Raw genomic sequence first — 111,933 nt, 5'->3', positions numbered from 1 at the left:
TCTCCCCGTCGGCCGTCCGGGCGGCCAGCGCCTTCTGGGCGAGGTAGCCGAAGACCACGGCGAACACCGCCCACAGCACGACCTGGACGCCCAGCGAGGCCAGGCGGAACTCCCACAGCAGCTTGGCGGGGAAGCCCGCCTTGACCGCGTCGTCGTTCGCCGGAAGGACCGCGAAGGCGACGCCCGTCACGACGACGAAGCCGAAGCCGGCCGCCAGGCTCGCGTTCCAGTTGCCCAGGCGCGGCGCCAGCCGGCGCCCGGCGATCACCGCGGCGACGCCGAGCAGCACGCTGAGCAGGATCATCAGGAAGAACAGGGTGGTGCGCTTCCCGATGGTGTCGGGGTTGCCGACGGCCGGCGGGGTCGCCGGGTACTTCAGGAACGGCACCAGGTAGACGGTGGTGAAGGCCGCGGCCGCGGTCAGCGCCGCGGTGGCCCGCGGACTGAACCGGCCGACGCGGCCGAGCGCGAACGAGAAGGCGAGCGCGGCGATGCCGCCCAGCGCCACCCCGTAGACCAGGACGCCGGTGGCCAGGCCGAAGGTGGACTGCACGGGACGGCTGACCACCTCCTCCTCTTCCTCCTCGGCCGCTCCGGCGCCGCCGTGGTCGCCGTGTCCGGCGTGAGCCGCCTCCTGGGCGGCCTGGGCCTCCTCCACGGCGATGGAGCCGTTCACGGAGGGCTCACCGCCCACGTAGGCCACGGCGAAGGCGAACAGACCGGCGATCAGGCCCGCGAGCATGCCGCGGACCAGCAGGGTTCTCACAGTCGAGGCGTGCATGTGCTCGTCGCCCCTCAGTGGCACGGGAAGCCGAGCAGGTGGCGCCCGTCGTGCACCCACTCGTGCACGTCCGAGCCCGCGAAGAGGGAGGTGGCACCCTGCTCCGCGCCCACGAAGTACAGCGCGATCAGCGCGAGAAGGCCGACGAAGAAGGCCCAGGGCAGCACGGCCCGTACGGGCAGCGGAGCCGGTACGGCGACGGAAGGGGTGGAAACGGCAGCGGAGACGGCAGCCTCGGCCATGATGAAACCTCCTGCGGGAACGCGCGTCCCAAACGGTGGTGCAGGACGACGGTCCACGGGTCTGACTCACCGCGGCCTCCCCTGCCAGGGGAAGGCCTCGGCATACAGTGGCGCGACCGTGCCGGGTTCCCACCGGACTTCCGTATCGCCGTCGTCACGCTGTTCAAATGTCGCCTGACGGTACCGCGTGACGTGGACATTGTTAAGGGCGTGAGGCCTGTATCACCTCCGTGCGCCCCCGCGCGGAGCCCCCGCCTCCCCGCGGCCCGTACGGTACGGGGGACCGCCCCGCCGCCCCGTACCGGCGCCGACCGCGAAGGATCCCGATGACAGTCCGGCTGACGCTCGTCCCGCCCGCCACGAACGACGCGCTGCGCGAGGTCCGGTTCGACGACGACAGCCCCCTCGACCCGGCGGGACTCGCCCGCGCCGAGGCCCTCGCGGCCGCCGTGGACCCCGCCACGCGCGCGTACGCCTCGCCGTCCGCGCGCTGCCTCGGCACCGCCCGGGCCCTCGGCCTGCGGGCCGAACCGGCGGCCGGTCTCGCCGGCTGCGCCATGGGCCGGTGGCGGGGGAGGACCCTGGACGACGTCGCCGCCACCGAGGAGGCCGCGCTCGCCGCCTGGCTCTCCGACCCGGAGGCCGCGCCGCACGGCGGTGAGTCCCTCCGCGACCTGCGCGTCCGGGTCGGGGCCTGGCTCGACGCGCTCCGGGAGGGATCGGGACGCGTCACGGCCGTCGTCGAACCCGACGTCGTGCGCGCCGCGACCGTCCACGCCCTCGGGGTGCCGGACGCGACCGCCCGGCGCCTGGACGTCCGCCCCCTGACGGCCGTTCACCTCAGCGGACGCGGCGGACGCTGGAACCTGCGCGCCGGCGAGCCGCTCACCTGCTGACGCGGAGAGAGGGAGGGGGCCACCCGGTGGCCCCCTCCCTCTCTCCGTACGCGCGCCTCTAGAGGGGGCGCTTCCACTCCTTCAGGAGCAGATAGCCCAGGTACGCCCCTCCGACGGCCATCGTGTAGAGCCCGACCGGCAGGTCGTCGAAGAGCGGGAGCTGCTGGGCCGCGAGGTCCGCGAGGACCAGGAGCAGCGCGCCCAGCACGGTCGACATGACGAGCTGGGGCCCGCCGCTGCGGGTGACCCGCTTGGCGATCTGCGGCGCCGTCAGGGAGACGAAGGCGATCGGACCGGCCACGCCGACCGCGCCCGCGGACAGCACGATCGACAGGGTGACCGCCGCCGCCGCGGTCCGGTCCGGGCGGGCGCCCAGACCGGTGGAGAGGTCGTCGCCCATCTCGCCGACGGTCAGCGGCCGCGCGAGGAGCGCCGCGAGCGGCAGGCAGACGAGCAGCACCACCCAGATGACCGTCGCGTCGTCCCAGGAGCGGGCGGAGAGGCTGCCGTTGATGTACGCGGTCAGGGCGCTCGCCTTGTCGCGCTCGACGGCGTAGACCACGTACTGGGTCAGGGCCGTCGACATCGCGGCCACGCCGATGCCCGCCACGACCAGGCGCCCCGGGTTGCGGAACCCGGTCCCGGTGGAGACGTACACGAGTCCCATGGCGGCGACCGCGCCGACCAGGGCGCCGACGGACACCGGGACGGTGTCGGGGAAGAAGAGCGCGGCGGCGGCCGCGCCCGCCCCGGAGCCGGCGCTGAGCCCGATCACGTCGGGGCTGCCCAGCGGATTGCGGGTGACCGACTGGAAGAGGGCCCCGGACAGGCCGAAGGCCGCGCCGGTGGCGACGGCCACCACGAGCCGGGGGCCGCGCAGCCGGTTCAGGACGAAGGCGTTCTTGCCCGTCGCCTCGCCCATGAGCGCCGACGGCAGGTCGGCGAGGTCGATGCCCAGCCTGCCCATCGAGAGCGTCGCCACGGCCGCCCCCAGGAGCAGCAGCACCGACAGCGCGGCGGCGACCAGCGAGGAGCGGCGCACGGGGATCGCGACCCGGGGGCCGACCCGTACGAGGACGCGCCCCGGCGGACGCGACGGCACCGCGGCCGGACTCCCGGCCCGGTCCTCGGCCGGCGCCCCGGTCCGGTCGGTGGTCTTCATGCCGCTCCCCTCATGCGACGGACGGCGAAGAGCAGGGCGGGCGCGCCCACGAACGCGGTGACGACGCCGACCATCAGCTCCTCGGGGCGCAGCAGGACCCGGCCGACGACGTCCGCGAAGAGCAGCAGCGTGGGACCCGCGAGCGCGGTGAACAGGATCTGCATCCGGAAGTCGGCGCCCACCAGGACCCGGACCAGGTGCGGGACGGCGAGCCCGACGAAGGCGATGGGGCCCACCGCCGCCGTGGCCGCCGCGCTGAGCAGCGTCGCGGCCAGCAGCCCGGCGCCCTTGACGCGGGCGGGGCTGATGCCGAGCGAGGCGGCCTTGTCGTCGCCCATCGCCATGGCGTTGAGCCCCGGCGCGAGGAGGACGGCGAGGAGGAGCCCGGCCGCGGCGAACGGCAGCACGGCCCAGAGGGCGTCGAAACCGCGCCCGCCGAGCGATCCCACCACCCAGTAGCGGTACGTGTCGAAGACCTTCGGCCGGGACAGCGCGACGGCCTGGATGAACGCGGCGAGGATCGCGGAGAGCACCGCGCCGGCGAGCACGAGCCGCACCGGACTGCCGCCCCCGCCGGCCGTGCCGACGAGATGGACGAGGACGCCGGTCGCCAGGGCGCCGAGGAGGGCCCACCAGATGGTCTCGCGCTGCCCGGACGCGCCGAGGAACGCGGTGGCGGCGACGATGCTCGCCGACGCGCCCGCATTGATGCCGAGGAGCCCCGGCTCGGCGAGCGGGTTGCGGGTGATGCCCTGCATCAGCGTGCCGGCGATCCCGAGGCAGAGGCCCGCGAGCACGCCGAGGGCGGTGCGCGGGTAGCGGCTCTCGACGACGGTGCGGAGGTACTCGTCGCCGCCGCCGGTGACGACCCGCAGGACGTCGGAGGCGGACGTCGGCCTGCTGCCGAACATCACGCTGGCGAGCAGCGCCAGGGCGAGCAGGGCCAGGCACAGGACGGCGGCTGCTAGGTACCGGGCAGGGCCCCGCCGTGCGACGGCGGGGCCCTGGGCGGTCCGGGAGAGTGTGGTCACGCCGGAGTCCGTCGTTACTTCCCGGCCTTGGCGACGGCCTTGTCGATCATCGGCAGGTAGCGCTCGATGCTGTACGGCACCGTCAGCGGGTTGATCATCGAGGAGGCGGTGACGAACGGGGTGTCGTGGCTGTAGACGAGCGCGCCCTTCTTCACGGCGGGGATGGCCGCGTACAGGGGCTGGGCCTCGACCGTCTTGCGGGACTTCTCGTCCATGTAGAAGGTGAAGGCGATGTCGCTCTTCGCGAGCTTGTTGGCGTTCTCCAGGCCGATCAGGGCGGAGTCGGTGCCCTCGGTCTCCTTGAAGGTGTTCACCACCGGGTCGACCTTGAGGCCGAGCTTGGAGACCATCGCGACGCGCTGCTCCTCGGGCTTGAAGACGCCGAGGGTGCCGGGGCCGGTGTTGTAGATGTACGAGAACGTGACGTTCTTGTAGTTCGGGCGGGAGGCGGCCGCGTCGGCGAGCTGCTTGTCGATCTTCGCCTCCAGCTCCTTGGCCTTCTCCGGCCGGCCGAGCGCCTTGGCGACGATCTCGATCTGCTGGTCCCAGTTGGTGCTCCACGCCTTCTCGGGGTAGGCGACGGTCGGCGCGATGTCCTTGAGGATGTCGTACTGCTTCTGCGTGAGGCCGGACCAGGGGGCCAGGATGACGTCGGGCTCCAGCTCGGTGATGGCCTCGATGTCGAGCTCCTCACCGCCCTTGAACTGCTTCGGCAGCGTGGCGCCGGACTTCGTCACGGCCTCGTGGATCCAGGGGAGGTAGCCGGTCTTGTCGCTGCCCCAGGGGTACTCCTCGATGCCGACCGGGACGTTGCCGAGGGCGATGGCGGTCTCCGCGGAGCCCTGGCCGAGGGTGACGACGCGCTTGGGCTCGTCCTTGATGACCGCCTCGCCGAGGGCGCTCTTGATGGTGACGGGGAACGCGCCCGCCGGAGCCTTCGACGTCGGACCCGCCGCGTCGTCCTTTCCGTCGTCCGAGCCGCACCCGGTCACCATGAGGCCGAGCGAGACCGCGGCGGCCCCCGCCACGAGGGCGCGGCGGCGAAGAGGGGTGAACACAGAAGGCATGACGGTTCCTTGTCTCCGGGCAGAGGTGTGCGAGCGCCGCGTCCACGCCCCCGCGGACGTGACCACGTGGGGACGGCGGCTGCCGCGAGCGCTTGTTAGGTGAGCCTAACCTATTCGTTCACCGGCTCGAACGCCAGGGGTGCCGACCCCGGGGAGGGGCGGGCCCGAGGGCCGAAAGGCGAGGTGGGCGACGTACGGAGGCACACGAACGGAGCAGCCGCCCGTGTGGCGCGGGCCCCCGAAGCGCGGTCCCCTGGAGGATGCAGGGGATCACGCGCCGGAAGGACGAAAGGGTCACAGGATGATCGCACCGGATCGTCGGCGGACCGACGGGCGGCCGGATCTCCCGCCGGCCCGGACGGGGGCGGACGGGCGATGAGCCCGGCGCGTGCCCTCGACCCCAAGCTGTTCGACGCGACCGTGGCGGCCGTCGCCCTCTTCGGGGGCCCCGACCACCTGCTGGTCTACGTCAACGCCGCGTACAGGAGGATGCTCGGCGACCGCCCCCTCCGCCGGCCCGCCCGGGAGGCCTACCCGGAACCGGCCGCCGCCCGCTTCCTCTCCGTCCTCGACGACGTCCTCGCCACCGGACGGCCCCGCCAGCTCACCGACTCCCTGCTGCCCGTCCCCGGCGGCCCGGACGAGGTGCGCTACTTCGTCACCTCCTGCACCCCCGTCACCACCCCGGTCGGCGACGGGGTCCTGGTCGTGATCCTGGAGACCACCGCCGAGACCCGCGCGCTCCAGCGCTTCGAGGCCCTGGTGACGGCCGTCTCCCAGATGGTGTGGGTGGTGCGGGCGAACGGTGACGTCGAGGAGATCGTCCCCGGCTGGGAGAAGGTGACCGGAACCCCCCTGCCCGACCAGGAGGGCGAGGAGCTGTACGCCCACGTCCACCCCCGGGACCGGGAGGCGCTCGTCGACGCCTGGCACCGGGCGCTCGCCCGGCGTCCCCCCGAGATCTACCAGAACACCTTCCGCCTCCGGACCGCCGACGGCTCCTACCGCCACATGTCCACGCGCTGCGTCCCCATCGTGCGGGACGGGCGGGCCGAGGAGTGGGTCGCCGCCACCGTCGACATCGAGGACACCTGGGGCGCGGAGCTGCGCGAACACCTCCTCGCCCGGGTGGCGCAGACGTCGGGCGGCGGCCTGGACACGGCGTTCGCCGCGGTGGCGGACTCGGTCGTCCCCGATCTCACCGACGCCTGCGTGATCCTGCTCCTCTCCCACGAGGAGTGGCCGCTGCCGGAGCACGCGACGGTCACGGCCCGGCGGGTCGCCTCCGCCACCCGCCCCGGACTCCCGCCCGCACCCGCGCCGATGGGGCAGACCGTCACGGTCACCCCGGTCATGCGGGAGGTCCTCGAGAGCCGCGGGCCGAGGACGTTCCGGCTGTCCCCGGACGGCCGGGTCCCGCCCGGTCTGGTGCCGGAGGTCACCGAGCGGTGGCTCACGGCGTCCGGCGCCACGAGCATGACCCTCGTCCCCCTGGTCGTCGACGACATCGTCCTCGGGTACGCCACCACCGCCACCAGCGGGGACACCCCCGTCCCCGAACCCGCCGACGTCGAGCTGCTGCGCGAGGTCCTGCACCACGCGCAGCGGCCCATCCGCAAGGTCCTCGACCTCCAGCAGGCCCGCCGCACCGCGCTGCGCCTCCAGCGCGCCCAGCTCACCCGCCCGCCCGCGGTGCCCGGGGCGGGCCTGGCCGCCCGCTACCAGCCGGCCAGCCCGGCCAACGAGATCGGCGGCGACTGGTACGACGCCATCACGCTCCCCGACGGCACCCTCGTCCTCGACATCGGGGACGTCGCGGGCCACGACCTCGGCGCCGCCACCGTCATGGGCCAGATGCGCAGCATGCTCCGCGCCCTCGCCTGGAACAAGGGCTCCGACTGCACGCCCGCGGCGGTCCTCACCATGCTCGACGACGCCGCCGAGGGCCTCGACGCCGGCTCCTTCACCACCGTCGTCCACACCCATCTGCGCCGGCGCCCCGACGGCACCTGGAGGATGACCTGGTCCAACGCCGGGCACCCGCCGCCCCTGCTGGTCCCCGCCCGGGGAGAGCCCCGCTTCCTCGACGGCAGCGGCGAGGACCCGCCGCTCGGCGTGGCCCCCGACTTCGTCCGGACCACCCACGCGTACGACCTCGCCCCCGGCGACACCCTCCTGCAGTACACCGACGGGCTCATCGAGACCCCCGGCACCTCCCTCGACACCGGGCAGCGCCGCCTCCTGCGGGCGGCCGCGCTCCACCGCGACGAGGACCTGCCCGAGCTGCTCCGTCTCCTCCAGGACCTCTCCGACCACCGCGACGACACCGCCATGATCGCCTTCCGCGCGGAACCGGTCGGCTGACGCGCGGTGCGGGCGGGTCAGGCGGGCGCGTCCCAGGCCCGCGTCAGGCCGTCCAGCCACGCGGGCGGCAGCTCGGCGGCGTCCCACTCCTCGTACAGGGCGGAGGGCGCCGCCGCGAGCCGCTCCAGGACGGCGACGCTGGTGGGGGAGTGGACGAGGGTGTAGCGGCCGTGGATCGCGATGGCGCTGCCCGGCCCGTACTCCGCGTACAGCCGCTCCAGGCGCTCGCGGTGGGTCGTGGCGAACTCCGCCAACCGCCCGGCGTACCGGGAGCGCTGACGGGAGTTCATCGTGCGCAGCACGGCGCCGAGCACCTGCTCGGTGACCTCCGGGTCGAGGTCGGAGACGTCGGTGAACGAGAGGTAGATCGGAGTGACCGCCACCTTGGTCCGCTCCATCTCCGTGCGCCCGACGGGAGGACGGTCGTCGGGGGAGCCGGCCGTGGGATCGGCGGCGAGGGCCTGCCGCAGGGCCCGCTCGGCGACACCGCCGAGTTCGTCGGCCACGGCACGGGCTCCGTCGAGCCAACCGGCGGCGTAGGCCCCGCCCTTCCCGTCCGGGGCGCTCCGCCCTGCCCCGCCGATCTCCTCGTACGCGAGGGCCAGGGCGCCCGCCTCGACGAACCCGATCATCTCCTCCGCGTCGCCGGACCAGACCCCGGCCCGGGCGAGGAGCTGGAGCAGCGTCCTCTTCGCGTTGAGCACGCTGGCCGCGTCGAGCCGCTGCCGTCCCTCTTCGGCGGTGGTCATGGGGTCCTCCTCGTCGTACGGGCGGCACGGTGCGGGTGCGCGGAACGCTCTGTTCGAGCCTACGCAACACCCGTTCCTCCGACGACGCTTCCCCCGCCGACGCGCGGCCCGGGTCAGCCGCGGTACACGCGCAGCTCCGTCACCTCGTACGACATCTCCGCCGTGCCGGCCCCGGGCGCCGGGTGGTAGCGCCCCGCGCAGACCGAGAGGTTCACGATGAGGTGGGCGCGCCAGGAACGGCCCACCCCGCGACGGTCGTCGAAGGCCCGCGCGCCGTTCACCCACCACACCACCGAGCGCGCGCCGAACTCGACCCGGAAGTCGATCCACGCCCCCGGGCGGACGGCCGGGTCCCGGAAGTAGTGGTGGCGCCCCCGTACCCGGTTCGACAGTTCGAGGAGGTCGGGATTGTCGGGGTGGTACTCGAAGACGTCGATCTCCTGACCGCCGTCGCGCCAGGTCCAGATCGCCGGCCAGGCGCCGATCTCCACCGGCAGCCGCACCCGGGCCTCCAGGACGTCGCCCGTGCGCACCAGGAACCCCTCGGCGCTGCCCTCGGTGGTGAGCAGCCCCGCGGTCCAGCGCCCGTCGGGCCGGGGGGTCGCCCGGAAGACCCCGCCCCGGCTGTACGCCGGATCGTCCGTGAGGTGGTCGAGCTTGTTGTCGCCGGGGTTGGTCGGACCACCGTGGGGATAGGCCCAGGAGCGGCCGGCGACCCACTGCTCGGCGGAGGAGAAGTCGGCGTCGAGGACGAGGTTCCGGGGAGGCTGCGCCTGGCCGGGCACCCCCGGCCCCGTGGTCGCCCCGGCTCCCGGGGGCGGCCCCGTGCCGGAACCCGGTCTCGCGCCGCGGCGCAGCAATCGGTCGATGAAGTCGGACAGCACGGCTCACTCCTCTCAGCTCTCACACGGGCGTCCATCGGCCCACGGACGATCTGCCCGCGCCCCGCCCAGGTCAACCACGGAGGGTCACTGGTTGGCGACAAGTCGTCACCTCGCGCCGCCGTGTTTCACCGCGTTCCGGCAGGTGGAGGAAGGGTTGGCCAGGAATGTCCCACCGGGACATTAATAGGTGTACGGTGCATTTATGAGCACGGAGCGAGAACGCCGGAGCCCGCGGCGCGGCCCGAAGGGGACGCGGACCCGTGAGGCGCTCGGCGAGGCCGCGCTGCGGCTCGTCCTGGAGCGCGGACCGGCCGGAGTCTCCGTCGAGGACGTCACCGACGCGGTCGGCGTCTCGCGGCGCACCTTCAGCCGCTACTTCGCCTCCAAGGAGGAGGCCGTCGTCGACGGCATCAGGGCCGACTGCGCGCGGATCAACGAGGCGCTCGCCGCCCGCCCCGGCGCGGAGGCCCCGCTCACCGCCTACCGGGCGGCCCTGCGAACCTGGCTCGCCGACCCGGCACTCCCGGCCTGGCACCGCCGCGACGGCGTGCGCGAGCTGTTCCACCTCGCCGAACGCGACGCGCCCCTGCGCGCCGTGCTCCGGCGCGTCCTCCTGGAGGGCGAGGCCGCTTCGGTGCGCCTGGTCGCACAGCGGATCGGCGCCGACCCCGAACGCGACCTGCGGCCGGCCGTCGCCGTGGGCGCCGGCGCCGGCGCGCTCCTGGCGGCCGTGCGCGCCTGGGTCCTCGACGGCCCCCGGACCGCGCTGCCCGACCTCGTCGAGGAGGCCTTCGCCCTGCTCGCGACCGAACCCCCGCCCGCCGGGACCCGGCCCCGCGTCCGGTCCCGTCGGCACCGCACCACGCACCCCCCCGAGGAACCGTCATGACACAGCCCCTCACCACCGACCCCCAGGAGTTCGCCGGCCGGACCGCCCTCGTCACCGGCGGCGCCTCCGGCATCGGCCTCGCCGTCGCCCACCGCCTCGCCCGCGGCGGCGCCGCCGTGGCCGTCGCCGACTTCGACGCCGAGAAGGCGGCCGCCGCGGTCGCCGAACTGACCGGCGAAGGCGCCGAGGCCCTCGCTGTACGCATGGACGTCACCGACGACGCCTCCGTCCGGGAGGGCGTCGAGGCCACCGTCGCCGCCTTCGGCGGCCTGCACCTCGCGGTCAACAACGCCGGCGTCGCCGGAGCCCGCGTCCCGATCGGCGAGACCCCCGCCGAGGAGTGGCGGCGCGTCGTCTCCACCAACCTCTACGGCGTCTTCCACTCCCTGCGCCACGAACTCCCGGCCGTCGTCGCCTCCGGCGGCGGAGCCGTCGTGAACATGTCCTCCATCCTCGGCACCAACGGTTCCGCAGGCAGCGCCGCCTACGTCGCGGCCAAGCACGGCGTCGTCGGCCTCACCAAGACGGCGGCGCTCGAATACGCCCCCCAGGGGGTACGTATCAACGCCGTCGGCCCCGGCTACATCGACACCCCCCTCCTCGCCGGGCTCGGCCGGGAGGCGTACGACGCCCTCGTCGCCCTGCACCCGGCGGGCCGCCTGGGCCGTGCGGAGGAGGTCGCCGAGCTCGTGGCGTTCCTGCTCTCGGAGCGGGCGTCGTTCGTGCACGGCAGCTACCACCTCGTCGACGGCGCCTACGCCGCCCGCTGAGCCACCGGAAAGAGCGAGAGCGAAGGACATCCCGTCATGAAGGCACTCCAGTACCGCGCGGTGGGCGCCCCGCCCGAGGTCGTCACCGTCCCCGACCCGGAGCCCGGCCCCGGGCAGGTGCTCCTCAGGGTCACCGCCGCCGGCGTCTGCCACTCCGACATCGCCGTCATGAGCCGGCCCGCCGACCAGATCCCCTTCCCGCTGCCCCTGACCCTCGGCCACGAGGGCGTCGGTACCGTGGAGGCGCTCGGCGCGGGCGTCGAGGGGTTCGCCGTCGGCGACGCGGTCGCCGTCTACGGTCCCTGGGGCTGCGGCGCCTGCTTCATGTGCGCGCAGGGCAAGGAGAACTACTGCCCGCGGGCCGCGGAGCTGGGCATCAGGCCGCCCGGCCTCGGCGCACCCGGCGCCATCGCCGAGTACATGGTCGTCGACAGCCCCCGCCACCTCGTCCCGCTCGGCGACCTCGACCCCGTGCGGGCCGCGCCGCTCACGGACGCGGGCCTCACCCCGTACCACGCCGTCAAGCGGTCCCTGCCGAAGCTCGTCCCCGGCAGCACGGCCGTCGTCATCGGCACGGGCGGGCTCGGCCACGTCGCCATCCAACTGCTGCGGGCCATGACCGCGGCCCGGGTCGTCGCCCTCGACGTCACCGAGGAGAAGCTGGCCCTCGCCCGCACCGTCGGCGCGCACGAGACCGTGCTCTCCGACGCGTCGGCGGCCGCCAGGGTCCGCGAACTGACCGGCGGCCGCGGCGCCGAGGTCGTCCTCGACTTCGTGGGAGCCCCTCCCACGGTCACCTCGGCGGGCGCGATGGCCGCGGTCGAGGGCGACGTCACGATCGTCGGCCTCGGCGGGGGCGCCCTGCCCGTCGGCTTCGGCTCCCCGGCGTACGAGGTCTCCGTGGCCTCCCCGTACTGGGGCACCCGCGCCGAGCTGATCGAGGTGCTCGACCTGGCCCGCGCCGGCGCCGTCGACGTCCACGTGGAGACGTACGCCCTGGACGACGCGCCGAAGGCCTACGAGCGGCTGCACGAGGGACGCGTCCAGGGACGCGCGGTCATCCTGCCGAACGGCTGACCGCCCCGCGGGGCCCGGGACCGGCGCACGCGCGCGAGGCCCCGGCCCGAAACCGGCCGTGACCGCCATCGGCCGATTCCCTCGAACAACCTTGCTGCGAACCGTGCCGATCACGTAACGTCCTGCGACGTGAACACCGGATCGGCGATACGCCACACACGGACGGGCGACCCGGTGGACGACTGACGGCTCGGCGGGCGCGGAGAGCGCGCCCCCTCCGTTCGACACGGGGACCACCCGGTGCACGAGCACCGCGCACCCCCTTCCCTGTCGAACAAGAGCGAGGTCGTCCCCATGTCAGTCACCTTCAACCACACCATCGTCGCGGCCAAGGACCGGCACGAGTCGGCGCGGTTCTTCCGAGAGCTCCTGGAGCTGCCCGAAGCACCCTCCTGGGGTCCGTTCGTCAACGTCCAGCTCCCCGACGGCGTCCTGATCCAGTTCGCCGAGCCTCCGGTGGAGATCCAGATGCAGCACTACGCGTTCCTGGTCGACGACGAGCTGTTCGAGCGGGCGTACGGGCGCCTGTGCGAGCAGGGCGTCGAGCACTGGGCCGACCCGCAGATGCGGCGGCCCGGCGAGACGAACACCGAACACGGCGGCCGCGGGGTCTACTTCAAGGATCCCGCCGGTCACGCGATGGAGCTGATCACCCGCCCGTACCTGTAACCCGGCCCGCCACGGGGCCGGTCGGGGAACTCCCCGTCGCGCGCCACGACGGCCCCGCCGTGGACGACCGCGTCCCGGCGGGGCACGTCGGCGACCGCCTGCGACAGGCGCTCGGCCGGTTCGTCGTCGAGCCGCACGTCCGTCACCCTGTCCGCCTCCTCCGGTCTCCACGGCCCCCCGTCGGGCCCCGGATATTTCGAGTGCGTCCCGCCCGCCCCGGTGATGGGATCGACCGATGCGACGAGAGACATCCACGGCATCCACGATCCCCATGACGGTCGACCGCGGGCGGTTCGCGGACGCGGTCACCCCCTGGGAGGAGGAGGGCTGGCGCGCCGCCGCCTTCGCGTGGGCGGAGCGGGAGCTCGACCGGCACGGGCTGCGCGAGACCGGGACCCGCGAGGTCAGGGTCCGCCCCTGGTCGGTCCTCGTGCGCTTCCGCACCGGTCCCGGTGAGCGCGACGCGGTCTGGTTCAAGGCGGGCGCGCCGGACAACGCCTTCGAGGCCCCCCTCGGCGACGCCCTCGCGCGGTGGGTGCCCGACCACGTCGTGACCCCGCTGGCGGTCGACGCCGACCGGGCGTGGTCGCTGCTCCCGGACGGCGGGCCCCTCTTCCGGCACGTCCTGGACGCGGGCGGCGCGGGACCGGACTCCTGGGAGCGGGCCGTCGCCCAGTACGCGCGGATGCAGCGGGCACTCGTCCCGTACGCGGACCGCATGACCGCCCTCGGCGTGCCCGACGCCCGCACCGCCCGGCTGCCCGGCCTCTTCGACGGCCTCGTCGCGGACAACGCCGCCCTGGACCCGGCCGCCCGCCGCGGCCTCGTGGCCGGGCGCCCCCGCCTGCTCGACTGGTGCGCGGAGCTCGACGCGTACGGCGTCCCGGACTCGCTCGACCACTGTGACCTGCACGACGGACAGGTGCTCGCCCCCGCCCCCGGCCGCTTCACCTTCTTCGACTGGGGCGACGCCGCCGTCGGCCACCCCTTCGGCAGCCTGCTCGTCCCCGCCGGCGCCGTCCTCGAACGGTACGGACCCGAGCGCGCGGGCCGGCTGCGCGACGCCTATCTGGAGCCCTGGACCGACCTGGGTCCCTCCCTCCCGGAGCTGCGCCGTGCCGCGGCGCTCGCCACCCGCCTCGCCGCCCTCGGCCGGGCGGCCTCGTGGTTCCGCCTCTTCCCCGGCACCCCGGCCACCGGCTGCGCCGAGGCGAGCGCCCACTGGCTGGGGGAGCTCTTCGCCCCGACGACGCCGTTCGGGGACGCGGCGGTCTGACCGCGGAGGGGGAGGGAGAGGGGGGAGGGGGAGACGGAGGGGGCGCGAAGGCCTGTTGGTCCGCCGGGACGGGCCGCGCCCGTGGTACTGCCTTACGGAGACATAGCGATGTTTGTCCCGTAATGCCGTGAAAGGTGCCGCCCGTGTCGCAGGAAGAAGAGAGGCCGGAAAGCCGCCGGAGAGGCGCCGCGCGGGCGAGGAGCCGGGGGCTGCCGGTGCTGCCGACCCTCCTCGTCCGCTCCGACCGCCGCCACCACGCCCGTACCGACCGGATCGTGTTCGGGGTCACCGCCGTCCTCACCGTGGCCTTCGTCGTCTGGGGAGCCACGGCCACCGAGAGCCTGGAGGACGTCTCCGACACCCTCCTCCAGGGGCTGATCCGCGACGGCGGCTGGGCGTTCATGCTCGCCGCCTCCGGATTCGTCGTCTTCGCGCTGTGGCTCGCCGTCAGCCGCTACGGCCGGATCACCCTCGGCCGGGAGGAGGAGGGCCCCGAGTTCCGGACCGTGTCGTGGATCGCCATGATGTTCAGCGCCGGCATGGGCATCGGCCTGATGTTCTACGGCGTGAGCGAACCGCTCGCCCACTACGGCACCCCGCCGCCCGGCACCCACCCCGTCGACTCGGCCGAGCGGATGCAGACCGCCATGGCCACCACGCTCTTCCACTGGACGCTCCACCCCTGGGCGATCTACGCCGTCGTCGGCCTCGCCATCGCCTACTCCAGCTTCCGGCGCGGACGCCGCCAGACCATCAGCGCCGTCTTCGTCCCGCTGATGGGCGAGAAGCGGGCGTACGGCGGTCCCGGCCGGATCATCGACATCCTGGCCATCTTCGCCACCCTCTTCGGCTCCGCCGCCTCCCTCGGCCTCGGCGCGCTCCAGATCGGCAGCGGTTTCCAGGAGCTGAACTGGATGGAGAAGACCGGCACCGGGCTGCTCGTCGCCATCATCGCGGTCCTCACCGTGGCCTTCGTCCTCTCCGCCGTCTCCGGCGTGGAGCGGGGCATCCAGTGGCTCTCCAACATCAACATGGTGCTCGCGGCGGTCCTCGCCGTCTTCGTCTTCGTGGCGGGCCCCACCATCATCGTGCTCGACCTGCTGCCCACCTCGATCGCCGCCTACCTCGGCGACCTGCCGCAGCTGGCCGGCCGCACCGAGGCGACCAGCGGCGAGGACATCCACGACTGGCTGGGCAGCTGGACCGTCTTCTACTGGGCCTGGTGGATCTCCTGGACGCCCTTCGTCGGCATGTTCATCGCCCGCATCAGCCGGGGCCGGACCGTCCGGCAGTTCGTCGGCGGGGTCATCCTGGTCCCCAGCACCGTCAGCCTGATCTGGTTCGCCATCTTCGGCGGAACGGCGATGAAGCTCAGCGAACAGGGCGAACTGGCCGGGGAGACCACCCCCGAGGGGCAGCTCTTCGGCGTCCTCCAGGAGTTCCCGATCGCCGGCGCCATGAGCCTCCTCGTGATGGTCCTCGTCGGGATCTTCTTCGTGTCCGGGGCGGACGCCGCCTCCATCGTGATGGGGACGCTCTCGCAGCGCGGCTCCTTCGAACCCACCCGGCCCGTGGTCGTCTTCTGGGGCGTGGTGACCGGCGCGGTCGCCGCGATCATGCTCCTCATCGGCGACGGCCAGGGCGACGCGCTCGCGGGCCTGCAGAACCTCACCATCCTGGTGGCGGCGCCGTTCGTGCTCGTCATGATCGGGATGTGCGTGGCGCTCATGCGGGACCTGCGCAGGGATCCGCTCATCGTCCGAGGCGAGATGGGGGAGGAGGCCGTCGAACTCGCGGTGATCGCCGGCCACGAGAAGTACGCCGGCGACTTCGAGCTGCGGATCGGACCCGGCGAGCCGGGCCAGGACGGCCCCGGGACGCCGGGGCAGGGAGGTTCCTGACGGAGCGCGGAGACGGCGGGGGCCCCGGTCAGGCGCGGCCCGCCGCCTTCTGGCTCCTGCGGGACAGCGAGTCGACGACCACGGCGGCCAGCAGCACCGACCCCGTGATCATGAACTGGACGGCGTTGCTGACGCCCATGATGTTCATGCCCGACTGGATCGACCCGATCACCAGGGCGCCGAGCAGCGCCGACCAGACCGAGCCGCGCCCGCCGAACAGGCTCGTACCGCCGATGACGGCCGCGGCGATCACGTTCATCAGCAGGTTGCCGCCGCCGGAGGTCTGGCTCGCGGACTGGATCTGCCCGGCGAGGAAGAGACCGCCGATCGCCGCCATGGTCCCGGCGATCGAGAAGACCGTCATCCGGACGAACGGCACGCTGATGCCCGCCCGGCGCGCGCCCTCGATGTTGCCGCCCACCGCGAAGATCCGCCGCCCGTACGTGGTGCGCCGCAGCACGAAGTCCAGGACCACCAGCAGGACCAGGAAGATCAGGAGCGCCAGCGGCAGCCCCTGGTACCGGTTGAGGATGTACGCGGTGACGAACGCGAGCGCCGCGATGACGAGCGTGCGCAGCACGATCTCGGCGACCGGCCGGGACGGCACCCCGGCCGCGCGCCGCCGCCGGGCGTCCAGGAGCGAGGCCGCCAGGAAGAGCCCGACGCCGACGGCCGCGGTCGCGTAGGCGGCGACCGGGCTGTGGAAGACGGTCGAGTACAGCTCGGCGACGATGCTCTCGGCGGGGATGTTGACCGTGCCGCTCGTGCCGAGCACCTGGAGCATCAGCCCGTTCCAGGCCAGGTTGCCCGCCAGGGTGACGACGAAGGCCGGCACGCCCACCTTGGCGAAGAAGAACCCGTGGATCAGCCCGACGACCGCGCCGCCCGCCACGGCGACCAGGAGCGCCAGCCACTCGTTCATGCCGTTCAGGACGTTGAGCACGGCGAAGATCGCGGCGCACAGACCGCTCACGGAACCGACCGAGAGGTCGATCTCGCCGAGCAGCAGCACGAAGACGATCCCGACCGCGATCATGCCGGTGCCGACGATCTGCTGGCTGAGGTCGGAGAGGTTCTGGGCGGAGAGGAACGTGCTGTCCAGGCTGCCGAACACCGTCCAGATGATGATCACGGCGAGGACGACGGGCAGGGACCCCAGCTCCCCGCTGCGCAGCTTGCGCCGGAACTCCCCGACGTACCCCTTGACGCCCTCCTCGCGCACCAGGAGGCGGGTGTCCACGGCGGGCACGGCGCCGGGGGCCGGTTCCTGGGAGGCCCTGTCGGCGGCTCCGCCGGCGCCCTTGGAGAGACGGTCCCGTTTCACGGTTCCTCCCGCTTGCGGGCCTGGCGCCGGGTGACGGCGCTGTCGGTGGCCCCCGTGATGGCGGAGATGATCTCCTCGGTGGTCGTCGAGCGCTTGTCGAAGAAGCCGTTGTTCCGGCCCAGGCGCATCACGGCGATCCGGTCGGCGACCGCCATCACGTCCACCATGTTGTGGCTGATCAGGATCGTCCCGAGGCCCCGGTCGCGCAGCCGCTCCACCAGGTCGAGGACCTCGGCGGTCTGCTCCACGCCCAGGGCGGCGGTGGGCTCGTCCAGGATCACGACCTTCGGGTCGCCGATCAGCGAACGGGCGATCGCCACCGTCTGGCGCTGCCCGCCGGAGAGGGACGCCACGGGGATGCGGACGCTCGGGATGCGGATCGACAGCGTGTCGAGCAGCTCGCGCGCCCGCTGGTCCATGCGGACCTCGTCCAGGATCCCGAACCTGCGCAGCTCGCGGCCGAGGAACAGGTTGGCGACCACGTCGAGGTTGTCGCACAGGGCGAGATCCTGGTAGACGGTGGCGATCCCGAGGTTCTGGGCGTCGTGGGGCCGGGTGATGGAGACCGGCCGCCCCTCCCACGCGATGGTGCCCTCGTCGGGCGGGTTCACCCCGGCGATCGCCTTGACGGCGGTGGACTTGCCGGCGCCGTTGTCGCCGACGAGCGCCACGACCTCGCCCGGGTGGACCTCCAGGTCGAAGCCCTTCAGGGCCTGGACCGCGCCGAACCGCTTGGAGACCCCCCGCAGGGTGAGCACGGGTGACTCGGGCAAGGCAACCGCCTCCTCCGTCCGTCCGCCCCGGTGGGGACGGACGGCTCGCGACTACTGGAGACCGGCCTCCTTGCAGGCGGCCGCGTAGGTCGGGGTGCAGATCTGCTGGACCGTGTAGAGCCCGTCCTTGACGACGGTGTCCTTGATGTTGGACTTGTCGACCACGACCGGGGTCAGGAGCGAGGCGGGGACCTTCTGGCCACTGCCGCTGGTGACGGTGGCGGGGGTCAGGTCGGACGGGATCGGCTTGCCCTCGGCCAGGTCGACGGCCATCGTCGCGGCGATGTCCGCCTCCGGCTTGTACGGCTTCTCGACCGTGATGGTCTGCGTGCCGAGCAGGATCCGCTGGATGGCGTCGAGCTGCGCGTCCTGGCCGGTCAGCGGCACGTTCATGCCCGCCGCCTTCAGGGCGGTGGCGATGCCGGCGGCCAGTCCGTCGTTGGCCGAGTAGACGCCGACGATCCTGTCCTTGCCCAGGGAACTGATGGCACCGGACATCTGCTGGTTGGCGTTGTTCGGGTCCCAGTTCGGCGTGTCGTACTCCTTGCCGATCTTCACCTTGCCGTCCAGGACCGAGTGCGCGCCGGCCTTGAACTCGGCGGCGTTCGGGTCCGTCGGCGATCCGTTGTGCATCACGATCTCGCCGCTGCCCGCCTTGTCGCCGAGCGCGTCGAGGAGCGCCTTGCCCTGGAGCTCGCCCACCTTGCGGTTGTCGTACGAGACGTACGCGTCGACCGGGCCCTGCGCGAGGCGGTCGTACGCCACGACCTTGACGCCCGCGTCGTGGGCCTTCTGCACGGAGGACTGGATCGACTTGGCGTCCACGGCGTCCAGGATGAGGACCTTGTCGCCCTTGGCGAGCGCGGTGTTCACTTGCTGCTGCTGGGTGGTGGCGCTCTCGGCGGCGTTGTAGTAGTCGATCTGCGCCCCGGGCGCCAGCTCCTTGATCTTCGCCTCGATGTAGGGCCGGTCGAACTTCTCGTACCGGGTGGTCTTGCTCTCCGGCAGCAGCAGACCGATCTTCACCTCGCCCTGCGCCGCGGCCGGCTGCGCCGCTCCGGTCGTCGCCACCGCGCCCAGGGAGAGGGCCGCGGCTCCGGCGAGTGCGATCGCGCCCCGCAATGTACGGCTCATGGAAGGTTCCTTTCGTACGCCCCCGCTTCCCGTCTCTCGTGAGCGCGGGTACGCGGGGGCACACATGGCCTATATATCGACATTAGCCGCAACCCGGGGAGCGGCAAGCGGGTGAAGCGGCAACCCCGGCGACCGGGCCGCCCACGAGGACGCTCAGGAGGGGGCGGTGGTGAGGCCGGTGATGATCTCCTCGTTGTCGGTGAGCCGGTTCACCGTCGCCTCGAACTCGCGCGCCAGGGCCGCGACGCTCCGCTCGGTCCGCTCGGCGCGCTCGTGCGCGAAGAGGCCGACCGCGTCCACGGTCCGCCGCAGCTCGGCCAGGGCCCGGTACTGCTCCTCCACCTTGTCCTGGAGCACCGAAGCGCCTGCTTCGAGGGCGGCCACCCGCTCCCGCAGCGCCACCACGTCGTCCCGCGGATACCCCACCTTCCTGAGCAACATGCCCAGCCTGACGCGCAGTTGGCCGAAGTACGCGCCGGCCGGCCGGAAGGCCGTGCTCAGCAGGAAGAACCCGGCGCACCAGTAGCCCGCCTCCCGGCCGGTCGCGACGGCGACCCGCAGCATCACGCGCGCGATCCGCCGCGCCTCGGCGTCCCGCTCCCCGGAGACCACGAGGCCCTTCTCGCGGCCGACCGCGATCTGGGCGAGGACCGTGTGCGCCCGGAAGTACAGGTTCCACGGCGCCGTCAGGAGGAGCAGGAGCCAGCGCAGCCCGAGGACGCCCGCCCCGACGGCGAGCACCGTCCCGGGCGGCGCCGTCCGCCCCTCAGTAGCGGCTGTTCATGACCGTGCGCACCTCCGCGAGCGTGGCGTCCGCCACCGCCCGGGCGCGCTCGTTCCCCTCCCGCAGCACCTCGCGCAGGTACGTCCGGTCCCGCGCGTACGCCGTGCGGCGGGCCCGGATCGGTGCCAGGTACTCGTTGACCGCCTCGGTCACGGTCCCCTTCAGCGCGGCGGCCCCGCCGGAGCCGATCCCGGCGGCGACCTCCTCGGGCGTGCGGCCCTGGCAGAGGGCCGCCAGGAGCAGCAGCGAGGCCACCTCGGGGCGGTGGACCGGGTCGTACGCGATGTGGCGCTCGGAGTCGGTCTTCGCGCCCCTGATCAGCCGGGCGGTCTCGTCCGCGCCCGCCGCGAGGGTGACGGCGTTGCCCCGGCTCTTGCTCATCTTGGTGCCGTCGGTGCCCAGCAGCAGCGGCGCGTCGGAGAGCAGCGCCTCGGGTTCGGGGAACACCCCTTCCCCGTACCGGGCGTTGAAGCGGCGGGCGATCGTCCGCGTGACCTCCAGGTGCGGCAGCTGGTCCTGGCCGACCGGGACCAGGTTCGCCTTGCAGAAGAGGATGTCGGCCGCCTGGTGGACGGGATAGGTGAACATCAGGCCGCTGACGGCGGACTGCCGGGAGTGGGCGATCTCGTCCTTGACCGTGGGGTTGCGGTTCAGCTCGGCCATGGACACCAGGCTGAGGAAGGGCAGCATCAGCTGGTTGAGGGCGGGGACCGCGCTGTGGGTGAAGATCGTGCTCCGCGCCGGGTCCACCCCGATCGCGAGGTGGTCCAGGACCAGCTCCTCGACGTGCCCGGGCAGGTCGTCCGCCACGTCCCGGTCGGTCAGGACCTGGTAGTCCGCGACGATCACGAACAGCTCCACCCCGAGGTCCTGGAGCCGGACCCGGTTGTGGAGCGTGCCGAAGTAGTGCCCCAGGTGCAGCCGCCCGGTGGGCCGGTCGCCGGTGAGGACGCGGAACCGTCCCGGGCTCCGGAGGACCTCCTCCTCCACGGCGGCGCTGCGGACCCGCGCGTCGGGCGTCACGGCGGAGGGAACTGCGGCGGGAACGGTGCCGGGAAGGACGGTGGTGTTCACGGGGTCTCCTGGTGGGTCGAGGACGCCGCCGAACGTCAGGACCCCGCTCCGGGACATGCGAAAAGGGCCGTTCGTCCGAACGGCCCTTGGGTCATGCGTGAGGGGTGGCCGCTCCTAGGAGGAGCGCCACCGGCTCAGACACGACGAAGAACGCATGCGCCCACCGTACAGCCTTCCGGTCCGTACGGTCCTCAGGCCAGGACGACCGGAAGCTCGAACAGGTCGTTCTGGGTGACGACCGGCTTGTTGCGCAGCTCCTCGCGCGGCACCGCGAGACGCAGCTCGGGGAAGCGCGCGTACAGCGCGGGCAGCGCCACCGACGCCTCCAGACGGGACAGCGCCGCTCCCGGGCAGACGTGCGGCCCGTGACCGAAGGAGATGTGGCGGTTCGGCGTGCGGGTCACGTCGAAGTCGCCCGCCGTCGGCCCGAACTGCGCCTCGTCCCGGCCGATCGCGCCGAACGACACGATCAGGCCCTCGCCCTTGGGCAGGACCCGGTCGCCGACCTCGATGTCCTCGGCGGCGAAGCGGATCAGGACGTGCGAGGTGGGCGTCGACCAGCGCAGGGTCTCCTCGATCACGTTCTCCCACGGCACCTCGCCCTTGAGCACCAGGTCGCGCTGCTCGGGGTGGGTGCTCAGGGCGACCACGGCGTTCACGATCAGGCTGATGGTCGTCTCGTGCCCGGCCGCCACCATGAGCTGGAGGGTGTTGGTGATCTCCTCCGTGGTGAGCCGGTCGCCGTCCTCCGACGCCTCGATCAGCGCGCTCGTGAGGTCGTCGCCGGGCGCCTCCTTCTTGCCCGCCACGATCCCCGAGAACAGGGCGCCCAGGTCCGCCATCATCTGCGGCACCTCCTCGGGCGGGGTCTGCGTCGAGAAGAACTTGTCGAACAGCTCCTTCATGCGCGGCTGGTCGGCCCGGTCGACGCCCATCAGCTCGCAGACCACGTTCATCGGCAGCGGGTACGCGAACTCCGCCTTCAGGTCCACGGCCTCGCCCGCCGGACGCCCGGCGAGCCGGTCCAGCATCTCCGTGGTCAGGGCCTCGATGCCGGCGCGCAGCCGCTCCACCCGGCGCGCGGTCAGCGCCTGCGCGACCAGGCCGCGCAGCCGCCGGTGCTCCTCGCCGTCCACGGTCAGCATCGACTTGCCCGGGTTCGCCAGGCCGATCAGCGGCCAGTCCAGGGGTATCTCGCCGCGCTGCCAGGCGCCCCAGACATCGATGTCCTTGACGAGGCGCGGGTCCGTGAGCAGCTTCCGGGCCTCCGCGTGGTGGGTGACGGCGAAGCAGGGCACCCCGCCCGGCAGGACGACCCGGGCGAGCGGTCCGGCGGCGCGCAGCCGGGCGCTCTCGCCGTCGAGGTCGGTGACGAACGGGTCCAGGTCGATGACGCCGGTGCCGGACGCGGCGGTGTGGTCGTACGGGCAGCTCATCCGAGGGCTCCAAGGGCGGGGGTCGGGGTGTAGGTCACGGGAAGCGCGGTCAGGCCGCGCAGCCAGGGGGAGGGGCGGCGGGCGAGGTCCTCCGGGGCCACCGCGAGGTCCACGTCAGGCAGCCGGTCGAGCAGCACCTCGATGCCGGTCCGCGCGATGGTCTCGGCGACCTCCTGCGCGGGGAACGGGCAGCGGTGCTCGCCGTGCCCGAAGGACAGGTAGGCGTTGTTGCCGCCGGTGAGCGCGCCGGAGTCGGCCCGTACGTGCGGGTCGGAGTTGGCGGCGGCCAGGCCGAGCAGCAGCAGGTCCCCGCCGCCGATCCGGCGCCCGCCGAGGTGGGTGTCGCGCGAGGCCCACCGCCCGGCGACGTTCTGGGTGGGGGTGTCCTCCCACAGGACCTCGTTCATCGCCTCGCCGACGCTGTGCCGGCCGCCGGACAGCGAGGCCGCGAACCGGTCGTCGGTGAGCATCAGGCGCAGCGAGTTGCCGATCCAGTCGGCGGTGGGCTGGTGGCCGGCGGCCATCATCACCATGAGGTCCTGGGCGACCTCCTCGACCGTGAAGCCGGCCGTGTTGGCCAGCATCCGCGAGGCGACGTCGTCGCCCGGGGCCTCCGCCTTGGCGGTGAGCAGCCCGAACATGGACTCGCCCAGGTGGCGCTGGCCCTCCAGGGCGCCCTCCTGGCCGTTGATCATGTCGTTCATGGCCTTGACGAGCCCGGGACCCTGCTCGTCGGCGAAGCCGTAGACGCTGGCGAGGACCCGGACCGGCAGCAGCATCGCGTACTCGGCGATGATGTCGCAGGAGCCCTTGCCGCACAGCGCGTCGATCAGCTCGTCGGCGAACCGCTCGGCGCGCGCCCTCAGGACGAACGGGTCGATCGCCTCCAGGGCGCCCGAGACGACGTCCGCGCGCTCGCGGTGCCGCTCGCCGACGGTGTAGAGGATGGACGGCTGCCTGCGCCCGATCATGGGCAGCAGGGGCCAGTCCGCCGGGATGCGGTCCCACTGGTTCCACAGGTCGGAGTCGCGCGAGAAGAGCACCGGGTCGCTGGTGACCTGGTGCAGCTCGCGGTAGCCGAGGACCAGCCAGGCGGGGACGTCCCCGTCCAGGACGACCGGGGCGACCGCCCCGTGCTCCCGGCGCATCTGCCGGTACAGCTCGGTGGGGTCGGTCTGGAACCGGGGCCCGCCCAGCGGGACGGGCCGGGGCGCGGAGTGGGGCACGGGGCAGGTCACGGGGCGGGCTCCGGGATGGGCTGCGGCGTCGGGTCCTGGGCGACGACGGACTGCAGGTGCTCGACGAGCGTGATCAGGACCTGCTTGCTGGACTCGCGCGACCGGGCGTCGCAGAAGACCAGCGGCACCCCGTCGGCGAGGTCGAGGGCCTCGCGGATCTGCCCGGCGGTGTGGGCGGGGCCGCCGAAGTCGTTGCAGGCGACGACGAACGGCGTGCCGTGGTGCTCCAGGCGGTCGATCGCGTACCAGGAGTCGGCGAGCCGGCGCGTGTCGACGAGCACGACGGCGCCGAGCGTCCCGGAGAACAGCCGGTCCCAGAGGAACCAGAACCGCTCCTGGCCGGGCGCCCCGAACAGGTAGAGGATGTTGTGGGCGTCCAGCGAGATCCGGCCGAAGTCGAAGGCCACGGTGGTGGCCGTCTTCGCGTCGACGCCGCCGGTGTCGTCGACGCCCTCGCCCGCCTGCGTCATGGTCTCCTCGGTGTTCAGCGGACGGATCTCGCTGACCGAGCGCACCAGGGTGGTCTTGCCGACGCCGAAACCGCCGACGACGACGATCTTCAGTCCGTTGTCGGCGGTGCTGTGCAGGGTCTGGCGCTGTTCAGAGGTTACGGAGTCCAACGAGCACCTGCTCCAGGATGTCGTGATCGGGAAGGCGGTACGACGCGCGGGGGTGCCGTGCGCTGATCCGGCCGGTGTCGTGGAGGTCGGCCAGCAGGATCCGCGTGATCGACACGGGCAGGCCGAGTCCGGCCGCCACCTCCACCACCGCCGTGGGGAAGCGGCACATGCGCAGGATCGCGGCGTGCTCGGACTGCATGCCGGGGGCCGGGTCGCTCTCGGCGACCACGAGGGTCACCAGGTCGAAGGCGTCGGACCCGGCACGGCTGCGGCCGCCGGTCAGGGTGTAGAGCCGGTCGGGGGAATCGTCCCTGCCCGGCCTGGTTCGGCTCATCCCCGGGGCCTCGCGACCAGGTACTCGCCGAGCTGCTCGACCAGTTCGGACATGTTGTGGCCGACGAGTCCGGCGTCGGCGTCCTCGTCGGCGACGAGCGCGAGGTGGGCGCCCTCGCCGGCCTCCACGATGAACAGGATGCCGCCGTAGAACTCGGCCATCGCGGAACGGACGCCGCCCGTGCCGTCGCCGAACTCCACGGAGGCACCGTGCGACAGGCTCTGGATGCCGGCGGCGATCGCGGCGAGCTGGTCCGCCTGGTCGACGGAGAGCTCGGGGGTACGGCAGAGCTTGAGGCCGTCACGGGAGAGCACCAGGGCGTGTCGGGTGCCCGGGGTGCGTTCGAGCAGGCCCTCCAGGAGCCAGCTGAGCTTCTCGTCGGTGGTGGTGCCGGTCATTTACGGGGTGCCTTCCGGGTGCGGGGAGTTCGAGGACGGCGACGTCCGGGGGGTGGACGTCCGGCCGGCCTGGTCGGACGGGACGGGCGGGGCGGCGGGGGAGCCGTCCGCCGCCGGAGAGGTCTCGGTGCCGGCGTCGGGCCGGTCGGCCGCGTCGGGCCGGTCGGCGGCGTCGCGGACCGCCCGCCGGAAGGAGCCGAAGCGGGAGGCCGCCCCGGCCGCCGCGCCGCTGCGCGGGGTCGCCGCGCGGGGCTTCGGGGCGGCGTCGGGCCCCTCCGGGTGGGCGGCGGCGAGCGCCCGGCCGCGACGGCGGCGCGGCAGACCGCTCTCGCCGAACTGCGGGTGCTCTCCGGTGCCCTCGTCGGCGGCGTCCCGGTCGGTGCCGGTCTCGTGCACGGCCTCGGGCTCCTCGGCCCGCGTCCCGGCGGGGGCGGACGGCGGGGCCCCGGCCGGCGCCCGGTCGGGCGCGGGCGCGGACAGACCGCGGCCGGCCACCGGGGGCAGGGCGGCGGGCGCGGCCGGCGTCTCCGCGGGCACGTGGCTGATCAGCTCCTGGGGGAGCATCAGCAGGGCGCCGGTGCCGCCGCGCGCCGAGGGGCGGAACGACACGGTCAGACCGTGCTTGCGGGCCAGCCGGCCGACGACGGCCAGGCCGAGCCGGGTGCCGGACAGGCCGGCCAGGTCCTGGTTCTCCGCGCTCACGGCGGCCTCGGCGCGGCGCAGCTGGACGTCGCTCATCACCAGGCCGCTGTCCTCCACCGCGATGATGACGCCGGCGGGGACCTCCTCCACGTAGACGTGGACCTCGGCGGTGGGCGGCGAGAAGTTGGCGGCGTTGTCCATGAGTTCGGCCAGGGCGTGCATGACGCCCTCGGCGGCGTGGCCCGCCACGGCCGCGTCGCTGCTGGAGTGCAGCCGCACCCGCTGGTAGCCGCCGATCCGGCCCATGGCACCGCGCAGGATCGACTCCATGACGATCGGGCGGGCCCAGCGGCGGCCGGACCGCGCTCCGGTCAGCACGGCGACGGAGTCGGCGAGCCGGCCCGCCTGGGCGGTGCGGTGGTCGAGGTGGAGGAGGTCGGTCAGGACGTCCTCGTCGGCGTGCCGGTGCTCCATCTCCCGCAGGTCGGCCAGCATGCTCGTGGCGAGCGCCTGCATGCGGCCGGCCGCGTTGGCGGCGGCGGCCATGGCGGCGGACCGGCCGGACTCGGCCCGGCGCAGCCTCTCCTCCAGGCGCGCGACGTCGGCGGTCCGCGCCCGGGCCAGCTCCGCCGTCTCGGCCGCGTGGACGCGCACCAGTTCCTCGGTCCGCGCGGCGCGGGCCGCCTCGGCGGCCGCGGTGTCCGCCGCGTACCGCTCCTTCAGGGCCGCGGTCTCCCGTTCGGCGGAGGCCGCGGCCGCGGTGGCGTACGCCTCGCGGGAGGCGAGTTCGGCGGTGAGCGTCTCGACCCGGCGGCCGAGGGCGCGCGAGGTGCGCCCGTACCAGGTGACGGCGAAGGCCGAGGCGGCGAGCAGCAGGACGCAGCAGACGGCGAACCAGGCGAGGGCGGGACGGACCCCGGCCGGCGCCGCGGCGGTCGCCGCCGCGGCGAGCGCACCACCTGCGGCGGCTGTCAGCAACGAGGCGAGCAGGGCAGGGCGGAAGGGGGTGGACGGCGCCGACATCAACCAGACTCTCGAGAACGGGCACGCGGGAAGGGAGTCGCAACGACGGCACTATAGAGGCGTTGTTGATCAGTTAGGAACTGGCTTGATCGGATCGGTAAGCAGATAAAGGTTCAACTGCCCCATTTATGCAATCAAGAGTGATCGAATTTACTCGGGCTTCATCGAAGTGCCGGTCCGGGTCCGTCCCCTGTCGAGCCATCAGGCCGTCAACCGCCGAGGTACTCGATGTGCAGGCTGCCGGGCACGTGCCGACGCGTCCGTCCCCGGCCCCACGGGCCCGGAGCGAACTCCACGCAGAAGTGTCCCGACTCCGGGTGGCGCCGTGCGTGGGAAGGGGCCTGCTCGACGAACCGGCGCAGCGCGGCGCCCTCTTCGCGGAACGCGGGGGAACTGCCGACGACGAACAGGGTGTGCGCGGCGATGTCGAAGGCGAGGTGGTCGCGGTACGTCCGGTGGTGCCGCCGCTCGTGGTCGACGGAGCCCTCGTCCGGGAGGTCGTCGTCCGGCAGGGACACGGTGCCGGGCACGCCCGCACCGAGCCGCGCCCTGACCCCCTTCCACGCCGAGGCCGGGAACCGCAGGCTGTGGTGGACCAGCACCAGATCGAGGGCGACCGGTTCGGCCCCGCCCGCGCCGTCGTGGGGCGCCGGATTGCCCCGGAGGGGCAGGTACACCAGCGACCTGGCGGACCGGGCGGCCAGCGCCCACAGAGCGGCGAGCCGGTCGGCGCCGTCCCGGTCGGCGTACATCGACAGCCAGTGCCCGTCGTCGCGCAGCGCCGGCCCCGTCGCGTCCGGCCCGGGGGTCGACCGCACCACCCGGACCTCGCGTCCGCCCAGACCGACCCTGTGCACCCGCACCCGCTGTTCCACGTGCCCCCTTCGTCCCGCCGTCGCCGCACCTTAGACGGAGCTGCCGGGCCGCGGCCTCCGATTTACGGCCGGCGCCGGGCCTACCGCTCGCGCGCGACGAACGCGGGCCGCAGGGAGTCGTCGACCGGGTCGTAGTAGCGGTGGAACACCGGGGTGGTCGAGCCGGAGACGGGCGGGACGATCCAGCTCCAGTCGGCGGGGGTCGGCCTGCCGTGGCGGGTCTCCCGGTCGATGTGGCGGAGGAAGCGCTCGGACTCGGTGTGGTGGTCCGCCATCGTCACCCCGGCCTCCTGGAAGGAGTGCAGCACCGCCACGTTCAGCTCGACCAGCGCCCGGTCCCGCCACAGCGTCCGCTCCGACGAGCGGTCGAGGCCCAGACGGTCGGCGACCACCGGCAGCAGGTCGTAGCGGTCGGTGTCGGCCAGGTTCCGGGCACCGATCTCCACCCCCATGTACCAGCCGTTGAACGGCGCCGCCGGATAGCGCACCCCGCCGATCTCCAGCGACATGTCGCTGATCGCCGGCACCGCGTACCAGCGGAGCCCCAGCTCCGCGAACCACGGGTGGTCCGGATGCCGCAGCGGCACCTCCATGACGCAGCCGTCCGGCAGCTCGTACCACTCCGGCCGCGCGTCCGGACGCTCCCGCACCATCAACGGCAGTATCTGGAAGGGGCCGTCGGACCGCTTCCAGCCCAACTCGCGGGCGAGCGCGGTCGGCTCCGCGCCGCGCGGGTCGCCGACCCAGCTCCCCTCCGGGGTGCGGTGTCCCGCGTAGCGCACCAGTTGGTCGTTGACGATCCGGGGCCCGGGGCGGCCGGGCCGGTCCGGTGCGAAGACCGAGATCACCGGCCGGATCCGGCCGCCGTTGCCGGCAAGGCGCAGGTGCTCGAAGCAGGCGTCGGCGATCCCGTCGGCCGAGGCGACGTGCCGCAGGTCGCGCACCACGAGGCTGCGCCAGTAGAGCCTGCCGATGCAGCGGGCCGCGTTGCGCCACGCGACACGGGCGCCGAAGGCCAGCTCGTCCGGGGTGTGTACGTACGTGCCGGTGCGGTCGATCTCGGCGAGGACCGCGCGGACCCGGAACTCCACGTCACCGGCCCGCCGCTCCTCCTGGTGGAACTGCCGGACGAAGCGTTCCGCCTCCCGCCGGTCGGTGACGTGCGCCGCCGCTTCCGGCGGTCGCGGGGGCCCTTCCGGGCCGGGGGTGACGTCGGACGTGAACGGACAGACGCCGACGGGGGCCGACTTCCGTCGGCGACGCAGACTGAAGACCAAGGTGTTCCCTCCCGGCCTCCATGACTACCCCATGTGTTCACGCGTGTGTGGAGAGTGTGCGTACTCCGTACGAGAACGGCGGCACGCTGGTACTCTGCCCCGTTCTGCTACGACTCCTGGGCGCCCGGCACGTTCTGCTCCGCCCAGACCACCTTGCCGGTGACGGTACGGCAGGAACCCCAGCGGCGGCAGAGCATGTTGATGAGCTGGAGTCCCCGCCCGCCCTCGTCGCTGAGGTCCGCGTGCTGGATCTGCGGCAGGTCGGGACCCGTGTCCGAGACCTCCACGACCAGCCGCTCGCCGCGCCACAGCCGCAGCTCGCCCGGCCCGTTGCCGTACCGCAGCGCGTTGCCCACGAGCTCGGAGACCACCAGCTCGCAGACGTCCGCGAGTTCGTCGAGGCCCCACGCGGCGAGCTGACCGGTGACCAGGTTCCGCGCGGCGGAGGCCGCCCGCCCGTCCTTCGACAGCTCCCACACCCGCAGGTCGCCGCGCGGTGACGGGGAGTCCGTCGCGACCAGGAGCACCGCCTCGTCGAACCGCTCGGCCCCGGCCGGAGCGCGCTCCACCAGGCCGCCCGCCTCCAGGGCCCCGGGGGCGAGGCCGAGCGCGGCCGACCGCAACAGGGCCAGCTGCTCGTCCAGGTCCTCGGTCCGGGTCTTGACGAGCCCGTCCGTGTACATCACCAGGTGACCGCCGCCGGGGACCTTCAGCCGCAGCGGGTCGTACGGGATCACCCCCGCGCCCAGGGGCGCGCCGACCGGCACGTCCACGAAGTCGGCCGCTCCCCGCCCGTCGAGGAGCAGCGGCGGCAGGTGCCCGGCGCTGGCCAGCGTGTAGCTGGAGTCCGCCGGGTCGTAGACCGCGCACAGACACGTGGCGACCTGCTCGTCCTCCAGGTCGCGGGTGGCCAGGTCGAGCCGCGCCAGGACCCGTTCGGGGGCCATGTCCAGGGTCATCAGCGTGCGGGCGACCGCACGCAGCCGCCCCATCGTGGCGGCGGCGGGCAGCCCGTGCCCCATCACGTCCCCCACCACCAGGGCCGTCCGCCCGCCGGGCAGCGCCATCACGTCGTACCAGTCCCCGCCCACCCCGTGGCCGGCCGCCGAGGGCGCGTACTCCGAGTGCAGCCGCAGCCCCGGCGTCACCGGGGTGGCGCGCGGCAGCAGGCTGCGCTGCAACGAGACCACGTGCTCGCGCTCGCGCCCGTACAGCCGGGCGTTGTCGATGAAGACGGCGGCCTTCGAGGCGAGCTGCTCCGCGAGCGCCAGGTCCGTGGAGGAGAACGGCGGCGTCCCGGGGCCGCGCACGAAGTCGGCGCTCCCGAGCAGCAGCCCGCGGGCGATCAGCGGCACGGCCAGATAGCTGTGCACCCCGGCGGCCCGCATCTGCGCCGCCGCGCTCGCCGTCGGCGCGACCCGGGCGAAGTCGTCGCCCCGCATCCGGCTCAGCAGGACCGGTTTGCCCTGCCGGAGGCAGTACCGGTGCAACAGCGTCTCGTGCCGCTCCTCCGACTGGACGTAGGTCTCGCCCACCGGGGTCGGCTCCAGGGAGGAGAGCTCCTCGATGGCGCACAGCGCCGTGGCCCGCAGCGGGGGGAAGCCCTCCCCGGTCCACCGGGCCCCCTCCTCGCCGCGCAGGACGCTCTCCAGGACGTCCACGGCGGCGCCGTCGGCGAACCGGGGCACGGTGAACTCGGCCAGCTCCTGCGCGGTGCGCTCCAGGTCCAGGGTCGTCCCGATCCTGGAGGTGGCCGCATTCAGCCAGGCCAGTTGGCTGCGGGTGGTGAACCGGTCGGGCGGCAGCAGCCCCCTGCTCCTGCGGAACCTCGCGCCCGCGCCGGCCGGGTGGTGGGCCGACGGATTGCTCCCGGCCGAGGCGCGGCCGGTCAGGCGCCGCCTGTCGCTCCCGCCGTTCACTCTTTCGGCCTCCGTACAGGGTGTGACGCCATCTGTTGCACAGTCTGCACCGGAAGAGGCCGCAGTGCATCAGGCATGCGGAAGCAACCCGCGCAAGTACGTCCACGGCCACGAGGAGTCACCCGAGGGCGACCGTCCGCGACGCGGAACCGGCGCACGGGGCCTCCGGGGCGGGCCGCCCGCCCCGGAGGCCCCGTGCCCTCAGATCCCCACGACCTTGGCGGCCGCCGACACCTCGTACACCAGGGTGACCGTCCGGCGGCCGCCCGGGGGCAGGGAGACGTCCCAGCGGACGACGCCCTCCGCGTCGACCGAGGCCGGCGCGGGGGAGCAGGACTCCTTGCGCAGGCGCACCTCCACCGCCGAGACCTCGGAGACCGGGATCCGCTCCCGCAGGGCCACCACCCGCTCGCCGTCCTCGCCGGGGGCGGAGAACCGGGACAGGTGCAGCCGGACCGTGTGGGTGGTCACGCTTCGCTGGGTGAGCCCGGCGGTGTCGTGCGCCTCCTCGGCGTACCGGACGACCCGGATGTCGTCGCGGCTGCCGTAGGCGAGCTCCGCGGGGGCGCCGGGAGCGGTGAAGTCCAGCGTGCCGCGCCCGACGAACCCGGCGCCGCGCACCAGGTCCACCGGCCCCGCGAGCAGCGCGTGCCCGGACCGGTTGTCGAACCGCACCACCTGCGTGACCAGCGGGGACAGCTCGGGGGAGCAGGCGTACTCGTCGCCCGCGTCCGTCGTGAAGACGGAGAGCGACACCCGGTGCGCGCGGCCGTCCCCCGGGACGGAGACCGGCGCGGGGGCGTTCAGGACGCGCGCCTCGCCGCCGTCGTCGACCCCCGGCAGGCCGAGCACCGGCGCCGGCCCGAGGTCCCCGATCAGCTCCTCGCGCACCTCGACGTCGACCGTGCGCCGCTCGGCGGCCGAGCGGTCCCTGAGCACCAGCCGGTCCTCGACCAGGCGCGGCGGTTCGGTGGCGAGCGCCGAGCGGGCCGTCGACAGCGTCAGCCGGACGTCCGACCAGTCCTCGCCGGTGCGCTGCCAGACCACGGCCTCGGTCTCCAGGGTCAGCGAACCGCCGTCGAGCACGGCCCGGTAGGCGGGCCGCCACAGCGCGCACGGGGTGAGGTGGCCGAGCCGCAGCCGGGCGGGGCCGGCCCGCTCGGCCTCCACGGTCAGCTCCACGTGGGCGACGAGCTCGGGCGGCTCCTGCCCGGCCTCGTCCAGGGCCCGCAGGGTCGCGTCGTACTCGGCTTCGAGGTCGGTCAGCCGGACCTCGACGGCACGGAGCCGTTCGGCGTACGCGTCGCGCTCGGCGTCCACGCGGTCCAGCTTCCGGGCCCAGCGCTCCCCCTCGTACTCCCCGGAGCCGACGCCCTCGCGGATCTCCCGCAGCAGGTCGGCGGCGAGCCGGCCCAGCAGGTCGAGCCGGGCGCGCAGCCGGTCCCGTTCCTGCTCCGCGGTGCGCCGTTCCCCTTCGAGGGCGTGCGCGCGCAGACTGAGGGCGGAGTCGTCCCCGGGGGAGGGGACCGGGCCGCGAGGCGTCCAGGTGCGGACGATCCGTGCGCCGAGCACGGTCGCGGGGCGGTCGGAGGCCAGCTCGGCGTGGAGGGTGCGGTCGACGGCCAGCGCGCTCACGGGGCCGAGGCGCAGCCGCTGGACGCCGGCCGTCAGGTCGAGGTCGGCGGTCCGCTCGACGTGGGCGCGGTCCTCCAGGCAGGTGACGGCGGTGACGGGAAGGGCGATCGGTCGGGGTTCCGTGGTCATGGTGGGGTCAGCTCCTGCGGTTGCCGTCGACCAGGGCCTTGCCGGCCGGGATGCGGATCTCGTAGCCGCCCTCGAGGACGGCGGTGCCGCCGGCGGGGATCTCGACCCGCCGGACGCGGGTGCCCGGCGCGTGCTCCTCGGGGCCGTCCCCGGGCACCGCCCAGCCGTCCCGCTCCTCGATCCGCACGTCGGACTCCGAGGTGACCGGCACCCGCTCGCGGACCTCCACGACGGCGGGCGCCGCGAGGCGGTTCGCCAGCTCCACGTGGACCTGGTGGTCGAGCACGGTGACGTTGTTGCGCAGGCCCGCGGTCGACTCCCGCAGGTGTGTGCGGCGGGTCACGCGGATCGCCTCGGCCGGGCCCAGGCCCAGCCTCCTGACACCGCCGGGGGCGAGCGTGGGGAGCGCGGCCGTCAGCAGGAACTCGTCGTCGGCGGTGACCTCCACCGGGCCGGCGAGGAGGGCCTGTCCGGTGGCGTTGGAGACCACGAGCGTCGTGTACACGGTCTCCTCCACGGACGGCACGCAGAGGTACTCGGTGCGCAGGCCGACCGGGATCTCGCCGACGGTGACGGTGTGCCAGGTGCCGTCCGACGGGACGTCGGCGCGGGCGGCGGCGTCGAAGCGGTGGTCGAACGACCCCGCCGACTCGCGGGGACGCACGGCGTACTGAGGCAGCGGCAGCGCGGCCACCCCTTCGGCGCGGCGGCGGTACTCGCTCGCCACGGCGTCGAAGGAGGAGTCCGGGAACAGGCGTCCCCGGCGCGGCCCCCGGTCCTCGGGGCCGGCCAGGACGAGGGAGGCGTAGTCCAGTTCGTCGCCGCTCGGCCGCGGCGGGCCGGACGGCGCCGGCGGCGGGGCCGACGCGGCCGGGGCGGCCGAGCCGGGGGCCGCGGGCGCCTTGGCCCGCCGGGCGGCCCGCGGCGCGGACCCCGGCGCCCCGCCGAAGGCCTGCGATGCCGGTGCGGGTACCCCGCCGTAGCCCTGCTCCGCGGATCCCGGTGCTCCGCCCGGGCCCTCGGGCGCGAAGCCGTACACGGCGCCGGGCGGCGGGGGCGCCCCAGTGAGGGTCGGCGGCCCGGCGAAGGCCGGCGGCACCGGAGCCGGGGGCGGCGGGACCGGGGCGGCCGCGACCGGCACGGCCACGGAGCCCGCCGCGGCGCCGCCGAAGCCGGAGGCCGGGACGGGCCGGGGCCCGGCCGCCTCGTACCCGTCGAAGAGGTCGGAGAGCCCCGCCGGGGGCTCGCGCCAGCCGGACGGCGCGGGGGCCGCCTGCCGCCGCCCGATCCGTACGGAACGCAGCCGGGGCAGATCGGTGCGGCGCCGCAGGTCGGCGGTGGCCAGGGCGAGGCGCACCCCGGTCCAGTCCTCGCCGGTCCGCTGGGCGACCGAGGCGCGCAGCACCAGCCGCCCCCCGTCGTCGCCCCGGCGGTGCGAGAGGCGGTAGGCCGGAACCCAGACGGCGCCCGGCACGCCGTACTCCAGTTCCAGTTCCAGTTCCGCTTCGGCCGGAGTCTCCCCGTCGGCCGCGCCGACGAGGGTCAGGACGGCGGAGACGGTGGTCTCGACGTGCCGGGAAGGGGCGTCGGTGGACGCCCGGGCGAGCCGGTCGGCGGCGACGGAGAGTTCGTGCTCGACGCGGAGCAGCTCCTCCTCGCACTCGACCAGGCGCGCGTGCAGCCGGGCCAGCCGCTCGTCGACGAAGTCGGCGAGCGCCAGCCAGGCGTCGACGGCGGTGCGGCGGTGCGGGTCCTCGCGCTTGCGGGCCGGGGGGACCGGGTGCAGCCCCTCGACCTCCGCGATCAGGGTCCGCTGCCGGTCCCGGCGCCCCTCGGCCGCCGCGTACGCGTCACGCAGCCGTTCGACCTCGCGCCGCAGCGCGTCGGGCGCCTCGCCGTCGAGCGGCGCGGACGCGACCTCCACCCGGGCCTCGGTGACCCGGACGCCGGAGGAGCCCAGGACCCGGGCCCGCAGCGAACCCGGGTCCAGGGTGCGGGGCAGTCCCGCGACCCGCACCCGGCCGTCCCGGGGCACCACGCCCCGGGCCAGGCGGCGGCAGACCGCGCCCTGCGCGTACACCACGACCGAATCGAGGGTCGACCCCCACCTCCGGCCCGTCTCCTCCGACATGCGCCTCGCCCCCTGCCCCGTCCGTCGTACCGGTCGAAGCCTACGCGGACGGGCCGCGTTCCGGTGCCGGGAGGCGCCTTCGGATCCCTGCCGAAGGCGTCCCTCAGGCCGTGGACGCCGTCGCCAGGACCCCCCGCACCTCCTCCGCGAGCGCGTACGGGTCACCGGCCGGCGCGGTCGGGTAGCGGCCGTGTCCACGGGCCCAGGCGTCGTCCCGCGCGAACCAGTCGACGGCGGCCGGCGCGGCGCCGGTGACCAGGGCGGTGTCGAGGGTCGCGAAGTACGCGGCCCAGCGCGGCGCGTAGAGGTCCCGGACGAGCCCGTCCCACTCGCGGTTGGCGTAGTCGCGCAGCCCCGCCTCGCTCGGCCCCCGGCCGCCCCAGGTGGTCAGGATCGAGCGGGCGTCGTACTCCAGGCGGTCGCGTTCGGCCGGGTCGGCGCCCCAGGCGCGGGCGTCCTCCAGCCACGGGCCGAGCAGGAACCGCCGGTCGGAGCCGACGAGGCGCCCGAGCAGCTCCGTGGCGGCGTTCCACTCGCGCACCAGCGTCCGGAACCGCTCCAGGTCCTTCGCCTCGTACGCGCTCCTGATCCGGGGCAGCAGCACCCGGCCCTGATTGGTGAGCGCCTGGCGCGCCACGTCCACGAGGTCGTGGCGGTACGCGTCGGTGCTCCGCAGCACGGGCGCGACCCGCAGCAGCTCGGCCAGCGCCCGTTCCACCGTGGCGGCGTCGTACCGGGAGGAGGCCGGACTCCAGCGCGCGGACCTGGTCGCCGTGAGGCTCGGCCGCGCGGTGAAGAGGCCGTCCTGCGGCTCGCTCCACGTCCCCGACGCCATGCCGTACGGGCCCAGGCGCAGTTCCTCCCAGGCGGCGGACGCGTGCGGGTCGGCCCCGCCGTAGCGGCGGGCGGCGTAGCCGGCGAACCAGGCCCGCTGGTCGACGGGGCCCGGCTCCCAGGCGAGTTCGGTGAACAGGTCGAATCCGGCGGGGTTCCCGCCGGTGGCCTCCGGCAGGTAGGCGATGCCGCGCAGCGCGGAGTCCGGCCTGGTCAGCCACGTGTGGAAGCGACCGCCCCACACGCCGGTGTTGGCGCCGATGCTGGTGTGGCCGCCGAAGTTGGCGATCGAGCCGAAGGCGTAGGGCGTGCCGCCCCACTCGGTCTCGCGGTCGAGGCCGTCGTAGCGGTCGGAGAGGCCGTCGACGATCAGGACCCGGTCGCGGTCCACCCCGCTCAGGAGCGTGGAGGTCGGGTTCTTCTGCCAGCCGAGCATGACCCAGGTGGCGCCGGGGCGCGCGGTGTCCAGGGCCCGCTGGACGGCCCCGGCGGCCGCGGCGACGTCGACCGTGCCCGGGGTGCCGCCCTCGTGCAGCAGGTCCATCTTGAACATGCCGCTGTCGCCGAACCGCTCCCGCTGGGCCCGGTAGTAGGCGGCGGCGAGGCGGTCGAAGACCGGCCCCGTCGGGTCCAGCCAGTCGGGCCGGCCGAACCCGACCCACGTGCCCTGCGGGACGGTGGCCGCCCCCGGGTTCCGTGCGGCGAACCCCGGCGGCACGGTGCCGAAGTAGCCAGGGAGGACGGGGGTCATCCCGAGCGAGCGCAGCTGCCGCGCGATCCGGCCGCCGAGCGCGGCGCGGGCCTCGATGAGCTGCTCGGAGACCGGGCCGCCGAAGCCCGACATGTTCTGCAGCAGCCACCAGGCCTGGTGGGCGGGGGCGGGGATCCAGCTCCGCAGCTCGGTGGCGTCGTAGCCGAACTCCTGGAGCGCCCGGTAGTACGGGTACTCGGCCCCCGTCGGCACGAAGACCTCGTTCACGCCGTGCAGCGCCATCAGGTCGATGTCGCGGCGGTGCGTCTCGAAGTCCCGGTAGGCGCCCGAGTAGCCCTCGTCGGTGTCGTTCAGGGCGTAGCGGTGGGGGACGTTCGCCGACCGGGTGAGGGTCCCGGGGACCGCGGGGAGGACGGCGGGCAGCCGGCCGAGGCTGTCGCCGGGCCAGCCGATGTCGACCCCGGCGACCCGCTCCAGGTACCAGCCCGCTCCGGCGAGCAGCGTGGCCGGCGAGGTGCCCCGGACCTGGATCCGGCCCGCCCCGCCGGAGACCGCGAACCAGTCGCCGGACTCCGTCCTCTCGACGGGGACCAGGGAGAACTGCTGGGCCCGCGAGGACAGCAGGCGCTCCAGACTCGCCCGCGCGGGCGCGGTGTCGAAGGCGGGCGCGGCGGCGGAGGCAGAGGCGGCCCCGCCCCGGGGGGAGAGCGCGCCGGGCGCGACCGCCGTCGCGACGACGAGCACCACGAGGACGAGGACGTGACGGCATCGGAGCATCAGGCGACGGCCCATCTGGTTCCCTTGGTTCCCTGCTCGAAGGAGTCCGGCGGATCGTCGGCCTCGAAGGAGCCCGGCGGATCGTCCGCCCACTCTCCTACACCCCCTCCCCCGGAGGGGCGCAGACGGGACGGGGACCCGGGGCCTCTCATCCTTGCGGGTGTACGCGGCCGGGTCCCGGCCGCGGTCCTGCGACGACCGGTCCCTCCCTCCGGGAGGAGACCCGGCCTCCTCCCGGAGGGAGGGGCGGCGGCCAACTTCCCTCCGCGCACGGACGGTTGACGAATGGTCTGGACCAACCTACGGTCTGCTGGAGCGCGCGCCATGCCCAGGACCCATCCCCCCACGTCCCCAGGAGCACGCATGCCAGCCCCCCGGATCACCCGCGTCCTCGGAGCGGGCCTCACCGCCCTGCTCGCGGCCGCCGCCCTCGCCGCGCCCGCCGCCGCCGAAGGCGCGAAGCCCGTGCGGACCGCCGTGTCCGCCCCCGCCCCCGCTTCCGGAACCGGAGAGACCGCCGACACCTGCGCCCTCAAGCCGAAGCCCGCCGGAAAGGTCCTCCAGGGGTACTGGGAGAACTGGGACGGCGCGGCCAACGGCGTCCACCCGCCCTTCGGCTGGGCCCCCATCGACGACCCGCGCTTCGCCGCCCACGGCTACAACGTCCTCAACGCCGCCTTCCCCGTGATCCGTTCGGACGGGACGGTGCTGTGGGAGGACGGCATGGACAGCACCGTCCGCGTCGCCACCCCCGCCGAGATGTGCCGCGCCAAGGCGGCCGGGGCGACGATCCTGATGTCGATCGGCGGTGCCACGGCGGGCATCGACCTGAACTCCACCGCCGTCGCCGACCGGTTCGTCGACACGATCGTCCCGATCCTCAAGAAGTACAACTTCGACGGCATCGACATCGACATCGAGACCGGCCTGGTCGGCAGCGGCTCCATCGGCACCCTCTCCACCTCCCAGGCCAACCTGATCCGCATCATCGACGGCGTCCTCGCCCGCATGCCCGCCGGCTTCGGCCTGACGATGGCGCCGGAGACCGCGTACGTCACCGGCGGCAGCGTGGTCTACGGCTCCATCTGGGGCGCCTACCTGCCGGTCATCAAGAAGTACGCCGACAACGGGCGCCTGTGGTGGCTCAACATGCAGTACTACAACGGCAGCATGTACGGCTGCTCGGGCGACTCCTACTCCGCCGGCACCGTCGCCGGGTTCGTCGCGCAGACCGACTGCCTGAACAAGGGCCTGGTGATCCAGGGCACCACGATCAAGGTCCCGTACGACAAGCAGGTCCCCGGCCTGCCCGCCCAGCCGGGCGCGGGCGGCGGTCACATGGCGCCGTCGGCCGTCGCCCAGGCGTGGAACCACTACAAGGGCGCCCTCAAGGGCCTGATGACCTGGTCGGCGAACTGGGACGGCTCGAAGGGCTGGACCTTCGGCGACAACGTCAAGGCGCTCCAGGGCCGCTGACCCGCCGGCCCCGGGCCCTCCTCCCGCACCGGCCCCCGAGGCCGGCTCAGGAAAAGAGGGCCCGGGCGAGGGCGAGACCGGCGAAGACGGCACCGAGCCCGGCCACCACGGAGGCGACGACGTTCGCCACGGCGAAGAACCGCGCGCCGGACTCGGCGAGCCGCAGCGTCTCGTAGGAGAACGTCGAGTACGTCGTCAGCGCGCCGCACAGCCCGGTCCCGAGCAGCAGCTGCACGGTGTGCCCGGCCGCACCGGACAGCGCGGCGCCCGTGAGCAGGCCGAGGACCAGGGAGCCCACGACGTTCACGGTGAAGGTGCCCCACGGGAAGACGGTGTCGTGGCGGGCCTGGACGGCGCGGTCGGTCAGATAGCGCAGGGGCGCGCCGACGGCGCCGCCGGCGGCCACCAGGAGGAAGTCGTTCACCGCCGGTCCTCCCGGTCGTCGTCGACGAGGACGGCCGGGCGGACCGCCGGACGCGTACGGAAGGTCATGACGCGCTCCGGTGCGACAGGAGGCGGCGCGTGCCGAACGCGCCGAGGGCCACCGCCGCCAGTGCGGCGACGACGGTCGCCGCGAGGTAGGCGAGCGCGGTGGAGGCGCGGCCCGCGTCGACGAGGCGTTCGATGTCCACGCAGTACGTGGAGAAGGTGGTGAACCCGCCCAGGAAACCGGTCCCGAGGAACGGGCGCAGGAGGGGGTGGGCCGTGAAGACCCCGGTGACGGCGACGAGGAGGACGCCGATCACCAGACAGCCGACGGCGTTCACCGTCAGGGTCGTCCAGGGGAAGGCGCCCACGGGCGTGGGCCACAGCAGCGACGCCCCGAAGCGGGCCGGCGCGCCGAGCGAGCCGCCCACCGCGACGACGGCGATCACCACAGGGGTGCCGTGGGGCGAACGCCAGGGCTTCCGGCGCCGGCGGACGTCCGCGGGACCGACGTCGGGGTCGATCGGCTCGACCGGTCGCGGGGGTTCTTCGGAACGCATGCCTCTCCCTACGCGTGGTCTCCCGCTCGCGCGGATGCGGGCGGGGACGGGTCACGAGTAGGGACCGTTGGCGACAGCGCGTGCCGCGGTTCGGGTACGGCGGGCCCCACCGCCGCGCGACGGCCCGGGGACGGTCGCGGTTCCAGGATAACGGGCGGCCCCGGGACGCCGCCGCCCGGACCGGGGCGCGCGGGAGCGCCGGTGCGCGGCCGCCGGGAACGGCCGCGCACCGGCCCCCGTCAGGCGGTGTGCAGGGTGAGGCCGTAGCGGCCGAGGATCTCGTTGACGGGCTGGAACCACGTCTCGCCGCCGGAGGAGCAGTTGCCCCAGCCGCCGGAGGTGACGCCCTGGGCCTGGTCGCCGCTGATGAACGCGCCGCCGGAGTCGCCGCCCTCCGCGCAGACGCTGGTCTTCGTCATCTGCTGGACGGCGCCCTGGCTGTAGTTGACCGTCTCGTTCTTGGCGAGGACGGTCCCGCAGTGCCACTTTGTGGTGGAGCCCGAGCGGCAGATCGACGCGCCCACGGGCGCCTCGGCGGAGCCGCGCACCAGCCGGTCGGACGTGACGCCCCAGCCGAGGACGACCGGCACGGTCCACCAGCCGCTGTGGATGCTCACGTACGCGTAGTCGTTGCCGGGGAACGAGGAGCCCTGGAAGGTGCCCATGGCGGAGCCGTCCCAGCCGCGCACCGCCGCCCCGGCCTGGCCGCAGTGACCGGCGGTCACGAACCCGCCGTGCACGGAGAAGCCGATCGAGCAGCGCACGTTGCCGGTGTAGTACGGGTCGCCGCCGACGGTCCCCGCCGCGTACGTACGGGGAGCGGTGGCCGCCTCGGCGACGGTGACGGGCCCCTTCGCCCGCGCCTTCTCGACGAAGGCGCGCACGGCGGGGGCGTCCCGCTCGGCCCGTACGACCGTGACGACGACGCTGTTCGCCTTCGGGTCGACGTGCCAGCCGGCCACGCCCTTCGGCGCGGGGAGCGCGTCGAGGCGGGCCTTGGCCCGGTCGAGGGCGGCGGCGCTGTGGCGGACCACCCGGGTGTCGGCGCCGAGCGCCCGCACCCCGGCCTCCTCGGCGCGGTCGGTGAGGGCTACGACGAGCCGTCCCGAGGAGGGGTCGAACCACGCGCCTCCGTACGCGCCTCCGGCCGTCTGCCGGGCGGTCTTCTCGACCTCGGTCGCGGCCTTCTCGGCGCGCAGCCGCTCCTCGGCCTGCGCCGGGGTCGGGCCGAGGTCCTGCCGCAGGGCGTCGAGCAGCCCGGCCGAGGCGGAGGGGGCGGCGGGCGGCTCGGGGAGCGGCGCGGCGTTCGCGACTCCGGCGTGGGCGGCGCCGAGGCCGAGCGTCAGCAACAGGGCCGCGACGGCGGCGCCCAGGGGGGTGGTGCGTTTCACGAAGCCTCCTGGTGTGGGGGATCGAACGCTTGAGAGCGCTCTCAGAGAGCGTCGGCCGTTACGCTAGCGGCATTGACTTGGCAGGTCCATACCAAAAACGCGCCGAGGGGGAATCGGCCTGTGGCGCCGGACGGATCCGCCCCTAAAGAAGTCCGTCCCTGGGCGGGCTCGTCCCTGGGCGGGCTCGTCCCCGGGCAGGCTCGTCCCCGGACGGCCGAACGGGCCGCCGGTCGCCCGGCGGCCCGTTCCCTCGGAGCCGTGTCCCTGGGGGTGGTATCCCTCGGTGTCGTACGACCGGGCCCGGTGGTCAGAGGCCGGTCGAGGCGCGTGTCAGGTGCGCGGGGGAAGGCGCTTCGCGAGGAACTCCTCGAACGTCACCCTGCCGACGGCCCGCTCCGGCGCCAGGTGGCCGCCCGCGCGGAACCCCCGGTAGGCCTTTCCTGCCAGGGGGACGTTCAGGAGGCGGCGGTGCTGGCCGATCGCGCGCAGATACGTCCGGGCCAGCTCAGGGAACGGGAGCACCTCGGGGCCGCCCATGTCCGGCACCCGGCCCGCGGGCTCCCCGGCGGCGAGTTCGGCGAGGCGGGCGGCGACCTCCGCCACCTCGATCGGCTGGTCCGCGACGCCGGCGGGCAGCGGCATGACCGGCAGCCGGGCCGCGTTGCGCAGCACCTCCACCACCAGGTCGTGGAACTGCGTGGCCCGCAGCACGGTCCACCCGAGCCCGGAGCCCTCGATCATCTTCTCGACGGCGAGCTTGGTCCGGTAGTAGCCGAGCGGCACGCGGTCGACGCCGACGATCGAGACGTACACCAGGTGCCGCACGCCGGCCCGGCGCGCCGCCCCGATGAGGTGGCCCGCCGCCCGGTCGTCGCCCCCGCGCGGCGTGCTCGCGCAGTGCACCACCGTGTCCACGCCCTCGACGGCCGCGTCCAGGCCCGTGCCCTCGCGCAGGTCCACCGCGTACGGCCGGGAGTGGCGGCTCAGCACCCGCACCTCGGCGCCGTCCGCGCGCAGGCGCTCGGTGACGAGCCGCCCGAGCGTTCCTGTACCCCCGGTCACCAGGATCGTGGTCATCGTGCTTCTTCCCTCCGCGGCAGGGTGTGCGCTCCACGACGGAACGCACGTCGAAGGAGGCTACGGCGAGAAGCACCTCCCGGCACCCCGGCCGCGTCCCGGCGGCGTTTCGGCAGGCGTTCCGCAGGGCCCTGGCAGAGAGCGGCCCGGCGGCCCCGTCCCACGGGACCACCGGGCCGCTCGGGCCCGTGAGGCCGTCCGGTCAGTCGGCGGAGACGGCTCCGACCAGGTCGCCCACCTTGCGGTCCGGCAGGGCGCGGGCCACGTCGGCCTGGGCGATGATGCCGACGAGGACGTGGCTGTCGATGACGGGCACGCGCCGGACCCGGTGCTCGCTCATGACGTCGAGCACCTCGTCGGCCTCGGCGTCCGCCCGGACGTAGACGATCTCGTCCTGGGCGAGGTCGCTCACCCGGCACTCCGCCGGGTCCAGGCCCTTGGCCACCACCTTCAGGACGATGTCGCGGTCCGTCAGCATGCCCTTGAGCTTCTCGTCGGCGCCGCAGATCGGCAGGGCGCCGACTCCGAGCTCGGCCATCTTCCGCGCGGCGTCGCGCACGGTCTCGCTCGCCTTCACGCAGGTCGCGTCCGGCGTCATCATCTCGCGTGCCGTGGTCATGGGGATCACCCGCATCCGTTCCGGGGGGCGTGCAACAAGTCCACAGAAGTACTGATACGAACGCGCCTGCCCTGCGGCTCCGAGGGAAAACACGCGGACGGGCGCCGGCCGCCGATTCCTCCGCTCCCCGCCCCTGACCTCGCCGTATCGTTGGCCCGTCTCTTGCGGAGAGTGACCGGGTGGGGGATGATTCCCGGCCGTGACGATCTTCCTCGCCGTCGTGCTCGGCGTGTTCCTCTGCGTGCTCTACCGCCTTTTCATCGCCCCCGGACGGACCGACCGCTGGGTCGGTGAGCACTTCAGGGCCTCCGACTACGGGCTCGCGCCCCGCGAACAGCTCGACCCGAGCCGCCCCGGCCCGCCCTCGCCGCCGTACCGGCGACAGGAGAGGCAGGCCGTGGCCGACGCGGCGTGGAAGGGGAACTGGCGGGCCGCCGAGGCCTACGTTACGGCGGCGGGCGACGACTGGGACGAGCGCTGGTCCCGGACCGAACTCCTCCAGGAGATCGCTCGCGAGGACGACGCCTGGCTGGACGCGTGGCGCGCGGCCGAGCCGGGCAACTGCGACGCGGCGACCCTCCACGCCCGGATCATGGTCCACCGGGCCTGGGAGATCCGGGGCGGCGGCTTCGCCCACGAGGTCCCGACGGACCGGATGAACCAGTTCCGCGCCCTGCTCCCGGCCGCGATCGAGGAGGCGCGACGGGCCGCCCTGCTCGACCCCGCGAACCCGGGCCCCTGGGTCGTCATGGTCACCGCGGCCCGGGGCGCCCAGTACGGCCGCACCCAGTTCCGGCCGCTCTGGGACGGCCTCGCCGCCCGGGCGCCCCACCACTACGAGGGGCACTGGCAGGCTCTCCAGTACTGGTGCGCCAAGTGGTTCGGCAGCGACAGGCTGATGATGCGCTTCGCCCGGCAGGCGGTCCGCAAGGCCCCGCAGGGCAGCCCGCTCGCCGGCATGTACCTGCACGCCCTGAACGAACTGACCGACCGCCCCGCCGCCTCCCCGCTCCCCGCCACTCACGCGGCGAAGAACCGCCTGAAGCGGATCGCGGCCTCCTTCGCCGAGGTCGACCCCGACGACGAGCGCCTGCCCGTCCTGCGCCACCTCCTCGCGCACTACCTGCTCAAGTCGAGGATGTACGGGCCCGCCCTGGAGCAGTTCCGCCTCATCGGCCCGTGGTGCGGCGCCGAACCCTGGCGCGGGGACGGGGACCCGGTGACGGCCTTCGAGACCGCCCGGGGCAGGGCGGTGAGAATGTCCCGCGCCCCCGCCACCCCGATGGTCGAGTCGCACGGAATAGGCCGCTAGGACCTGTCCGGCGCACCCGGCGGGCGCCCCGCCCGGGTCACGGGAAGGGATGCGGCGCCCGCAGGAGCTCCGCCTCCGTGAGCGCGCGGGAGCGGTGGCCGCCCCGGTGGAGGGCCGTGCGCAGCCGTGGCATCAGCAGGGCCCGCTGCCGGTTCCAGCCGAAGTCGATCGGCAGCAGCCCCGGCACCACCGTGGCGACCGTCCGCAGCCCCGCCCGTTCCTGCTCGGGCGTGGTCTGGTCGACCACCACGACGTCGTGGCCCGCCCGGGCCAGCTCGTCCACGACCGCGGCCGCGTCGTCCCGCAGGTCCCCGGTGCGGGGCCGGCCGCCGTCCTCCCACTCCCCGTACACCTCGCCGAACGGCCGGGCCTCCGACGGCTCCAGGTACGCGCGCGCGTACGCGGCCATCCGGGACAGCCCGTAGAGCTGCGGATGGTCCTTGAGGTGCCGTACGAGCGAGAAGTCGTCGGCCATCGCCTCCAGTTCGGTCCGGCGCTCGGCCGTCTGGCGGGCCAGGTGCGGGATGTAGCTCAGCACCTCCGACAGGGCGCCCTCGACGGCCGACCTCGGGTCCAGCGAGGCGGCCGCCGCGAACGACAGCGTGCCCGGGCCGCCGTCCCGGCGGACCCCGACCACCGTGACGGCGGGGACCGCGAGGTCGATCCGGTTGTCGAAGGCGTGCACGTCGTAGCCCTGGAGCGCGGCCCGCTCCACCATGGCGGCGACCGTGGGCCCGCCGACCGTCGCCAGGTCGATCCGGGGCAGCCGGGCCGCCCCGTACCAGCCGTTCAGGAAGGAGTCCCGCTCGACGAGTTCGAGCAGACCGCCCAGGACCGCCTCCTCCAGGCAGCCGCCGATGGCGCAGCCGTTGGAGCACTCGAAGACGAAGTCGTCGTCGGCCGTCGGGACGCTGTAGTGGACCAGCCGCGACGGCACCAGGACCGGACGCCCGTCCCGCAGCGACCAGCCCCGCTCCCAGGGGATGGGCCGGGCCGGGTCGAAGGGCCTGACCATGGGGTCGTCCCGGTACGTCTCCGGGGCGTACAGGCCGCACGCCGCCGGGTCGACCGCCTCGTCCCCCAGCGCGTCGTACGGGGCGACGACCGGCGCCCGTCCGGTGCGCCGGCGGGTGCCCGCGTACCGCTCCAACCCTTCCAGGAACGCCAGTCGGCGGCTGGTGGCGAAGGAGTTCTCCTGCCCGCTCCAGGTCACGTCGTGCAGCCCCGCGTACCCCCGGACGAACACGCTCCCGGCCACCGGCGCGGTCGTGGACGAGGTGACGTCCGTCCAGGTCCCGGCCCCGAGCGCCCCGCAGACCGGATTGGCCAGGGCGTCGACCGGGAGCGGGTACGAGAAGGCCGACCGCAGCCGGTAGCCGTCCGGGTCCGGTTTGGGGCGCGGGACGAGGGCGAGCGACGGGGCGCCGCCGTCCTCCGCCGGGGCCCGCCCTCCCGGCCCGCAGTCCGGGCAGAGCGGGTCCGCGAGGAGCGGATACGTCCTGACCAGCAGGGTCGCCAGGTCCACCCGGGTCACCTGCGACAGCGCCCGGTCCGCCGGGTGCGCGGCGGGAGGCGCCGGGAGCGGCCCGCGCAGCAGCGCCTCGCACAGCGCGGCCACCGTGTCGTGGACGTGCCCGGTGAGCGGCGGCCAGGCGGCGGCGGGCCGGGGGCCGTCCGGACCGCCGGTCTCCAGGGCGTCCCGCTCGCTCCGGCTGCGCAGCCGCTGCCACCGCAGGGCCAGGCAGCGGCCGCAGGCGGGCGCGCTCCCGTCGCCTCCCCAGGGCCCGAGCAGGACCGCCGACGCGCTCAGGTGGACCAGGGCCGACGGCCGGTCGGCGGCCCACGGGTCCGGGACCCGGCCGCCCCCGGCGCCGACGGCCCCGACCGGCACGACCCGGGGCGCGCCGGCGCCGAACCGGCCGTCCAGGGCGGCCTGGAGGGCGTCACGTGCCTCCGCCAGCGGGTGCGGGAGCGCGGCGGTGCTCATGAGTTCTTCGTCCAGCGGAAGAAGCGCACCGCGACCGCCCCGAAGAGCACGCCGAACACCACGAGCCCCGCACACCCCACCCCGATGTCGGAGAGGTCCCCGCGGCCCGTCAGGGCGGCCGACACCGCGTCGTTCAGGTAGCGCAGCGGCAGGACCCGGGAGACGTGCTGCAGCCACTCCGGCATGGAGTCCAGCGGGAAGAAGGAACCGGAGAGGAACGCCATCGGCAGGATCAGGAAGTTGGCGATGCCCGCGACCGACTCCGGCGTGTCGGCGATGCTGCCGATGATCACCCCGAGCAGCAGGAAGGTCGTGATGCCCAGGGCCAGGACCGGGACGAGCAGCGGCCACCGCGAGGCGGGCACGAGCCCGAACCCCGGGAGCATCGCCACCCCCACGAACAGCACCGACTGCACGAGCCCCACACCGAGCGCGAGGACGTACCGGGACCCGATGACGGAGGACAGCGGTGCGGGCGACATCCGGATCATCCGCAGGATGTCGTCCGCGCGCCACTGCATCAGCGTGAACGCGATGCCGAACACGGCGGCGTTCGCGACGCCCCAGGACAGCACCCCGGAAGCGGTGTACGACAGGTACGAGAAGCCGCTCTCCTCGACGTCCTTCCCCCGGAAGACGAGACCGAAGACGACGAGGAAGAGGAGCGGGAAGGCGAACGTGAAGAAGACCGTCGTCCTGTCCCTGACCTGGGCGCGGTAGCCCGCCGCGGTCAGCGCGGAATAGGCGCTCATGCCTGCTGCTCCTGGGTGTTCGGGGCGAGGGGGTCCCGCCGGGCGGTGAGTTCGAGGTAGACGTCCTCGAGGCTGGGCGTACGGGTCTGCACGCCGTCGAGGCCCGTCGCGGCGTCGAGGGCGGAGAGCACCTTGCCGGTGGAACGCGTCTCCAGGACGAGGTGCCCGCCCTGCACGGTGACCCCGTCCACGCCGGGCAGGGCCCGGGCCCGCTCCTCGTCGATCCGGCCGAGCGGGACGAGCAGCCGGCTGCTCGCGCCGAAGGTGCCGATCAGGTGCTGCGGCGCGTCGGTGACGACGAGCCGGCCGGCCACCAGGATGCCGACGCGGTCGCAGAGCGCCTCCGCCTCGTCCAGGTGGTGCGTGGTGTACACGATGGTCCGGCCCGCCGCCTTGAGGTCCCGCAGCACCTCCCACAGATCGCGCCGGCCCTCCGGGTCGAGCGCGGCCGTCGGCTCGTCCAGGAAGATCAGCTCGGGGCCGTGGACCAGCGCCGAGGCGATGGCGAGCCGCTGCCGCTGCCCGCCGGAGAGGTCGTCCACCCGGACGCCGTGCCGCCCGCCGAGCCCCACGGACTCCAGGGTGGCGTCGACGGCCGCCCGGTCCGCCCCGAACAGCGCGGCGACGGTCCGCAGGTGCTCGTGGACGGTCTGCCGCACGAAGAACGCCGAGGACTGGGTCTGCACGCCCATGCGCGGCAGCAGGGCGGTGTTGCGCGGCCAGGGCGGCTCGCCGAACACCGAGACCGTGCCGGAGTCGGCCCTGCGCAGCCCTTCCATGATCTCCACCAGGGTGGACTTGCCCGCCCCGTTGGGCCCGAGCAGCCCGAAGAACTCACCGCGCCGGATGTCCAGGGACACCCCGTCGACGGCCTTCCGGCCGCCGTAGCTCTTGGTCACGCCGGTGACCTCGACGGCCGGGGGAGCCCCGGCGGGGCCGGTGGTGGGGGAGGAGCTCATCCGAATACCTCATTCGTGGATCGCGTGGTCTTCCGCGGGGGAGGGTGTGGGGCGGACAGGGGCGGGCGGGTCATCGCGACAGCAGCAGGACGACGGCCGTGCAGGCGCCGCCGGCGGCGAGCAGCACCAGGGCGACCGACGCGACCGCGTAGGACGCGTAGAGGCGGCGGACGCGCGGCGGATAGGCGGCGACCGCCTCCCGCCCGCGCCGGCGAAGGGCCAGGTAGGTACGGGTCTCCGGGGCGAGGTGCGTGGTGCCCAGGAGGTGGCTCAGGATCCGGTACCCGTCGAGCGGCGGCAGCGGGACCAGATTGCCCAGCGCCTGCACGATCCCCGCGAAGAGCATCCCGGTGAGCGGCGGCCGCGCCGGGTCCGCCGCGTCCAGGAGCGCCCACCAGAGCCCGACGGGCAGCAGGAGGAGCAGGTTGACGTGGGCGCCTGCCGCCGCGACCACCAGCTTCGCCCGGCGCCCCGGCAGGAAGGGGTAGTTGTCGACCGTGCAGTACATCATCAGCGCCGGGAACCGCCAGCGCAGCCCGATCTCGGTGACCACCCCGCCGTAGTGCCGGGCCGCGACGCCGTGCGCCAGCTCGTGCAGGCAGACGCCGAACCAGAGGAGGACGGCGAACGGGACCAGGACCGAGGGGCGGGCGAGAAGGGCCGCGAGCCCGTCGAGCAGAGCCGCCGGACGCGCGAGGACGGCGACGGTCATCACCGCGTACGCGACCACGAGCGGGAGCTGGACCCAGGGGTTCAGCAGCGGCGACAGCAGCCGGTGGAGCCGCCCGGCGGTCGCGTGCGCGTCCGCGACCGTCCGCCGGCTGCCCTTCCAGAAGGTGCCGGTGCGGGCGGGCGGCGGCTCGGGCGGCGCCGGGTCCGGCGCCCCGGCGAGCAGCCCCCGGGCCCCGAGCAGCCCGAGCAGCCGGGTCCACTGCGCCTCGGGGAGCCGGAGCCGGAACCGCTCGGCGTACGCGGCCACGACGTCGTCCGCGTCCCGCGTGCCGTCCAGCAGACCCATGACGAAGCGCTCCTTGGGCCCCACCTCGAACGCGGCGCCGCTCACCGGGTGCTTGACGAGGTGGACGGTCCGCGGGCCGCGCAGCACCGGCGGACCGATCAGCACGCCCGGCCGCATCGCGGGCCGGTAGGCGCGCGCGGCCGAACTGACTTCTGCGGAGCGGTCGTTGCTCGTCCGGTCGACGGCGCTCAAGAGACGTCCTGCTTCCCGTGGTCGGACTCCCGCAGGACCCTGCCCAGGACGAACGACAGGTACGCCTCGTCCCGGATCGTCACGTGCAGCCGGTTGTTCGTCATGTGCATGTACGGCGAGAGGAGCCGGGGCAGCACCGCGGGCACGTGCGTGACGGGCACGAGGGGAGCCGCGTCCGGGTCCTCGGCGCGCTCCTGACCGGTGTCCTCACGGGCCGGCCCCTCCCGGGCGGGAAAGGCGAGGTCACCGCGCTCGGTGAGGTCCACCACCCGCTCCCGCAGCTCCAGGCAGTGCTCGGCCCAGCGGCGCAGGAACACCGGCAGCCCGGCCGTCCCGCCGCCCGCCACGGCCTCCCGGATCCGCGCGAACCGGGCCCCGAGGGAGGGCGCCATCCGCTCGTACGTGCGCTCGTACTCGGTGGACCCGATGAAGCCGGTCCCCGGGAACAGCCGGTGCCAGAAGGCGTAGTAGGAGTCGAGGTAGTCCGCGAGCCGCTCCTCCTCGGGGAGGAAGCAGCTCGCCATCACCATCATGAGCTGGGCGGACGTCCCGAGCAGCACCGTCCGCAGGTGCAGGTTCATGCTTCGGTACGCCTCCAGGACCAGGTCGCTGGAGTGCCGGAAGTGCCACTCGGCGAGCTCCACCCCGGCGGGGCCGCCGTACTTGGCGTACTCGGGGGCGTACGCCTCGTACGAGAAGGAGTTGTTCGGCCGCAGGTTCATCCGCCCGTCCGGGCCCGTGTAACGGGCCCGGTCCTCGCCCGGGAACTCGATGTCGAAGAGCGAGTCGTAGAAGTCCTTGAGGAAGCCCGAGTCGACCTCGTAGAGGGCGGGGCGGGACTTCAGGAACCCCTGGATCGCCTCCTCGGCGCGCCGGCGCACCTCGGCCTCGGCGCCGGGACCGCTCGGGCGGAGCCGCAGCCGCACGTGCGGTCCCTCCAGCCAGTAGGTGATGAAGAAGTGCCCCGCCAGCAGTCCGTCCTCGGTGAGCCCGTCGACCAGCGGGCGGACGCAGTCGACGAGGAGGGGGCGGGGGTTGGCGGCGTAGAAGACGTGCAGCGCCAGCCAGGGGGAGGGGGCGGCCCCCTCCGGGGCGGGGCGGAAGGCCGCGGGCTCGGTCAGTTCGGGCATGACGGGGCGACCTCCGGGCCGGACGACGGGACGGGACGGGGCTGCGGAACGGGACGGGGCTGCGGGGCGGAACGGTGTGCGGGGGCCCGGCGGGTGGTGAAGGTCTCCACCGCGAGTTCGGCCACGTGCCGGCCGCGCTCCGAGGTGACGTGGAGGCCGTCCTCGGCGGGCAGCATCTCCTGGAACGCCACCCGGACCCCGGGCTTCCGCTCCACCAGGGCGTCGAACGCGGCCAGGGACAGCGGGCTGTCGAAGTCGACGTGGACCGGCTTGGCCCCGACCGGTCCCCGGTCCGCCCGGGAGACCGTGGCGAAGCAGCGGTCGGGCAGGCCGTGGGCCCGCCGCCACCGCTGCCAGTCCAGGTAGTGCTCCTCCTCGCCCGCTCCCGGGCGGCGGACCGGCAGGACCTCCGCGGGCGCGGTCCAGCTCCGCCGCCCGACCACCACGTCCCCGTGCCGGATCCGGGGCCTGCGGGTGACCCCGTCCACGGCCGCGCCCTCCGGCACCCCCGCCCACACGTCGAAGGGGGCCATGGTGCTGGGGGAGAGCAGGAGCAGGGTGCGGGGGATGTCGGGGAGCGCGATCGGCACCAGGTAGCCGAGGTAGACCGGCACGACCTCGCGGCCGAGGCGCCGGGAGCGGAGCACCAGCCGCCCGGCCCTCTCGTCGTGCTCGACGTACAGGTCGTCGAGGTGGATCCGGGCCTCCTCCGGCACCGTGCCGGTCTCGCCCGGGCAGACGATCTGGTGGTCGGTCAGCCGTCCGTGCAGGTTCAGGTTGCTGCTGACCGGCCCACCGGTGACCTCCGCGAACACCGCCCCCTCCGGCCGCCGGGCCGCCGTCTCCCCGCGCAGGGCGTCGGAGAGGCCGGGGCCCGCCGCCCCGGCACCGTCGTACAGGTGGGTGAACCGGCTGAAGGGGAAGGCGAGCCCGCCGTACGACTTGTTGAGCACGACGAGCGACCGGCCCCCGGCGGGCCGGGAGAGCTGGAGGTGGTGACTCTGCGGGACGAAGTGCCCGGTGAGCGGCGCGAGTTCACCGGCCGTCTCCGCCAGCAGGCCGCCCGGCAGCTCGACCTCCTCCGTCTCCGGGTCCACCTCCCGCTCCCACAGGGCGCGCACGCCGTCGTGGAAGCGGCGGCGGGCCCGGTCGAGGGTCCGCATCTCCTCCTGCCCGAGCCAGTTCTCCTCCGGCCGGTACGCCCCGTCCTCGCCGAAGCGGACCCGCTTGGAGGTGAAGGAGACGTACTGGTCGAAGAAGTCCTCGTGGAAGTCGTGGACCAGACCGAGCAGGTCGTCGCAGCGGCCGCCGCGCCCGTACCGGGCGACGAAGAAGCCGAGCAGGGTGATCCGCTGGGGGAGCGTCAGGTCGAACAGCGGCAGCACCCCCTCGACCGCCCGCAGCGCCCGGCCCGTCCCCCCGCCCAGCACACCGGCCCCGCAGACCAGGCCGTCGCCCGCGCTGACGTCCTCGTACACCAGCGTCTGCGGAAGGGACGGCTCGGCGGCCCCCAACCCGGCCTGGACCTCCTGGAGTCGGCTCCGCAGCGTGCCCAGCAGGGCGCGCCGCTCGTCGACGCCCGCCCCCGGGTAGCGGGCGAGGCAGTCGGCCGGGCCGTCCAGGAGGTCCGCGAGCCGGTCGGCCCACGGCGCGCCGAGGGAGCGCAGGGCGTCCTGGTAGGAGCGCAGCGGATCCCGGCCGTGCACGTCCGTGCGGAGCACCGGGACCTGCACCATGCCGACGTCGAGGAGGGCCGAGGCGTACCGCTCGCACACCTCGCGGCCGGCCCCGTGCTCACCGTCCAGCCACTCCACCAGGTCCCGGTGGCGCACCTTCCCGTCCCGTCCGCCGAGCCACTCCAGGAGCCGGTCCAGGGCGCCGCTGCCGCGCAGGAAGAACAACCGGTCGCGGACCGCGTCGAAGGTGACGGCGGCCCCGTCGTCGCCCGCCGTCGTCACGTGGCGCACGTACCGGATGCGGTCGGCGTCCCGCTCCCAGCCCTGCGAGAGGACCACCGGCAGGTCCCGGCGGCGCTCCGGATCGGCGGTGATCAGCTCGGTCAGCCGGGTCAGCACGACGACGTTGAGCCGTACGTGGCTCACCCACTCCCCGTCGATGCGCAGACCGGCGTCGTGAGCCGGATCCTCCGCCGGATCGCCCGCGAAGGAGGCGAGGCCGACGCCGGTGAAGGTGCTGAAGGGGCTGGTCTTGCAGGCCGTGCGGTAGAGGTAGGTGAGCGCCGAACGCTCGATCTTGCGCAGGCGGTTGCCCGGCCGCGGGCTCGTGTCGCGCAGATAGGCGTCGAGGCGCGCGTCGAGGGCGGGCGAGGCGAGCAGCAGACCGTGGCGCAACCGCTCCTCGGTGAGCACGCGGCGCAACGCGCCCCGGCTCTCGCGGAGTTCGCCGTCGAGCAGCTCCGCGCCTTCGGCCGTCAGCTCCGCGAGCCGCGCCCGGCCCCGCAGCCACCGCGCGGTCCGCTCGCCGGCGTCCCGGTCGAGTCCCGTCACCAGGCGCACGGCGGCGTCGGGATCGGCGGGCAGCCGGTTGTTGAAGATCCGCCGCCGCAGGTCGAGGAGCGCGCGGCGCACTCCGGCGTCCCCGTCACCGCCCCCGGGCGCGGCGGTCGATCCGACCAGGGCGTGCAGGCGGTCGCCGAGCAGTGCCCCCTCGGCGGCGAGGCGCTCCTCCTCGTCCAGTACGGCGTCGGCCCAGCGGCGCGTGCCCGGGCAGCGCAGCCCGTGGACCGTCTCGACCGGAAGACCGGCCACCCGGAGCACGAAGCGCCTGCCGGGCTCCCAGGCGGCCTCGGCTGTGTCACGGGCGTCCGGGACGCCGGACTCTGTGCGTGTCATGGGAATCCTCCGAGGCCGTCAGGCGATCTCGTGGCGGAAGTCGGCGGGCCCGGGCCGTTCGTGACCGAGGGCCATGATGAGCAGCGGGGCCTCGTCGCCGTCCGTGAGCCCGAGCCGCTCGGCGTACGAGACGTTGTCGAAGCCCAGCGCCACGCCCGCGCCCAGACCCAGGGCCGAGGCCGCCAGGTAGAAGCTCTGGGCGACGGCCCCGGCGGTGGCGACGGCGAGCCGGTAGCCCCGGTCGCCGACGGCGTCCAGGACGGCGGTGGTCCGCACGGTGGGCACCAGGACCGCCCCGGCCTGCTCCAGGTTGTAGTTGGCCAGGAAGTAGTTCTCCTGGAGGAACGGGCCCTGCGGCCCCGTGACGACCGCGCGCAGGTCGCCGCGGTCGGGGTCGTACGCGTACGCGCCCTGCCCGATCCCCGTCACGTGGTTGACGAAGACGTACAGCCGGGCGAGCCGGTGCTCCCCGGACGGGTCGGTGTCACCGGCCAGCCGGGTCCCGGCGCAGGCCGCCAGGACCGACGACAGGTGCCCGGCGGACACCTCCCGGCGCGCGTCGAACCGCCCGAAGCTGGAACGGCGCTCCCGCAGGGCCCGGCGCACGCCGGTGCCGGGGAAGGCCGGTGCGGGCAGGGGCGTGCGCACGCCCCCGTCGGCCGTGTCCGTGAGAGCCGTGTCCGTGAGGGCCGCGGCGGCGGCCAGCGCGCCCGGGGCGGGCCGGGCGGTGGCCCCCTCCAGGGTCGCCCGGTGCATCGCGCGGACCTGGGGGAAGTCGAGGAGGGTACGGGAGCGCTCGACGTCCCGGTGCCGCACGGCGGGGCGGTGGTCCGGGTCCGTGCGCGGGGCCTCCGGGAGGGCGCTTCCGGGGCGGGCGGTCTCCGGTCCCACTCGCCCGGCTCCGGCCCCGTCCCAGCGCAGCGGCACCACCGCGAACACCGCCTCCTCCTCGCCCGGCACCCCGAGCAGCCCGTTCAGGGCGGGCTCGTCGAACCACAGCGCGGGCGCGAGCCGCAGCCCCCGGGCGGCGGCCCAGATCCGCCAGGTCTGCGCGAGGGTGCCCAGGTCGGTGCAGACCACGTGGAAGCAGAAGCTGTTGTACTTGAAGGAGTTCTGCCAGTACTTGACGCCGAGGACCAGGTACTGGTCGGTGTCGAGGGCCCCGTCGGGCGCGTCCGGGCCCAGCGCCTCGCGGACCCGGCCCGTGACGTCGCCGGTCAGCAGCCGTTGCAGGGCGTGCCGCTGGACGTCGTAGTAGTGGAGGCCCGGGGTGAGCGGGCCGGAGGGGCCGGACGCCCAGTGGACGCTCACCGGGTAGAGCCCGCCGCCGCCGGCCGTGCCGCGCGACCAGTTGGCGTGGTGGTAGTACGGCAGCCCGGCCAGATCGGTGTTGGCCTGGATCCCGAGGCGGCGGCCGGTCAGTCCGTACGAGTCCTTCAGCATCGCCGACAACAACGGGAGACCGAACCCGGTAGGGGGCTCGGGCGCGGGGCCCCCGCCGGCGCCGGGCAGCAGAGCGGGCCCGATCGGCACGTCCGGGAGGTCCTCGGTCTCCGGCAGCGCGAACGCCTCCGCGCCCGGGTAGTACTTGCCCCGGCGCGGACCGTCCGCCCAGTTCACGACGTGGTCGGTGGGCTCCATCGGAACGCGGCCGCGGTGCAGGACGGCGTGCGCGTACTCATGGGCGTATCCCATGGGATCCCCCTTTCTCCGGGTTTCCCCGGGCGTCGGGCGTGCTCGCCCGGTCGGATGGCACTGCCCGGCGGGGCGTCACGGGAAGGGGTGCGGGCCGGGATTGAGGTCGGCCCCGGCCAGGTCGTCCGGCCGCAGCCCCGCCTCGCGCAGCGCGGTCCGCGTGCGGGGCATGTGCCGGGCGCGCTGCCGCGTCCAGCCGAAGTCGAGCGGCAGCAGACCGGGCACGAGCACCTTCACGGTGTGCAGCCCCAGGGCGCGCTGCTCGGGCGCGGTCTGGTCGACGACGACCACGTCGAACCCGGCGGACGTCACGGCCTCCACCGCCACGAGCAGGTCGTCCCGCACGTCCGCCCCGATCCCCTCGAACCCGGGTGGACGCAGATCGGCCACGGCCACCGGCGCCGGGGGTGAGGGCCGACGGAGCAGGAAGTCGGCGTGGCGGCCCATCTCCGGCACCGCGTACACCAGCGGATGGTCGTGCAGACTGGTGATCTTCGCGAAGTCCTCGGCCATGGCCCGGTATCCGGCCTCGTTCCGCTCGAACCGCTGGAGGAGCTGCACCGAGTCGGTGGCGATCTCGCACAGGGCCGCGGCGAGCGCCGCCTCCGGGTCGAGGGAGGCCCCGGCCCCGAAGCACATCCGGGCCGGGCCCCCGTCGAACCGCTCGGCCACGCCCGTGACCACGGGCACCGGAAAGGTGATCCGGGTGTCGAAGAACCTGGCCCGGTACCCGTACAGGGCCATCCGGTCCACCATGACCCGGGTGCGCGGGTCGGCGCTGGTCGCCGGGTCGATCTCGGGGAGCGGCTGCCTGCCGTGCCAGGCCAGCAGGAAGGCGTCCCGTTCCAGGACCTCCATCAGACCGCCGAGCACGGCCTCTTCCGGACTTCCCCCGGAGGAGCAGCCGTTGGAGCTCTCCTGGACGAACCGGTGCTCGATCCCCGGCTTGTGGTAGTACGCGAGCACCTCGGGCACGGCACGGGGGATCCCGTCCCGCAGCGACCAGCCCCACACCCACGGGACGGGCCGGTCCGGGGCGAACGGCGGCACCCACGGGTTGGCCCGGTGGAACTCCTCCGTGTAGAGACCGGTCTCCCGGGGGTCGACGGCGGTCGGCCCCAGCTCGTCCAGGGACGCCGTCAGGGTGACGGCACGCCCCCGGGCCCGCATCCCCGCGAACCGCTCCAGACCTTCCAGGACGCCGATCAGGGTGCTGGCGCGGTACGTGTCGGCGTGACCGCCCCAGAACGTCTCCCGCAGGTACTCCCCGGACCGGCTGGAGAAGCAGCCGACGGTGGCCGAGGTGGTCGGCGAGGTCACGTCGCACACCACCGACGGACCCACCGCGCCCCAGTGCGGGTTGGCGAACGCGTCCACCGGCAGGCCGTACGCCTCCACCGGCCGCACCCGCCTGGCGCCCGGCCGGTACGGGGGCGCGGGCCGCAGGACGAGGGCGGCCGACTCCGCCGCCACCGGCTCCGGGACGCCGCAGTCGGGGCAGTCCGGCTCCGGCACCAGCGGATGGTGCCGCACGGTCAGCCGCTCCAGGTCCACGAGCCACACGTCCGGGAAGGGGCCCCGGGCGTCCGGGGGAGCGGCGGCGAGCCCGGCGACCAGGGCGGCGACCGCCCGCGCGGCGAACGGCGTCCGGTGGGGCCACGGCCCCGCCTCCCGGGTGCCGCCGCGCAGTTCGAGCCCTTCCCGCAGGCCCACCGACCGCACGCCCTGCCAGCGGCGCTCCAGACAGACGCCGCAGCCGGGCCGGTCCGCCACGGGCCGGGGGCCGACCAGGACGTGTCCGCCGTACAGGTGGACGGGGAGCGCGGAGCGCGGGGCGGCGCCCTCCCGGCGTACCCGGAAGGCGTCCCGTACGCCCAGCGCCGAGACCGTGACGTCCGGGACCGGGCGGCCGGGCGCGGACGGCAGCTCCGCCAGGGCGCGGCGGAGGTCCTCGGCGAAGAGGCGGCACGCCTCGTGCCGGGCCTCCCCGGCCCCGTCGGCCGGGGCCTCGACGAGGTCAGCGGTCATCGCCGGCCGCCCTGGTGAGCAGGACCCGGACGGTGTGGACGCCGGCGGCGGGCAGGTCGGCGGCGTGCGTGGGCACGACGAGGGCGTCCCGGCCCGCGGCGGCGAGGCGTTCCAGCACGTCCGCCCAGGCCACGGCGGAGGGTGCGGGCGCGGGGGCGTCGGCCGTCACCGGGATCAGGGCCGCGTCGAGGTCCGCGAGGAGCGGGTCGCCGGTGTCGGGCCCGTCCTCCGTGCCGAGCACGCCCTCCGCGGCGAGCTGGGCCGCGCCGAGCAGGTCGCGCAGGGCGTCGGTGGCCGCGTCGGTCCGGTCCAGGGCGGCGCCGACGGCCCAGCGGCCCGGTTGCGTACCTCCCTTCCGCCCCGCCGACCGGGTCCTGGCGAGGACGACGGACACCCCCGTGCGCTCCTCCTCCCCGAGGTCGAGGAGTTCGACGTCCAGACCCAGGTGCCCGGCGGAACGCAGCAGGAAGCGGGTCTCGGGGGCCTCGTCGAACACGGCCGGGGGGATCCCCGCCGTACGCCCCGCTCCCCGTACGGACCGCCGCAGCGCGTCGTGGGCGAGCGCGGACAGCAGACCGGCCGCCGCGGCCTCCGGCAGACCGGCGCCCGCGCCCGCCCCGGCGCGGGACGGCTCGAAGCGGCGGTCCTGGTTGTCCGGCCCGAAGGGGCGGACGGCGCCGGCCGGCACCCGGACCGGCTCCTTGGTCAGGAGCGACGTGGCCAGGACCCAGGAGGCCACCGGGTCGCCCCCGGCCCCGGTGGCGGTGGTCAGCGCGTCCGGTTCCACCCGGTGGGGCGCCTTCTCGTGGCCCGCCGCGGAGCCGGTCCCCGGGGCGGAGGCGGCGGGGACGGTGGGGACGACGTGTTCGGCGTACACCACGGCGGCGGCGTCGAGGGCGCGCAGCCGGGCGCCCGCCGTGTGCTGGACGTCGAAGGCGACGACGGTCCGCGTCCCGGCCGCGCCGAGGCCGACCTCCACGGCGCCGACCTTCAGCGGGGTCTGGGTGACCGGCTCGTCCGCGTACCGGGTGAAGACCCCGACGGACGGCCGGACCGCGAGCGAACGCCGGTCGAGGTCCGCCAGTGGCCCCTCGGTCGCCCCGTCCTCGGGAGCGGCGGCGACCACCGGCCGGAAGGCGGGCCGTCCGGCGGCCTCCGCGAGGTCGACGGGCTCGGCGGGGGAGGCCGGCGTCCGGCAGAACGGGCAGCGCGGATGGGGCAGCAGCCGCTCCGCCAGTACGTCGAAGGAGGCCGTGTCCTGGAGCAGCACCTGCCCCCGCGTCTCGGCCGGCAGCGCCTCCGTGACCAGCCGGAACACCTCGTACCCGAGCAGGTTCCCGAGCATCGCGGCGAGCGGGCCGCGCGGTGTGGTGCCGGAACTCCCCAGGGACCCGCGTCCGTTCAGGGCGAGTCCGCTCCACAGGTCGGCCGCCACCGCCGCGTCCCCCGTCGCGCCGAGCCGCAGGGCCGCGCAGGCCACACAGCCCTCGGAGTCCGGCGTGCCGGCCGGTCCGACCACCACCCGTCCGCCGAAGGTCCAGGCGGGGAGCAGGAGACGGCCTTCCGGAACGCCCCGCTCAACGAGGGCGATCGAGGTCCCGAACGCGTCGCGCCCGGCGGCGGCCACCACCACGTCGTACCCCGCGTACGCGTCCCAGCCGCCCGCCCCGCCGGAACCGGCGTCCGGCAGCACGGTCACCTCCGCCGGACTGCCCCCGGCGGTGAGCTCCTCCGCCTCCGCCCGGAGCGCGCCGAACTCCGCCGCCGTGGCGGGCCCTTGGGCCAGGGCGGCCTCGACGCCGACGGAGGCGCAGCCGTTGCGGATCAGGGAGAGCGCGCACCAGCGGGCGACCGGGCCGTCGCCGAGCACGGCGACCCGGGTGTTCCGGAAGGCGGCGAACCGGCCCTCGGCGCCGTCGGCGTAGTGGTCGACGTACGCGATCTGCTGCGCGAACCGGGCGGCGACCGCCGGTTCCACGGACGCGCTCCCCTCGACCGGGTCCGGTACGGGCCGGGCGAAGCCACGGGCGTACAGCGCCTTCACCAGGCTGCCCACCATCGCCTTCTGCGGCTCCTTGAAGCCCTCGCAGATCTCGGCCACGGTCCGGCCGCCGTCCAGGTGGGGGACGAGGAGGGTGGCGAAGCGGTAGGCGGACGGGGAGGTGACCTGGAAGCCGCCGTCGGCGTTGTGGAAGATCACGCCCTTGGGCGTCTCGGTGAACAGCACGTCGCGGCGCACCCTGGGCCGGGTGCCGGCGGTCTCCTCGTACGGCGTCGTGGGCATGCGGGGAACGCACCTCCGGGTCGGGGCCTCGTGGGCCGCGCGGAACTGAAAGGCGGGACGTGCGGGGTCGGGGAGCACGGGCCGGTCGGCCGTTCCCCGTGGCAGGGCGGGACGGAGCAGGGCGGAGCGTGGGCGGGAAGGGAAGTGCCGGGCGTCAGGTGGCGCCGGACGGCAGCGCGTGCCGGACCGCGGCGACGAGGGACTGCGGGGCGCCGCTCGTACGGGTGGAGCGGTGCAGCGCGTGGGCGCGGAACAGCGGGTTCATGCGGAGGGCCCCGGGCTGGTCCTCCTCGACGAGCCCGGTGTCGAGGAGCCGTTCGAGCACCTCCTCGGCGTCCGCCTCGGAGAGGGAGAGGGCACCGGCCGCGTCCGGCGCGGTGATCCGTCCTTCGAGGCGCGCCAGCCGCAGGTGCGCGTCGGCGAGCGGGGCGGGCAGTCGGCGCAGGGCCCCGTCGAGGGCGAGCGGCACGGACATCCGGGGGTCGTCGGGCAGCGCGAGCCGGGCGGGCAGGTCCCGCAGCAGCCACGCGGCGTGGTCGGCCAGCCGCATCCTCGGCCGGGTGAGCAGCCGGGCCGCGACGATCCGCAGGGCCAGCGGCACGTGCCCGCAGGCCTCCGTGAGGGTGTGCACGGCGCCGGTCTCGGCCGCCGCCCGCTCCTGTCCCAGGACGGCGGTCAGGAGCGCGCGGGACTCCTGCGGCGGCAGGGCGCCGAGCGGAAGCACCGCGGGCCCGTGCGTGGCGACCAGGGCGGCCAGGCCCATGCGGCTGGTGACGACGACGGCGCCGCAGCCGGTCGCGTCGAGGAACCGCCGCACCTGGTCCGGGTGCACGACGTCGTCGAGGATCACCAGGGAGGAGCCGGGGCCGGCGCCGGAGGGGAGGAGCGAGCGCAGCTCCGCGGCGGCCTCGTCGGCGGACCGGGGCGTGCCGTCGGGTCCGCTCAGCGGCAGCAGGACGGCGCCCGCCGGATACCGGTCGGCCACCAGGTGCGCGGCGTGCAGGGCCAGCGCGGTCTTGCCCATGCCGGGACCGCCCGAGACCACCGCGAGCACGGGTGCGGAGCCGCTCCGCCCGCCCTCGCCGAGATGGCTCACCAGGGCGGCGGTCTCCCGGGTGCGGCCGGTGAACCCGGGGACGTGGGGCAGGCGTGGCCCCGGGTGGCCGCCCTCGGCGGAACGGGGTCCGGCCGGCGCCTCCTCCGGGCCGTCGGGCGAGCCGTGGGGCACGAGCGGCGTGGGCAACGAGAGCGCGGGCGCGGGTGACGCGGGCGCGGGTGACGCGGGCGCGGGTGACGCGGAGGTGAGCGTCACGGTGTCCGAAACGGGCCCCCGGGGCTCGTCGCCGCGCAGGATGGCCAGTTCCAGTTCTTGCAGCTCCGTACCGGGATCGACGCCGAGTTCGTCCCGGAGGTGCGTCCTGATCCTCCGGTACTCGGCCAGTGCCTCGTTCTGCCGTCCCACCCGGTAGAGCGCCCGCATCAGCTGGGCGGCGAGCCCCTCGTGCTGGGGGCGGGCCCGGGTGGCCTCCCACAGGTCCACCAGGACGTCGCGACATCGGCCCCGGGCGAGCTGGATCTCGCAGACGCGTTCCAGGACCCTTAATCGCTCCTCGACCAGCCGGGGCACCTCGTCGCGGTGCAGGAGCTCGGAGGGCACGTTGGTGAGGAGGGGCCCCCGCCACAGGTCGAGGGCCCTGCGCAGCAGGGGGAGTTCGGCCTCCCCGGCTCCCTCGGCCTCGGCGGTCAGGCGGCGGAAGTGCAGCAGGTCGAGGGTGTCGCCGTCGGCGGGGAGGAGGTAACCGCCGGCGACCGCGACCACCGCCCGGTCCTCTATGTCGTACTTGGCGAAGAGGCGGCGCAGCCGCAGGACACAGCTCTGCAGGGCCGCCTTCGCCGTCGCCGGCTGCTCCTCGCCCCAGACGGCCTGCCGGAGACGGGACGTGGGGACCACTTCGCCGGGGCGGACCAGGAGCGCCGCGAGCAGCGACGTCGGTTTGGCCGGTGGGAGGACCACCACGTCACGCCCGTCGGTGATGCTGAGCGGACCGAGCAACTGGAAACGCACCGAGTTCCCTCCGTTGACGGTTGAACCCCTGCCGGACCGGGCTGCCACGGCGTTTCCGGGAGACGTGTCCGACGGCCGCGGGCAGGAAGGAGCACCTGTGAAGCCGTCTTCACGCGTGGTTCGGCCGTGTGGCAGTGGTGAGTGTCTACCTGCGTAGATCGCACGGTCAAGGGGGTCGGTGAAATGCCGGAGGAGCGCGGAGGGAGGCCGGGACGGGGCACGCGGCGGCAGCGTCACTGGTGGAGGCGCCCTCGACGGCTTCCAGGCGAACTCGCCTTCCCTGAAGGCGATTTGGCATCCGTGCGGAGTTCTCCGGGCGTTGCGGAGGTGTTCACGCCGGTCCCGGAGGGGCGGGTGAGGAGGCATGCGGAACGCCCGGTCGGTGCCCCCTCTTCGTGGAGGGGGTGCCGACCGGGCGGGGTCCGCGCCGGCCGCGGGCCGGTGGACGTTGCGAGCCGACCGTGGGTCAGGCGGAGCAGGAGGTGGTGCTGCAGGTGGAGCTGGAGGTCGAGGTGGAGCTGGTGCTGGTGCAGCCGGCCAGCACGACCTCGCTGGCGTCCGAGTAGTCCGAGATCTCGAAGGTCTCGGCCTCGAGCTCGAGGATCTCGTCCGCGAGGGTGCTCAGGTCCTTGTTCATGGTGCCTCCCGATGAGTCAGGGCGGATCGCCGGTCCGGTGACCTCGTGGGTACCGGTACGGAACCATTCCACCGCCCTCCGCTCACCGCTGGACACGCCTCCCGCTGGCACACTGCTGACGACTCGCTGACGCACCACTGGCACGCGCCGCCGTCCGCACGCCACCCGTGCCGGTCGTGTCGGTCGTGCCGGTCGCGTCGGTCGCGGGAGCGTGCGGACTGTGCGGGACCGGCTCAGGCGCGGGGCGCGTCGGAGCCGGAGGGGTTCGTCGGGCCTGCCGGACCCGCCGGGGGACGGGTGGTGTCGCGCGGGGCGGGGTGGACGATCCCCGTGAGCACGGTCGGCCCCCCGGACGCGGACGGTCCCCCGGTCGCGGACGGCGGCGCCGACTCGGCCTTCATCGCGGCGGTCTCGCTCTTGAGGATCCTGGCCGACTTGCCCAGGGAACGGGCCAGCTCGGGAAGCTTCTTGGCGCCGAGGAGCAGGATGACGACGATGAGCAGAACGGCTACTTCGCTGATGCCGAACATGGTGTCCGTGTCCTCTTGAGGGGCGGCGGGGGCGAGCGCGGGCGGTCGGAGGTCAGACGTTCACGCCGAAGTCGGCCGCGATGCCGGCGAGGCCGGAGGCGTACCCCTGGCCCACCGCGCGGAACTTCCACTCGGCACCGTGCCGGTAGAGCTCGCCGAAGACCATGGCCGTCTCGGTGGCGGCGTCCTCGGAGAGGTCGTAGCGGGCGAGTTCGGCGCCGTCGGCCTGGTTCACGACCCGGATGAAGGCGTTGCGGACCTGGCCGAAGCTCTGTCCGCGGTTCGCGGCGTCGTGGATGGAGACGGGGAAGACGATCCTCTGGATCTCGGCGGGGACGGCGGACAGGCCGACCTTGATGCTCTCGTCGTCTCCGTCGCCCTCGCCCGTGAGGTTGTCGCCGGTGTGCTCGACCGAACCGTCCGGGCTGGTGAGGTTGTTGTAGAAGACGAAGTGCCGGTCGGAGACGACCTTGCCGGCCTCGTTCAGGAGCAGCGCGCTGGCGTCCAGGTCGTAGTCGGCGCCGGTGGTCGTCCGGACGTCCCAGCCCAGACCGACCACGACCGCGGTCAGCCCCGGCGCCTCCTTGCTCAGCGAGACGTTGCCGCCCTTGGCCAGACTCACACCCATGCCGCATCCCTTCGTACGGGACCGGGCGGAGCCCGGCCCCGGATGATCGAGTACCAGTGTCGAGAAATCTACAGCAGTGTAGAAAATTACGGTATGTGTCCGTGCGCCGGCCTGCGGGAGGCCGGCGCGGCGAACCGATCGCGGCGGGGGAGGGCTACCCCTCGTCACCTCCGTCCTCGGCCTCCTCCTCGTCGTCGCCCTCGAAGAAGTCGCCCACCTCGTCGACGACTTCGGCGGCGACCGTGCCGCCGACCACGCCGACGGCGAGCCCGGCCGCACCGGCCGCGCATGACGGCACCTGTCCCTCGTCGAGCGGGCCGAGGGGCACGGGTGCTCCGCCCGGCGCGCCCGCCGCCGGACCGGACCGTGCCGGATCGGGCTCCGTCGGGCCGGACTGCGCCGGTACCGGCGGGGACGTGAACTGGCGCGCCTGGAGCTCGTACGCCGTCCGGAACGCTCCGGTGCCCGTGGCGGGGTCCATGAGCCGCTCGAAGGTGCCCTGTTCGACGACCCGCCCCTCGTCGAGGACGTAGATCAGGTCGGCGTGGCGCACGCTGTGGAGGCGGTGGGTGATCAGGACCGTGGTCTGCCCCGTGCCGGCGAGCCGGTGGATCTGGTCGAAGACCCGCTGCTCGGCGGCCGGGTCGAGCGCGCTCGTGGGCTCGTCCACGATGAGGACGGTCCCGTCGCGGTACCGGGCGCGGGCGAGGCCGATCTTCTGCCACTGGCCGCCGGAGATCTCCTGCCCGCCCTTGTAGCCGCGGGCGAGCAGGGTGTCCAGACCGCGCGGGAGGCTCGCGACGACCTCGTCCGCCCCCGCGTACCCGGCGGCGGCCCCGATCGCGGCGTCGTCCATCGCGGTTCCGGGGCGGCCGATGCCGACGTTGACCCGTGCGGTGAAGGGCCAGCGGTAGAAGTCCTGGGCGACCATCGCGACGCGGTCGAAGACCTGCGCCCGGTCGGCCCCGGCCGTGTCCACGCCTCCCCAGAGGACCCGGCCGGTGTCGGGGAGCCGGGCCCCGCTCAGCAGCCGGACCAGGGTGGACTTGCCGCTGCCGTTGCGTCCCACGAGGGCGACCGTCCGGCCCCGGGGGATGACGAGGTCCACCTCGTGCAGGGACGGCTTGTCCGCGCCGGGGTAGGTGAAGGTCACCTTCTCGAACCGGATCTCGTCGAACCGCTCGGGCAGGTCGCGCCCGCCCGTGGGGATGGCGCGCCGCACGGCCTCCTCGCACAGGGTCTCCAGGTCGGCGACGAACAGGGCCTCCTCCTGGACCTCGGTGACGCGCAGGACGAGGTCGGTGATGCTGGCGGATCCGGTGCGGATCGCCAGTACCGCCGTACCGGCCACGGCGAGGTCCATCCGCCCGGTCCACAGCAGCAGCCCGAGGACGCCGTAGGTGGCGACGGTCGCGATCCCGCGCGCCGAGTCCGAGAACAGGCCCGTGCGGGCGCCGATCCAGGCGAGCCGGGTCTGCTCCCGCTCGCTGGTCTCCGCCATCTGCCGGAAGTGCTTCAGGAGGAACGGCGCGACACCGTGGACGCGGACCTCGGCCGCCGCCTGCTGGTCGATCAGGAGCCGGCTGATGAGCTGGCCCGCCCGCACGTGCTGCACGAAGCGGTGCCAGCTGACGTACCGGTGACGGGCCATGGTCAGCGACCCCCAGGCGCTCGGCAGCGCCATGCAGACCAGCAGCGGGAGCAGGGCGGGGTGCAGCACGGTCAGGACGCCGGCCGCGGCGACCAGGGAGACCACGGAGGCGACGACGGCGGTGCAGTGGACGACCATCCGCCGGGCCGACTCGGCGCCCCACTGGGCGGAGTCCATCAGCTTGTGGAAGGCGTCGTCCTCGATCGCCTCCAGCTCCACCCCGGCCACCAGGCCGAGGTAGCGCTCGGTCGCCGCCCGCTGGACCTTCGGCTCCAGGACTCCGGTCGCGGCGGTCGACGCCGACTTGCAGGCCGATCCGACGACCGCGAGGACGGCGACCAGCGCGAGCGACGGCAGCGCCGCCCGCAGTCGGCCGGTGATGTCGCCGGGGGCGAGCAGCTCGACGAGCAGGGCGTTGACCGCGATCAGCGAGACGGCCTGGGTGACGCCGTGGGCGGCCTCGCCGACGGCGACGGTGGTGAGCGCCCGCGGGTCCGCCCGGCGGGCGAGGCGGACGGCGACCGCGACCTGCCGGGGCAGCGAGGCGGCCATGGAGCGCAGGCTGAGCCCGAGCCAGGCCCCGTTGTGGGCGCCCCACCCGTAGTCGTAGGTGAGCTCGCCGCCGAAGAGGAGCTGTTCGGAGGCCGAGGTGCTTTCCGCCGCCGTCGCCCCCGGAGCGCCGTTGCCGCGACTCATGCCGTCCCCCTCCGCTCCGGACGCGGTGAGGTGAAGGTGCCGAGGACACGGCGGGCATACGGCGCGGCGGCCGGGAGACGGGCGGCGGCCGGCAGGGGGACCGGGGGAGGAAGGGGAGCGGCAAGGGGGATCGATACGGGACGCAAGGCGGCCTCCGGAGGTGAGGAGGTGGAGTGAAGCGGAGTGTCGTGGAGTCCAACGAGACCCCCGGGCGTGTCGAACACATGTGTTTCGGACGCGGCGCGAACCGCGCGGGCGGGCGAATGGGTGTTCGTGCCGGGTACACCGATCCCTGCGGCGCGGGGCACGCGCCTCACCGTCCACATGGCCGAAAGGAGAATGTCCCCGCCGAGGAACTTCGAGTACAGGACCGGGAAAGCAGGTGTGGGGCGCGATCGAAGGGGCAGGCGGCCGGTGAGCGAGCGGCCCCCGTACGGACCGTCACCCCCGGCTCCCTTCCCCGGGGATGACGGCATCGGGTCCGCCGCTCCCACCCGACGGGCCCGTCCGCGCCCGGCGCACCGGAGGAGCCGCCTCGAAACGGCCCGCCGGTACGCCGACGCGGCCGGCGCTGTGCCGTTGGACGGAGATCGGCGGCGCATCCGTTACGGCGCCCCGGTGACCGGTCATGGCTACGGAGTCCCCTGCCCCCGACCACGGAGAGACGATGTCCCCCGAGAACCCCCTCAAAGCGGCCGTCGAGAAGCTGACCGAGCCCTTCCGGGAGAATGGCCCCGCCGAGGGCGTCCCCGGGGCTCCTTCCCCGGAGCCGGTACCGGTGGAGGAGCCCACCGAGCCGCGCGGGCCGCTGCCGCCGAAGCCGGACCAGACCGGTCCGGAGACGGTCAGCCCCACCGGCCAGCCGACCGGCGCGGACCAGGCGCGGGTTGCCCAGAGCGGCTCGTACCTGACCACCGCCCAGGGCACCCGCCTGTACGACACCGACCACTCGCTCAAGGCGGGCCCGCGAGGGCCGGTCCTGCTCCAGGACCACCACCTGCGCGAGAAGATCATGCACTTCGACCACGAGCGGATCCCGGAGCGCGTGGTCCACGCCCGTGGCGCCGCCGCGCACGGCGTCTTCCAGTCGTACGGCACAGCGGCGGGCGTGACGAAGGCGGCCTTCCTCGCCGCCGACGCCGAGACCCCGGTCTTCGTCCGGTTCTCGACCGTGCTCGGCTCGCGCGGCTCGGCCGACACGGTCCGCGACACCCGCGGCTTCGCGACGAAGTTCTACACCGAGGAGGGCGTCTTCGACCTGGTCGGGAACAACATCCCGGTCTTCTTCATCCAGGACGCCATCAAGTTCCCCGACGTCATCCACGCGGGCAAGCCCCACCCGGATCGGGAGATCCCCCAGGCGCAGAGCGCCCACGACACCTTCTGGGACTTCGTGTCGCTCCACACCGAGGCCCAGCACCACACCATGTGGAACATGTCCGACCGGGGCATCCCCCGCTCCTACCGGACGATGGAAGGCTTCGGCGTCCACACCTTCCGCCTGGTCAACGCCGAGGGCGCCACGACGCTGGTGAAGTTCCACTGGAAGCCCAAGCTGGGCGTGCACTCCCAGGTCTGGGAGGAGGCGCAGATCGCGTGCGGCGTGGACCCCGACTTCCACCGCCGGGACCTCGCCGACGCCATCGAGGCGGGCGCGTACCCGCAGTGGGAACTGGGCATCCAGACCTTCCCCGACACGCCCGACCAGACCTTCGAGGGCATCGACCTGCTCGACCCGACGAAGATCGTCCCCGAGGAGCTCGCCCCGGTCCGGCCGATCGGCCTGCTCACCCTCGACCGCAACCCGTCCAACTACTTCGCCGAGACCGAGCAGGTCGCCTTCCACGTCGGCCACCTGGTCCCCGGCATCGACGTCACCGACGACCCGCTGCTCGCCGGGCGCCTCTTCTCCTACCTGGACACCCAGATCACCCGTCTGGCCGGGCCCAACTTCAACCAGATCCCGATCAACCGGCCGCACGCCCCCGTCAACGACATGCTCCGCGACGGCTTCCACCAGCAGGCCGTGCACACCGGCGTCGCGCCCTACAAGCCGAACTCGCTGGACGGCGGCTGCCCGTTCTTCGCGGGCGCGGACACCGGCGCCTTCGTCGAGGTGCCCGTGGAGCTGCCGGCCGCGCGCAAGGTCCGCGAGGCGCCCGCCTCCTTCGCCGACCACTTCAGCCAGGTGCGCCTCTTCTGGCTGAGCATGACCCCGGTCGAGCGCGAGCACATCGTCGCCGCCTACACCTTCGAGCTCGGCAAGTGCTGGGACAACGCCATCAAGGAGCGCCAGCTCCAGGCGCTCGCCAACATCGACACCGAGCTGTGCACCCAGGTCGCCACCGGCCTCGGCATGTCCGTCCCGACGGCCACCGAGCCGGCGCCGGACGCCCAGCCGAGCCCCGCGCTCTCGCAGATCGGCGGGGAGTGGCCCGCCGACGGGCGGGTCATCGGCATCGTCTCCGACGGTTCCACCGACGCCGACGGCGTGCGGACCCTGCGCCAGGCGGTGCTCGACGCGGGCATGGTCCCGCTGGTGATCGCGCCCGCGGGCGGGACGATCGGCGGCGCCGACGACCCGATCACCGTCCAGCGCACCTTCGCCACCGCGCGCTCGATCGAGTTCGACGCCCTCGTCGTCGCCGGCGCCCCCGCCCCGGGCGCCGACGCCCAGGGGGCCCGTGACGCCAAGGCGGGCGAGCCGGGTCAGGGCGCGGCGCCCGTCGACCCGCGCCTGGCGCTCCTCCTCTCCGAGGCGTTCCGGCACGCCAAGGCCATCGGCGGCTGGGCGGGCGCGGAGTCCGTCCTCAACGCCTCCTCCGTCCCCGCCGACGCGCCCGGCGTGGTCCTCGCCGACAGCGGTGAGGCGGTCCTGTCGGGGCTGACCCCGCTCCTGGCCAAGCACCGGGTCTGGGACCGGTTCCCCGCCGCGCTCTGATCCCTCCTCGTCCGCACCACGGGTGTGCCCGCCGTACGCAGGTACGGCGGGCACACCCGTCTGCGTTTTCCTCTGCTCCGCGTCGGCCCGTCGGAGCCCGCACCACGGCGCCCGCCCTCTCCACCGCGCCTCAAGTTCCGAAACCAAAGGGCGAGTTGAGGTGACTTGTCCCTTCACTTTTTAAGAAACCTTGTTGAGAAAGTCATAGCTCTGTGAAGGCCCGTTGATTTGCACTCGTCAATCGGCCAGGGTTTCGAGCGAGCCGCCGGAGAGTTTCCTTCCGGAGGCCCAACCCCCCACAAATCCTGACGAGGAGAGCCTTCTTTCATGGCAACTCACAAGCGTGCCCGCAAGTTCAGGATCGTCGCCGTCGCGACCGCGATCGCCGCGGCGGCCGGAGTGACCGTCGCCGTCGGACCGTTCGCCGGTGCCGCCCCCGCCCCCGCCGAGGGGACCGTCCACGGCCTCGGCGCGGAGAACGCCGTGGCGGGCAGCTACGTCGTGCTGCTCGGCGACAAGGCCGACAAGGCCGGCAAGACCGAGCTGGCGAAGGAGTACGGCGGCACCCTGCGCCGCAGCTACGACTCCCAGGTCAACGGATTCTCCGTCAACAACCTCACCGAGACCGAGGCCAAGCGCCTCGCCGCCGACCCGGCCGTCGCGAAGGTCGTCCAGAACCGCACCTTCACCATCAACGAGACCCAGGAGAACCCGCCCTCCTGGGGCCTGGACCGGGTCGACCAGGCGGACACCGCCGGCGACCGGAAGTACACCTACCCCGACGCCGCGGGCGAGGGCGTCACCGCGTACGTCATCGACACCGGCGTCCGCGTCAGCCACGGCGACTTCGGCGGCCGCGCCTCCGACGGCTTCGACGCCGTCGACAACGACGACACCGCCCAGGACGGCAACGGCCACGGCACCCACGTCGCCGGAACCATCGCCGGAACCACCCACGGCGTCGCCAAGAAGGCGAAGATCGTGGCCGTCCGCGTCCTCGACGACAACGGCTCCGGCACCACCGAGCAGGTCATCGCCGGCATCGACTGGGTCACCCAGAACCACAAGGGCCCGTCCGTCGCCAACATGAGCCTCGGCGGCAGCGCCGACCCGGCCCTCGACGAAGCGGTCAAGAAGGCCATAGCCTCCGGCGTCACCTTCGGCGTCGCCGCCGGCAACGAGTCCTCCGACGCCGGCCAGGGCTCCCCGTCCCGCGTGCCCGAGGCGATCACCGTCGCCTCCTCCACCAAGGACGACCAGCAGTCCAGCTTCTCCAACTTCGGCTCCGTCGTGGACATCTACGCCCCCGGCTCGGACATCACCTCCGCCTGGAACGACAGCGACACCGGAACCAAGACCATCTCCGGTACGTCCATGGCCACCCCGCACGTCGTCGGTGCCGCCGCCGTCTACCTCGCCGGCCACCCCGACGCCACCCCGGCCCAGGTCGCCGAGGCGCTGACCGGGGGCGCGACCGCCGACAAGATCGGCAATGCCTCTCCCGGCACCGCCAACAAGCTCCTGAAGATCGTGGAGTAGTCCGAACCGCCCGACGACGGCCCGCCGCGCCCCCTCCCACGAGGGCGCGGCGGGCCCGTTCGCGTACGGCGGGGATCAGCGTCCGCGCCGCCCCCGGCGGCCGGCGGACTCGTCCTCCTCCTCGTCCTCCTCCTCTTCTCCGTCCTCGTCCTCGTCCTCGTAACCCTCGTCGTCCTCCTCGCCGGACTCGTCCTCCTCGCCGGCCTCGGCGGACTCGGCGTCCTCGGCGTCCTCGTCCTCGTACTCCTCCTCGTCCTCTTCCCCGGGCTCGTCCTCACCGTCCTCTTCGTACTCCTCCTCCGGCTTTCCTTCCTCTTCCTCCTCGTCGAACCCGTCCTCTTCCTGCCCCTCCTCCTGTTCCGCCTCCTGTTCCTCCTCCATGGCCTCCTCGTGCGTGCGGACCACCTCGCCGTCGCGGATCTCGCCGCGCCAGCCCTCCGGCTCGTCGTCGGTGAGGGTGACGTGCCGGCGGAAGTGCTTCAGGTCGAGCCGGAGCCGGCGGCCCTGGGCGCGCCAGACGTTGCCCGTCTTCTCGAAGAAGCCGGAGGGGTAGTACTCGACGGTGACCAGGACCCGGGTGAGCGACGGGCCCAGCTCGTGGAAGCTGACGCAGCCCCGGGTCGACCCCTTGGCTCCCTCCGAGGTCCAGATGATGTGGTCGTCCGGCACCTGTTCCTGCACGGTGGCCTTCCAACTGCGGGTGGAGGGACCCACCTTGACCTTCCAGTCACTGGTGGTCTCGTCACCCTGGGAGACGTTGCGGACGCCCTTCGCGAAGCCGCTGAAGTCCTCGTACTGGGACCAGTGGTCGTACACCCTCCGGAGCGGAGCGCCCACGTCGACCGTCTCGACGATGCTGGTGATCTTCTGGGTCCCGCTCTTGCGCTTGCCCTTACCGCCGCCGAACAGGTTCGACGCGGCATCGGTGACCTTGTCCTTCAGGCCGCCGATGGAGTGGCCCACCATCGCCTTGACGGGGGAGTCCCCCTGGAGCATGCGCCCGCCGATGTCCGCGATGCTGCCGCCGTTGTCGGCCACGTCCTGGAGCTGTCCGGTGACGTCCCCGAGCTTGTCCGTGGCCTTCTCGGCCAGTTGCCCGGTCTGGGCGGAGAGGAAGCCCCCGAGTTCGCCGAGCAGGCGGTCCAGCCCGGATCCCGACTCCTTTTCCTGGGTGCGGTCTTCGGGTGCCATGGCCTACCTCCGCGCCGACGGCTTGCGCGCGGCCGTCTTCTTCGCTGCGGTCTTCTTCGCCGCCGGCTTGCGTGCCGCGCTCTTCTTGGCGGGCGCGGCCTTCTCGGCCGTCGCCTTGCGTGCCGCCGTCTTCTTCGCGGGCGCGCTCTTCTTGGCGGGTGCGGTCTTCTTCGCCGCCGTCTTCTTGGCGGGCGCGCTCTTCTTGGCGGGTGCGGTCTTCTTGGCCGCCGTCTTCTTGGCGGGTGCGCTCTTCTTGGCCGTTGCCGCCCCGCCGCGCGCCTGGGAAGCCCTGCGCGGTGACCGGCGCGGTTGTGGCTCCTCCGGTTCGGCCTCTTCCTCTTCCTCCTCGGGTTCGGCTTCTTCTTCCTCGGGTTCCTCTTCTTCCTCGGGCTCTTCCTCCTCCGGTTCCTCTTCCTCCTCCCACGCACCCTCTTCCTCGTCCTCGTCGTACTGCTCGGGTTCCGACTCCTCGTCCTCGTAGTCCTCCTGGTCCTCGTCCTCGTAACGCCCTTCCTCGTCCTCCTCGTTGTCCTCGTCGCCGCCGCTGCCGATCGCCAGCGTCCGTTCGTGGAGCGAGTCGGCGAGGTCGGTGAGCTTGCGGTTGGCCGCGGCCTTGAGTGCCTGGCGACCGGCGTTCAGGGCTTCGCCCTTCAACTGGTCACCCATCTCCGCGACCTGCGGTATGTCCTTGAGCTTGCTCAGGCCCTCCGTCATGAGCTGCCGAGGTTCGAGGCCGAAGCGGCGCCCTGCCAGATAGGTCGCCGCGGTGAACGCGAGGCGTCCTTTCTTCGTCCGTCCCAACACGTACCCTCCGGCCACTGCGGCCGCCAGGGCGATCTTGGACGTGTCATCCATGGCCTCTGTCCCTTCACCGGGCACCCACAGCCTCGACGCCGCCTCATACGGAACTTTCCGTAACGGGCCGTACCTCCGCGCATATGCCTTCGGAGGACGCCCCGTTCGGGCGGTGGGGAACGAGCCTGTTCTCCCGGACGTGGCATTTGTCCCTATATCGTGAAATTCTAGCCTTAACTGGCTGTACGTCTTCTGGAAGTGCCACATGGCTTCAGCAGATTCGGATCGTCCCCGGCGGGCCCCGCGCGCCGACGCCGAGCGGCGGGAACGCACCCCCACCCGGCGCGGACCCGCGCAGCGCAGGGCGAAGGCCGTCGACGCCGGATCGGCGATGAGCTCGGCCGCCGAGCAACTGGCGAAGCTGCTCGGCCGACCGCCCGAATCCGTCTCCTCGCTCAAACCCACCGATTCGGGGTGGGAGGCGCAGGTGGAAGTGGTGGAGCTGGAGCGCATCCCCGACACGACCAGCGTGCTGGCCAGTTACAAGGTCTCACTCGACGAGGAAGGCGCGTTGATCTCCTTCGAACGCACCCGCCGCTACAGCCGCGGGATGATCGATCGGCCGTTCTGAGAACGGTTCGGCCGTGAAGGGAGGCGCCATGACGATGGTGCCGCAGGGCGGCGGCAGCGCCGTAGGCAGGGGCGGAGGCTCCTCGGGCACCCTCTACGACGTCCTGGAGCTCATCCTGGACCGGGGCCTGGTGATCGACATCTTCGTCCGCGTCTCGCTGGTGGGGATCGAGATCCTCAAGATCGACGCCCGGATCGTGGTGGCCAGCGTGGACACCTACCTGCGCTTCGCCGAGGCCTGCAACAGGCTCGACCTCGAATCCGGCCGCAAGGCTCCGGCGCAGCTTCCCGAGGTCGTCGGCGGCATGATGGAGGGCGGGGCCCACGGCAAGTCCAAGGGAGCGCTCAGCGGGGCGGTCGACGCCGTCACCGAGTCCCTGACCGGGAAGTCCCGCCACGACGAGGAACCGGACGAGGAGGAGGAGCCCGCTCCCCGACGCAGGCGGCCTCCCGCCCGACGCACGGCGCGCCGGGAGGAGGAGTGACCGATGGCCCTCTACGTCTACGCGATCACGGGGGAGGACCATCCCCTCGCCGTCGAGGACATGACCGGCGTCGGCGCCGATCCGTCCCCGGTGCGCGCCCTCGCGTGCGGACCGCTGTACGCCGTGGTCAGCGACGTCTCCGAGGAGATCCGGCCCAAGCGGCGCGACCTGCTGATCCACCAGGAGGTGCAGGAGCGCCTCATGGAGGGCGGCCCCGTCCTGCCCCTCCAGTTCGGTTACACCGCCGCCGACGAGGCGACGGTCGAGCAGGCGCTCCGCAGGGACGCCGACGGCCACCTCGCCAATCTGGAACGGCTCGCCGGCTGCGCCGAGTACCACGTGCGGGCCTCCCAGAACGAGGAGGAGCTCCTGCGGCAGATCCTGCGGGAGACCCCCGAGACCCGGGAGCTCAACGAGCGGATCCGCGCCGGCGACCCGGACCCCCAGCTCCCGCTGACCCTCGGCCGGATGGTTGCCGCACAGGTGCAGGAACGACAGGACGCGCTCGCGGCCGGACTGGCCGACGCCCTCGTCCCGTACGCCGAGGAGCACAACGTCCGGCCGGCGTCCGGCGACGACTTCCTCAACCTCTCGCTGCTGGTCTCCGACGACCGGAAGGAGGAGTTCCTCGCGGCGCAGTCGGGCCTCGTCCGGCAGCTCGGGGAGGGGGTGGAGTTCCGGCTGAACGGCCCCCTGCCGCCGTACAGCTTCGTCCAGTAGCTCGCCCGGTGGTTCGGGGTCCGGTGGTTCGTCCGGTGGCGGGAGACGGACGAGGAGGGAGAAGGAGAGAGAGGATGGGACTGCTGACACAGCTGCTCACGCTTCCCGTCGCCCCGGTGCGCGGCGCCGTCTGGATCGCCCGGCGGGTCGTGGAGGAGGCCGAGGAGGAGTACTACGACCCGGCCCCCGTCTGGCGGGAACTCCGGGAACTGGAGAGCCGGCTCGTACGGGGAGAGATCGACCAGGAGGCCTTCGACCGGCGCGAGGACGAGCTGCTCGACCGGCTGGACGAGATCGACGCCCACCGGCGGGGGCTGCTGTGACCCGGAAGCGAGGCCGCCGTGTCTGACCCCCTGCCCGACCGGTTCGGATCCGCCCCCTCCCGGGCGGCGCCGGTGCCGTACGGACCGAATTCCTCCGCCAACCTCGCGGACATCCTGGAGCGGGTGCTCGACAAGGGCATCGTCATCGCCGGGGACATCCGCATCAACCTGCTCGACATCGAACTGCTGACGATCAAACTGCGGATCCTGGTCGCCTCCGTCGACAAGGCGAAGGAGATGGGCATCGACTGGTGGGAGCACGACCCCTCGCTCTCCTCGAAGCACACCGGCGGCCCCCTGGCGGAGGAGAACCGCAGGCTCCGCGCGGAGCTGGAGGCACTGCGGCGCGAGAGGCTCGAAACGGGGGAGCCCCTGGAACCGGGGGCTTATGAGGACACGGAAGACACGGAGGACGTGGAGGTCTACGACGACGCAGAGGTCCCCGACGACGCGGAGCCGGACGACGAAGCGGCCCCCCGCCGCAGAACGAGGGGCGGGACACCACGGAAGCGCGGTAGATGAACGGCCACGAAGACCTCACCTACGTGTACGCCGCGGCTCCGGACACGCGGGAGGTACGCGCGTCCCTCCAGGACCTCCGAGGGGTGTCGGGGGCCTCCGTGTCCCTGCTGTCCCTCCCGACGCCCGGACCGGACCCCGTCGCGTTCGTCGTCAGCCGGGTCGCACCCGACGAGTTCGACGAGCGGACCCTGAAGGCTCGCTTCGAGGACCTGGAGTGGCTGGAGGGCGTCGCCCGCGCCCACCACGAGGTCGTCCAGACCGTCGCCCGCCACGACACCGTCCTCCCGCTGCGCCTGGCGACCGTCTACCAGAACGACGACCGCGCCCGCCACGCCCTCACCGCCCAGCGCCGCGTCTTCGCCGAACGGATCGCCCTCCTCCGCGGCCGGAGCGAGTTCGGCGTCAAGCTGTACGTGGGCCCCACCGGCTCCGCCGGCCCCTCGGAGCCCCGGGACGGTACCGCCGCCGACGCCTCCCTCAGCCCCGGAAAGGCCTATCTGCGCCGCCGCCGCGCCCAGCACAGCGCCCAGGAGGTCCGCCACCGGCACGCCCAGGAGGCGGCCGGCCGCGTCGAGGCCCTGGCCTCCCGGTTCAGCACGCGCCGCGTGCGCCACCCCGCCCAGCGCGGCGCCCTGGCGGGCCCGGAGGAGAACGTCCTCAATGACGCCTACCTCGTCCCGCACGCCCGCGCCGAAGAGTTCCGCACGGCGCTCGCCGCCGCGGTGGAGGGCCTCGACGGCGTGCGCGTCGAGGTGACCGGGCCGTGGGCCCCGTACTCCTTCGCCACGCCGCCCGAACCCGAGACCGTCGGGGAGGGGCGGACGCCATGACCGTCTCCCGGCCCACCGAGTCGCTGCCCGGCCGGCAGGTCGCCCTGGTCGACCTGCTCGACAGGCTGCTCAGCGGGGGAGTGGTCCTCTCCGGCGACATCGTCCTGTCGATCGCGGACATCGACCTCGTCCGCATCTCGCTCCGCGCCCTGATCGTGTCCGTCGACTCGGAGGCGGACCCGCTGGCACCGGTGGACCGGGAGCGGCCGTGAACGACGGGGCGGACCCGGTGCCGGGGGAGCGGAGAACCCCTCCCGGGCCGCTCCCGAAGACGGCCCCCGGGGCGGAGCCGTTCCAAGAGACCCCACCGCCCCTGCGCAGGGCGGGCAGCGCCCTGAACGACGCCTTCCGTCTCCTCCAGGCCCCGCCCACCCCGGCCGACGAGCCCCCGAGCCCCGCGCGCCGGCTCCGGACCGACCACGAGTCGGTCGAGGAGGACCTCCTCAAACTCGTCCTCACCGTCGTGGAACTCCTGCGCCAGCTCATCGAGAGGCAGGCGCTGCGGCGCGTCGACGCGGGCGACCTCACCGACGACCAGGAGGAGGAGCTGGGCGCCACCCTGATGGCCCTGCACGACGCCCTGTCCGACCTCTGCGCCGAGCACGGCTACACGCTCCAGGACCTCAACCTCGACCTCGGCCCGCTCGGTCCCCTGCTGCCGCGGGAGGACTGAACACCACGGGTCCGGCCCACGTCACCGGGCGGAGACGGTGACGCCCGCCAGGGCGAGGGCCCGGGCCACGGCGGGCAGGTCCAGCGGTCCGTCGTCGTGGCGGGCGGGCCGCAACCGTGCGAGGAAGGGCTCCGGCCGCAGCCGGTGCGCCTCGGCGTCGGCCAGGAAACCCGCCGCGCCCGCCCCGTCGCCGTCCGTGTCGTCGACGTGGTCCGACAGCTCGCCCAGCACCTGCTCCCGGTCGACGAGACCGCGCATGCCGCAGTCCAGGCCGTCGTCCCGCAGGTCGTCCGGGTACGACGCGCGGGCCCAGGCCCCGTCCTCGTACCAGTAGACGCAGCCCAGCTCGTAGCCCTCGATCCGGTCGCGCAGCTCGTCGTACGGGAGCCAGTCCGGCCCGCCCGCCAGCATGTCGATCGGCGTCCCGTGCCACCTCACGCCGCTCGACTCGTCCTCGCCGTAGAGCACGAAGCGGCCCTCGCCCCTCCTGGACATGGTCCACCAGGTGCAGCCGGAGTCGTCGTGGTGGAGCCCCTCGGCGTCGACCCAGAGGCCGGTGCGGTAGCCGCTCGCCCGCTCCTCCTTCGCGGCGGTGGCTCCGATGGCGGCGAGCAGCGCCCACCGGCCCCACAGCGCCTCCCCCGAGGGGAGGTCCTCCGGAAGCCCCGGTCGGTGGATGGTCATGCGCGCCCCCGTGCGTCCTCGCCCCGACGATGATCACGCCCACAGTACGGCCCTCCCGGAGACCGGCCGCGCGGCTCCACCCTCTCCGGTGGTCCGCCCGGCGGATCGATCAGGGACGGTCGGCCGTGGCGAAGATCCAGCGGTTGGCCGCCAGGGCGTCGTCCGGTTCCGGGAGCGGGCCCCGGCCGTGGAGCGCGGTGAAGTCGTACGGGCGGTGCACGGCCACCCGCCAGCCCCGGCCCGCGAGGACCCCGGCCGAGTCCGGGCGCGGTCCCGCGGCGAAGAGGCCCGGCAGATCGATGCCGACCCGCTCGCGCGCCGCCGTGTAGACGGATCCGCCGCGCACGCGCGGCGACTCGGCGGTCACCTCCTTGATCTCGTACGCCAGCGTGCTGCCGGCGGCGCTGAGCCGGTCCACGTCGTCGATCAGGCGCCGCTCGGCCTCGGCTGGGAGGTAGAGCAGCAGGCCCTCGGCGAGCCAGGCGGTCGGGGCGGCCGGGTCGAAGCCGGAGCCGGTTCCGGAGCCCAGGAGGGCCTCCGTCCAGTCGTGCCGGAGGTCGGCGGCGCACGGACGGCGTTCGGCGACGGGCTCCGCCCCCGTGCCGTCGAGCACCGACTGCTTGAAGGCCAGCACGTCGGCCGAGTCGATCTCGTGGACGACGGTCCCGGCGGGCCAGTCGAGCCGGAAGGCCCGGGAGTCGAGACCCGCGCCGAGCAGCACCACCTGACGCACGCCCGCCCGGGCGGACGCCAGCAGGTGGTCGTCCAGGACGCGGGTCCTCAGTCCGAAGTACCGGCCGAGCCTGCCCCACAGCGGGTCCGAGGCACCGCCGGGGACCTCGTCGGGATGGAGCGGCCAGTCGGCGGCGTCCGGCGCCGCGCGGACGAAGGCGGCGGCGAACGGATCGCGGGCGAGGGCGTCGGGACGGTGGGTCTCGACGGCGCGGGCGGCGGCCACCAGCAGGGCGGTGCGGCCCACGCCCGCCGTCACCCCCGGGGACGGACCGGCTCCGGTGCGCACTTCCCCTCCTCTTCCTCTTCCCCCCGCGTCTCGACCGCGGGGACGTCCCACACGGACGGGTCGTCCGACGCGGGGGTACGGGCGCCGTAGAGGACGCGCATGAACGCGAGGACCTCCTCGTACGGCAGGTGCAGGGCCGTGGTGCAGTCCGTCAGTACGGTGACGTGGAAGCCCTTCTGGAACGCGGTCCGGGCGGTGGAGTCCACGCACACGTCGGCGAACAGGCCCGCGAACACCAGGTGCTCGACGCCCCGGGCCCGCAGGTGCTCCTCGAAGCCCGCCGCGAGGAAGGCGTCGAAGCAGGCCCGCTTGGTGAAGACGGCCTCCCCGGCGGCGGGCAGGACACCGTGGAACTCCGCGCCCCAGGTGCCCTCCAGGCACTTCGGCGGCCTGCCCCGGGCCCGGTCCCGCAGCCGCCAGCTCGCTCCCTGCCGGCCGGGGTCGCCGGTGAACCGGACGAAGACCACCTCCACGCCCCGGCGCCGGGCCTCCGCGGCCGCTCCGGCGGCCGAGGAGACGACGGCGTCCAGGACGGCGGGGTCGCCCCGGAACCGGGCCCTGGCCAGGGGACTCACGCAGAAGTCGTTCTGCAGGTCCACCACGACCAGGGCCGTGCGCGCCGACGCGGTCACGGGCCGCCCACCAGGGCCGCGTCACGCGGCGCGCTGTCCGGTCCGGGGACGCCGAGCGCGCCGACCAGGGCGTCGACCACGTCGCTCGTGGAGTGCCGGCCGCCGAGGTCGGGGGTGCGCACGCCCCGTTCGTCGAGGACCGCGAGGGCGGCCTCCACGGCCGCCACGGCACCGGGGTACCCGGCGTGGTGCTCGGCGACGAGCGCGGCGGCCCTGATCGTGGCGACCGGGTTGACCAGGTCCCGGCCCGCCAGGTCGTCGGCCGAGCCGTGCACCGTCTGGTACTCCACCAGGCCGCGCAGCGCCGGGTCGAGGCAGACGTTCTCCGTGCAGCGGTTCTCCTGCCGGTTGGAGCCGTACCGGTCGAGGAGCATGACGTGCATGATGTCGGCCCACTCGTTCCCGGCGATCAGCAGGGTGCGGTCGGGCAGCCCGTGGGCGAGCAGGTTGCGGTTGACCGTGTCCGGCTGGAACACCTCGATCCGTACGCCGAACCGCTCGGACAGGTCGGCCACCCACGCGTCGAACGCCCCGTCGAGCAGATGGAACTTGTACGCCATGACGATCCGGCCGATCCGCCCGTCCGGCCAGGTGCGCCGGGCCCGCTCCAGGGCGTGCTCGACGACCGCCCCGGTGACCTCACGGCTGAAGGTGAGGGTGCGGGTGACCTCGCCGGCGGTGTGTGTGTTCTCGCCGGTGTAGAAGCCCTGGGCCTGGTCCCGTACCAGCAGCAGCGACCGTCCCCCGGCCGTCAGCAGGTCGACCTTCACGGCGCGCAGCCGGCGCCGGACGAGGTACAGCGACTGGGCGTTGATCGCGGTGCGGAAGACCGCGGTGGTGCCGCGCCCGGCCAGGTCCCGGCACCACGCCTCGTAGTGGTCGGCGTCCTCGGCGGTCAGCCGCTGCACGGCGGCGACGTCGTGGTCCCGGCGGAGCGAGACGTAGGAGTGGTAGAGGCGCGGCGAGCGGACGACCTCCGCCCCCGCAGTCCCCGCACCGCCGGGGGTGAGGGCGCCCAGCACGCGCTCGAAGACGTCCGCCAGCTCCGGGCCCGTGCCGCGGCCCACGGCCAGCCCGATCACGGGCCGGACACCGTCTAACGGGGAGGCCCCCGCAGCCTCCCGCCCGCTCTCCCCGGTCATCGGACGGCGCCGGCGACGAGACGGTCCCCGGCGATGCCGGCCTTCTCCGGACGGTAGTAGTCCCGGATCCCGTCCGCCCAGACGGCCACCGGGACGCGGTCGCCGTCCACCGGCCCGAAGGCCTCGAACAGCGCCTCGATGTTGGACCGGTCGAAGCCGATGGCGGTCATGAGGGCGAGGAAGTCGGGACGGGCGACGAAGCCGTCGCCGTCCACGTCGCCCATCGCGGACAGGGCCTCGGCGAACTCGTCGACGGCGGCGTCGAACCGCTGCGGGTCGAGCACGACGGCGGTGAACTCCTCGGGGCTGATCCGCCCGTCGCCGTCGGCGTCCAGCTCGGCCAGGAGCGTGTCCCCGTACCGGCGGAAGGCGGCCAGGAGCCTCGTCCCGGCCTTCTCGTCGGCGGCCGGCAGCGCCGCGACGGTCCGGCTCCCCATCAGCTCGAAGTCGGCGGGCTCCAGGAAGCCGTTCCCGTCGGCGTCGAAGAGCGAGAACACGAGCTGCACACGGTCGGTGGCCTCGGTGGTGGGCATGGAGATGCACCCGGCTTTCGGTGAGGATGACGCCGGGTCACGCGCCCGGCCGCTGATCCACTATCGGGGTGCCGAGACGCTTTCGGTGTACAAATGCGGTCTGTTGTACACGATCGAATGCAATTCGCCGGGCGGTGCATGACACGCCGGGAAGCTGGAAAGTGGCGCCCGTTCCGGCCGGGTGGGCCGGAACGGGCGAGGAGTGAACGGGCCGGGAAGAGCGGTCAGTCGCGGTCGACTTCCTGGCGGAGGACCCGTCGCTCGGTCGTGGAGACCTCGTACGTCGTCTTGTTCCAGTTGCCGGTGTCGACGACGTCCACCGACCAGGAGTCGTCGTCCAGCTCCACGGCCGTGACGGTGCCCTTGTCGTCCTGGGTGGCCGTCCGGACCGCCTGCTCCGGCGTGACGGTGGTCCGCTTCAACCGGTCGGCCAGCTTCTGCTTGTCCTCGGCGTCCTGGTCCGCGTCCGGCTTGTCGCTGATGACCTTGCCGCTGACGCCGTCGACCCATACGTCGTGGAGGGTGCCGTCCGACGCGGCGACGCTCGTGTGCCACGCCGGGGTCCGCATGCCCGCGCTCGCCGACGGGCTCGCGGAGGCGGACGCACCGGCGGAGGCGGAGGCGCTGCCGCTCGGCCGGGCGCTCCCGCTCGCGGTGGCGTTCGGCGGCGCCCAGGCGAGCTCGGTCTCGACCAGCTTGCCCTGGGGCACGGCGGCCACGGCGGTCTGCGTGGCCTTGTCCCAGGTGACCTTCGTGGCCGGGACGAGCTTCTGGCGCTCGGCCTGGTCGTCGGTGAGCCGCGGCGAAGCGGAGCCCGAGGGAGAGGCGGACCCCGAAGGGGAGGCGGAGGCCGACGGGTTGCCGGTGCTCCCGGTCTGGGTCGGCGCGATGCGGCCGGACGTGGTGGTGGTGTCCTTCTGCTCGGACCCGCAGGCGGCGAGCAGAAGGGCGCAGGACGCGGCGAGGCAGGCGATGACCGGGCCGCGCAGTCGATGTCGCAGAGAGGTACTCATGCCCCTATTCCTGACCCGGGTCCCCCGCTCCGTGACGCACCGACCCGCGCAACCACCCGATCGCGGCCCTCCTCCGGTCCGGACGGGGTAAACCCGCCCGGCGCCCCGCCCGCGGCCTCAGCGCTCGGACGGCTGCTCGTCCCCGTTCGTGTAGCGGATCCGGGCCCACAGCGGCAGGCCGAACCAGCAGACCAGGTACCAGGCGAGGACTCCGGAGACCAGCCACGGCACGTAACCGTCGTGCGTGGCCACGCGCAGGACCAGGAAGAGCGCCGCGGTCAGCGTGGCGAGGAGCAGGATGAGGCCGGTGAACATGAGCCGGGAGGCCCAGACGACCGCCTGGGGCTTGATGCGGCGACCCGACACGATGCGGTGGAAGGCCACGGGTCCGATCAGGGCGCCGGTCGCCAGCGAACCGAGCACGACGGTGACGATGTACATCGTCTTGTCGGTCTGCTCCAGGTCCTGGAAGTGCGGTGTGAACACCACGGTGAGCAGGAAGCCCAGGAGGATCTGCACACCGGTCTGGGCGACCCGGATCTCCTGGATGAGTTCGGTCCACCGCCGGTCCGCGCGCTCCTCGGGCGTCTCGTTTCTTCTGGTCCGCCGGTCATCGTCCGGTATCACGTCCTCAGTCATGGCGTCCTCTTTCCCGTAGGTCGGCCTCGCATCCGCCCGGGCTTTGCCTTTTCTTTTCCCAGGATGTGCGCAGTCCGGCCTTCCGGCCCGGCGGGAAGCACCCCGGGCCCGCGAACACGCGCCCGCGAGGAGGGTGCGATCACCGGAGGGCCTGCGTAGCCTAAGAGCCACCCCGGGGGCACCCGGGGGGAGGACGGGCCGCTCCACGCCGCCGCAAGACGCCGGAGAAGAGCAGCGGAGGTCGTGTGTCGACGTACGAGGATGTCCTGGGCGACCTGCTGGCCCGCTCCCACCTGCGGTCCGTGCGGGAGCTCGCGGGCCTCGTCCAGGACGCGGGCCGCCGCATGGGACTCAGCGGAACGGCCATGTACGTCACCGACCTCCAGCAGATCCGGCTCATCGCACTGCCCCAGACGGATGGCGTCGACCAGGCGACGCTCGACGTCGACACCTCGCTGGCGGGCCTGGCCTACCGCACGCAGCGGGTGCAGCGGTCGAGGGACGGCGCCACCGCCTGGCTGCCGATGATCGACGGGGTCGAACGCATCGGCGTCCTGATGGTGACGGCGCCCGCCCTGGACGACGGCCTGCTCGGGCGCGGCGAGGCGCTCGCCGGGGTCGCCGCCCTGCTCGTGGTGTCGAAGTCCTCCCACAGCGACCTGCTGGTCGAGACGGAACGCGCGCGGGCGATGACGGTGCAGGCCGAACTGCTGTGGGCCTTCCTGCCGCCGCGGACCATCGGCACGTCGGAGGTCACCTCCTCGGCGGTCCTCGAACCCGCGTACGACATCGGTGGCGACACCTTCGACCACACCCTGGACGACGGCGGCCTGCACCTGACCGTCATCGACTCCATGGGCCACGACCTCGCCTCCGGCGGAGCCAGCGCGGCCGGGCTCGCCGCCTGCCGGGCGGCCCGCCGCTCCGGCGGCTCGCTGAGCGACATCGTCACCTCGATCGACCAGATCCTCGACACCTGGTTCACCGACCGCCTCATGACCGCCGTCGTCGCCCATCTGGACACCTCCGACGGACGGCTGACCTGGATCAACTGCGGCCACCCGCCGCCCCTGCTGATCCGCCACGGAAGGGTCCTCCCCCAAGTCCTCGACCGGGAGCCCGACCTGCCGCTCGGCTGGGGATTCCTCAGGGAGTCGCCGCCCACCGAGCACACCGAGCGCCTCCAGCCCGGCGACCGGATCCTCCTCTACAGCGACGGCGTCACCGAGGCGCGCTCGTCCGGAGGGGACTTCTACGGCGAGGAACGGCTGGCCGACACCGTCATCCGCGCCACGGCGGCCGGCGCCCCCGCCCCCGAGGCCCTCCGGCGCCTGGTCCAGGGACTGCGGCAGCACCAGGGCCACAAACTGCGCGACGACGCCACCATCCTGCTCACCGAATGGCACCCCGGCGGACGCGGCGGGGGAACACGACCGGACCCCGGGATGAGTGGCCGTTCCGGACGAGGGTAGGCGCGGATTCGACAGAAAGATCACGGTGAACCGTCAGGAGGGTTCATGAGCACGCCCCCGAACGACCCCGTCCCTCCGAGTCCCACGCCCCCGCCCGGACCCGGCCCGGCCCCCGACCCGGGACCGCTGCCGGGACCGGCTCCCGTGCCCGGCGGCCCGGACCCCGTTCCGCCCGCGCCGCCCCAGCCGGAGCCGGACCCGCCGGCCCCGGTCCCGCCCCCGGAGCCCTTCCCGCAGCCGGGCCCGCTGCCTCCGCCGGGCCCCGCCCCGGAACCGCTGACCTGAGGGTCACGCACGTCGGCCCCCGCCCTGTTCACGGGCGGGGGCCGACGTGCGTGCGAGGAGGGGGCGGCGCGCGTCCGGCTCAGCCGTGGCCGAGCGGCGGCACCCGCTCGGACGGGGGCGGCGGCCCGGGCGGCGTGCCGTCGCCGAACGGACGCCCGCCGAGCTCCTCCCGCCCGTGCGCCGAGAGCCAGCCCCGGGGGTCCGGGCCCAGGGGGACGATCCCGGTCGGGTTGATGTCGCGGTGGACGACGTAGTAGTGCGTCTTGATCTGCTCGAAGTCGATGGTGTCGCCGAAACCGGGCGTCTGGAACAGGTCCCGCGCGTAGCCCCACAGCGCCGGGAGTTCGGTCAGCTTCCGCCGGTTGCACTTGAAGTGGCCGTGGTAGACGGCGTCGAACCGCACGAGGGTCGTGAAGAGACGGACGTCGGCCTCCGTGAGGGTGTCCCCGACCAGGTAGCGCCGGCCCTTGAGCCGCTCCTCCAGCCACTCCAGCCGGTCCCACAGCCTCCAGTACGCCTGGTCGTACGCCTCCTGGCTGCTCGCGAAACCGCACCGGTAGACGCCGTTGTTGACGTCCCGGTACACCTTCTCGGCCACGTCGTCGATCTCGTCGCGCCACTTCTCCGGATACAGCTCCGGCGCGCCGTCCCGCTGATGGGCCGTCCACTGGCTGCCCAGGTCGAGCGTGATCCGCGCGAAGTCGTTGGTGACCACCGCGCCGGTGGGGACGTCGACGATCGCGGGCACGGTGATGCCGCGCGCGTACTCGGGGTCCCGCCGGAAGAAGGCCTCCTGGAGCCGTTCGATGCCGAGGACCGGGTCCCTGCCGTCCGGGTCCAGGTCGAAGGACCAGCTGCGCTCGTCGTGCACGGGCCCGGCGATGCCCATCGACAGGACGTCCTCCAGGCCCATGAGGCGCCGGACGATCACGGCCCGGTTCGCCCACGGGCACGCGCGAGCGACGACCAATCGGTACCGCCCCGGCTCCACGGGCCAGCCGTCCCGGCCGTCGGCCGTGATCCTCGTCGTGATGTAGTTCCGGTCGCGCTCGTACTCACCGTCGCCAGCCATGGCCCCGAGGGTAGCCCGCGCCGTACGGTTCCGCCCGGGCTCAGTCGGGGGCACCGCCCGGGGCACCGGGCGCCGCGCGCAGCACCGGCATCATCGTCTCGACGGCGGAGTCCCGCGCCAGGTGGTCGAGGACCATCCGGTTGACCAGGGCCGGCTGCTCCAGCGGCACCAGGTGGGACGCCCCGGGCACCACGGCCAGCAGGGCCTCCGGGATCGCACGGTAGAGGGCGGCGGTGTGTTCGAGCGTCATGAGGTCGTCGTCGCCGGCCACGACCAGGGTGGGTGCCCGTACGCGCCCCAGGTCCTCGGGGGCGAGCACCGGCTGGGTCCGCCACATCTCGACCACCTTGGCCGCCACCACCGGCCAGTGGTCGGCGCCGTCCGGCGTGACCGCCGCGTACATCTCGCGGAAGAACTCCATGTCCGGGCTGTCGGGCGTCATCCCGTCGAGCATCGCCGGATCGACGAAGCACTCGGACCCGGGGCGGAAGTTCGCCCCGATCACCACGACCCTGCGGACCAGATCGGGCCGGGCGGCGGCGACGAGCAGCGCGACGACACCGCCGTCGCTCCACCCGACCAGATGCGCCGGGCCCCCGACCCCCCGCTCCAGGAACGCCACCGTGTCGTCCGCCATGTCCTGGTACGACAGCGGTCCCGGCACGTCGGGGGTGTGCCCGTGGGCGCGCCGCTCGGGCAGGAAGAGGCGGTACTCGCCGGCGAGGTCGGGGCGCTGGGCGCCCCACGTCTCGTTGGTGCAGAAGCCGCCGTGCAGCAGGACCAGGGGGTCGCCGTCGCCCTCGGTCTCGTACCAGGTCCTGACCCCAGGAAGGTCAGCGTAAGCGCCCATCGTCCCAGGCCCTCTCCGGATCGGCCCCCTGCCCCGCCCAGTCTCCGCCGGGCCCCGGAGGGCCGCAAACGGTGGCCCGCACCGGTTCGCACGGCACGCGCCGCTCGGCGTTCGAACGCGCCACGGGGGTTCGAACGCCGAAGACGGGGCACCCGGTCCTTCCGATCCGAGAGGGGTGAATGGGCATGAGCGCAGGGGGGTCGACCACGGCCGTCGCGAGAAGAGCGGCCCGTGGGGACGTGGTACGAGCGGGAGCCCGGGCGGGCTTCGTCGCGCGGGGAGTGCTGTATCTGCTCATCGGCATCCTGGCCGTACGCATCGGACTGACGGGCACCGGCGAACAGGCCGACAAGGGTGGCGCCCTCGCCCAGGTCGCCGAGACGCCGTTCGGCGCCGTGATGCTCTGGGCCCTCGGCATCGGACTCGTCGGGATGGCGCTGTGGCGCCTCTCGGAGGCCCTGTTCGGCAGCGCGGGCCCGAAGGGCGACAAGCCGGGCAAGCGGGCCGTGTCCGGTGCCCGGGCCGTCTTCTACGCCGTCTCGGCCTTCTTCGTCCTGTCCTTCGCGACGGGGAACCGGGACAGTGGCGCCGGCTCGACCGACCGGCAGAGCCACGACATCACCGGCCGTCTCCTCGACCTGCCGGCCGGACAGTGGCTGGTCGGCGCGGCGGCCCTGGGCTTCCTCGGCGCGGGCCTGTGGATGGGCGGCCGGGCCGTGATGCGGAAGTACCGCAAGCACCTGACGTGGGCCACGATGTCCGAGAAGCAGCGGCGCTTCATGGACGTGACCGGCATCGTCGGCGGCGTCGGACGCGGGCTCGTCTTCGCGGCCATCGGCTTCTTCGGCCTGAAGGCGGCGATCGAGTTCGACCCGAACGAGGCCAAGGGCATGGACGACGCGATCCGCTCGTTCGCGCAGACCCCCGCCGGGCCGTGGCTGCTGGTCGCCGTGGCCGTCGGGCTCGTCCTCTTCGGAATCTTCTCCTTCGGCCAGGCGAAGTGGCGCGACGTCTGATCCGACGGCCCCGGTCTGAGCGCCCCGCACGCGTACGCGTGCGGGGCGCTCAGCCGCCGTAGCGGCCGGTGTCGACCTCCCAGCGGTGGTAGCCGGCGATCCAGGAGGCGAGGCCGTCGACGTACCGGTGGGCGGCCCCGCGCCCGGCGGGGGAGAGGCCGAGGAGGTCGCAGATCCCGGGGACCCGGGCGGACAGCTCCACGAAGCGGTCGACCATCGCCTGGGCCTCGCGCATCACCTGGGCGGCCGCCTCCTCGGGGGTGCCGCCGCGCTCCTCCCGGACGATCATCACCATGTTGGCGACGTCGCCACGCGCGAACTCCTGCGCGTACGAGTGCACGTCATTGGTGAACGACGGTATGTCGGCCGCCAGTTGACGCATCAGGCGGAGGGTCGGGTGGTGCAGCACCTCCTGCGGCACCTCGAACCGGTTGAGCCGCTCGACCATGTCGAAGAGCGTCTCCATGGCGGCCGTGCCCCGGCGCAGCGCCAGATAGCCCTCCCGGTCCGGGAGCCGCCCGGAGAGCCGGCCGGCGGCCTCGGCCGGATGGCAGGCGAAGTACCACTCCCAGTTGTAGGCGCTCCTGGCCCGCCACCGGGCGGACATGCCGCGTGCGCTGCGCTCCCAGAGGTCGGCGAAGGCCCGCTCGACGGGGGTGCGGTCGCCGGGCGCGGGGCCGTCCCCGTGCAGGAGGGCCGTCAGCCGGGTGCAGACCTCCGCCACCCGCGCGGGGGCCCGGCCGAGACCGGTGTCGAAGCCGTCGTCGAAGAGGAAGTAGAAGCCGAGCAGGTCCGCGGCGAGGGCGAGGTCGCCCGTGGCGCAGTCGGGACTGGTGAGCGCGGCGAGCCGGGGCACGTCCCACCGGTCGTACACCGCCGCGTCGACGGCTCCGGCGAGTCCTTCGTGGCGCTCCAGCCACTCCCGGTGGAGCCGCGCGGCGGGCTCCCGGTCCGGATGGCTGTGCGGCGGAAAGGGAAGGTCGAGCACTGCAACATGGAACACGTGCACCCCCAGGGCATTGGGCCCGGGTGCCCCCAACGCCCCCCGGCGCGATCGAAGAGTACTTGAATTGATCACTAACTGCCAGGAATAACAAGGGGATCGATTCCGGATCCACACAACCGGCACCGGGCCCTCGGACGGCGGGACGGAGCCCGGAGGTGGTCAGCGACGATCCCCTCCGCGCGGGCCGCGGCCGCCCGCCGCGGTCCAGCCCGGACCTGTCCGAGACTCGCCCCCGGCCCTCACGTAGAGTGGGCCCGGGCCGTGACTGGCGCTTGAGGTGGATCACCACCGGGGAGCGGTCCCGCGGAGCGCGCCCGTCGGCGCGACCGCGCCGAATGCCGTGCGCCTGGGCGAACCGCCGGTCAGAGACGACGCCCAGGAGTTGCCATGTCCACCAGCACCGCCGCCCTCATGGACGGTACGGCCCTCGCCCGCCGCACGGTCGAGGAGACCGCCGCCCGCGCCGCCGAGGTCACCCGCCGCACCGGCGTCACCCCCTGTCTCGCGACCGTCCTGGTCGGCGCGGACCCGGCCTCCGTGACGTACGTGAAGATGAAGCGGAACCGCTGCGCGAAGGCCGGGATCCGCTCCCGGCACGTCGAGCTGCCCGCCACCACGACGACCGAGGAGCTCGTCGCCGCGATCACCGCCCTCTCCCGGGACCCCGAGGTCCACGGCATCCTCCTCCAGCACCCGGTCGGCCCCCACATCGACGAGCGCGCCGCCTTCGAGGCCATCGCCCCGGAGAAGGACGTCGACGGCGTGACCACGGCCTCCTTCGCCGCCATGGGCTTCGGCCTCCCCGGCTTCGTCTCCTGCACGCCCGGCGGCATCATGCGCCTCCTCGACGCGTACGACGTCGAACTGAGCGGCAAGCGGGCCGTCGTGGTGGGCCGCAGCGCCATCCTCGGCAAGCCCGCCGGCCTGCTCCTCCTCGGCCGCGACGCCACCGTCACCTACTGCCACTCCCGCACCCGCGACCTCTCCTCGGTCGTCCGCGAGGCCGACGTCCTCGTCGCCGCCGTCGGCAAGCCGAACTTCATCAGGGGCGAGGACATCAAGCCCGGCGCCGTCGTCGTCGACGCCGGCTACAACCCGGGCAACATCGGCGACGTCGACTTCGCGTCGGCCGCCGAGCGCGCCTCCCTCATCACCCCGGTTCCCGGCGGTGTCGGCCCCATGACCATCGCCGTGCTCCTCGCCCAGACGGTCGAGGGCGCCGAGCGCCAGCTGGGCCTGTAGGACGACGATGACGGAGAGGCGGCGGGGCGCGCGTTCGGCGATCGGCGGAGCGCTGCACGGACGGCGCCCGGGCGACCGGGAACGCCCGCGCCGGAGCCGCCGGCCGGCGGCGCGGCGGGCCTTCCGGTTCGGCACGCCGCTCCTCCCGCTGCTCACGGCCGCCCTGGTGGCGACCGCCTTCCTGACCGTCCGGGAGGGCGGGGAGAGCGACGGCAACCCGATGGGCGCGCCGTCCCCCGTCGCCACCGGAGGCGCCACTCCTCCTCCTGCGGACGGTCAGGCGTCCGGCGCCGGGACCACCGGCACGCCGGCGCCCGGCACGACACGGGACGGCACGGCGGCGGCCGGCACGCCGGCGGCCACGGCCGCGCGGGACGCCACGCCGACGCGCACGGAGCCCGGGGACCGGTCCCCGCGCGCGAGCAGGTCACCGGCACCGTCCCCGACGAGGAGCACCGCCCCGGCCTCCTCCGGCGGTTCGAAGGACGGACGGCGCCCCGGGCGGCCCGTCTCCTTCGAGGCGCTGCGCGTGGGCGACTGCTTCGACATCGACCGCGACGCGCCGGGCACCGTCGTCCGGCGCCCCTGCGACACGCCGCACTCCGCCGAACTCGTCGCCCGGCCCCGGCTGACCGGCCGTTACGCCACGGACCGGGCGGTGCGCGAGGCGGCCACGGAGCTCTGCCGCGAACCGCTGCGCCGCAAGGCCGCCCGGCAGCCGTTCGGCACGCGCTGGACGACCTTCGTCCAGTACCCGTACCGGACGAGCCACCTCCTCGGTTCGGACACCGTCGCCTGCAGCCTGGCCGTCCCCTCCAGGACCGGCGGCAGGATCAGCCACCGGCTCAGGTGACGCGCGTGCGGCGCCTCCCTACGGGCGGCGTCCCCGGGCTCAGGTGATGCCCCGCCCCGGGCCCAGGTGCTGCCCCGGCCTCAGGCGGCGCCCGCCGCGAACGCCGTCGCCAGGGCCGCCGCCGGGTCCCGGTCCGCCGGACCCGCCGGAGCCCAGCGCCCCGCGGACCTGAGGTACGGCCACCAGTGCCCGTCCTCGCCGAGGCGCACCTGCGCCTCCGCGCCCACGACCGTCCACCGGGCGCCGCCCGCCCGCCGCAGCACCGGCCGTTCGTCGTCGTCCCAGGCCTCCGCGAGCCGCGCCCCGGCACGGGCCAGGGCCTCGGCGTCCGGCTCCCACTCCTCCTCCAGTACGGCGAGGGCGGCGGCGCCCCCGAACCGCCACGCGCGCGTGGCGAGGTCCAGGTCCGCCCGCGAACGGCCCGAACCGGCGGCGAGCCGCGCCGCGATCCACGGAGCGGGGGAGTCCGCGGCGAGCCGCACCGCGTCCTGTGCCTCCGTCAGCCCGGCCTCCGTCAGCCCGGTCTCCGTCAGCTCCGGCGCCTCCCCGTCCGGCCCCAGGACCCCGGCGAGGAACCGGTGCGCGCGGGCCGCCGCGTCCGCCGCGAGGAGTTCGAGGGCCGCCGGGTCCACCCCCGGCTCCGGCTCGGTGTCCGTGTCCAGGGACGGGGCCCGGCCCGGCGCGGCCGGGAGGTCCGGAGGGACGGGCAGCGGCGGCAGCAGGAACGCCGACCCGTACGCCTCCTCGGCCGGGACGCCCCGCGTCCCGCCGACGTCCCCGGGAGCGCCGTCACCGCCGTCCCCGCCGCGCTCCGGGGGAGCGGCGGCACGCGAAGCGCTGCGCGCCTGGAGCTGGTCGAGGAGGGTGCGCTCGCCGCGCCCGCGCATCAGGAGCAGCACGAAGGGGTCCTCGTCCAGGAGCCGCGCCACCTGGTAGCAGAGCGCCGCCGTGTGCGGGCAGTGGTCCCAGGCCTCGCAGCCGCACTCCGGATCGAGGTCGCCGATGCCCGGCAGCAGGTCGAGCCCGGCCGCCGCCGCGTCCTCCACCAGATGCGGCGGCATCTCGCGGTCGAGGAGGGCCGCGATGTGGCCCGCGCTGTCCACCGCGAGGTCGAGCAGCCGCTCCCATTCCTCATCGGAGAGCTCGCGCACCAGCACGTCGCTCCGGTGCGCCGTGCCGTCCCGGTCCTTGACCACCGCGGTGATCCGGCCGGGCCGCACCGACACGGCGCCCACCGCCCCCGCGCGCGCGTGGCGCCGGCCCGCCTTGAGCTGCTGCCCGTCGAGCGCGGTGTCCTCCAGGGCCTTGAGCCACACCTGGCCCCACCAGGTCCGGGTGAACGCCCCGCCCCGCGCCGGCGGCAGCGCCGCGAAGGTCCGCTCGTCGTCCCCGTGTCCGTACCCGCTCATCGTCCGTCCCCTCGCAGCCGCACCAGCTCCGCCAGTTCGGCGTCGGTCAGTTCGGTCAGCTCCGGCGGCATCTCCCCGCCGATGCCGAGGACGCTGTCCGCCAGCTCCCGCTTGCGGTCGAGCATCGCGGCGATCCGGTCCTCGATCGTGCCCTCGGCGATCAGCCGGTGGACCTGCACCGGCCGGTCCTGCCCGATCCGGTACGCGCGGTCGGTGGCCTGCGCCTCCACCGCCGGGTTCCACCAGCGGTCGTAGTGCACGACGTGCTCGGCGCGGGTGAGGTTGAGTCCCGTGCCCGCGGCCTTCAGGGAGAGCAGGAAGACCGGGACCTCCCCGTCCTGGAAGCGGGCGACCATGGCCTCCCGCTCCGCGACGGGCGTGCCGCCGTGCAGGAACTGCGTCCGCACGCCCCGCGCCGCGAGGTGCGCCTCCAGGAGCCGGGCCATCCCCACGTACTGGGTGAAGACCAGGGTGGCGGCGCCCTCGGCGAGGATCGTGTCGAGGAGCTCGTCGAGCAGCTCCAGCTTGCCCGACCGCCCCTCGATCCTCGGGCTCTCCTCCTTGAGGTACTGGGCGGGGTGGTTGCAGATCTGCTTGAGCCCCGTCAGGAGCTTCACGACGAGGCCGCGGCGCGCCATGCCGTCGGCCGCGGAGATCGCCGTCAGCGTCTCCCGCACCACCGCCTCGTACAGACCGGCCTGTTCGGGCGTCAGCGACACGGTCCGGTCGGTCTCCGTCTTCGGCGGGAGCTCGGGCGCGATGCCGGGGTCCGACTTGCGGCGGCGCAGCAGGAACGGCCGGACGAGCGCGGCGAGGCGCGCGGCGGCGGCCGGGTCGCGGCCGCCCTCGACGGCGGAGGCGAACCGGGTGCGGAAGGCGCCCAGGCCGCCGAGCAGCCCCGGTGTGGTCCAGTCGAGGATCGCCCACAGCTCGGAGAGGTTGTTCTCCACCGGCGTGCCGGACAGCGCCACGCGGGCGCGTGCCCCGATGGTCCGCAGCCGGCGGGCCGTCGCCGAGTACGGGTTCTTGACGTGCTGCGCCTCGTCCGCGACGACGAGCCCCCAGTCCCGCCCGGCGAGCCGCTCGGCGTCGCGCCGCATGGTGCCGTACGTGGTGAGGACGAAGCCGCCGTCGGGAACCCCCTCCAGGTCGCGGGCGGTGCCGTGGAAGCGGCGCACCGGCGTGCCGGGCGCGAACTTCTCGACCTCCCGCTGCCAGTTGCCCATGAGCGAGGTCGGGCAGACGACGAGGGTGGGTCCGGCCGAGGCCGGATCGGTCTGCCGGTGCAGGTGCAGGGCGATGACCGTGATCGTCTTGCCGAGGCCCATGTCGTCGGCGAGGCAGCCGCCGAGACCGAGCGAGGTCATCCGGTGCAGCCAGTCGAGCCCGCGCACCTGGTAGTCGCGCAGGGTCGCGGCGAGCGCGGCGGGCTGGGCCACCTCGGGCCGGCCGTCCTCGGGGTGCGCGAGCCGTTCCCGCAGGCGCTCCAGCGCGCCGGTCGCCGCCACCTCGACGGTGTGCCCGTCGACCTCGGTCGTACCGGTGAGGACGGCCGAGAGCGCGTCCACCGGTGTGACCTTGCGGTCCTGGTGGGCCCTGGCGCGGCGCACCTCGGCCGGATCGACGAGCACCCACCGGTCGCGCAGCCGCACGAGGGGCCGTCCCGCCTCGGCGAGCCGGTCGAGCTCGGCGCGGGACAGCTCCTGGTCCCCCACGGCGAAACGCCAGTTGAAGGCGAGGAGGGAGTCGGCGGCGAGGAGGGACGGCAGGGAGGAGGAACCCGCGTCGGTACGGGTGTCCGTGTCGTCGGTGTTCACGTCGGGGCCGGTGTCCACGCGGGCGCCCGGCGTGTGCGGGCCGATCACCGCCCGGGCCGTCAGCCGGTCGGCGAGTTCGCGCGGCCAGTGGACCTGGACGCCCAGGCCTGCGAGGGCGTCGGCCGCCGGGCCCAGGAGCTCCGCGACCTCCTCGTCGGCCAGGTCGACCGCGTCGGGCACGGCCGCCGACAGGAGCGGGGAGAGCGGGGGCCAGGCGCGGGCGGCGCGCCGGAGGGCGAGGAGGGCGTCCATACGGGCGCGCGGGCCGAAGGCCGCCCCGACCGGGCCCGAGCCCGACCACACCTCGGCCGCGTCCGCGACCAGGGTCGGATCGGCGACGCCGTGCAGCTGGAGCACCGCCCGGAAGCCGGGCGCCTCCCGCGACTCGGCGGTGAAGCCGGGCAGTTCGAGGCGGAGCGAGAGCCGGACGCCCGCGTCGTGCACGGCGGCCACGTCGGCCGCCCACGCCCGCTGCTCGGGAACGGTCTGCGGCTCCTCGGCCGCGAAGGCGGGCCCGCCGGCCGCCAGGGGAGCCGCCGGGGTGCGCGGCAGGGCGTCCGCGACGGCGTCGGCGAAGGCCCGCAGCAGGGCCTCGGGCTCGGGCAGCAGCAACGGCGGCTCGTCGGGGGAGACGGAGGCGTCGGGAGGGAAGGGGGCGGCACGGGCCACGGGTGGGAGGGGTACGGCGTGGGCCGTGGGCGGCATCGACGCGGCGAGCGTGCGGAGCTTCCCCAGCTCCTCGGGCCCGAGCGGTCCGGCCCGCCACGCGTCGTGGTCGCCGGGGGTGAGGCAGGGCAGGAGCAGACCGCGTGCCACGAGGTCGAGGGCGAGCAGCGCAGCGGCGCCCCAGAAGGCTGCCGCGGGGGACGCGGTGTCCGAGGACCGGGCACGGACGAGCAGCGGCAGGGCGTCCCGTACGGAGAGCGTGCGGGCGGGGACGGTCACGGGCCGGAGGGTGCCGCCGTCCACGACCGTGAGTTCGGCGACGGCCGCGGGGGCGCCGGGGGAGTCCGGCAGCGGCTCGCCGTCCGGTGACCAGAAGGCGATCCGTCCGGCGCGGGGCGGATCGGCGGGGAGGAAGACGGCGGAGTGGCGGGAGAGTGTCCGGGCGGGTTCGCGGGCCGAATCATCGGGTCCGTGCGACGGCGACAACGCATTCCTCAAATTTGACTACTGGGGACCGAGTCGCCGAGAGTACCCCACCGAACTCCCTGGCGCTCCTCCATGTCGAGTGATCCACACCACACTCCGGCCGCCTCTCCGGGAAGCGCCCTCCGGGGTGGGGCTCTCCCCACCCCGGCCCCCTGGGGCGCCCCCCGCCCGGGACGGGTGATGACGCCATGGCTCCGACCGGTCACGCGTCCGTACGTTCGGTGGGCGCCCACCGACCGAACCACCGCCCGACAGAAACCGGAGCCCGCCATGTCCCAGGCCACCGTCCTGCCCCCGGCCGCCGCACCTCCCGCGGCGCCCGCCCGCGCCAGGGGCGGCAGCGAGTTCGCCCCGCTCCTGCGGACGGTCAGGGAACAGGGCCTCCTCGTGCACCGGCCCGGCTGGTACGCCCGCGTCATCGTCCTCAACCTCCTCGGCATCGCCGCCGTGGTGACCGGACTCGCCCTCGTCGGACCCTCCTGGTGGGCGCTTCCGCTCGCCGTCCCCCTCGCCCTGCTCTCCGCCCGCGCCGCCTTCGTCGGCCACGACGCCGGGCACGCCCAGATCACCGCCGACCGCGGGGTGGGCCGTGCCGTCCAGCTCGTCCACGCCAACCTCCTCCTCGGCATGAGCCGGGAGTGGTGGAACGACAAGCACAACCGTCACCACGCCCACCCCAACCACCTCGACAAGGACCCGGACGTGGCGGCCGACGTCCTCGTCTTCGCCGAGCACCAGACGGCGGGCCGCACGGGCCTGCGCGGCTTCCTCACCCGCCACCAGGCCGGGCTGTTCTTCCCGCTGACGACCCTGGAGGGCCTCGCGCTCAAGGCGTACGGGATCCGGGCCCTGCTCGCGAAGGACGGCCCCTGCCGCACCCGGCGCGAGCGGCTCGTCGAGGGCGGCCTGCTCCTCGCCCACTTCGCCGGGTACGCGACCTTGCTGCTCGCCCTCCTCACCCCCGCCCAGGCCCTGGTCTTCGCCCTGCTCCACCAGATGCTCCTCGGCCTCCACCTGGGCATGGCCTTCGCCCCCAACCACAAGGGCATGGAACGGCCGGACGAGCACGAGGACGGCGACGGCTGGGGCCATCTGCGCCGCCAGGTGCTCACCTCGCGCAACATCCGCGGCGGCGCCCTGACCGACTGGTTCCTCGGCGGGCTCAACTACCAGGTCGAGCACCACCTCTTCCCCAGCATGCCGCGCCCGAACCTCCGGCTCGCCCAGCCCGCCGTACGGGCCCACTGCGCCGCGCTCGGCGTGCCGTACACGGAGACCGGCTTCGTCGACTCGTACCGCCAGGCCCTCGGCCACCTGCACGAGGTGGGCGCGTCCCTGCGCGGCTGAACGGGACCGGGGCCGAGCCGCCGGAGGGCGGTGCGGCCCTCCGGCGGCTCTTTCGGGGGAGGGCGTTCACCCCTCCAGCGCGCAGGAATTGACCACGTCCCCGCCCGCCGGCCGCGCGATCGTGCGGTCCGCGGGCGGCGCCGCGCCCTCCTCGACCCAGCGCGTCAGCGCGTCGAACGCCGAGCGGTAGCACGGCAGGATCGGCCGCAGCCGGTCCGGATACGTGTCGTACAGGCCGTCGGTGTGCGTCCCGCCCCGCACCGTGTAGTACCGGTGCAGCCGGCCCCGCCCCCGGTCGTCGATCATCCGCGCGTACACGTCGGAGTCGGTGGCGACGGGCAGCAAGGTGTCCAGGTCGCCGTGGAGCGTGATGAGGGGCTTGCCGATCCGCCCGGTGAGCGCGACCCCCGCGACGGCGCGATGGACGGACGCCGGCCGGGAGGCGTAGTCGTACGACGCGTCCGAGGCGCAGGGGGCGAAGATCTCCGCCGCGGTCCGGCCGGCGGTGGAGCCGGGGCAGGCCGGATCGTACGAGGGGTCGAACTCGGCCCGGAAGATCTTCTGCGTCAGCCCCCAGTACGCCTGCTCGTGGTACGGCCAGAGGAAGCGCGAGTCCGGCGCGAAACCGGCCCTGACCAGGTCCTCGTCGGTGGCCCGCCCCAGGGAGCGCGCCACGGTGACGGGCAGGCTCGTCAGGAGGTTGGGACCGTCCGCCGTCCACAGCACGCCCTCCCAGTCGACCCCGCCGTCGTACAGCTCGGGCCGGTTCTCCAACTGCCAGCGCGTCAGGTAGCCGGCGTTGGATATGCCGGTCATGTACGTGCGGTCCGCGGCCCGCCCGTACCGCTGCCGCACGGCCTTCTTCGCGGCGAGCGTCAGCTCGGTCACCCGGCGGTTCCACTCGGCGACCGCGTCGCCGGGCTTCCGTCCGTCGGTGAAGAAGTCCGGACCGGTGTTGCCCTTGTCGGTCGAGGCGTAGGCGAAGCCCCGGGCGAGCACCTGGTCGGAGACGAGGGCGTCCGTGGAGTACTGACGGCGGGTGCCGGGCGCGCCGGTGACGACGAGCCCGCCGTTCCAGCGGTCGGGCAGCCGGACGACGAACTGCGCGTCGTGGGCCCAGCCGTGCGTGGCATTGAGCCGCGAGTCGTCGGGGAAGTAGCCGTCGATCTGGACGCCCGGCACCCCCGAGGGGTTCCGGGTCCCCTTCGCGGCGAGACCGGCCTGGTCCGCCATGTCGGTGTACGGCGTGCCCGCGAGCCCCGCGGTCGTCAGGTCGTCCAGACAGGCGGACCGCTGGTGCCCGGCGCCGGGCACGTGGAGCCGGTCCTGACGCGCGCAGTGCGCGGCGGCCCCCGGCTCGGCCCCGGCGGGGGAGGCGGGGGCGAGGAGGGTGACTCCGGCCAGGAACGCGGCGAACAGGGAGACGCCCGGGGACAGGCGCATGGTGGGCCTCCGGTTGGGACGGCGGAAAGTGAAGCGGCGCCACATCGTGCGGCGCGTCCCTTCCGCCGGGCCATGGTCGGAGACCACACCTCGGGCCACCGCCCTATGGGGCGCGCTCCGGTCCCGGGGGCCCGGAGCCGTCACGCCCTCCGGCTCATTAGGCTGCGGGGATGCACATTCCCTCGGTCGACGAGATCCGCGCCCTGCACAGGAAGCACGCGCCTCATGAGGAGGCGCTCCGGCTCGTCCTCACCCACTGCGAGATCGTGTGGCGGATCGCCGAGCGCCTGCTCCCGCACGCGGGAGAGAACCTCGATCCGGAGCTCGTGCGCGCCGGGTGCCTGCTGCACGACATCGGGGTGTACCGCCTGTACGACGCCGAGGGGCGCCTCGACGGCCGGAACTACATCCGGCACGGGATCCTGGGACACGAGCTCCTGGCGTCCGAAGGCCTTCCGGAGACCGTGTGCCGGTTCTGCTCGTGCCACACGGGCGTCGGACTGACCAAGGAGGACGTGCTCGCGCAGGGACTGCCGCTGCCGCCGGCCGACTACGTCGCGGTCACGCCGGAGGAACGGCTGGTCATGTACGCGGACAAGTTCCACAGCAAGAGCACGCCGCCGAGGTTCCTGTCCCCGGAGACCTACGCGGTGTCCGTGAGCCGGTTCGGCCAGGACAAGGTCGCGGCTTTCGGGGCGCTGCGCACGGTGTACGGCGACCCGGAGCTCGACGACCTGGCCGCCGCGTACGGGCACGCCCTGACCTGAGGCCCGGGATGCCGGGGAGCGGGTACCGGCAAACGGCCACCGGCTCAGGCCGGACGCACGGCCATCGCGTCGAGGCCCTTGAGCAGCGCGGGAAGCCTCTCGCCCCGCGCGACCGGCAGCACCTCGCGCGGCACCTCGTCGAGCAGGACGAACGCCATGTCGTCGGCCTTCGCCACGAACGACCAGCCGGGGCCGTCCGCGCGCAGCAGCCGCGCGTCGGCCTCCGCTCCGGAGGCCGACCGCACCCGTCCCACCGGCGGCGGCTCCTCCAGATAGGCGTGCAGCTCGTCCAGGACCCTCCTGACGCCGTCGTACGGGTCGCTTCCGGAGGCCCCGGAGGCCCCGGAGGCCCCGGAGGTCTTGGAGGTCTTGGAGGTCTTGGAGGACGCGGTCGACGGCGCACCGCCACCGTCCGCGACCTCCCGGACCGGCGCGTCCTCCGAAAGCGGCACGTTCTCCGGAGCCGACTCGTCCTCCGGAGCCGACTCGTCCTCCGGAGTCGGTGAGCCCTCCGCGTACGTGCCGTCGTCGTTGATCCGGGACCGCCAGGCGGTCCAGTGCAGCGCCACCTGGTCGGCGCCCAGACGGCGCTGGGCCGGCCCCCACACGTCGCCCGACGGCGGAGCCAGCGGAGCGGGATCGCCCTCCTCGGGCTCCGGGTCGTGCGGGGCCGGCACCCCCGGGGCGGCGGTGGCCACGGGGAGCGGCCAGCCCGGCAGCCCGGCGACCACGGACCGCTCGTCGGGGGACAGGTCGTAGGCCATGCCGCAGTCCCAGGAGGAGATCGCCACGGCGACCAGCGACACGTCGTCGACGACCACCGTCCACCGCGCCCCCAGGCCGTCCTGGCCGAAGACGAGCCCGTACCCGTCCGGGCGCGGCCCCAGCCCCAGCGCCGCACAGGCCGCCGGATAGTCGTCCCCGAGCACGCTCGGGAAGCGCGCGGGCGTCAGCAGCGCCGCGGTCAGCACGAACAACGCGTCGGCGTCGCCGTCGCCCTCGGCGATCGGGTCCGTCCCAGCCACGGCAGCCTCCCCATCCGGTCGTCGGCGCACCTTAACCAGTGAGTAACCCACGCGTCGAGGGTTCCGCCGGGGGAGTCCCCGCCCGTCCGCCCGGCGTCACGCCGATTCGTTCCGCAGGCCGAGCAGCGAGCGGGCCACGGTGAGCGGTGGCTCGTTCCGCTCCCGGGCGAGCGCGACGAGGGCCCGGCAGGCCAGTTCGTTCACGCCGAAGGAGAGCGCGCCGGGGGAGACGCGGTTCGCGGCCTCCTCCGCCCGGGCCTGGTCGTCCTCGGCGCACGCGGCCACGTACACCGCCGCCGCCTCGAAGAGGTTGTGCCCCTGCCGGACGGGCCGCGCCGGCGCCGGCGCGGCGGCCCCGGGCGGCTTCCGGGCGAAGGGGAGGAGTCTGCGGAGTCTTTCCGGTACCTGCGTCACGGCCCGCCGCCTTTCCCGGGCACGACTGCCCGGCAGCTCCACCGTAGACAGGGAAGTGCCGGTGCAGAAGGGGGCGTTGGTGCCCGACGTCCGGACCCGGCGGGGGACGGGCCTCCCTGCCGAGGGGCGCCGTCGTGACTCAGCCCTCGCGGACGGACAGGGCCAGGTACCGGGTGTCCTCGTCGACGTAGTCCACGAGCCGCCAGCCGGCCCCGGCGAGCAGGGGGCGCAGCCGGGGCTCGGCGCGCAGGTCGTCCGGCGTGAGGGCGCGACCGTGCCGTGCCGCCAGGGCGGCCCGCCCGATCGGGTGGAACAGCGCGAGCCGGCCACCGGGCCGTACGACACGGGCGAGCTCCCGCAGACCGGCGGCGGGGTCCGCGAGGTGCGAGACGAGTCCCGCGCCGAAGACGGCGTCGAGCGCGCCCTCGCGGACGGGCAGCCGCCCGACGTCGGCGAGGAGCAGCGCCCCGCCGTCCGTACCGCCGCGCCCGGCCCGGACGGCCCGTTCGAGCATCTCGGGGGTGAGGTCCACCCCGACGACGGTGCCGGAGGGGCCGACGGCGGCGCGGAGCGGCGGAAGCGCGCGGCCGGTCCCGCAGCCCGCGTCGAGGACCGAGTCGCCCGGACGCAGACCGAGCTCGGCCACGGCGGCGGCGTACGCGGGGCCGTCGTCGGGGAACCGGCTGTCCCAGTCGGCGGCGCGGGCACCGAAGAACTCTCGGACGCGTGTGGGGTCGTCGCTCATGTGCTCATGATCCCTCACCCGCAGGGGTGACGGTCCGGTGCGCGTGCCACCCGTGTCGGCCGACCCGTGCCGCCCGCGCGGCTCCCCGACCAAAGAATCCCGAGGGAAGCAATCGATGGCCTACGAGCGCTCTGAGAGAACCGGCGCGGACGACGACGCGGACACCACCGACCTCGCCCTGAAGATCCTCGTCGCCGGCGGGTTCGGCGTCGGGAAGACCACCTTCGTCGGGGCGGTCAGCGAGATCCGGCCCCTGCGCACCGAGGAACGGCTCAGCCGGGCCGGGGAACTCGTCGACGATCCCGGCGACGTGGACCGGAAGACCACCACGACCGTCGCCATGGACTTCGGCCGCATCACGATCCGCTCCGGACTCTCGCTCCACCTCTTCAGCACTCCCGGTCAGGACCGGTTCTGGTTCCTGCGGGACGAGTTGGCGCAGGGCGCGCTCGGGGCGGTCGTCCTCGCCGACACCCGGCGCCTGGAGGACTGCTTCCCTGCGGTCGACTACTTCGAGCACCGGCGGATCCCCTTCGCGGTCGCCGTCAACTGCTTCACGGGCGCGCGTGCCTACGGCGCGCACGACGTCTCCCGCGCACTCGACCTGGACCGGGGCACGCCCGTCGTGCTGTGCGACGCACGCGACCGGGACTCGGGGAAGGGGGTGCTGATCCGCCTGGTCGAGCACGCCGGACGGATGCACACCGCCCTGCTCCTCGACACCGTCGGCTGAGCCGTAGACGGATCCGCCGACCGGGTGCCCGGACCGGGTGTCCGGGGCGGATGTCCGGGTCGGGCGTCCGGACGGACGGGGCCCTCGGCGCTCGGCCCTCACTCTTCGGTCTTCGGTCTTCGGTCCTCAGTTCGCGAGCTTCGGTCCTCAGTCCGCGAGACCGCCTTCCGCGATCACCTTGTCGATCCTCACCCGGACGAGGAGTTCGCCGGGAACGGCGTTGCGCGCGCCGAACTCCTCCGCCCGGTCCTCGCCCATGTAGCGGGCGCCGATGCGAGTGGCCCAGTGGCGCAACGCGTCCGGTTCCTCGCTGAGTTCGGCGCGTCCGAACAGCGAGACGAAGGAGAACGGCGGGTCCTCGTCGTCGACGCACAGGGACACCCGCCCGTCACGGGCGAGGTTGCGGCCCTTCACCGTCGCCTTCCCGGTGTTGAACAGGAAGTCGTCACCGTCGAGCACGAACCAGACCGGCACGACGTGGGGACTGCCGTCGTCGCGGACGGTCGCCAGCTTGCCGGTGCGGGTGCCCGCGGACACGAAGGCCCGCCACTGCTCATCGGTCATCCTCGTCATGCCTCCCATCCTGCGGCACACGCGGGCGCGGTGCAGTGCTTGCCCTGCCCACGACAGTGCGTAAGGCTTGCGCCGACACGCGGACCAACGGTGGCACGGGGAGCACGGGAATCCGGGTCGACGGGGACGCACCACGTAGGGGGAGGACGACTGATGGCGTTGGACAAGGGACTGGACTGGCTCCTGGACGACCTGACGCAGCGGGTCGGACACATACGGCACGCGCTGGTGCTGTCGAACGACGGCCTGGTGACGGGCGCGAGCAGCGGCTTGGTGCGCGAGGACGCCGAGCACCTGGCCGCCGTCTCCTCCGGCCTGCACAGCCTCGCCCGGGGCTCGGGCCGGCACTTCAAGGCGGGCCGGGCACGGCAGACGATGGTGGAGTTCGACGAGGCGCTGCTCTTCGTGACCGCCGCGGGCGAGGGCAGTTGCCTGTGCGTCCTGAGCGCGGCGGAGGCCGATGTCGGTCAGGTGGCCTACGAGATGACACTGCTGGTCAACCGGGTCGGCGAACACCTCGCCGTGGAGGCGCGGCAGCCCGGCCATCCGGGGGACGGCCCGTTCTGACCGTCCGTTCCGACGGCCCCTCCGACGTTCCTCCGTGATCTCCCGCCACGAGTTGTCCACAGGCAGTTGTCCACAGGGGGTGCGATGTTCGTCACTCTGCGTTACGTTTTTTCGGCGGGTCGGACGGATCCGCACCACGGAAAGTACGGACGTACGGGGAGGGCCGCATGATGACGGCGGAGGGCCACGACAGGACGGCGGACGAAGGGGCGCGCACGGTGACGCCGGCGCGGGCCGCGCAGGAACTGGAGCTGAAGCGCGACGAGTTCCGGCTCGCGGTCCAGCTCGGCCTGGTGCGGACGGCACCGGCGGGAGAGGGCGGGCGAAGGCGTGTCGAGCGGTGCGAGCTCGACCGCCTCAGGGCCGCGCCGGACTTTCCCGCCGGCCTGCGCGACCGGGTGCGCGCGGTGGGCACCGGGGAGGCCGCCGCACTCCTCGGGATCACCCCGGAGCGGTTCACCCGGCTGGCCCGGACGGGGCACCTCAGCCCGGTGCGGTTCTCCCTGAACCGCTACCGGGCGGTGGTGTGGACGTATCTGGCGGAGGAGGTCGCCGACTTCGGCCGCACCTGCCCGGCGCTGCTCGCGGGCCGGCTGCCGCAGGCGCTCCGCGAGCGCCTGGCCGCGCGCGAGGACCTGCGGCCGAGGAACTGGCGTGCGCGACGGCTCTCCCTGCTCCTCCGCGCCACCGACGACCCGTGGGCGCGGGCCGCGGCCATCGCCTCCCTGCTCGATCCGCTCCAGGCGGCCGAGGTCGTGGACGACCCGTACGAGCGCGCGCACCTCGACCGGTTGCGTCCGCCACCACCGCCCGGAATGCCGACGCCCGCGGCGGCGCGCGAGATCGCCGAGCGGCTCGCGCGGGCCGACGACCCCGACGAGATCCTCTGGCACCGGTTGAGCCTGGCGCTCGCCCTGGACGAGGCGCGGGCCGCGCGCCCGGCCCCGTACCCGGGGGAGACCGTCACGACTGCCACGACTGCCACGACTGCCACGACTGCCACGACTGCCACGGCCGTCATGGCTGCCAGGGCCACATCGGCCGTGCCGGCCGCCGGGAGGGCCGACGTCGTCCCCGTGCCTTCCGTACTATCCGGGGCGGCGGATCCGTGGGCCGTGCCCGTGACGGTACGCGGCGGCCCGCGGGCCCTGTCGGCGCGGTACCTGCCGACGGCGTCGCTTCCTGCGGCCGCGCCGCCCTTCGTGGAGGCACCGCCCCTGCCCGCGACACCACCGACGCTTCCGCCACCGCAGGAGACCCTCCCGGGTTCACCCCCGGCGGACCCCGCTCCCGCCGGGCGCCCGGCAACGGCAATCGGCCGTCCGGCCTCCCACCGGGCCTCCCGTCCGGCCCGCGCCCGGTTCCTCGACCGTTTCCGCCGGGAGAGGGCGAGCGGCGAGGCGCGCGCCCGGCGACGGAGGCGCCCGGTGGCCTGGCCCTGATACCGTCCGGGCCGGACGGCCAAGCGGGGCGGCGGCCCTCGCGGTGCGGCGCCCCCCGAGGGATGCTGGAGAGGTGGCGCGACGCGTGCGCGGCACGAGGAGCGCGAGGTCACCGGCGACCGGGGGGCCGTGAGGAGATGAGCGACGTGTACGACCTGCACATCGACACCGACGTCACCGTCCAGTTGAGCGACTGCGGTCGGGAGGACGCCCAGGCCGTCTTCGCCGTCCTCGACGCGGTCTACCGGCTGGAGGACATGACGGTCCCCGGCCCGCAGGCGGCGACGGGACCGTCCCCCACCGTCTGGACGGCCACGTTCGACACGGCCGGAGGAGAGCACCGGGAGGTGTCTCCCGCTCACCTGTCCGCCATGGTCGGCGTCACGCTCACCGGCGGCTACCACGCCGTCGACGAGGTCGAGAAGGTCCTGGCCGCCGGCTTCGACGTCCAGTCCCGGCACACCGTCTCCGGCGACCAGGAGAGGGAGGCGCGCCTGCTGCTCGCCTCCCGCTGAACGGCGGCCGCCTCGCGCGGGGCGTCGCCGTAGAAGACGCCGCCGTCAGAACGCCCCGGGAGACGCGGACAGGCGCTCCCGGGGCTCTCGTGTGCCCGTGAACGGTCGCTCGACCCCGCCGTCACCCCCGGTATACACCCTGTGTAGTGTGCATGTTCGGTCGCACGGCCCGCCCTGACCAGGCGACGGCCGCGGCCCTGTCGAACGTCATCGGGGAAAGCGGGTTCCACCATGTTCCGATCCAGGCTGCGCCGACGCGGGGGAACGGCCGCCACCCTGTTGCTCGCCGCGTCGCTGATGACGACGCTGAGCGGCTGCGGCGTCGACCCGCTCACCCCGCAGGAGGCGCGGGAGGAGGCGGGGTCGGACGACAAGCCGGGCGACACGGGGCGCCGCGTCGACTGCGCCAAGGCCAAGTGCATCGCGCTGACCTTCGACGCGGGGCCGGGCAAGGACACCCCCAGGCTCCTCGACATCCTCAAGGAGAAGCAGGTCCCCGCCACCTTCTTCCTGCTCGGCAGCAAGCACGTCGACCGCTACCCCGAGGTGGTCAAGCGCATATCCGACGAGGGCCACGAGGTCGCCAACCACACCTGGACGCACCGGATCCTGACGGACCTCGACGCCGCCGAGGTCCGCGAGGAACTGTCGCGCACCCAGGACGCCGTCGAGAAGATCACGGGGCGGAAGCCCACCCTGATGCGCCCGCCGCAGGGCCGCACCGACGGCACCGTGTCCGACGTCAGCCGGGAACTGGGGCTCGCCCAGATCCTGTGGAGCATCACGGCCAAGGACTACTCGACCGACGACTCGGCCCTCATCGAGCAGCGCGTCCTCGAACAGGCGCACGGCGACGGGATCATCCTGCTCCACGACATCTACGACGGCACGGTCCCGGCCGTCCCCCCGATCATCGACGAACTCAAGCGGCGGGGCTTCACCTTCGTGACCGTGCCGGAGCTCCTCGCCCCCGGGAAGGCGGAGCCCGGCACCGTCTACCGCCCCGAGAAGGACTGACGGTCTCGCCCGGGTCCGGCGCGGCCTCTGCCCGAAGGCGAAAGATCCTCCCGAAATAGGGTGATATGGGTCACACCCCTCACGCGGGAACTCTCGGAACATTCGGGAAAGGTCTACCGTTCATACATATGTGACGGCGGAGGGGCCCGGTCCCCGAGGTTCCCCCCCGAGAGGTGACCGCCCTTCGCCCGTCACGGCGATCGGCCCCGGTTGGAACCCCCCGTCCAACCGGGGCTTTGTCGTTCCCGCCTCCTCCCCTTCGTGGCACGTCCACGGCGCCCGAGGAGCGCCCGAGAGGCGCGCGCACCGGCGCGTTCGACTCGTTCGAGTGAGCCTCGGAATGACGGCCGAACCCCCTGGAAATGATCGCCCCGAGCCGGTGACGCGACCACTCACCGGCCCTCCGACCAGGGAAGATCACAGGGGGAACCATGCTCCGTGCCGCTTCGCGCGCCCGTCACGCCCTCGTGGCGGCGGCCGCCTCACTCCTGCTCGCCGGCTGCACCACCGTCGACGCCGGAGCACCCGCGAAGCCCGGCGTTCCGGCCACCGAGGCGGCCCGGGACGAGCTCCTCAAGGCCGCCGAGCGCCGCCTCGTCGCCGACTGCCTGAATGCCCGGGGCCTCACCCCCACGGCCAGGCCCCGCGCCCCGGACGAGGACCGCGCCTTCCGGGCGGCCCTCTTCGGCGCCGGACCCCGCGAGCTCTCCGTCACCCTTGCGACGGGCGCCACCGTCACCGCCCACACGGACGGCTGCCTCGCCACCGCCCGTCACCGGCTCTACGGCGACCAGCAGCGCTGGTTCCGGGCCCAGGTCACCGTCGACAACCTCCGCGCCGAGGCCCAGGACCGGATGCGCGCCGACCCGGTCCACCGCGCGGCCCTCGCCCGCTGGACCGGATGCGTGGCGCCACCTGACCGGCCCCGCCCCGACCGTCCCGACCCGGCCGTCGCCGCCCGTTGCGCCCGCGAGACCGGACTCGACTCCGTACGCGCACGACTGGAGTCCGCCGAGCTGGTCGCCGTGCGCGCCCTGCACCGCGACGAGCTCACCACCTACCGGCAGCTGCGCGACCGCGCGCTGCGGCGGGCGGCCGAACTGCCCGCGCCCATCCACCCGCCCCACCCGCAGAAAGGCCACACCCTCCCATGAAGCGAATCCTCGCCACCGCCGTCGCGACCCTGCTCGCCGCCACCACCGGTCTCGCCCTCGCCTCCTCCGCCGGAGCCGCCGAATGCCCCAGCGGCAACTTCTGCGTCTGGCAGGAGGCCGGCTTCGGCGGCCAGCGCGCCAACTGGAGCGGAGACGACGGCTGGTGGGAGAGCTGGATCTCCGACACCGACTCCTCCTGGGCCAACCACGGCATCTCCGGCCCCGGCATCAAGGACCACGTCCGCGTCTACGAGAACGCCTGGCAGGGCGGCGGCATGACCATCTGTCTCGCCCCCGGCCAGGAGGTCGGGTACAGCGGCGCCGCCAACGACCGCGGCGACTCCCACATCTGGGCGACCGGCTGCTGACTCCGGACCGTATCGTCTCGGCCGTCTCAGCCTCGGCCGTCTCAGCCTCAGCGGTCTCCACCCCGGCCGTCTCCACCCCGACCGCCTCCGCCTCGGCCGGTGCCGGGTCCGGCGGTGTCGGATCCTGTGGTGTCGGATCCGGACGGCGTCAGATCCGGCCGGGGGAGGCGGTCGGGTGGCGGAGGGCGGAGGCCAGCATCAGGCCCGCGCCGCGGACGACGCTGGTCGACGGGTCGTTGGCCAGGCGGAGGCGGGCCCGCAGGAGATGGGCCAGCCGGCCGGTCACGTCGAGGCGCAGGGCGCCGCCGCCCGTCACCAGGACACCCCGGCGCAGCGCCCCGCGCACGGCGCCCGTGCGGTCGCGCCGCCACAGGTCGCTCACCAGGTCGGCCGCCGTCCCGGCGACCGGGTCCGGGGCGCTCCCCGGGTCCGGCAGGTCGTCGAGGCCGACCTCGGCGAGCCGGGCGTCCGTGACGAGGCCGTCCACGACGAGCGTGACCTCGGTCAGCTGCGCGCCGAGGTCGACCACGAGCAGCGGACCGTCGCCGGGCGGGGCCGCGTGGGCCGCCGCGGCGCGGGCGCTGTCCACGGCGAAGACCCGCACCGCGCCGAGCCCGTCCACCACCCGCCTCACCGCCTCCCGCTCCTCCCGGCCGGCGAGCACCGGGTGGGCCAGCATCACGACGGTGTCGTGCCCGTCGCGGCCCGGTGCCCCGGCCGTCAGACGCCGCAGCAGCCGGAGCTGGGAGTCCGCGTCGGTCACGCGGCCGCGCAGCACCGGGCCGCTCGGCACGTCCGCGAAGACGCCCGCCCCCGGGGCCCAGGCGCGGGTCCGGGAGCTGCCGATGTCGAGGGCGATCCCGCGCACCGGCTGCCCGGCACCTCGACCGCCCTGCGCCGACCCGAACGATCCCATCGTCTCCGTCACTTCCGCGCCTTCCTCCCGGACCCGCTGAATGCGAGGCCGACATGGCACCTCACTATGCAGTATCCGTGGCGACAGCGCCATGCTGCTTGGAGATCGAAGGGGGTTCGCGGAGAACGGCTCAGCTTTCGGCACCCAGCCACAGATCAGGGCCGAAGACCTCGTAGTGGATGTCAGCCGCGGCGGTGCTCCGGCCGATGAGGTCGCCGCGCACGGCGCGCAGGAAGGGCAGCGGTCCGCAGAGGTACGCGGTCGTGCCCGCCGGCAGGTCGAGCGCGGTGACGTCCGCGCGGCCCGATCGGGCACCGGAGTCGCCCGGCTCCTCGTACCAGAGGTGCAGGGTCCCCTGCGGCAGCGCGTCCACGAGGCGCCGCAGTTCGTCGGCGTGCGCGTGGGACGCGGGCGCGCGGTCGGCGTGCACGACCACGACGGGGCGGGCCGATCCGGTCTCCACGAGGTGGTCGAGCATCGCCAGCATCGGGGTGCTGCCGATCCCGGCGGAGGCGAGCAGCAGGGGGCCGTCGCCCCCGGGCAGGACCAGGTCGCCGAACGGGGCCGACACCTCGACCGCGTCGCCCTCGCGGGCGTGCGCGTGCAGCCAGGACGAGACCTCGCCCGCCGGGTCGCCGTCGACCCGCTTCACCGTGATCCGCCACTGCGGGCGCCCGGGGGCGGAGGAGAGGCTGTACTGGCGGATCTGCCGGGCGCCGTCGGGCAGGGCGACCCGGACGCTCACGTACTGGCCCGGCCGGAACGCGGCCGCGGGGCTCCCGTCCGCGGGGCGCAGGACGAACGAGACCGTGTCGGCCGTCTCCTCCCGCCGCTCGGCGATCCGCATCGACCGCCAGACCCGGCCCTCGGGGACACCGGCCTCCTGGTACAGCCGGGCCTCCACGGCGACGAGGGCGTTGGCCATCAGCCAGTACACCTCGTCCCAGGCGCGCGCGACCTCGGGCGTCACCGCGTCGCCGAGGACCTCCACGATCGCGGCGAAGAGGTGCTCGTGCACGACCTTGTACTGCTCCGAGGTGACCCCGAGCGAGGCGTGCTTGTGGGCGATCCGCGTGAGCATCGCGTCCGGGCGCCGGTCCGGGTGCTCGAGGAGGGCCACGGCGAAGGCCGCTATGGAGCCCGCGAGCGCCTGCCGCTGTTCGCCGTTGGCCTGGTTGCCCCGGTTGAACAGGTCGCGCAGGAGCTCGGGGCGGGCGGCGAAGAGACGCCCGTAGAAGCGCTCGGTGATCCGGTCCAGGGCACCGCCGACGGCGGGCAGGGTGGCGCGGACGACCGGGACGGCCTGCTCGGACAGCATGGGGATTTCCAATCTGGTAGATCATCTACCTATTTAAAGGTGAGGAAAAACGCGCACCGGCGGTGCGCGCGGTCAGGGGGTGGGGCGGGGGGAGAGCGAGAGGAGGAGCGGACCGGTCGGCGAGGACACCAGCTCCGCCACGGTCAGCGGATCGAGCACCCGGTAGAACGCCTCCTGCGCCTCACGGAGCGCTCCCCGGAGCCGGCAGGCGGACCTGAGCGGGCAGGGTGGGTCGCCCTCGCAGGCGACGACCTCCTCCTCGCCCTCCAATGTGCGGGTCAGCCAGCCCACCGACGAGCGCCGGCCCAGCTCCGTCAGGGTGAGGCCGCCGCCGCGTCCGCGTCGCGCCTCGACCACGCCGAGGTGCTGGAGCCGGGTGATCACCTTCGCCATGTGGGCGTACGGCACGTCCATCGACTCCGCCACCTCGCGCGTGGTGACGGACTCCTCCTGCGCGGTGACCGCCAGGCGCATCACGGCACGGAGCGCCAGGTCGGTGAACTTCGTCAGCCTCACGGCATGACCGTATCAAAGAGGTATTTCAGATACGCATTCAGGGGGTGCGGTGTCGGCGGCGCCACGACGGCGCGGGCGTCACCCCCCGGAACCGGCCCGCCCTCCCCGAAAAAGCCCACCGGCGGCTCAGGACAGCACCTTGGCCTTCGCCTTCTCGAACTCCTCCGCCGTGATGGCGCCCTTGTCCTTCAGATCGGCGAGCCGCGCCAGCTCGTCCGTGGCGCTCGCACCACCGCCCCGCGTCCCGGCGGCCTTGCGGATGTAGTCCTGGAACGCGGCCTCGCTGTCCTTCGCCTGCTTGACGTCGCGCCGGCTCATCCCCTTGCCGCGGGCGATGACGTAGACCAGCACCCCGAGGTAGGGGAGCAGGATGCAGAACACCAGCCAGCCGGCCTTGCCCCAGCCGTGCAGGCTGTGGTCGCGGAAGATGTCGGTGACCACCTTGAACAGCAGGAACAGCCACATGACCCAGAGGAAGAACCACAGCATGGTCCAGAAGAGGTCGAGGAGGGGGTAGCCGTCCATGTCCGCACGCTCCGTTCCGGCGCCGGTCGGAGGAGACCGGTCCTTGGGGCGAGTCTCACTCGGGTGCCGCGCCCCCGCACGTCGTGGCGGCCCGCGGCTCGGGCAGAGCGTGGACCGGGGCCGGGACTGGGACTGGGACCGGGACCGGGAGCGGCTCAGGCGCCGCGCAGGGCGGCCAGCGCGCGATCCGCGTGCGCGCTCATCCGCAGCTCGCTGCGCACGACCTCCCGCACCCGCCGGTCCTGGCCGATCACGAACGTGACCCGCTTCGTCGGCGCGAGCGAGAACCCGCGCTTGACGCCGAACCGCTCCCGCACGGTGCCGTCCGGGTCGGACAGCAGGGGGTACCCGAGGGAGTGGCGCTCGGTGAACTCCTGCTGCCGCTCCACCCCGTCGGAACTCACCCCGACGGGCAGCGCGCCGACGGCGCGGAACTCGGCCGCCAGGTCGCGGAAGTGGCAGGCCTCGGCGGTGCAGCCCGGGGTGAGCGCCGCCGGGTAGAAGAAGAGGACGACCGGCCCCTCGGCCAGCAGCCCGGTCAGGGAGCGCGGGGCGCCCGTCTCGTCCGGAAGGCTGAAGTCCTCGACGAGGTCACCGACGTTCATGGAGGTCCGTCCCCGATCCGTTCCGCTGCGCCGCCGGAGCCTCCGGCGACCGGCCGGTGACGTTACCGCAGGGTAGGGCCCCCGGTCACCCCTCGGAACCCGTCACGCGCCCCGTGTCGCCCCGGCCGCGGCTCCCTCCCGCTCCTCCTCCGGACCCGTCACGTCCCCCGTGTCGCCTCGGCCGCGGCCCTCCCCGCTCCTCCGAGGGCTTCTGCGGCGGCGCGCCGGTCGAGCACGGCGAGGGCGCGGGCGCCCCAGCGCAGGTTCTCCTCCTCGAAGAACCGGCCGCGCATCAGCGTGAGGTACGGCCCGATGCGCTCCGCCTCGTCCAGGTAGGTCTCCTCCTCCCGGCCGGCGAGCATCCGCTCCCGCAGGCGGTCGTAGCGGGCGAGCTTCGCCCGGGCCGTCTCCATCCGCCGGGCCACGAACGCGCGGACGGCCGCGGTGTCCCCCTCGTCGCAGGCCTGCACCTGGACCATCAGCTCGTCGCGGACGGCGCTCGGGCGCGGGGGCGTCGACGTGTAGGCGGCCAGATCCCGCCCGCCCGACTCCGTGAGGCTGAACATCCGCTTGTTGGGGCGTCGTTCCTGCTCCACCACCCGGGCCGTGATCAGACCGGCCTCCGCCAGCCGGTCGAGCTCGCGGTAGAGCTGCTGCGGGGTGGCGGCCCAGAAGTTGGCGACGGACACGTCGAAGATCTTGGCCAGGTCGTATCCGGAGGCCTCGCCCTCCAGGAGAGCTGCGAGGACGGCGTGCTTGAGGGACATCCGGACACGCTAGCAGTCCGTTGAATAGTTTCTTCCGCACCTATTCAACGGAAGAAGGATCATCGGACCGGTCAGGGCCGCCCGCCCGTGGCACCCCGGCCCCTTCACTGGCACGTACGTCCGGCGCCCGCCTAGGCTGGAGGAGAGGGGAAGCCGCGGGGGAGCAGATCCGAGGGCAGCGCGATGGGCAGCGACACGTTCGTCTACACCACCTACATCCGGACCACCCCCGACGAGCTCTGGAAGGCGCTCACCGACCCGGAGCTCACCCGCCGCTACTGGGGCGTGGCCTTCGAGACGGACTGGTCCCCCGGCGCCCCCATGGTCTGGGAGGAGGGCGGCCGCAGGACCGCCGATCCAGAGCAGGTGGTCCTCGCGGCCGAGCCCGGCCGCCTCCTCTCGTACACCTGGCACACCTTCACCCCGGCCTGGGCGGACGCCGTCGGCCTCGGGCACGAGGTGTACGAACGCCTCGCGGCGGAGCCCCGGTCCCGGGTGGACTTCGTGATCGAACCGTCGGGCGACGCGGTCAGGCTGACGGTCACCCACGGCGACCTGGCGCCCGACGGCACCATCAAGGAGCTGATCGGCGAGGGCTGGCCCGCGATCGTCTCCAGCCTCAAGTCCCTTCTGGAGACCGGGGAGGAACTCCCGGAACCGCCCCGCTGACCCGGAGCGCCCGCTGCCCCGGGCCGTCCCCCGCCCCACCGGCCGCCCCGCCCCGCCCACCAGCGCCCCGCCCCACCGGCCGTCCCGCCGCCCAGGTCGCCCCGCTGGCCCATTCGAGTCCTCTCGCGCCCGACTCCTCCGCCACGCCCGGCGCCTTGATCATCTTTTTCTCCTCCCATCGGTTTTGATGCCCGGGTCGGCACCGTCCGCCGACGCCACCGCGCGCCACGTGAAAAGGGAGGGTGTCCGACGTGTCGTCACGCAGATACGCGCGGGGGCGGGGTGCGCTGTCCCTCGCGGTCGGCGCCGTCCTCGCCGCCACGGCGGCCCCCTCGCCCGCGGGACCGGGCGCGGTCGCGGACGCCGGCCGGGACGTACCGGCCGTTTCGGCCCCGGACTCCACTCCCCCCGCCGTCGTCTCGGTGGACGGCTGCGCCGGCGGCGGAGAACTGTGCGCCGGACTGCGCCACACGGTCCCGCTGAGCGCGAGCGGCGGGGGCGGGCCCGTACCCGTCCTCACCGGAACGCCGTTCACCCTCGACCCGAAGACCCCCGGACCGGTGGAACTGGCGCTGCGCACCGGGGGAGCACTCGCCGACGTGACCGTCACCGACCGGCGCGGCCGCCGGATCGCCGGAACGGTCGGCACGGACCGCACCCGGTGGACCAGCGCCGCCCCGCTCCCGGCGGGAGGCCGCTACGCCGCCCGGCTCCTCGTCGAGCGGATCGGGACCGAGGGCCCCCGCCGCGCCCTCGCCCGCCTGGACTTCCGCACCGCCGGGGTGCCCGCGGGAGACCGGCTCACCGTCTCCTTCGGACCCGGCGACGGCGGTACGTACGGGGTCGGCCGACCGGTCACCGCCGAACTCAGCCACCCCGTACCGGCGGACGCCCCCCGCGCCCGCCGGGCCGTCGAACGCGCCCTCGACGTACGGGCCGATCCCCACGTCGAAGGCTCCTGGTACTGGGTCGGCCCCACCACCCTCCACTACCGGCCCCGGGGCTACTGGCCCGCCCGCGCCACCGTCCGGGTCCACAGCGGCCTCGACGGGACCCGGATCACCGACGGCCTGTACGGCGGCCCCTCCCGCCCCCTCGCCTTCACCACCGGCGCCCGGATCGAGGCCGTCACCGACGTCGCCGCCCACCGGATGCGCGTGTACCGCGACGGGCAGCTGCTCCGCACCCTCCCGGTCACCACCGGCAAGGCCGGATACCGCACCCGGAG

104 protein-coding genes, 1 pseudogene and 1 riboswitch (2 of these 106 running past the window's edge) are annotated in these 111,933 nt (G+C 74.1%); of the genes and pseudogenes, 36 read left to right on the top strand and 69 right to left on the bottom strand.

What is annotated here, in order from left to right:
* Together ACIP5O_RS27405 and ACIP5O_RS27400 are read right to left on the bottom strand one after the other, a co-directional pair.
* On the bottom strand, positions 1-781 hold the 5' portion of the coding sequence (locus tag ACIP5O_RS27405; RefSeq protein ID WP_401297622.1) for a CbtA family protein. It extends 35 nt beyond the left edge of the window; 781 of the gene's 816 nt are visible here — the first part of the coding sequence; the start codon lies at positions 779-781; its stop codon lies beyond the left edge, outside the window.
* 14 nt (positions 782-795) lie between these two features.
* On the bottom strand, positions 796-1,023 hold the full coding sequence (locus ACIP5O_RS27400; RefSeq protein ID WP_053640609.1) for a CbtB-domain containing protein: 228 nt from the start codon (positions 1,021-1,023) through the stop codon (positions 796-798).
* Between the two features lie 39 nt (positions 1,024-1,062).
* Positions 1,063-1,226: riboswitch (cobalamin riboswitch) on the bottom strand.
* A 123-nt stretch (positions 1,227-1,349) separates the two neighbouring features.
* Between ACIP5O_RS27400 and ACIP5O_RS27395 the strand changes: the two genes are divergently transcribed.
* Positions 1,350-1,919 (top strand): histidine phosphatase family protein, encoded by a 570-nt coding sequence (locus ACIP5O_RS27395; RefSeq protein WP_401297620.1) that lies wholly within the window; start codon positions 1,350-1,352, stop codon positions 1,917-1,919.
* 58 nt (positions 1,920-1,977) lie between these two features.
* Here ACIP5O_RS27395 and ACIP5O_RS27390 read toward each other — a convergent pair whose 3' ends face one another.
* The 3 genes from ACIP5O_RS27390 to ACIP5O_RS27380 are packed head-to-tail and all read right to left on the bottom strand — an operon-like array spanning position 1,978 to position 5,179.
* Positions 1,978-3,081 (bottom strand): FecCD family ABC transporter permease, encoded by a 1,104-nt coding sequence (locus tag ACIP5O_RS27390; protein WP_401297619.1) that lies wholly within the window; start codon positions 3,079-3,081, stop codon positions 1,978-1,980.
* The gene (locus ACIP5O_RS27385) at positions 3,078-4,112 is read right to left on the bottom strand and encodes a FecCD family ABC transporter permease (protein WP_401297617.1); all 1,035 of its coding nucleotides are present in this window, start codon (positions 4,110-4,112) and stop codon (positions 3,078-3,080) included. Before ACIP5O_RS27385 ends, ACIP5O_RS27390 begins: the two co-directional genes overlap by 4 nt.
* 14 nt (positions 4,113-4,126) lie before the next feature.
* Entirely contained in the window at positions 4,127-5,179 is a 1,053-nt protein-coding gene (locus ACIP5O_RS27380) for an iron-siderophore ABC transporter substrate-binding protein (protein ID WP_401297615.1), read from the bottom strand.
* 375 nt (positions 5,180-5,554) lie between these two features.
* Between ACIP5O_RS27380 and ACIP5O_RS27375 the strand changes: the two genes are divergently transcribed.
* Positions 5,555-7,543: a SpoIIE family protein phosphatase gene (locus ACIP5O_RS27375; RefSeq protein WP_401297613.1), complete on the top strand. Its 1,989-nt coding sequence runs from the start codon at positions 5,555-5,557 to the stop codon at positions 7,541-7,543.
* A gap of 17 nt (positions 7,544-7,560) precedes the next feature.
* Here the strand turns inward: ACIP5O_RS27375 and ACIP5O_RS27370 are convergent, their stop codons facing one another.
* The gene (locus ACIP5O_RS27370) at positions 7,561-8,292 is read right to left on the bottom strand and encodes a hypothetical protein (protein ID WP_401297612.1); all 732 of its coding nucleotides are present in this window, start codon (positions 8,290-8,292) and stop codon (positions 7,561-7,563) included.
* A gap of 113 nt (positions 8,293-8,405) precedes the next feature.
* Positions 8,406-9,077: a beta-glucanase gene (locus ACIP5O_RS27365; protein ID WP_401297796.1), complete on the bottom strand. Its 672-nt coding sequence runs from the start codon at positions 9,075-9,077 to the stop codon at positions 8,406-8,408.
* A 301-nt stretch (positions 9,078-9,378) separates the two neighbouring features.
* Between ACIP5O_RS27365 and ACIP5O_RS27360 the strand changes: the two genes are divergently transcribed.
* The 4 genes from ACIP5O_RS27360 to ACIP5O_RS27345 all read left to right on the top strand — a co-directional run bounded on the left by ACIP5O_RS27360 (position 9,379) and on the right by ACIP5O_RS27345 (position 12,581).
* Complete coding sequence (locus tag ACIP5O_RS27360; protein ID WP_401297610.1) at positions 9,379-10,065, top strand: TetR/AcrR family transcriptional regulator; 687 nt, start codon at positions 9,379-9,381, stop codon at positions 10,063-10,065.
* Positions 10,062-10,835: an SDR family NAD(P)-dependent oxidoreductase gene (locus ACIP5O_RS27355; RefSeq protein ID WP_401297609.1), complete on the top strand. Its 774-nt coding sequence runs from the start codon at positions 10,062-10,064 to the stop codon at positions 10,833-10,835. The genes ACIP5O_RS27360 and ACIP5O_RS27355 overlap by 4 nt, the downstream gene beginning before the upstream one ends.
* A 36-nt stretch (positions 10,836-10,871) precedes the next feature.
* A complete protein-coding gene (locus ACIP5O_RS27350) occupies positions 10,872-11,912 on the top strand; it encodes an NAD(P)-dependent alcohol dehydrogenase (RefSeq protein ID WP_401297607.1) in 1,041 nt (346 codons plus the stop codon).
* 294 nt (positions 11,913-12,206) lie between these two features.
* A complete protein-coding gene (locus ACIP5O_RS27345; RefSeq protein WP_401297605.1) occupies positions 12,207-12,581 on the top strand; it encodes a VOC family protein in 375 nt (124 codons plus the stop codon).
* Here the strand turns inward: ACIP5O_RS27345 and ACIP5O_RS27340 are convergent.
* Entirely contained in the window at positions 12,545-12,727 is a 183-nt protein-coding gene (locus ACIP5O_RS27340; protein ID WP_401297604.1) for a hypothetical protein, read from the bottom strand. The genes ACIP5O_RS27345 and ACIP5O_RS27340 overlap by 37 nt on opposite strands.
* Positions 12,728-12,852: 125 nt before the next feature.
* Here ACIP5O_RS27340 and ACIP5O_RS27335 point away from each other — a divergent pair, with 125 nt between their 5' ends.
* Positions 12,853-13,857 (top strand): aminoglycoside phosphotransferase family protein, encoded by a 1,005-nt coding sequence (locus ACIP5O_RS27335; protein WP_401297603.1) that lies wholly within the window; start codon positions 12,853-12,855, stop codon positions 13,855-13,857.
* A 209-nt stretch (positions 13,858-14,066) separates the two neighbouring features.
* Positions 14,067-15,758, top strand: coding sequence for a BCCT family transporter (locus ACIP5O_RS27330; protein WP_401297793.1), 1,692 nt, complete (start codon positions 14,067-14,069; stop codon positions 15,756-15,758).
* 28 nt (positions 15,759-15,786) lie between these two features.
* On the opposite strand, the gene ACIP5O_RS27325 is transcribed toward ACIP5O_RS27330, so the two are convergent.
* From ACIP5O_RS27325 to ACIP5O_RS27245, 17 genes are all read right to left on the bottom strand, one after another.
* Positions 15,787-17,082: a sugar ABC transporter permease gene (locus ACIP5O_RS27325; protein WP_401297601.1), complete on the bottom strand. Its 1,296-nt coding sequence runs from the start codon at positions 17,080-17,082 to the stop codon at positions 15,787-15,789.
* A complete protein-coding gene (locus ACIP5O_RS27320) occupies positions 17,079-17,855 on the bottom strand; it encodes an ATP-binding cassette domain-containing protein (RefSeq protein ID WP_356545464.1) in 777 nt (258 codons plus the stop codon). The genes ACIP5O_RS27325 and ACIP5O_RS27320 overlap by 4 nt, the downstream gene beginning before the upstream one ends.
* 51 nt (positions 17,856-17,906) lie before the next feature.
* Positions 17,907-18,989 carry a sugar ABC transporter substrate-binding protein gene (locus tag ACIP5O_RS27315; protein WP_401297598.1) on the bottom strand — a complete coding sequence of 361 codons (1,083 nt, stop codon included), beginning with the start codon at positions 18,987-18,989 and terminating at the stop codon, positions 17,907-17,909.
* 153 nt (positions 18,990-19,142) lie between these two features.
* Entirely contained in the window at positions 19,143-19,730 is a 588-nt protein-coding gene (locus ACIP5O_RS27310; protein WP_401297596.1) for a hypothetical protein, read from the bottom strand.
* A 25-nt stretch (positions 19,731-19,755) separates the two neighbouring features.
* Positions 19,756-20,847: a tryptophan--tRNA ligase gene (gene trpS, locus ACIP5O_RS27305; protein WP_401297594.1), complete on the bottom strand. Its 1,092-nt coding sequence runs from the start codon at positions 20,845-20,847 to the stop codon at positions 19,756-19,758.
* A gap of 191 nt (positions 20,848-21,038) precedes the next feature.
* A complete protein-coding gene (locus tag ACIP5O_RS27300; RefSeq protein WP_401297592.1) occupies positions 21,039-22,283 on the bottom strand; it encodes a cytochrome P450 in 1,245 nt (414 codons plus the stop codon).
* On the bottom strand, positions 22,280-23,521 hold the full coding sequence (locus ACIP5O_RS27295; protein WP_401297590.1) for a cytochrome P450: 1,242 nt from the start codon (positions 23,519-23,521) through the stop codon (positions 22,280-22,282). The genes ACIP5O_RS27300 and ACIP5O_RS27295 overlap by 4 nt, the downstream gene beginning before the upstream one ends.
* Complete coding sequence (locus tag ACIP5O_RS27290) at positions 23,518-24,141, bottom strand: GTP-binding protein (protein ID WP_401297588.1); 624 nt, start codon at positions 24,139-24,141, stop codon at positions 23,518-23,520. Before ACIP5O_RS27290 ends, ACIP5O_RS27295 begins: the two co-directional genes overlap by 4 nt.
* Positions 24,122-24,475 carry a DUF742 domain-containing protein gene (locus ACIP5O_RS27285; protein ID WP_125660232.1) on the bottom strand — a complete coding sequence of 118 codons (354 nt, stop codon included), beginning with the start codon at positions 24,473-24,475 and terminating at the stop codon, positions 24,122-24,124. Before ACIP5O_RS27285 ends, ACIP5O_RS27290 begins: the two co-directional genes overlap by 20 nt.
* On the bottom strand, positions 24,472-24,873 hold the full coding sequence (locus tag ACIP5O_RS27280) for a roadblock/LC7 domain-containing protein (RefSeq protein WP_030690508.1): 402 nt from the start codon (positions 24,871-24,873) through the stop codon (positions 24,472-24,474). The genes ACIP5O_RS27285 and ACIP5O_RS27280 overlap by 4 nt, the downstream gene beginning before the upstream one ends.
* The gene (locus tag ACIP5O_RS27275; protein ID WP_401297586.1) at positions 24,874-26,538 is read right to left on the bottom strand and encodes a sensor histidine kinase; all 1,665 of its coding nucleotides are present in this window, start codon (positions 26,536-26,538) and stop codon (positions 24,874-24,876) included.
* 209 nt (positions 26,539-26,747) lie between these two features.
* On the bottom strand, positions 26,748-27,413 hold the full coding sequence (locus tag ACIP5O_RS27270; protein ID WP_401297585.1) for a hypothetical protein: 666 nt from the start codon (positions 27,411-27,413) through the stop codon (positions 26,748-26,750).
* An 80-nt stretch (positions 27,414-27,493) separates the two neighbouring features.
* Positions 27,494-28,690, bottom strand: coding sequence for a nitric oxide synthase oxygenase (locus ACIP5O_RS27265; RefSeq protein WP_401297584.1), 1,197 nt, complete (start codon positions 28,688-28,690; stop codon positions 27,494-27,496).
* A gap of 107 nt (positions 28,691-28,797) precedes the next feature.
* Entirely contained in the window at positions 28,798-30,609 is a 1,812-nt protein-coding gene (locus ACIP5O_RS27260) for a SpoIIE family protein phosphatase (protein WP_401297582.1), read from the bottom strand.
* Between the two features lie 201 nt (positions 30,610-30,810).
* Positions 30,811-32,373: a mucoidy inhibitor MuiA family protein gene (locus ACIP5O_RS27255; protein WP_401297580.1), complete on the bottom strand. Its 1,563-nt coding sequence runs from the start codon at positions 32,371-32,373 to the stop codon at positions 30,811-30,813.
* A 7-nt stretch (positions 32,374-32,380) separates the two neighbouring features.
* Positions 32,381-34,504, bottom strand: a complete 2,124-nt coding sequence (locus ACIP5O_RS27250; protein ID WP_401297579.1) for a DUF4139 domain-containing protein — start codon at positions 34,502-34,504, stop codon at positions 32,381-32,383.
* A 103-nt stretch (positions 34,505-34,607) separates the two neighbouring features.
* Positions 34,608-36,827, bottom strand: a complete 2,220-nt coding sequence (locus tag ACIP5O_RS27245; RefSeq protein ID WP_401297577.1) for an alpha-N-acetylglucosaminidase — start codon at positions 36,825-36,827, stop codon at positions 34,608-34,610.
* Positions 36,828-37,190: 363 nt separating this feature from the next.
* Here ACIP5O_RS27245 and ACIP5O_RS27240 point away from each other — a divergent pair, with 363 nt between their 5' ends.
* Positions 37,191-38,303 carry a chitinase gene (locus ACIP5O_RS27240; protein WP_401297576.1) on the top strand — a complete coding sequence of 371 codons (1,113 nt, stop codon included), beginning with the start codon at positions 37,191-37,193 and terminating at the stop codon, positions 38,301-38,303.
* Positions 38,304-38,349: 46 nt separating this feature from the next.
* Here the strand turns inward: ACIP5O_RS27240 and crcB (ACIP5O_RS27235) are convergent, their stop codons facing one another.
* The 5 genes from crcB (ACIP5O_RS27235) to ACIP5O_RS27215 form a co-directional block, all read right to left on the bottom strand.
* A complete protein-coding gene (crcB, locus tag ACIP5O_RS27235) occupies positions 38,350-38,727 on the bottom strand; it encodes a fluoride efflux transporter CrcB (protein WP_401297574.1) in 378 nt (125 codons plus the stop codon).
* 64 nt (positions 38,728-38,791) lie between these two features.
* A complete protein-coding gene (crcB, locus tag ACIP5O_RS27230; protein ID WP_401297572.1) occupies positions 38,792-39,289 on the bottom strand; it encodes a fluoride efflux transporter CrcB in 498 nt (165 codons plus the stop codon).
* Positions 39,290-39,528: 239 nt separating this feature from the next.
* Positions 39,529-40,680, bottom strand: coding sequence for a S1 family peptidase (locus ACIP5O_RS27225; RefSeq protein WP_401297570.1), 1,152 nt, complete (start codon positions 40,678-40,680; stop codon positions 39,529-39,531).
* Between the two features lie 330 nt (positions 40,681-41,010).
* Entirely contained in the window at positions 41,011-41,757 is a 747-nt protein-coding gene (locus tag ACIP5O_RS27220; RefSeq protein ID WP_401297568.1) for an SDR family oxidoreductase, read from the bottom strand.
* Positions 41,758-41,959: 202 nt separating this feature from the next.
* Entirely contained in the window at positions 41,960-42,376 is a 417-nt protein-coding gene (locus tag ACIP5O_RS27215; RefSeq protein ID WP_401297566.1) for a CBS domain-containing protein, read from the bottom strand.
* Positions 42,377-42,575: 199 nt separating this feature from the next.
* On the opposite strand from ACIP5O_RS27215, the gene ACIP5O_RS27210 reads away from it, so the two are divergent.
* Positions 42,576-43,688 (top strand): hypothetical protein, encoded by a 1,113-nt coding sequence (locus tag ACIP5O_RS27210; protein ID WP_401297564.1) that lies wholly within the window; start codon positions 42,576-42,578, stop codon positions 43,686-43,688.
* Positions 43,689-43,725: 37 nt separating this feature from the next.
* Here the strand turns inward: ACIP5O_RS27210 and ACIP5O_RS27205 are convergent, their stop codons facing one another.
* The 14 genes from ACIP5O_RS27205 to ACIP5O_RS27140 form a co-directional block, all read right to left on the bottom strand.
* Positions 43,726-45,675, bottom strand: a complete 1,950-nt coding sequence (locus ACIP5O_RS27205) for a TOMM precursor leader peptide-binding protein (RefSeq protein WP_401297562.1) — start codon at positions 45,673-45,675, stop codon at positions 43,726-43,728.
* Entirely contained in the window at positions 45,672-46,427 is a 756-nt protein-coding gene (locus tag ACIP5O_RS27200) for an ABC transporter permease (RefSeq protein WP_401297560.1), read from the bottom strand. Before ACIP5O_RS27200 ends, ACIP5O_RS27205 begins: the two co-directional genes overlap by 4 nt.
* Positions 46,424-47,386 (bottom strand): ATP-binding cassette domain-containing protein, encoded by a 963-nt coding sequence (locus ACIP5O_RS27195; protein WP_401297558.1) that lies wholly within the window; start codon positions 47,384-47,386, stop codon positions 46,424-46,426. The genes ACIP5O_RS27200 and ACIP5O_RS27195 overlap by 4 nt, the downstream gene beginning before the upstream one ends.
* Before the next feature lie 70 nt (positions 47,387-47,456).
* Complete coding sequence (locus ACIP5O_RS27190) at positions 47,457-48,596, bottom strand: metalloprotease (protein WP_401297557.1); 1,140 nt, start codon at positions 48,594-48,596, stop codon at positions 47,457-47,459.
* Positions 48,593-49,726 (bottom strand): lantibiotic dehydratase C-terminal domain-containing protein, encoded by a 1,134-nt coding sequence (locus tag ACIP5O_RS27185; RefSeq protein WP_401297555.1) that lies wholly within the window; start codon positions 49,724-49,726, stop codon positions 48,593-48,595. Before ACIP5O_RS27185 ends, ACIP5O_RS27190 begins: the two co-directional genes overlap by 4 nt.
* On the bottom strand, positions 49,714-52,578 hold the full coding sequence (locus ACIP5O_RS27180; protein WP_401297553.1) for a lantibiotic dehydratase: 2,865 nt from the start codon (positions 52,576-52,578) through the stop codon (positions 49,714-49,716). The genes ACIP5O_RS27185 and ACIP5O_RS27180 overlap by 13 nt, the downstream gene beginning before the upstream one ends.
* 18 nt (positions 52,579-52,596) lie before the next feature.
* Positions 52,597-54,273: a nitroreductase family protein gene (locus ACIP5O_RS27175; protein WP_401297551.1), complete on the bottom strand. Its 1,677-nt coding sequence runs from the start codon at positions 54,271-54,273 to the stop codon at positions 52,597-52,599.
* Positions 54,274-54,348: 75 nt separating this feature from the next.
* Positions 54,349-56,301 (bottom strand): TOMM precursor leader peptide-binding protein, encoded by a 1,953-nt coding sequence (locus tag ACIP5O_RS27170; protein WP_401297549.1) that lies wholly within the window; start codon positions 56,299-56,301, stop codon positions 54,349-54,351.
* Positions 56,291-58,585, bottom strand: a complete 2,295-nt coding sequence (locus ACIP5O_RS27165; RefSeq protein ID WP_401297547.1) for a TOMM precursor leader peptide-binding protein — start codon at positions 58,583-58,585, stop codon at positions 56,291-56,293. Before ACIP5O_RS27165 ends, ACIP5O_RS27170 begins: the two co-directional genes overlap by 11 nt.
* Before the next feature lie 154 nt (positions 58,586-58,739).
* Positions 58,740-60,650, bottom strand: a complete 1,911-nt coding sequence (locus tag ACIP5O_RS27160; RefSeq protein ID WP_401297545.1) for a BTAD domain-containing putative transcriptional regulator — start codon at positions 60,648-60,650, stop codon at positions 58,740-58,742.
* A 466-nt stretch (positions 60,651-61,116) separates the two neighbouring features.
* Positions 61,117-61,287: a thiazolylpeptide-type bacteriocin gene (locus ACIP5O_RS27155; protein WP_031128743.1), complete on the bottom strand. Its 171-nt coding sequence runs from the start codon at positions 61,285-61,287 to the stop codon at positions 61,117-61,119.
* A 233-nt stretch (positions 61,288-61,520) separates the two neighbouring features.
* A complete protein-coding gene (locus tag ACIP5O_RS27150) occupies positions 61,521-61,817 on the bottom strand; it encodes a twin-arginine translocase TatA/TatE family subunit (RefSeq protein WP_401297543.1) in 297 nt (98 codons plus the stop codon).
* 52 nt (positions 61,818-61,869) lie between these two features.
* Positions 61,870-62,445: a TerD family protein gene (locus ACIP5O_RS27145; protein WP_125660357.1), complete on the bottom strand. Its 576-nt coding sequence runs from the start codon at positions 62,443-62,445 to the stop codon at positions 61,870-61,872.
* A gap of 154 nt (positions 62,446-62,599) precedes the next feature.
* On the bottom strand, positions 62,600-64,792 hold the full coding sequence (locus tag ACIP5O_RS27140; RefSeq protein WP_401297541.1) for an ABC transporter ATP-binding protein: 2,193 nt from the start codon (positions 64,790-64,792) through the stop codon (positions 62,600-62,602).
* A 667-nt stretch (positions 64,793-65,459) separates the two neighbouring features.
* On the opposite strand from ACIP5O_RS27140, the gene ACIP5O_RS27135 reads away from it, so the two are divergent.
* Positions 65,460-67,733 carry a catalase gene (locus tag ACIP5O_RS27135; RefSeq protein ID WP_401297539.1) on the top strand — a complete coding sequence of 758 codons (2,274 nt, stop codon included), beginning with the start codon at positions 65,460-65,462 and terminating at the stop codon, positions 67,731-67,733.
* A 327-nt stretch (positions 67,734-68,060) separates the two neighbouring features.
* Positions 68,061-69,272, top strand: coding sequence for a S8 family serine peptidase (locus tag ACIP5O_RS27130; RefSeq protein WP_401297537.1), 1,212 nt, complete (start codon positions 68,061-68,063; stop codon positions 69,270-69,272).
* Positions 69,273-69,347: 75 nt separating this feature from the next.
* On the opposite strand, the gene ACIP5O_RS27125 is transcribed toward ACIP5O_RS27130, so the two are convergent.
* Both ACIP5O_RS27125 and ACIP5O_RS27120 read right to left on the bottom strand, forming a co-directional pair.
* A complete protein-coding gene (locus tag ACIP5O_RS27125; protein ID WP_401297535.1) occupies positions 69,348-70,463 on the bottom strand; it encodes an SRPBCC family protein in 1,116 nt (371 codons plus the stop codon).
* A gap of 3 nt (positions 70,464-70,466) precedes the next feature.
* On the bottom strand, positions 70,467-71,318 hold the full coding sequence (locus ACIP5O_RS27120) for a histone protein (protein WP_401297533.1): 852 nt from the start codon (positions 71,316-71,318) through the stop codon (positions 70,467-70,469).
* Positions 71,319-71,523: 205 nt separating this feature from the next.
* On the opposite strand from ACIP5O_RS27120, the gene ACIP5O_RS27115 reads away from it, so the two are divergent.
* The 8 genes from ACIP5O_RS27115 to ACIP5O_RS27080 all read left to right on the top strand — a co-directional run bounded on the left by ACIP5O_RS27115 (position 71,524) and on the right by ACIP5O_RS27080 (position 75,441).
* A complete protein-coding gene (locus ACIP5O_RS27115; protein WP_401297531.1) occupies positions 71,524-71,889 on the top strand; it encodes a gas vesicle protein in 366 nt (121 codons plus the stop codon).
* Between the two features lie 28 nt (positions 71,890-71,917).
* On the top strand, positions 71,918-72,373 hold the full coding sequence (locus ACIP5O_RS27110; protein ID WP_401297529.1) for a gas vesicle structural protein GvpA: 456 nt from the start codon (positions 71,918-71,920) through the stop codon (positions 72,371-72,373).
* Positions 72,374-72,376: 3 nt separating this feature from the next.
* The gene (locus ACIP5O_RS27105) at positions 72,377-73,093 is read left to right on the top strand and encodes a GvpL/GvpF family gas vesicle protein (RefSeq protein WP_401297527.1); all 717 of its coding nucleotides are present in this window, start codon (positions 72,377-72,379) and stop codon (positions 73,091-73,093) included.
* Positions 73,094-73,167: 74 nt separating this feature from the next.
* Positions 73,168-73,416 carry a gas vesicle protein GvpG gene (locus ACIP5O_RS27100; protein ID WP_401297525.1) on the top strand — a complete coding sequence of 83 codons (249 nt, stop codon included), beginning with the start codon at positions 73,168-73,170 and terminating at the stop codon, positions 73,414-73,416.
* A gap of 18 nt (positions 73,417-73,434) precedes the next feature.
* Positions 73,435-73,938 carry a gas vesicle protein gene (locus ACIP5O_RS27095; RefSeq protein ID WP_401297523.1) on the top strand — a complete coding sequence of 168 codons (504 nt, stop codon included), beginning with the start codon at positions 73,435-73,437 and terminating at the stop codon, positions 73,936-73,938.
* Positions 73,935-74,768 carry a GvpL/GvpF family gas vesicle protein gene (locus tag ACIP5O_RS27090; protein WP_401297522.1) on the top strand — a complete coding sequence of 278 codons (834 nt, stop codon included), beginning with the start codon at positions 73,935-73,937 and terminating at the stop codon, positions 74,766-74,768. The genes ACIP5O_RS27095 and ACIP5O_RS27090 overlap by 4 nt, the downstream gene beginning before the upstream one ends.
* The gene (locus ACIP5O_RS27085; RefSeq protein ID WP_401297520.1) at positions 74,765-74,980 is read left to right on the top strand and encodes a gas vesicle protein; all 216 of its coding nucleotides are present in this window, start codon (positions 74,765-74,767) and stop codon (positions 74,978-74,980) included. Before ACIP5O_RS27090 ends, ACIP5O_RS27085 begins: the two co-directional genes overlap by 4 nt.
* Positions 74,977-75,441, top strand: coding sequence for a gas vesicle protein K (locus ACIP5O_RS27080; RefSeq protein WP_401297518.1), 465 nt, complete (start codon positions 74,977-74,979; stop codon positions 75,439-75,441). The genes ACIP5O_RS27085 and ACIP5O_RS27080 overlap by 4 nt, the downstream gene beginning before the upstream one ends.
* Positions 75,442-75,462: 21 nt before the next feature.
* On the opposite strand, the gene ACIP5O_RS27075 is transcribed toward ACIP5O_RS27080, so the two are convergent.
* The 7 genes from ACIP5O_RS27075 to ACIP5O_RS27045 all read right to left on the bottom strand — a co-directional run bounded on the left by ACIP5O_RS27075 (position 75,463) and on the right by ACIP5O_RS27045 (position 81,105).
* Positions 75,463-76,125: a hypothetical protein gene (locus tag ACIP5O_RS27075; RefSeq protein ID WP_401297516.1), complete on the bottom strand. Its 663-nt coding sequence runs from the start codon at positions 76,123-76,125 to the stop codon at positions 75,463-75,465.
* Between the two features lie 109 nt (positions 76,126-76,234).
* On the bottom strand, positions 76,235-77,146 hold the full coding sequence (locus ACIP5O_RS27070) for an SAM-dependent methyltransferase (protein WP_401297514.1): 912 nt from the start codon (positions 77,144-77,146) through the stop codon (positions 76,235-76,237).
* Positions 77,113-77,778 carry a cysteine hydrolase family protein gene (locus ACIP5O_RS27065; RefSeq protein WP_401297512.1) on the bottom strand — a complete coding sequence of 222 codons (666 nt, stop codon included), beginning with the start codon at positions 77,776-77,778 and terminating at the stop codon, positions 77,113-77,115. The genes ACIP5O_RS27070 and ACIP5O_RS27065 overlap by 34 nt, the downstream gene beginning before the upstream one ends.
* The gene (locus tag ACIP5O_RS27060) at positions 77,775-78,920 is read right to left on the bottom strand and encodes an isocitrate/isopropylmalate family dehydrogenase (protein WP_401297510.1); all 1,146 of its coding nucleotides are present in this window, start codon (positions 78,918-78,920) and stop codon (positions 77,775-77,777) included. The genes ACIP5O_RS27065 and ACIP5O_RS27060 overlap by 4 nt, the downstream gene beginning before the upstream one ends.
* The gene (locus ACIP5O_RS27055) at positions 78,917-79,453 is read right to left on the bottom strand and encodes an EF-hand domain-containing protein (protein WP_401297508.1); all 537 of its coding nucleotides are present in this window, start codon (positions 79,451-79,453) and stop codon (positions 78,917-78,919) included. Before ACIP5O_RS27055 ends, ACIP5O_RS27060 begins: the two co-directional genes overlap by 4 nt.
* A 224-nt stretch (positions 79,454-79,677) precedes the next feature.
* The gene (locus ACIP5O_RS27050; RefSeq protein ID WP_401297506.1) at positions 79,678-80,466 is read right to left on the bottom strand and encodes a PepSY domain-containing protein; all 789 of its coding nucleotides are present in this window, start codon (positions 80,464-80,466) and stop codon (positions 79,678-79,680) included.
* Positions 80,467-80,583: 117 nt separating this feature from the next.
* The gene (locus tag ACIP5O_RS27045) at positions 80,584-81,105 is read right to left on the bottom strand and encodes a DUF6328 family protein (RefSeq protein ID WP_401297504.1); all 522 of its coding nucleotides are present in this window, start codon (positions 81,103-81,105) and stop codon (positions 80,584-80,586) included.
* A gap of 245 nt (positions 81,106-81,350) precedes the next feature.
* Here ACIP5O_RS27045 and ACIP5O_RS27040 point away from each other — a divergent pair, with 245 nt between their 5' ends.
* Positions 81,351-82,577: a PP2C family protein-serine/threonine phosphatase gene (locus ACIP5O_RS27040; protein WP_401297502.1), complete on the top strand. Its 1,227-nt coding sequence runs from the start codon at positions 81,351-81,353 to the stop codon at positions 82,575-82,577.
* 364 nt (positions 82,578-82,941) lie between these two features.
* Here the strand turns inward: ACIP5O_RS27040 and ACIP5O_RS27035 are convergent, their stop codons facing one another.
* Both ACIP5O_RS27035 and ACIP5O_RS27030 read right to left on the bottom strand, forming a co-directional pair.
* Entirely contained in the window at positions 82,942-83,934 is a 993-nt protein-coding gene (locus tag ACIP5O_RS27035; RefSeq protein ID WP_401297500.1) for a glutathione S-transferase family protein, read from the bottom strand.
* Positions 83,935-83,974: 40 nt separating this feature from the next.
* Positions 83,975-84,784, bottom strand: a complete 810-nt coding sequence (locus ACIP5O_RS27030; RefSeq protein ID WP_401297498.1) for an alpha/beta fold hydrolase — start codon at positions 84,782-84,784, stop codon at positions 83,975-83,977.
* A gap of 185 nt (positions 84,785-84,969) precedes the next feature.
* Between ACIP5O_RS27030 and ACIP5O_RS27025 the strand changes: the two genes are divergently transcribed.
* Positions 84,970-85,800, top strand: coding sequence for a DUF1206 domain-containing protein (locus ACIP5O_RS27025; RefSeq protein ID WP_401297496.1), 831 nt, complete (start codon positions 84,970-84,972; stop codon positions 85,798-85,800).
* Positions 85,801-85,849: 49 nt separating this feature from the next.
* Here the strand turns inward: ACIP5O_RS27025 and ACIP5O_RS27020 are convergent, their stop codons facing one another.
* Complete coding sequence (locus tag ACIP5O_RS27020; protein WP_401297494.1) at positions 85,850-86,788, bottom strand: terpene cyclase; 939 nt, start codon at positions 86,786-86,788, stop codon at positions 85,850-85,852.
* Positions 86,789-87,193: 405 nt separating this feature from the next.
* Here ACIP5O_RS27020 and ACIP5O_RS27015 point away from each other — a divergent pair, with 405 nt between their 5' ends.
* Together ACIP5O_RS27015 and ACIP5O_RS27010 are read left to right on the top strand one after the other, a co-directional pair.
* Positions 87,194-88,048: a bifunctional 5,10-methylenetetrahydrofolate dehydrogenase/5,10-methenyltetrahydrofolate cyclohydrolase gene (locus ACIP5O_RS27015; RefSeq protein ID WP_401297493.1), complete on the top strand. Its 855-nt coding sequence runs from the start codon at positions 87,194-87,196 to the stop codon at positions 88,046-88,048.
* A 7-nt stretch (positions 88,049-88,055) separates the two neighbouring features.
* Positions 88,056-88,901 carry a hypothetical protein gene (locus tag ACIP5O_RS27010; protein WP_401297491.1) on the top strand — a complete coding sequence of 282 codons (846 nt, stop codon included), beginning with the start codon at positions 88,056-88,058 and terminating at the stop codon, positions 88,899-88,901.
* Between the two features lie 80 nt (positions 88,902-88,981).
* Here the strand turns inward: ACIP5O_RS27010 and ACIP5O_RS27005 are convergent, their stop codons facing one another.
* Together ACIP5O_RS27005 and ACIP5O_RS27000 are read right to left on the bottom strand one after the other, a co-directional pair.
* Positions 88,982-90,310: an SWF or SNF family helicase gene (locus tag ACIP5O_RS27005; protein ID WP_401297489.1), complete on the bottom strand. Its 1,329-nt coding sequence runs from the start codon at positions 90,308-90,310 to the stop codon at positions 88,982-88,984.
* Positions 90,307-93,279, bottom strand: a complete 2,973-nt coding sequence (locus tag ACIP5O_RS27000; RefSeq protein ID WP_401297487.1) for a DEAD/DEAH box helicase — start codon at positions 93,277-93,279, stop codon at positions 90,307-90,309. The genes ACIP5O_RS27005 and ACIP5O_RS27000 overlap by 4 nt, the downstream gene beginning before the upstream one ends.
* 270 nt (positions 93,280-93,549) lie before the next feature.
* Here ACIP5O_RS27000 and ACIP5O_RS26995 point away from each other — a divergent pair, with 270 nt between their 5' ends.
* On the top strand, positions 93,550-94,626 hold the full coding sequence (locus tag ACIP5O_RS26995; protein ID WP_401297486.1) for an acyl-CoA desaturase: 1,077 nt from the start codon (positions 93,550-93,552) through the stop codon (positions 94,624-94,626).
* A gap of 66 nt (positions 94,627-94,692) precedes the next feature.
* Here the strand turns inward: ACIP5O_RS26995 and ACIP5O_RS26990 are convergent, their stop codons facing one another.
* Entirely contained in the window at positions 94,693-96,069 is a 1,377-nt protein-coding gene (locus tag ACIP5O_RS26990) for a tannase/feruloyl esterase family alpha/beta hydrolase (protein WP_401297484.1), read from the bottom strand.
* Between the two features lie 170 nt (positions 96,070-96,239).
* Between ACIP5O_RS26990 and ACIP5O_RS26985 the strand changes: the two genes are divergently transcribed.
* On the top strand, positions 96,240-96,836 hold the full coding sequence (locus ACIP5O_RS26985; protein WP_401297482.1) for an HD domain-containing protein: 597 nt from the start codon (positions 96,240-96,242) through the stop codon (positions 96,834-96,836).
* 44 nt (positions 96,837-96,880) lie between these two features.
* On the opposite strand, the gene ACIP5O_RS26980 is transcribed toward ACIP5O_RS26985, so the two are convergent.
* The 3 genes from ACIP5O_RS26980 to ACIP5O_RS26970 form a co-directional block, all read right to left on the bottom strand.
* Entirely contained in the window at positions 96,881-97,861 is a 981-nt protein-coding gene (locus ACIP5O_RS26980; RefSeq protein WP_401297481.1) for a hypothetical protein, read from the bottom strand.
* A 96-nt stretch (positions 97,862-97,957) separates the two neighbouring features.
* Entirely contained in the window at positions 97,958-98,275 is a 318-nt protein-coding gene (locus tag ACIP5O_RS26975) for a hypothetical protein (protein ID WP_356545363.1), read from the bottom strand.
* A gap of 139 nt (positions 98,276-98,414) precedes the next feature.
* Positions 98,415-99,020 carry a methyltransferase domain-containing protein gene (locus ACIP5O_RS26970; protein WP_356545361.1) on the bottom strand — a complete coding sequence of 202 codons (606 nt, stop codon included), beginning with the start codon at positions 99,018-99,020 and terminating at the stop codon, positions 98,415-98,417.
* Between the two features lie 51 nt (positions 99,021-99,071).
* Here ACIP5O_RS26970 and ACIP5O_RS26965 point away from each other — a divergent pair.
* A pseudogene (locus ACIP5O_RS26965) lies at positions 99,072-99,155 on the top strand (DUF742 domain-containing protein); the annotation flags it as partial.
* A complete protein-coding gene (locus ACIP5O_RS26960; RefSeq protein WP_401297479.1) occupies positions 99,136-99,753 on the top strand; it encodes a GTP-binding protein in 618 nt (205 codons plus the stop codon). The pseudogene ACIP5O_RS26965 and the gene ACIP5O_RS26960, both read left to right, overlap by 20 nt.
* A 147-nt stretch (positions 99,754-99,900) precedes the next feature.
* Here the strand turns inward: ACIP5O_RS26960 and ACIP5O_RS26955 are convergent, their stop codons facing one another.
* A complete protein-coding gene (locus ACIP5O_RS26955) occupies positions 99,901-100,326 on the bottom strand; it encodes a PPOX class F420-dependent oxidoreductase (protein WP_401297478.1) in 426 nt (141 codons plus the stop codon).
* 153 nt (positions 100,327-100,479) lie between these two features.
* On the opposite strand from ACIP5O_RS26955, the gene ACIP5O_RS26950 reads away from it, so the two are divergent.
* From ACIP5O_RS26950 to ACIP5O_RS26925, 6 genes are all read left to right on the top strand, one after another.
* Positions 100,480-100,893 (top strand): roadblock/LC7 domain-containing protein, encoded by a 414-nt coding sequence (locus tag ACIP5O_RS26950; protein ID WP_356545354.1) that lies wholly within the window; start codon positions 100,480-100,482, stop codon positions 100,891-100,893.
* Positions 100,894-101,060: 167 nt separating this feature from the next.
* Entirely contained in the window at positions 101,061-102,335 is a 1,275-nt protein-coding gene (locus tag ACIP5O_RS26945; RefSeq protein ID WP_401297476.1) for a DUF6397 family protein, read from the top strand.
* A gap of 137 nt (positions 102,336-102,472) precedes the next feature.
* The gene (locus tag ACIP5O_RS26940; RefSeq protein WP_401297474.1) at positions 102,473-102,850 is read left to right on the top strand and encodes a hypothetical protein; all 378 of its coding nucleotides are present in this window, start codon (positions 102,473-102,475) and stop codon (positions 102,848-102,850) included.
* Between the two features lie 231 nt (positions 102,851-103,081).
* Positions 103,082-103,867, top strand: a complete 786-nt coding sequence (locus tag ACIP5O_RS26935; protein ID WP_401297473.1) for a polysaccharide deacetylase family protein — start codon at positions 103,082-103,084, stop codon at positions 103,865-103,867.
* 431 nt (positions 103,868-104,298) lie between these two features.
* Positions 104,299-105,021 carry a hypothetical protein gene (locus ACIP5O_RS26930; protein WP_401297471.1) on the top strand — a complete coding sequence of 241 codons (723 nt, stop codon included), beginning with the start codon at positions 104,299-104,301 and terminating at the stop codon, positions 105,019-105,021.
* Positions 105,018-105,389: a peptidase inhibitor family I36 protein gene (locus tag ACIP5O_RS26925; RefSeq protein WP_401297469.1), complete on the top strand. Its 372-nt coding sequence runs from the start codon at positions 105,018-105,020 to the stop codon at positions 105,387-105,389. Before ACIP5O_RS26930 ends, ACIP5O_RS26925 begins: the two co-directional genes overlap by 4 nt.
* A gap of 148 nt (positions 105,390-105,537) precedes the next feature.
* On the opposite strand, the gene ACIP5O_RS26920 is transcribed toward ACIP5O_RS26925, so the two are convergent.
* From ACIP5O_RS26920 to ACIP5O_RS26895, 6 genes are all read right to left on the bottom strand, one after another.
* On the bottom strand, positions 105,538-106,305 hold the full coding sequence (locus tag ACIP5O_RS26920) for a rod shape-determining protein (protein WP_401297790.1): 768 nt from the start codon (positions 106,303-106,305) through the stop codon (positions 105,538-105,540).
* A gap of 130 nt (positions 106,306-106,435) precedes the next feature.
* Positions 106,436-107,623: a globin domain-containing protein gene (locus ACIP5O_RS26915; protein ID WP_401297467.1), complete on the bottom strand. Its 1,188-nt coding sequence runs from the start codon at positions 107,621-107,623 to the stop codon at positions 106,436-106,438.
* A 72-nt stretch (positions 107,624-107,695) separates the two neighbouring features.
* Entirely contained in the window at positions 107,696-108,139 is a 444-nt protein-coding gene (locus tag ACIP5O_RS26910; protein ID WP_401297465.1) for an RrF2 family transcriptional regulator, read from the bottom strand.
* Positions 108,140-108,265: 126 nt separating this feature from the next.
* The gene (locus ACIP5O_RS26905) at positions 108,266-108,664 is read right to left on the bottom strand and encodes an SHOCT domain-containing protein (protein ID WP_401297463.1); all 399 of its coding nucleotides are present in this window, start codon (positions 108,662-108,664) and stop codon (positions 108,266-108,268) included.
* A gap of 155 nt (positions 108,665-108,819) precedes the next feature.
* A complete protein-coding gene (locus ACIP5O_RS26900) occupies positions 108,820-109,269 on the bottom strand; it encodes a peroxiredoxin (RefSeq protein WP_401297462.1) in 450 nt (149 codons plus the stop codon).
* A 158-nt stretch (positions 109,270-109,427) separates the two neighbouring features.
* Positions 109,428-110,036 carry a PadR family transcriptional regulator gene (locus ACIP5O_RS26895; RefSeq protein ID WP_401297460.1) on the bottom strand — a complete coding sequence of 203 codons (609 nt, stop codon included), beginning with the start codon at positions 110,034-110,036 and terminating at the stop codon, positions 109,428-109,430.
* A gap of 183 nt (positions 110,037-110,219) precedes the next feature.
* On the opposite strand from ACIP5O_RS26895, the gene ACIP5O_RS26890 reads away from it, so the two are divergent.
* Both ACIP5O_RS26890 and ACIP5O_RS26885 read left to right on the top strand, forming a co-directional pair.
* Positions 110,220-110,705 (top strand): SRPBCC family protein, encoded by a 486-nt coding sequence (locus ACIP5O_RS26890; RefSeq protein ID WP_401297459.1) that lies wholly within the window; start codon positions 110,220-110,222, stop codon positions 110,703-110,705.
* Positions 110,706-110,956: 251 nt separating this feature from the next.
* Positions 110,957-111,933, top strand: the 5' portion of a protein-coding gene (locus ACIP5O_RS26885) for an Ig-like domain-containing protein (RefSeq protein ID WP_401297457.1). The gene runs 427 nt beyond the window's last position; the window shows 977 of its 1,404 coding nt (coding positions 1-977); its start codon is at positions 110,957-110,959; its stop codon lies off the right edge, out of view.

The organism is Streptomyces sp. NPDC088915 (assembly GCF_044749825.1).
In the GTDB taxonomy this organism is placed as follows: Bacteria; Actinomycetota; Actinomycetes; order Streptomycetales; family Streptomycetaceae; genus Streptomyces.
The sequence above is the reverse complement of the archived record's forward strand: the minus strand, read 5'-3'. Positions and strand labels throughout refer to the sequence as shown.

Excerpts from the sequence above, each read along its gene's own strand:
- ACIP5O_RS27400 (WP_053640609.1), bottom strand. The coding sequence starts at position 1,023 with ATGGCCGAGGCTGCCGTCTCCGCTGCCGTTTCCACCCCTTCCGTCGCC.
- ACIP5O_RS27395 (WP_401297620.1), top strand. The coding sequence starts at position 1,350 with ATGACAGTCCGGCTGACGCTCGTCCCGCCCGCCACGAACGACGCGCTG.
- ACIP5O_RS27390 (WP_401297619.1), bottom strand. The coding sequence starts at position 3,081 with ATGAAGACCACCGACCGGACCGGGGCGCCGGCCGAGGACCGGGCCGGG.
- ACIP5O_RS27380 (WP_401297615.1), bottom strand. The coding sequence starts at position 5,179 with ATGCCTTCTGTGTTCACCCCTCTTCGCCGCCGCGCCCTCGTGGCGGGG.
- ACIP5O_RS27375 (WP_401297613.1), top strand. The coding sequence starts at position 5,555 with ATGAGCCCGGCGCGTGCCCTCGACCCCAAGCTGTTCGACGCGACCGTG.
- ACIP5O_RS27370 (WP_401297612.1), bottom strand. The coding sequence starts at position 8,292 with ATGACCACCGCCGAAGAGGGACGGCAGCGGCTCGACGCGGCCAGCGTG.
- ACIP5O_RS27360 (WP_401297610.1), top strand. The coding sequence starts at position 9,379 with ATGAGCACGGAGCGAGAACGCCGGAGCCCGCGGCGCGGCCCGAAGGGG.
- ACIP5O_RS27355 (WP_401297609.1), top strand. The coding sequence starts at position 10,062 with ATGACACAGCCCCTCACCACCGACCCCCAGGAGTTCGCCGGCCGGACC.
- ACIP5O_RS27350 (WP_401297607.1), top strand. The coding sequence starts at position 10,872 with ATGAAGGCACTCCAGTACCGCGCGGTGGGCGCCCCGCCCGAGGTCGTC.
- ACIP5O_RS27345 (WP_401297605.1), top strand. The coding sequence starts at position 12,207 with ATGTCAGTCACCTTCAACCACACCATCGTCGCGGCCAAGGACCGGCAC.
- ACIP5O_RS27335 (WP_401297603.1), top strand. The coding sequence starts at position 12,853 with ATGACGGTCGACCGCGGGCGGTTCGCGGACGCGGTCACCCCCTGGGAG.
- ACIP5O_RS27315 (WP_401297598.1), bottom strand. The coding sequence starts at position 18,989 with ATGAGCCGTACATTGCGGGGCGCGATCGCACTCGCCGGAGCCGCGGCC.
- ACIP5O_RS27300 (WP_401297592.1), bottom strand. The coding sequence starts at position 22,283 with ATGAGCTGCCCGTACGACCACACCGCCGCGTCCGGCACCGGCGTCATC.
- ACIP5O_RS27285 (WP_125660232.1), bottom strand. The coding sequence starts at position 24,475 with ATGAGCCGAACCAGGCCGGGCAGGGACGATTCCCCCGACCGGCTCTAC.
- ACIP5O_RS27280 (WP_030690508.1), bottom strand. The coding sequence starts at position 24,873 with ATGACCGGCACCACCACCGACGAGAAGCTCAGCTGGCTCCTGGAGGGC.
- ACIP5O_RS27275 (WP_401297586.1), bottom strand. The coding sequence starts at position 26,538 with ATGTCGGCGCCGTCCACCCCCTTCCGCCCTGCCCTGCTCGCCTCGTTG.
- ACIP5O_RS27255 (WP_401297580.1), bottom strand. The coding sequence starts at position 32,373 with ATGACCACGGAACCCCGACCGATCGCCCTTCCCGTCACCGCCGTCACC.
- ACIP5O_RS27250 (WP_401297579.1), bottom strand. The coding sequence starts at position 34,504 with ATGTCGGAGGAGACGGGCCGGAGGTGGGGGTCGACCCTCGATTCGGTC.
- ACIP5O_RS27245 (WP_401297577.1), bottom strand. The coding sequence starts at position 36,827 with ATGCTCCGATGCCGTCACGTCCTCGTCCTCGTGGTGCTCGTCGTCGCG.
- ACIP5O_RS27240 (WP_401297576.1), top strand. The coding sequence starts at position 37,191 with ATGCCAGCCCCCCGGATCACCCGCGTCCTCGGAGCGGGCCTCACCGCC.
- crcB (WP_401297572.1), bottom strand. The coding sequence starts at position 39,289 with ATGCGTTCCGAAGAACCCCCGCGACCGGTCGAGCCGATCGACCCCGAC.
- ACIP5O_RS27220 (WP_401297568.1), bottom strand. The coding sequence starts at position 41,757 with ATGACCACGATCCTGGTGACCGGGGGTACAGGAACGCTCGGGCGGCTC.
- ACIP5O_RS27215 (WP_401297566.1), bottom strand. The coding sequence starts at position 42,376 with ATGACCACGGCACGCGAGATGATGACGCCGGACGCGACCTGCGTGAAG.
- ACIP5O_RS27205 (WP_401297562.1), bottom strand. The coding sequence starts at position 45,675 with ATGAGCACCGCCGCGCTCCCGCACCCGCTGGCGGAGGCACGTGACGCC.
- ACIP5O_RS27200 (WP_401297560.1), bottom strand. The coding sequence starts at position 46,427 with ATGAGCGCCTATTCCGCGCTGACCGCGGCGGGCTACCGCGCCCAGGTC.
- ACIP5O_RS27195 (WP_401297558.1), bottom strand. The coding sequence starts at position 47,386 with ATGAGCTCCTCCCCCACCACCGGCCCCGCCGGGGCTCCCCCGGCCGTC.
- ACIP5O_RS27185 (WP_401297555.1), bottom strand. The coding sequence starts at position 49,726 with ATGCCCGAACTGACCGAGCCCGCGGCCTTCCGCCCCGCCCCGGAGGGG.
- ACIP5O_RS27180 (WP_401297553.1), bottom strand. The coding sequence starts at position 52,578 with ATGACACGCACAGAGTCCGGCGTCCCGGACGCCCGTGACACAGCCGAG.
- ACIP5O_RS27175 (WP_401297551.1), bottom strand. The coding sequence starts at position 54,273 with ATGGGATACGCCCATGAGTACGCGCACGCCGTCCTGCACCGCGGCCGC.
- ACIP5O_RS27170 (WP_401297549.1), bottom strand. The coding sequence starts at position 56,301 with ATGACCGCTGACCTCGTCGAGGCCCCGGCCGACGGGGCCGGGGAGGCC.
- ACIP5O_RS27165 (WP_401297547.1), bottom strand. The coding sequence starts at position 58,585 with ATGCCCACGACGCCGTACGAGGAGACCGCCGGCACCCGGCCCAGGGTG.
- ACIP5O_RS27155 (WP_031128743.1), bottom strand. The coding sequence starts at position 61,287 with ATGAACAAGGACCTGAGCACCCTCGCGGACGAGATCCTCGAGCTCGAG.
- ACIP5O_RS27150 (WP_401297543.1), bottom strand. The coding sequence starts at position 61,817 with ATGTTCGGCATCAGCGAAGTAGCCGTTCTGCTCATCGTCGTCATCCTG.
- ACIP5O_RS27145 (WP_125660357.1), bottom strand. The coding sequence starts at position 62,445 with ATGGGTGTGAGTCTGGCCAAGGGCGGCAACGTCTCGCTGAGCAAGGAG.
- ACIP5O_RS27140 (WP_401297541.1), bottom strand. The coding sequence starts at position 64,792 with ATGAGTCGCGGCAACGGCGCTCCGGGGGCGACGGCGGCGGAAAGCACC.
- ACIP5O_RS27135 (WP_401297539.1), top strand. The coding sequence starts at position 65,460 with ATGTCCCCCGAGAACCCCCTCAAAGCGGCCGTCGAGAAGCTGACCGAG.
- ACIP5O_RS27130 (WP_401297537.1), top strand. The coding sequence starts at position 68,061 with ATGGCAACTCACAAGCGTGCCCGCAAGTTCAGGATCGTCGCCGTCGCG.
- ACIP5O_RS27125 (WP_401297535.1), bottom strand. The coding sequence starts at position 70,463 with ATGGCACCCGAAGACCGCACCCAGGAAAAGGAGTCGGGATCCGGGCTG.
- ACIP5O_RS27120 (WP_401297533.1), bottom strand. The coding sequence starts at position 71,318 with ATGGATGACACGTCCAAGATCGCCCTGGCGGCCGCAGTGGCCGGAGGG.
- ACIP5O_RS27115 (WP_401297531.1), top strand. The coding sequence starts at position 71,524 with ATGGCTTCAGCAGATTCGGATCGTCCCCGGCGGGCCCCGCGCGCCGAC.
- ACIP5O_RS27110 (WP_401297529.1), top strand. The coding sequence starts at position 71,918 with ATGACGATGGTGCCGCAGGGCGGCGGCAGCGCCGTAGGCAGGGGCGGA.
- ACIP5O_RS27105 (WP_401297527.1), top strand. The coding sequence starts at position 72,377 with ATGGCCCTCTACGTCTACGCGATCACGGGGGAGGACCATCCCCTCGCC.
- ACIP5O_RS27100 (WP_401297525.1), top strand. The coding sequence starts at position 73,168 with ATGGGACTGCTGACACAGCTGCTCACGCTTCCCGTCGCCCCGGTGCGC.
- ACIP5O_RS27090 (WP_401297522.1), top strand. The coding sequence starts at position 73,935 with ATGAACGGCCACGAAGACCTCACCTACGTGTACGCCGCGGCTCCGGAC.
- ACIP5O_RS27085 (WP_401297520.1), top strand. The coding sequence starts at position 74,765 with ATGACCGTCTCCCGGCCCACCGAGTCGCTGCCCGGCCGGCAGGTCGCC.
- ACIP5O_RS27075 (WP_401297516.1), bottom strand. The coding sequence starts at position 76,125 with ATGACCATCCACCGACCGGGGCTTCCGGAGGACCTCCCCTCGGGGGAG.
- ACIP5O_RS27060 (WP_401297510.1), bottom strand. The coding sequence starts at position 78,920 with ATGACCGGGGAGAGCGGGCGGGAGGCTGCGGGGGCCTCCCCGTTAGAC.
- ACIP5O_RS27055 (WP_401297508.1), bottom strand. The coding sequence starts at position 79,453 with ATGCCCACCACCGAGGCCACCGACCGTGTGCAGCTCGTGTTCTCGCTC.
- ACIP5O_RS27050 (WP_401297506.1), bottom strand. The coding sequence starts at position 80,466 with ATGAGTACCTCTCTGCGACATCGACTGCGCGGCCCGGTCATCGCCTGC.
- ACIP5O_RS27045 (WP_401297504.1), bottom strand. The coding sequence starts at position 81,105 with ATGACTGAGGACGTGATACCGGACGATGACCGGCGGACCAGAAGAAAC.
- ACIP5O_RS27035 (WP_401297500.1), bottom strand. The coding sequence starts at position 83,934 with ATGGCTGGCGACGGTGAGTACGAGCGCGACCGGAACTACATCACGACG.
- ACIP5O_RS27030 (WP_401297498.1), bottom strand. The coding sequence starts at position 84,784 with ATGGGCGCTTACGCTGACCTTCCTGGGGTCAGGACCTGGTACGAGACC.
- ACIP5O_RS27025 (WP_401297496.1), top strand. The coding sequence starts at position 84,970 with ATGAGCGCAGGGGGGTCGACCACGGCCGTCGCGAGAAGAGCGGCCCGT.
- ACIP5O_RS27015 (WP_401297493.1), top strand. The coding sequence starts at position 87,194 with ATGTCCACCAGCACCGCCGCCCTCATGGACGGTACGGCCCTCGCCCGC.
- ACIP5O_RS27010 (WP_401297491.1), top strand. The coding sequence starts at position 88,056 with ATGACGGAGAGGCGGCGGGGCGCGCGTTCGGCGATCGGCGGAGCGCTG.
- ACIP5O_RS27005 (WP_401297489.1), bottom strand. The coding sequence starts at position 90,310 with ATGAGCGGGTACGGACACGGGGACGACGAGCGGACCTTCGCGGCGCTG.
- ACIP5O_RS26995 (WP_401297486.1), top strand. The coding sequence starts at position 93,550 with ATGTCCCAGGCCACCGTCCTGCCCCCGGCCGCCGCACCTCCCGCGGCG.
- ACIP5O_RS26990 (WP_401297484.1), bottom strand. The coding sequence starts at position 96,069 with ATGCGCCTGTCCCCGGGCGTCTCCCTGTTCGCCGCGTTCCTGGCCGGA.
- ACIP5O_RS26985 (WP_401297482.1), top strand. The coding sequence starts at position 96,240 with ATGCACATTCCCTCGGTCGACGAGATCCGCGCCCTGCACAGGAAGCAC.
- ACIP5O_RS26970 (WP_356545361.1), bottom strand. The coding sequence starts at position 99,020 with ATGAGCGACGACCCCACACGCGTCCGAGAGTTCTTCGGTGCCCGCGCC.
- ACIP5O_RS26960 (WP_401297479.1), top strand. The coding sequence starts at position 99,136 with ATGGCCTACGAGCGCTCTGAGAGAACCGGCGCGGACGACGACGCGGAC.
- ACIP5O_RS26955 (WP_401297478.1), bottom strand. The coding sequence starts at position 100,326 with ATGACGAGGATGACCGATGAGCAGTGGCGGGCCTTCGTGTCCGCGGGC.
- ACIP5O_RS26950 (WP_356545354.1), top strand. The coding sequence starts at position 100,480 with ATGGCGTTGGACAAGGGACTGGACTGGCTCCTGGACGACCTGACGCAG.
- ACIP5O_RS26945 (WP_401297476.1), top strand. The coding sequence starts at position 101,061 with ATGATGACGGCGGAGGGCCACGACAGGACGGCGGACGAAGGGGCGCGC.
- ACIP5O_RS26940 (WP_401297474.1), top strand. The coding sequence starts at position 102,473 with ATGAGCGACGTGTACGACCTGCACATCGACACCGACGTCACCGTCCAG.
- ACIP5O_RS26935 (WP_401297473.1), top strand. The coding sequence starts at position 103,082 with ATGTTCCGATCCAGGCTGCGCCGACGCGGGGGAACGGCCGCCACCCTG.
- ACIP5O_RS26930 (WP_401297471.1), top strand. The coding sequence starts at position 104,299 with ATGCTCCGTGCCGCTTCGCGCGCCCGTCACGCCCTCGTGGCGGCGGCC.
- ACIP5O_RS26925 (WP_401297469.1), top strand. The coding sequence starts at position 105,018 with ATGAAGCGAATCCTCGCCACCGCCGTCGCGACCCTGCTCGCCGCCACC.
- ACIP5O_RS26920 (WP_401297790.1), bottom strand. The coding sequence starts at position 106,305 with ATGGGATCGTTCGGGTCGGCGCAGGGCGGTCGAGGTGCCGGGCAGCCG.
- ACIP5O_RS26915 (WP_401297467.1), bottom strand. The coding sequence starts at position 107,623 with ATGCTGTCCGAGCAGGCCGTCCCGGTCGTCCGCGCCACCCTGCCCGCC.
- ACIP5O_RS26905 (WP_401297463.1), bottom strand. The coding sequence starts at position 108,664 with ATGGACGGCTACCCCCTCCTCGACCTCTTCTGGACCATGCTGTGGTTC.
- ACIP5O_RS26900 (WP_401297462.1), bottom strand. The coding sequence starts at position 109,269 with ATGAACGTCGGTGACCTCGTCGAGGACTTCAGCCTTCCGGACGAGACG.
- ACIP5O_RS26895 (WP_401297460.1), bottom strand. The coding sequence starts at position 110,036 with ATGTCCCTCAAGCACGCCGTCCTCGCAGCTCTCCTGGAGGGCGAGGCC.
- ACIP5O_RS26890 (WP_401297459.1), top strand. The coding sequence starts at position 110,220 with ATGGGCAGCGACACGTTCGTCTACACCACCTACATCCGGACCACCCCC.